General features: G+C 71.9%; 108 protein-coding genes (2 of these 108 cut by a window edge). 41 read left to right on the top strand and 67 right to left on the bottom strand.

The window, feature by feature from the left end:
* The 3 genes from ACSQ11_RS00235 to ACSQ11_RS00245 form a co-directional block, all read right to left on the bottom strand.
* A protein-coding gene (locus tag ACSQ11_RS00235; RefSeq protein WP_436001910.1) for a TadE/TadG family type IV pilus assembly protein crosses the window boundary here: on the bottom strand, positions 1-343 show its 5' portion. It extends 47 nt beyond the left edge of the window; 343 of the gene's 390 nt are visible here — the first part of the coding sequence; it begins with the start codon at positions 341-343; its stop codon lies off the left edge, out of view.
* A 191-nt stretch (positions 344-534) separates the two neighbouring features.
* Positions 535-738, bottom strand: a complete 204-nt coding sequence (locus tag ACSQ11_RS00240) for a Flp family type IVb pilin (protein WP_436001912.1) — start codon at positions 736-738, stop codon at positions 535-537.
* 75 nt (positions 739-813) lie between these two features.
* The gene (locus ACSQ11_RS00245) at positions 814-984 is read right to left on the bottom strand and encodes a Flp family type IVb pilin (RefSeq protein ID WP_436001914.1); all 171 of its coding nucleotides are present in this window, start codon (positions 982-984) and stop codon (positions 814-816) included.
* A 503-nt stretch (positions 985-1,487) separates the two neighbouring features.
* Between ACSQ11_RS00245 and ACSQ11_RS00250 the strand changes: the two genes are divergently transcribed.
* Positions 1,488-2,966 (top strand): hypothetical protein, encoded by a 1,479-nt coding sequence (locus tag ACSQ11_RS00250; RefSeq protein ID WP_436001916.1) that lies wholly within the window; start codon positions 1,488-1,490, stop codon positions 2,964-2,966.
* 76 nt (positions 2,967-3,042) lie between these two features.
* On the opposite strand, the gene ahcY is transcribed toward ACSQ11_RS00250, so the two are convergent.
* Positions 3,043-4,476, bottom strand: coding sequence for an adenosylhomocysteinase (gene ahcY / locus ACSQ11_RS00255; protein WP_436001918.1), 1,434 nt, complete (start codon positions 4,474-4,476; stop codon positions 3,043-3,045).
* Between the two features lie 189 nt (positions 4,477-4,665).
* Between ahcY and ACSQ11_RS00260 the strand changes: the two genes are divergently transcribed.
* Positions 4,666-4,977: a hypothetical protein gene (locus tag ACSQ11_RS00260; RefSeq protein WP_436001920.1), complete on the top strand. Its 312-nt coding sequence runs from the start codon at positions 4,666-4,668 to the stop codon at positions 4,975-4,977.
* A 54-nt stretch (positions 4,978-5,031) separates the two neighbouring features.
* Here ACSQ11_RS00260 and ACSQ11_RS00265 read toward each other — a convergent pair whose 3' ends face one another.
* Positions 5,032-5,658, bottom strand: a complete 627-nt coding sequence (locus tag ACSQ11_RS00265; RefSeq protein WP_436001922.1) for a C39 family peptidase — start codon at positions 5,656-5,658, stop codon at positions 5,032-5,034.
* A gap of 287 nt (positions 5,659-5,945) precedes the next feature.
* Between ACSQ11_RS00265 and ACSQ11_RS00270 the strand changes: the two genes are divergently transcribed.
* Both ACSQ11_RS00270 and ACSQ11_RS00275 read left to right on the top strand, forming a co-directional pair.
* Positions 5,946-6,938, top strand: coding sequence for a DUF808 domain-containing protein (locus tag ACSQ11_RS00270; protein WP_436001924.1), 993 nt, complete (start codon positions 5,946-5,948; stop codon positions 6,936-6,938).
* Positions 6,939-6,943: 5 nt separating this feature from the next.
* Positions 6,944-7,492, top strand: coding sequence for a YbaK/EbsC family protein (locus tag ACSQ11_RS00275; RefSeq protein WP_436001926.1), 549 nt, complete (start codon positions 6,944-6,946; stop codon positions 7,490-7,492).
* 66 nt (positions 7,493-7,558) lie between these two features.
* On the opposite strand, the gene ACSQ11_RS00280 is transcribed toward ACSQ11_RS00275, so the two are convergent.
* Genes ACSQ11_RS00280 through ACSQ11_RS00290 form a run of 3 tightly spaced genes read right to left on the bottom strand, consistent with a single transcriptional unit; the run spans position 7,559 to position 10,410 of the window.
* A complete protein-coding gene (locus ACSQ11_RS00280) occupies positions 7,559-8,740 on the bottom strand; it encodes an SIS domain-containing protein (protein WP_436001928.1) in 1,182 nt (393 codons plus the stop codon).
* Positions 8,741-8,776: 36 nt separating this feature from the next.
* Positions 8,777-8,962 (bottom strand): Trm112 family protein, encoded by a 186-nt coding sequence (locus tag ACSQ11_RS00285; RefSeq protein ID WP_436001930.1) that lies wholly within the window; start codon positions 8,960-8,962, stop codon positions 8,777-8,779.
* Positions 8,962-10,410, bottom strand: a complete 1,449-nt coding sequence (locus ACSQ11_RS00290) for a phosphomannomutase/phosphoglucomutase (RefSeq protein ID WP_436001932.1) — start codon at positions 10,408-10,410, stop codon at positions 8,962-8,964. The genes ACSQ11_RS00285 and ACSQ11_RS00290 overlap by 1 nt, the downstream gene beginning before the upstream one ends.
* Positions 10,411-10,464: 54 nt before the next feature.
* Here ACSQ11_RS00290 and ACSQ11_RS00295 point away from each other — a divergent pair, with 54 nt between their 5' ends.
* Positions 10,465-12,828 carry an ATP-binding cassette domain-containing protein gene (locus ACSQ11_RS00295; protein ID WP_436001934.1) on the top strand — a complete coding sequence of 788 codons (2,364 nt, stop codon included), beginning with the start codon at positions 10,465-10,467 and terminating at the stop codon, positions 12,826-12,828.
* Positions 12,829-13,011: 183 nt separating this feature from the next.
* Here ACSQ11_RS00295 and ACSQ11_RS00300 read toward each other — a convergent pair whose 3' ends face one another.
* Positions 13,012-13,383, bottom strand: a complete 372-nt coding sequence (locus tag ACSQ11_RS00300) for a DUF3499 domain-containing protein (protein ID WP_436001936.1) — start codon at positions 13,381-13,383, stop codon at positions 13,012-13,014.
* Between the two features lie 159 nt (positions 13,384-13,542).
* Here ACSQ11_RS00300 and ACSQ11_RS00305 point away from each other — a divergent pair, with 159 nt between their 5' ends.
* Positions 13,543-13,869 carry a metallopeptidase family protein gene (locus tag ACSQ11_RS00305; protein ID WP_436001938.1) on the top strand — a complete coding sequence of 109 codons (327 nt, stop codon included), beginning with the start codon at positions 13,543-13,545 and terminating at the stop codon, positions 13,867-13,869.
* Between the two features lie 93 nt (positions 13,870-13,962).
* Here ACSQ11_RS00305 and ACSQ11_RS00310 read toward each other — a convergent pair whose 3' ends face one another.
* The 3 genes from ACSQ11_RS00310 to ACSQ11_RS00320 are packed head-to-tail and all read right to left on the bottom strand — an operon-like array spanning position 13,963 to position 18,741.
* Positions 13,963-15,417: a DUF5719 family protein gene (locus ACSQ11_RS00310; protein WP_436001940.1), complete on the bottom strand. Its 1,455-nt coding sequence runs from the start codon at positions 15,415-15,417 to the stop codon at positions 13,963-13,965.
* Positions 15,414-18,458: a glycosyltransferase gene (locus ACSQ11_RS00315; RefSeq protein WP_436001942.1), complete on the bottom strand. Its 3,045-nt coding sequence runs from the start codon at positions 18,456-18,458 to the stop codon at positions 15,414-15,416. The genes ACSQ11_RS00310 and ACSQ11_RS00315 overlap by 4 nt, the downstream gene beginning before the upstream one ends.
* Positions 18,459-18,477: 19 nt before the next feature.
* The gene (locus ACSQ11_RS00320; protein ID WP_147061817.1) at positions 18,478-18,741 is read right to left on the bottom strand and encodes a WhiB family transcriptional regulator; all 264 of its coding nucleotides are present in this window, start codon (positions 18,739-18,741) and stop codon (positions 18,478-18,480) included.
* Positions 18,742-18,942: 201 nt separating this feature from the next.
* Here ACSQ11_RS00320 and cofD point away from each other — a divergent pair, with 201 nt between their 5' ends.
* The 4 genes from cofD (at position 18,943) to ACSQ11_RS00340 (ending at position 23,520) form a co-directional block, all read left to right on the top strand.
* Positions 18,943-19,911 (top strand): 2-phospho-L-lactate transferase, encoded by a 969-nt coding sequence (cofD, locus tag ACSQ11_RS00325; protein WP_436001945.1) that lies wholly within the window; start codon positions 18,943-18,945, stop codon positions 19,909-19,911.
* A gap of 7 nt (positions 19,912-19,918) precedes the next feature.
* Positions 19,919-21,091, top strand: coding sequence for a coenzyme F420-0:L-glutamate ligase (locus tag ACSQ11_RS00330; RefSeq protein WP_436001947.1), 1,173 nt, complete (start codon positions 19,919-19,921; stop codon positions 21,089-21,091).
* A gap of 114 nt (positions 21,092-21,205) precedes the next feature.
* The gene (locus ACSQ11_RS00335; protein ID WP_436001949.1) at positions 21,206-21,820 is read left to right on the top strand and encodes a hypothetical protein; all 615 of its coding nucleotides are present in this window, start codon (positions 21,206-21,208) and stop codon (positions 21,818-21,820) included.
* Between the two features lie 128 nt (positions 21,821-21,948).
* Complete coding sequence (locus ACSQ11_RS00340) at positions 21,949-23,520, top strand: YfbK domain-containing protein (RefSeq protein ID WP_436001951.1); 1,572 nt, start codon at positions 21,949-21,951, stop codon at positions 23,518-23,520.
* An 18-nt stretch (positions 23,521-23,538) separates the two neighbouring features.
* On the opposite strand, the gene ACSQ11_RS00345 is transcribed toward ACSQ11_RS00340, so the two are convergent.
* From ACSQ11_RS00345 to ACSQ11_RS00370, 6 genes are read right to left on the bottom strand one after another with little or no spacing between them, the layout of a single operon-like run.
* The gene (locus ACSQ11_RS00345; protein ID WP_436001953.1) at positions 23,539-24,471 is read right to left on the bottom strand and encodes a DNA-3-methyladenine glycosylase family protein; all 933 of its coding nucleotides are present in this window, start codon (positions 24,469-24,471) and stop codon (positions 23,539-23,541) included.
* Positions 24,472-24,478: 7 nt separating this feature from the next.
* Entirely contained in the window at positions 24,479-25,360 is an 882-nt protein-coding gene (locus ACSQ11_RS00350) for a methyltransferase domain-containing protein (RefSeq protein ID WP_436001955.1), read from the bottom strand.
* The gene (locus ACSQ11_RS00355; RefSeq protein ID WP_436001957.1) at positions 25,357-26,289 is read right to left on the bottom strand and encodes a lysylphosphatidylglycerol synthase domain-containing protein; all 933 of its coding nucleotides are present in this window, start codon (positions 26,287-26,289) and stop codon (positions 25,357-25,359) included. Before ACSQ11_RS00355 ends, ACSQ11_RS00350 begins: the two co-directional genes overlap by 4 nt.
* A 21-nt stretch (positions 26,290-26,310) precedes the next feature.
* Entirely contained in the window at positions 26,311-28,257 is a 1,947-nt protein-coding gene (locus ACSQ11_RS00360) for a glycosyltransferase family 4 protein (RefSeq protein ID WP_436001959.1), read from the bottom strand.
* Positions 28,250-29,365, bottom strand: a complete 1,116-nt coding sequence (locus ACSQ11_RS00365) for a glycosyltransferase family 2 protein (RefSeq protein WP_436001961.1) — start codon at positions 29,363-29,365, stop codon at positions 28,250-28,252. Before ACSQ11_RS00365 ends, ACSQ11_RS00360 begins: the two co-directional genes overlap by 8 nt.
* A gap of 11 nt (positions 29,366-29,376) precedes the next feature.
* Positions 29,377-30,597 carry an MFS transporter gene (locus ACSQ11_RS00370; RefSeq protein ID WP_436001963.1) on the bottom strand — a complete coding sequence of 407 codons (1,221 nt, stop codon included), beginning with the start codon at positions 30,595-30,597 and terminating at the stop codon, positions 29,377-29,379.
* Positions 30,598-30,718: 121 nt separating this feature from the next.
* Here ACSQ11_RS00370 and ACSQ11_RS00375 point away from each other — a divergent pair, with 121 nt between their 5' ends.
* Complete coding sequence (locus tag ACSQ11_RS00375; RefSeq protein WP_436001965.1) at positions 30,719-31,354, top strand: trimeric intracellular cation channel family protein; 636 nt, start codon at positions 30,719-30,721, stop codon at positions 31,352-31,354.
* 24 nt (positions 31,355-31,378) lie between these two features.
* On the opposite strand, the gene ACSQ11_RS00380 is transcribed toward ACSQ11_RS00375, so the two are convergent.
* The gene (locus ACSQ11_RS00380; RefSeq protein WP_436001967.1) at positions 31,379-32,074 is read right to left on the bottom strand and encodes a class I SAM-dependent methyltransferase; all 696 of its coding nucleotides are present in this window, start codon (positions 32,072-32,074) and stop codon (positions 31,379-31,381) included.
* A gap of 151 nt (positions 32,075-32,225) precedes the next feature.
* On the opposite strand from ACSQ11_RS00380, the gene ACSQ11_RS00385 reads away from it, so the two are divergent.
* Positions 32,226-32,588 carry a hypothetical protein gene (locus ACSQ11_RS00385; RefSeq protein ID WP_436001969.1) on the top strand — a complete coding sequence of 121 codons (363 nt, stop codon included), beginning with the start codon at positions 32,226-32,228 and terminating at the stop codon, positions 32,586-32,588.
* Between the two features lie 69 nt (positions 32,589-32,657).
* Positions 32,658-32,858, top strand: coding sequence for a hypothetical protein (locus ACSQ11_RS00390; RefSeq protein WP_436001971.1), 201 nt, complete (start codon positions 32,658-32,660; stop codon positions 32,856-32,858).
* Positions 32,859-32,873: 15 nt separating this feature from the next.
* Here the strand turns inward: ACSQ11_RS00390 and ACSQ11_RS00395 are convergent, their stop codons facing one another.
* Together ACSQ11_RS00395 and ACSQ11_RS00400 are read right to left on the bottom strand one after the other, a co-directional pair.
* Positions 32,874-34,253 carry a hypothetical protein gene (locus ACSQ11_RS00395; protein ID WP_436001973.1) on the bottom strand — a complete coding sequence of 460 codons (1,380 nt, stop codon included), beginning with the start codon at positions 34,251-34,253 and terminating at the stop codon, positions 32,874-32,876.
* Positions 34,250-34,768 carry a SigE family RNA polymerase sigma factor gene (locus ACSQ11_RS00400; RefSeq protein ID WP_436001975.1) on the bottom strand — a complete coding sequence of 173 codons (519 nt, stop codon included), beginning with the start codon at positions 34,766-34,768 and terminating at the stop codon, positions 34,250-34,252. The genes ACSQ11_RS00395 and ACSQ11_RS00400 overlap by 4 nt, the downstream gene beginning before the upstream one ends.
* Before the next feature lie 234 nt (positions 34,769-35,002).
* Here ACSQ11_RS00400 and ACSQ11_RS00405 point away from each other — a divergent pair, with 234 nt between their 5' ends.
* Together ACSQ11_RS00405 and ACSQ11_RS00410 are read left to right on the top strand one after the other, a co-directional pair.
* Positions 35,003-36,040: a MerR family transcriptional regulator gene (locus ACSQ11_RS00405; protein WP_436001977.1), complete on the top strand. Its 1,038-nt coding sequence runs from the start codon at positions 35,003-35,005 to the stop codon at positions 36,038-36,040.
* A gap of 185 nt (positions 36,041-36,225) precedes the next feature.
* The gene (locus ACSQ11_RS00410; protein ID WP_436001979.1) at positions 36,226-36,534 is read left to right on the top strand and encodes a hypothetical protein; all 309 of its coding nucleotides are present in this window, start codon (positions 36,226-36,228) and stop codon (positions 36,532-36,534) included.
* Positions 36,535-36,714: 180 nt separating this feature from the next.
* On the opposite strand, the gene ACSQ11_RS00415 is transcribed toward ACSQ11_RS00410, so the two are convergent.
* Entirely contained in the window at positions 36,715-37,905 is a 1,191-nt protein-coding gene (locus ACSQ11_RS00415) for a RimK family alpha-L-glutamate ligase (protein WP_436001981.1), read from the bottom strand.
* A 25-nt stretch (positions 37,906-37,930) separates the two neighbouring features.
* Here ACSQ11_RS00415 and ACSQ11_RS00420 point away from each other — a divergent pair, with 25 nt between their 5' ends.
* From ACSQ11_RS00420 to ACSQ11_RS00430, 3 genes are all read left to right on the top strand, one after another.
* Positions 37,931-38,410, top strand: coding sequence for an ATP-dependent zinc protease family protein (locus tag ACSQ11_RS00420; RefSeq protein ID WP_436001984.1), 480 nt, complete (start codon positions 37,931-37,933; stop codon positions 38,408-38,410).
* A complete protein-coding gene (locus ACSQ11_RS00425) occupies positions 38,407-39,447 on the top strand; it encodes a succinylglutamate desuccinylase/aspartoacylase family protein (protein WP_436001986.1) in 1,041 nt (346 codons plus the stop codon). Before ACSQ11_RS00420 ends, ACSQ11_RS00425 begins: the two co-directional genes overlap by 4 nt.
* A 194-nt stretch (positions 39,448-39,641) precedes the next feature.
* A complete protein-coding gene (locus tag ACSQ11_RS00430; protein WP_436001988.1) occupies positions 39,642-40,430 on the top strand; it encodes an inositol monophosphatase family protein in 789 nt (262 codons plus the stop codon).
* 21 nt (positions 40,431-40,451) lie between these two features.
* On the opposite strand, the gene ACSQ11_RS00435 is transcribed toward ACSQ11_RS00430, so the two are convergent.
* Positions 40,452-42,551: a hypothetical protein gene (locus ACSQ11_RS00435; protein WP_436001990.1), complete on the bottom strand. Its 2,100-nt coding sequence runs from the start codon at positions 42,549-42,551 to the stop codon at positions 40,452-40,454.
* Between the two features lie 42 nt (positions 42,552-42,593).
* Between ACSQ11_RS00435 and ACSQ11_RS00440 the strand changes: the two genes are divergently transcribed.
* A complete protein-coding gene (locus tag ACSQ11_RS00440; RefSeq protein WP_436001992.1) occupies positions 42,594-43,298 on the top strand; it encodes a TIGR03089 family protein in 705 nt (234 codons plus the stop codon).
* 3 nt (positions 43,299-43,301) lie between these two features.
* Here the strand turns inward: ACSQ11_RS00440 and ACSQ11_RS00445 are convergent, their stop codons facing one another.
* Positions 43,302-45,167 carry a peptidoglycan-binding domain-containing protein gene (locus tag ACSQ11_RS00445; protein ID WP_436001994.1) on the bottom strand — a complete coding sequence of 622 codons (1,866 nt, stop codon included), beginning with the start codon at positions 45,165-45,167 and terminating at the stop codon, positions 43,302-43,304.
* Between the two features lie 299 nt (positions 45,168-45,466).
* On the opposite strand from ACSQ11_RS00445, the gene ACSQ11_RS00450 reads away from it, so the two are divergent.
* Together ACSQ11_RS00450 and ACSQ11_RS00455 are read left to right on the top strand one after the other, a co-directional pair.
* Positions 45,467-46,252, top strand: coding sequence for a CoA transferase subunit A (locus ACSQ11_RS00450; RefSeq protein ID WP_436001996.1), 786 nt, complete (start codon positions 45,467-45,469; stop codon positions 46,250-46,252).
* A 3-nt stretch (positions 46,253-46,255) separates the two neighbouring features.
* On the top strand, positions 46,256-46,897 hold the full coding sequence (locus ACSQ11_RS00455) for a 3-oxoacid CoA-transferase subunit B (protein WP_436001998.1): 642 nt from the start codon (positions 46,256-46,258) through the stop codon (positions 46,895-46,897).
* A gap of 142 nt (positions 46,898-47,039) precedes the next feature.
* Here the strand turns inward: ACSQ11_RS00455 and ACSQ11_RS00460 are convergent, their stop codons facing one another.
* Together ACSQ11_RS00460 and ACSQ11_RS00465 are read right to left on the bottom strand one after the other, a co-directional pair.
* Positions 47,040-49,457 (bottom strand): cell wall-binding repeat-containing protein, encoded by a 2,418-nt coding sequence (locus ACSQ11_RS00460; RefSeq protein ID WP_436002000.1) that lies wholly within the window; start codon positions 49,455-49,457, stop codon positions 47,040-47,042.
* 179 nt (positions 49,458-49,636) lie between these two features.
* Positions 49,637-50,938 (bottom strand): nucleotide sugar dehydrogenase, encoded by a 1,302-nt coding sequence (locus ACSQ11_RS00465; RefSeq protein ID WP_436002002.1) that lies wholly within the window; start codon positions 50,936-50,938, stop codon positions 49,637-49,639.
* A gap of 148 nt (positions 50,939-51,086) precedes the next feature.
* On the opposite strand from ACSQ11_RS00465, the gene wecB reads away from it, so the two are divergent.
* The 3 genes from wecB to ACSQ11_RS00480 are packed head-to-tail and all read left to right on the top strand — an operon-like array spanning position 51,087 to position 53,967.
* On the top strand, positions 51,087-52,154 hold the full coding sequence (gene wecB, locus ACSQ11_RS00470) for a non-hydrolyzing UDP-N-acetylglucosamine 2-epimerase (RefSeq protein ID WP_436002004.1): 1,068 nt from the start codon (positions 51,087-51,089) through the stop codon (positions 52,152-52,154).
* A 5-nt stretch (positions 52,155-52,159) separates the two neighbouring features.
* Entirely contained in the window at positions 52,160-53,488 is a 1,329-nt protein-coding gene (locus tag ACSQ11_RS00475) for a glycosyl transferase (RefSeq protein ID WP_436002006.1), read from the top strand.
* Positions 53,485-53,967, top strand: coding sequence for a hypothetical protein (locus ACSQ11_RS00480; RefSeq protein WP_436002008.1), 483 nt, complete (start codon positions 53,485-53,487; stop codon positions 53,965-53,967). Before ACSQ11_RS00475 ends, ACSQ11_RS00480 begins: the two co-directional genes overlap by 4 nt.
* On the opposite strand, the gene ACSQ11_RS00485 is transcribed toward ACSQ11_RS00480, so the two are convergent.
* Genes ACSQ11_RS00485 through ACSQ11_RS00495 form a run of 3 tightly spaced genes read right to left on the bottom strand, consistent with a single transcriptional unit; the run spans position 53,957 to position 56,651 of the window.
* On the bottom strand, positions 53,957-54,943 hold the full coding sequence (locus ACSQ11_RS00485) for a Gfo/Idh/MocA family protein (RefSeq protein WP_436002010.1): 987 nt from the start codon (positions 54,941-54,943) through the stop codon (positions 53,957-53,959). The two genes, ACSQ11_RS00480 and ACSQ11_RS00485, sit on opposite strands and share 11 nt — an antisense overlap.
* Positions 54,943-56,040 carry a DegT/DnrJ/EryC1/StrS family aminotransferase gene (locus tag ACSQ11_RS00490; protein WP_436002012.1) on the bottom strand — a complete coding sequence of 366 codons (1,098 nt, stop codon included), beginning with the start codon at positions 56,038-56,040 and terminating at the stop codon, positions 54,943-54,945. Before ACSQ11_RS00490 ends, ACSQ11_RS00485 begins: the two co-directional genes overlap by 1 nt.
* Positions 56,037-56,651: an acyltransferase gene (locus ACSQ11_RS00495; protein WP_436002014.1), complete on the bottom strand. Its 615-nt coding sequence runs from the start codon at positions 56,649-56,651 to the stop codon at positions 56,037-56,039. The genes ACSQ11_RS00490 and ACSQ11_RS00495 overlap by 4 nt, the downstream gene beginning before the upstream one ends.
* 230 nt (positions 56,652-56,881) lie before the next feature.
* Here ACSQ11_RS00495 and ACSQ11_RS00500 point away from each other — a divergent pair, with 230 nt between their 5' ends.
* Both ACSQ11_RS00500 and ACSQ11_RS00505 read left to right on the top strand, forming a co-directional pair.
* Entirely contained in the window at positions 56,882-58,654 is a 1,773-nt protein-coding gene (locus tag ACSQ11_RS00500) for a hypothetical protein (protein WP_436002016.1), read from the top strand.
* Positions 58,651-60,561 carry a hypothetical protein gene (locus tag ACSQ11_RS00505; protein ID WP_436002018.1) on the top strand — a complete coding sequence of 637 codons (1,911 nt, stop codon included), beginning with the start codon at positions 58,651-58,653 and terminating at the stop codon, positions 60,559-60,561. Before ACSQ11_RS00500 ends, ACSQ11_RS00505 begins: the two co-directional genes overlap by 4 nt.
* A 48-nt stretch (positions 60,562-60,609) precedes the next feature.
* Here the strand turns inward: ACSQ11_RS00505 and ACSQ11_RS00510 are convergent, their stop codons facing one another.
* From ACSQ11_RS00510 to ACSQ11_RS00535, 6 genes are all read right to left on the bottom strand, one after another.
* Complete coding sequence (locus ACSQ11_RS00510; RefSeq protein ID WP_436002020.1) at positions 60,610-61,926, bottom strand: glycosyltransferase; 1,317 nt, start codon at positions 61,924-61,926, stop codon at positions 60,610-60,612.
* Entirely contained in the window at positions 61,923-62,993 is a 1,071-nt protein-coding gene (locus ACSQ11_RS00515; RefSeq protein WP_436002022.1) for a glycosyltransferase, read from the bottom strand. The genes ACSQ11_RS00510 and ACSQ11_RS00515 overlap by 4 nt, the downstream gene beginning before the upstream one ends.
* On the bottom strand, positions 62,990-63,853 hold the full coding sequence (locus tag ACSQ11_RS00520) for an ABC transporter ATP-binding protein (RefSeq protein WP_436002024.1): 864 nt from the start codon (positions 63,851-63,853) through the stop codon (positions 62,990-62,992). The genes ACSQ11_RS00515 and ACSQ11_RS00520 overlap by 4 nt, the downstream gene beginning before the upstream one ends.
* A gap of 4 nt (positions 63,854-63,857) precedes the next feature.
* Positions 63,858-64,823, bottom strand: a complete 966-nt coding sequence (locus ACSQ11_RS00525; RefSeq protein WP_436002026.1) for an ABC transporter permease — start codon at positions 64,821-64,823, stop codon at positions 63,858-63,860.
* 93 nt (positions 64,824-64,916) lie between these two features.
* Complete coding sequence (locus ACSQ11_RS00530) at positions 64,917-66,059, bottom strand: glycosyltransferase (RefSeq protein ID WP_436002028.1); 1,143 nt, start codon at positions 66,057-66,059, stop codon at positions 64,917-64,919.
* A 3-nt stretch (positions 66,060-66,062) separates the two neighbouring features.
* Complete coding sequence (locus ACSQ11_RS00535; protein ID WP_436002030.1) at positions 66,063-67,067, bottom strand: glycosyltransferase family 2 protein; 1,005 nt, start codon at positions 67,065-67,067, stop codon at positions 66,063-66,065.
* Between the two features lie 95 nt (positions 67,068-67,162).
* Between ACSQ11_RS00535 and ACSQ11_RS00540 the strand changes: the two genes are divergently transcribed.
* Positions 67,163-68,500, top strand: a complete 1,338-nt coding sequence (locus tag ACSQ11_RS00540; protein ID WP_436002032.1) for an LCP family protein — start codon at positions 67,163-67,165, stop codon at positions 68,498-68,500.
* Positions 68,501-68,563: 63 nt separating this feature from the next.
* Here ACSQ11_RS00540 and ACSQ11_RS00545 read toward each other — a convergent pair whose 3' ends face one another.
* From ACSQ11_RS00545 to ACSQ11_RS00555, 3 genes are all read right to left on the bottom strand, one after another.
* Entirely contained in the window at positions 68,564-69,730 is a 1,167-nt protein-coding gene (locus tag ACSQ11_RS00545) for an acyl-CoA dehydrogenase family protein (RefSeq protein WP_436002034.1), read from the bottom strand.
* Positions 69,731-69,832: 102 nt separating this feature from the next.
* The gene (locus ACSQ11_RS00550) at positions 69,833-70,894 is read right to left on the bottom strand and encodes an SGNH hydrolase domain-containing protein (protein WP_436002036.1); all 1,062 of its coding nucleotides are present in this window, start codon (positions 70,892-70,894) and stop codon (positions 69,833-69,835) included.
* A 63-nt stretch (positions 70,895-70,957) separates the two neighbouring features.
* Positions 70,958-71,974 carry an LLM class F420-dependent oxidoreductase gene (locus ACSQ11_RS00555; RefSeq protein WP_436002038.1) on the bottom strand — a complete coding sequence of 339 codons (1,017 nt, stop codon included), beginning with the start codon at positions 71,972-71,974 and terminating at the stop codon, positions 70,958-70,960.
* A gap of 65 nt (positions 71,975-72,039) precedes the next feature.
* Between ACSQ11_RS00555 and ACSQ11_RS00560 the strand changes: the two genes are divergently transcribed.
* Positions 72,040-72,492, top strand: a complete 453-nt coding sequence (locus ACSQ11_RS00560; protein ID WP_436002040.1) for a CoA-binding protein — start codon at positions 72,040-72,042, stop codon at positions 72,490-72,492.
* Between the two features lie 12 nt (positions 72,493-72,504).
* On the opposite strand, the gene purE is transcribed toward ACSQ11_RS00560, so the two are convergent.
* Together purE and ACSQ11_RS00570 are read right to left on the bottom strand one after the other, a co-directional pair.
* The gene (gene purE, locus ACSQ11_RS00565) at positions 72,505-73,044 is read right to left on the bottom strand and encodes a 5-(carboxyamino)imidazole ribonucleotide mutase (protein WP_436002042.1); all 540 of its coding nucleotides are present in this window, start codon (positions 73,042-73,044) and stop codon (positions 72,505-72,507) included.
* Positions 73,041-74,213: a 5-(carboxyamino)imidazole ribonucleotide synthase gene (locus tag ACSQ11_RS00570; protein ID WP_436002044.1), complete on the bottom strand. Its 1,173-nt coding sequence runs from the start codon at positions 74,211-74,213 to the stop codon at positions 73,041-73,043. The genes purE and ACSQ11_RS00570 overlap by 4 nt, the downstream gene beginning before the upstream one ends.
* A gap of 68 nt (positions 74,214-74,281) precedes the next feature.
* On the opposite strand from ACSQ11_RS00570, the gene ACSQ11_RS00575 reads away from it, so the two are divergent.
* Entirely contained in the window at positions 74,282-74,773 is a 492-nt protein-coding gene (locus tag ACSQ11_RS00575; RefSeq protein WP_436002046.1) for a GtrA family protein, read from the top strand.
* A gap of 59 nt (positions 74,774-74,832) precedes the next feature.
* On the opposite strand, the gene ACSQ11_RS00580 is transcribed toward ACSQ11_RS00575, so the two are convergent.
* Genes ACSQ11_RS00580 through ACSQ11_RS00595 form a run of 4 tightly spaced genes read right to left on the bottom strand, consistent with a single transcriptional unit; the run spans position 74,833 to position 78,418 of the window.
* Entirely contained in the window at positions 74,833-75,849 is a 1,017-nt protein-coding gene (locus tag ACSQ11_RS00580; protein ID WP_436002048.1) for a sensor histidine kinase, read from the bottom strand.
* Positions 75,850-75,855: 6 nt separating this feature from the next.
* Positions 75,856-76,533: a response regulator transcription factor gene (locus ACSQ11_RS00585; RefSeq protein ID WP_147061865.1), complete on the bottom strand. Its 678-nt coding sequence runs from the start codon at positions 76,531-76,533 to the stop codon at positions 75,856-75,858.
* A 28-nt stretch (positions 76,534-76,561) separates the two neighbouring features.
* Positions 76,562-77,629 (bottom strand): adenylate/guanylate cyclase domain-containing protein, encoded by a 1,068-nt coding sequence (locus ACSQ11_RS00590; RefSeq protein WP_436002051.1) that lies wholly within the window; start codon positions 77,627-77,629, stop codon positions 76,562-76,564.
* 27 nt (positions 77,630-77,656) lie between these two features.
* The gene (locus ACSQ11_RS00595) at positions 77,657-78,418 is read right to left on the bottom strand and encodes a biotin--[acetyl-CoA-carboxylase] ligase (RefSeq protein ID WP_436002053.1); all 762 of its coding nucleotides are present in this window, start codon (positions 78,416-78,418) and stop codon (positions 77,657-77,659) included.
* A gap of 24 nt (positions 78,419-78,442) precedes the next feature.
* Between ACSQ11_RS00595 and ACSQ11_RS00600 the strand changes: the two genes are divergently transcribed.
* Together ACSQ11_RS00600 and ACSQ11_RS00605 are read left to right on the top strand one after the other, a co-directional pair.
* Positions 78,443-80,083, top strand: a complete 1,641-nt coding sequence (locus tag ACSQ11_RS00600; RefSeq protein WP_436002055.1) for an acyl-CoA carboxylase subunit beta — start codon at positions 78,443-78,445, stop codon at positions 80,081-80,083.
* The gene (locus tag ACSQ11_RS00605) at positions 80,083-80,322 is read left to right on the top strand and encodes an acyl-CoA carboxylase epsilon subunit (RefSeq protein ID WP_436002057.1); all 240 of its coding nucleotides are present in this window, start codon (positions 80,083-80,085) and stop codon (positions 80,320-80,322) included. Before ACSQ11_RS00600 ends, ACSQ11_RS00605 begins: the two co-directional genes overlap by 1 nt.
* Positions 80,323-80,374: 52 nt before the next feature.
* Here ACSQ11_RS00605 and ACSQ11_RS00610 read toward each other — a convergent pair whose 3' ends face one another.
* A complete protein-coding gene (locus ACSQ11_RS00610; protein ID WP_436002059.1) occupies positions 80,375-81,031 on the bottom strand; it encodes an MOSC domain-containing protein in 657 nt (218 codons plus the stop codon).
* A gap of 57 nt (positions 81,032-81,088) precedes the next feature.
* On the opposite strand from ACSQ11_RS00610, the gene glpK reads away from it, so the two are divergent.
* On the top strand, positions 81,089-82,603 hold the full coding sequence (gene glpK / locus ACSQ11_RS00615; RefSeq protein ID WP_436002061.1) for a glycerol kinase GlpK: 1,515 nt from the start codon (positions 81,089-81,091) through the stop codon (positions 82,601-82,603).
* Positions 82,604-82,624: 21 nt separating this feature from the next.
* Here glpK and ACSQ11_RS00620 read toward each other — a convergent pair whose 3' ends face one another.
* Complete coding sequence (locus ACSQ11_RS00620; protein ID WP_436002063.1) at positions 82,625-83,512, bottom strand: serine hydrolase; 888 nt, start codon at positions 83,510-83,512, stop codon at positions 82,625-82,627.
* 28 nt (positions 83,513-83,540) lie between these two features.
* Here ACSQ11_RS00620 and ACSQ11_RS00625 point away from each other — a divergent pair, with 28 nt between their 5' ends.
* On the top strand, positions 83,541-85,259 hold the full coding sequence (locus ACSQ11_RS00625; protein ID WP_436002065.1) for a glycerol-3-phosphate dehydrogenase/oxidase: 1,719 nt from the start codon (positions 83,541-83,543) through the stop codon (positions 85,257-85,259).
* A 70-nt stretch (positions 85,260-85,329) separates the two neighbouring features.
* Here the strand turns inward: ACSQ11_RS00625 and ACSQ11_RS00630 are convergent, their stop codons facing one another.
* Positions 85,330-86,364 (bottom strand): DUF2332 domain-containing protein, encoded by a 1,035-nt coding sequence (locus ACSQ11_RS00630; protein WP_436002067.1) that lies wholly within the window; start codon positions 86,362-86,364, stop codon positions 85,330-85,332.
* 18 nt (positions 86,365-86,382) lie between these two features.
* On the opposite strand from ACSQ11_RS00630, the gene ACSQ11_RS00635 reads away from it, so the two are divergent.
* The gene (locus ACSQ11_RS00635) at positions 86,383-87,876 is read left to right on the top strand and encodes an aminopeptidase P family protein (RefSeq protein WP_436002069.1); all 1,494 of its coding nucleotides are present in this window, start codon (positions 86,383-86,385) and stop codon (positions 87,874-87,876) included.
* Between the two features lie 79 nt (positions 87,877-87,955).
* Here ACSQ11_RS00635 and ACSQ11_RS00640 read toward each other — a convergent pair whose 3' ends face one another.
* The 3 genes from ACSQ11_RS00640 to ACSQ11_RS00650 all read right to left on the bottom strand — a co-directional run bounded on the left by ACSQ11_RS00640 (position 87,956) and on the right by ACSQ11_RS00650 (position 90,688).
* The gene (locus ACSQ11_RS00640) at positions 87,956-88,705 is read right to left on the bottom strand and encodes a PIG-L deacetylase family protein (RefSeq protein WP_436002071.1); all 750 of its coding nucleotides are present in this window, start codon (positions 88,703-88,705) and stop codon (positions 87,956-87,958) included.
* Positions 88,706-88,760: 55 nt separating this feature from the next.
* A complete protein-coding gene (locus ACSQ11_RS00645) occupies positions 88,761-89,345 on the bottom strand; it encodes a general stress protein (RefSeq protein WP_436002074.1) in 585 nt (194 codons plus the stop codon).
* A gap of 128 nt (positions 89,346-89,473) precedes the next feature.
* The gene (locus tag ACSQ11_RS00650) at positions 89,474-90,688 is read right to left on the bottom strand and encodes an acyl-CoA dehydrogenase family protein (RefSeq protein ID WP_436002076.1); all 1,215 of its coding nucleotides are present in this window, start codon (positions 90,686-90,688) and stop codon (positions 89,474-89,476) included.
* Positions 90,689-91,030: 342 nt separating this feature from the next.
* On the opposite strand from ACSQ11_RS00650, the gene ACSQ11_RS00655 reads away from it, so the two are divergent.
* Positions 91,031-91,882 (top strand): serine protein kinase RIO, encoded by an 852-nt coding sequence (locus tag ACSQ11_RS00655; protein WP_436002078.1) that lies wholly within the window; start codon positions 91,031-91,033, stop codon positions 91,880-91,882.
* Between the two features lie 39 nt (positions 91,883-91,921).
* Here ACSQ11_RS00655 and ACSQ11_RS00660 read toward each other — a convergent pair whose 3' ends face one another.
* The 3 genes from ACSQ11_RS00660 to ACSQ11_RS00670 all read right to left on the bottom strand — a co-directional run bounded on the left by ACSQ11_RS00660 (position 91,922) and on the right by ACSQ11_RS00670 (position 94,702).
* Positions 91,922-92,638, bottom strand: a complete 717-nt coding sequence (locus tag ACSQ11_RS00660) for a L,D-transpeptidase family protein (RefSeq protein WP_436002080.1) — start codon at positions 92,636-92,638, stop codon at positions 91,922-91,924.
* Positions 92,639-92,723: 85 nt separating this feature from the next.
* Positions 92,724-93,596, bottom strand: coding sequence for an HpcH/HpaI aldolase/citrate lyase family protein (locus ACSQ11_RS00665; RefSeq protein WP_436002082.1), 873 nt, complete (start codon positions 93,594-93,596; stop codon positions 92,724-92,726).
* Entirely contained in the window at positions 93,596-94,702 is a 1,107-nt protein-coding gene (locus tag ACSQ11_RS00670; RefSeq protein WP_436002084.1) for an HpcH/HpaI aldolase/citrate lyase family protein, read from the bottom strand. The genes ACSQ11_RS00665 and ACSQ11_RS00670 overlap by 1 nt, the downstream gene beginning before the upstream one ends.
* 54 nt (positions 94,703-94,756) lie before the next feature.
* Here ACSQ11_RS00670 and ACSQ11_RS00675 point away from each other — a divergent pair, with 54 nt between their 5' ends.
* The 4 genes from ACSQ11_RS00675 to ACSQ11_RS00690 all read left to right on the top strand — a co-directional run bounded on the left by ACSQ11_RS00675 (position 94,757) and on the right by ACSQ11_RS00690 (position 98,460).
* A complete protein-coding gene (locus tag ACSQ11_RS00675; RefSeq protein ID WP_436002086.1) occupies positions 94,757-95,293 on the top strand; it encodes a hypothetical protein in 537 nt (178 codons plus the stop codon).
* A gap of 139 nt (positions 95,294-95,432) precedes the next feature.
* The gene (locus ACSQ11_RS00680; protein ID WP_436002088.1) at positions 95,433-96,731 is read left to right on the top strand and encodes a magnesium transporter MgtE N-terminal domain-containing protein; all 1,299 of its coding nucleotides are present in this window, start codon (positions 95,433-95,435) and stop codon (positions 96,729-96,731) included.
* Positions 96,724-97,305: a DUF1003 domain-containing protein gene (locus ACSQ11_RS00685; RefSeq protein WP_436002090.1), complete on the top strand. Its 582-nt coding sequence runs from the start codon at positions 96,724-96,726 to the stop codon at positions 97,303-97,305. Before ACSQ11_RS00680 ends, ACSQ11_RS00685 begins: the two co-directional genes overlap by 8 nt.
* 9 nt (positions 97,306-97,314) lie before the next feature.
* Positions 97,315-98,460 carry an Mrp/NBP35 family ATP-binding protein gene (locus tag ACSQ11_RS00690; RefSeq protein ID WP_436002092.1) on the top strand — a complete coding sequence of 382 codons (1,146 nt, stop codon included), beginning with the start codon at positions 97,315-97,317 and terminating at the stop codon, positions 98,458-98,460.
* Positions 98,461-98,504: 44 nt separating this feature from the next.
* On the opposite strand, the gene ACSQ11_RS00695 is transcribed toward ACSQ11_RS00690, so the two are convergent.
* From ACSQ11_RS00695 to sigE, 4 genes are read right to left on the bottom strand one after another with little or no spacing between them, the layout of a single operon-like run.
* Positions 98,505-98,909: a twin-arginine translocase TatA/TatE family subunit gene (locus tag ACSQ11_RS00695; protein WP_436002094.1), complete on the bottom strand. Its 405-nt coding sequence runs from the start codon at positions 98,907-98,909 to the stop codon at positions 98,505-98,507.
* Between the two features lie 28 nt (positions 98,910-98,937).
* The gene (locus ACSQ11_RS00700) at positions 98,938-100,344 is read right to left on the bottom strand and encodes a S1C family serine protease (RefSeq protein ID WP_436002096.1); all 1,407 of its coding nucleotides are present in this window, start codon (positions 100,342-100,344) and stop codon (positions 98,938-98,940) included.
* Complete coding sequence (locus ACSQ11_RS00705) at positions 100,341-100,895, bottom strand: hypothetical protein (protein ID WP_436002098.1); 555 nt, start codon at positions 100,893-100,895, stop codon at positions 100,341-100,343. Before ACSQ11_RS00705 ends, ACSQ11_RS00700 begins: the two co-directional genes overlap by 4 nt.
* Entirely contained in the window at positions 100,895-101,545 is a 651-nt protein-coding gene (sigE, locus tag ACSQ11_RS00710; protein WP_436002100.1) for an RNA polymerase sigma factor SigE, read from the bottom strand. Before sigE ends, ACSQ11_RS00705 begins: the two co-directional genes overlap by 1 nt.
* A gap of 101 nt (positions 101,546-101,646) precedes the next feature.
* Between sigE and ACSQ11_RS00715 the strand changes: the two genes are divergently transcribed.
* Positions 101,647-102,282, top strand: a complete 636-nt coding sequence (locus ACSQ11_RS00715; protein ID WP_436002102.1) for an O-methyltransferase — start codon at positions 101,647-101,649, stop codon at positions 102,280-102,282.
* Between the two features lie 16 nt (positions 102,283-102,298).
* Here the strand turns inward: ACSQ11_RS00715 and ACSQ11_RS00720 are convergent, their stop codons facing one another.
* The 10 genes from ACSQ11_RS00720 to ACSQ11_RS00765 all read right to left on the bottom strand — a co-directional run bounded on the left by ACSQ11_RS00720 (position 102,299) and on the right by ACSQ11_RS00765 (position 111,244).
* A complete protein-coding gene (locus ACSQ11_RS00720; RefSeq protein ID WP_436002104.1) occupies positions 102,299-102,664 on the bottom strand; it encodes a hypothetical protein in 366 nt (121 codons plus the stop codon).
* Complete coding sequence (locus ACSQ11_RS00725; RefSeq protein WP_436002106.1) at positions 102,661-104,175, bottom strand: leucyl aminopeptidase family protein; 1,515 nt, start codon at positions 104,173-104,175, stop codon at positions 102,661-102,663. The genes ACSQ11_RS00720 and ACSQ11_RS00725 overlap by 4 nt, the downstream gene beginning before the upstream one ends.
* 74 nt (positions 104,176-104,249) lie before the next feature.
* Positions 104,250-104,426: a DUF3117 domain-containing protein gene (locus tag ACSQ11_RS00730; protein WP_082569572.1), complete on the bottom strand. Its 177-nt coding sequence runs from the start codon at positions 104,424-104,426 to the stop codon at positions 104,250-104,252.
* A 128-nt stretch (positions 104,427-104,554) separates the two neighbouring features.
* Positions 104,555-105,868: a hypothetical protein gene (locus ACSQ11_RS00735; RefSeq protein WP_436002109.1), complete on the bottom strand. Its 1,314-nt coding sequence runs from the start codon at positions 105,866-105,868 to the stop codon at positions 104,555-104,557.
* Complete coding sequence (locus ACSQ11_RS00740; RefSeq protein ID WP_436002111.1) at positions 105,865-108,015, bottom strand: hypothetical protein; 2,151 nt, start codon at positions 108,013-108,015, stop codon at positions 105,865-105,867. Before ACSQ11_RS00740 ends, ACSQ11_RS00735 begins: the two co-directional genes overlap by 4 nt.
* On the bottom strand, positions 108,012-108,434 hold the full coding sequence (locus tag ACSQ11_RS00745; RefSeq protein WP_436002113.1) for an SRPBCC family protein: 423 nt from the start codon (positions 108,432-108,434) through the stop codon (positions 108,012-108,014). Before ACSQ11_RS00745 ends, ACSQ11_RS00740 begins: the two co-directional genes overlap by 4 nt.
* Positions 108,415-108,750 (bottom strand): hypothetical protein, encoded by a 336-nt coding sequence (locus tag ACSQ11_RS00750; RefSeq protein WP_436002115.1) that lies wholly within the window; start codon positions 108,748-108,750, stop codon positions 108,415-108,417. The genes ACSQ11_RS00745 and ACSQ11_RS00750 overlap by 20 nt, the downstream gene beginning before the upstream one ends.
* 47 nt (positions 108,751-108,797) lie before the next feature.
* Positions 108,798-109,649, bottom strand: a complete 852-nt coding sequence (locus ACSQ11_RS00755; protein ID WP_436002117.1) for a TIGR00730 family Rossman fold protein — start codon at positions 109,647-109,649, stop codon at positions 108,798-108,800.
* A 9-nt stretch (positions 109,650-109,658) separates the two neighbouring features.
* Positions 109,659-110,741, bottom strand: a complete 1,083-nt coding sequence (gene dapE / locus ACSQ11_RS00760; RefSeq protein ID WP_436002119.1) for a succinyl-diaminopimelate desuccinylase — start codon at positions 110,739-110,741, stop codon at positions 109,659-109,661.
* Between the two features lie 38 nt (positions 110,742-110,779).
* Positions 110,780-111,244 carry a barstar family protein gene (locus ACSQ11_RS00765; RefSeq protein ID WP_436002121.1) on the bottom strand — a complete coding sequence of 155 codons (465 nt, stop codon included), beginning with the start codon at positions 111,242-111,244 and terminating at the stop codon, positions 110,780-110,782.
* A gap of 36 nt (positions 111,245-111,280) precedes the next feature.
* Here ACSQ11_RS00765 and dapD point away from each other — a divergent pair, with 36 nt between their 5' ends.
* Positions 111,281-111,623 carry the beginning of a 2,3,4,5-tetrahydropyridine-2,6-dicarboxylate N-succinyltransferase gene (dapD, locus tag ACSQ11_RS00770; RefSeq protein WP_436002123.1) on the top strand. 581 nt of this gene lie beyond the right edge of the window, so only the first 343 of its 924 coding nucleotides appear in the window; the start codon lies at positions 111,281-111,283; its stop codon lies beyond the right edge, outside the window.

Genomic DNA, 111,623 nt, shown 5'->3' on the forward strand with positions numbered 1-111,623 from the left:
GAATGCCACCGCCGGGAAACAGCCCGGATACAGCACCGAGGGCAAGCCATTTGAAGCCGGTGACCGAGACAGTCACCGTCCCAGCCTGGGTGGGTGTGGGCACGGCCGGACATATGGCGACAGGTGTCACGGCGTGGCTCCCGGTGGACAAGGCGTCAAGACCGGGCATCGAAGCATTCGCGCGGGCGGTGACATCGCCGGCCGACTGGCGGAGGGCGACCATCCGAGCGCCCTCACGTGCTCCATTGGTGACCATGGCCTGGACAAGAAACATCCGCCCGAGGTCAATCATCCCGAAGATGCAGAGCAGAAGAAGAGGGGTGATCAACGCGAACTCGATCATCGACGCTCCCCTTTCGTTCCGACGCGTCATGAGTTGTCCTCTTGCTTGATAGTTCGAGTTCCTCGCGTGATGCGGGTCAGCTTGCAGATGGACCGAGAAGTGTCCGACGTGCCGGTAGGCAAGTGCAGAGGGCTGACGGCAGCAGCGCCGCCAGCCCTCTACACCCGTGTTCACAAGTGGTCAGCTCAAGATCAGGGAGTGGCGGGGGTGCCGCCGCCGACGCTGCCGCTGACCTTGGCGAACAGGCCAGAGATAGCCGTGCCAAGGGGCCCGACCGCGAGGACGACGACGACGGCGATGAGGGCAACCATGAGGCCGTACTCGACCATGGTTGCGCCGCGCTCGTTGCGGATCTGGGTAAGACGGGTGTGGAAAGCGATGAGCTTGCTGGACATGACGTCGTTCCTTCTGTAGTGGTGGTGGTGGTGGGTGAAGCGGTACAGCTGAGTGGAGCTGGTGTTGAGAACTGCTCAGAGGGAGCTGGGCACGCCGGTGAAGAACGTAGAGACGGCTTGGCCCAGAGGGCTCACTGCTGCCGCGACGATCGTGGCGATGAGCGCGACCATGAAGCCGTACTCGACCATCGTCGCGCCCCTCTCGGAGCGGACACGACGCTGGAGCTGGTCGAAAGCCCTGGACATCAGGCCTTCCCCTTTCGGTTGAGCAGGTACCGGTCTGCCCGGCCCGGGCCGATCTTTCCGTCATGGCGAAGATTTAGGACATGGCCCGAACTAGTGAAACCTGATTGAGATGTCTGACTAGAAGAAATGGGTCGAATGGCTCCCACGATTACGTGCACACGGGGGTTCGATGTGGTAGCAGGCGCCGTGCCATCGGTCCGTTGAGCACAAAATCCTTCCGAGACAAGCGAAGTACTACACCAAATCGTCCAACAAGTCCATAGCCGCCGATGATCATCCTTTCGCAGCATGGGATCGCGGCACCTCGGAGGACCTAGCCCTTTACCGACAAGTTTGAGGCAGGGCCATCGCCAAGGGGACATACTCGTTGGCATGCACCCACACGCCGAACTCCTCGTGGGGTCTCTCGCGCTCGGAACCACATCGATTGCTCTGACCGCGGTCGCTTCGGACGGTGGCGGCCGCCAGCTCGCTGGCTGCGCGGCACGCACTCCCGGCTTTTCGTGAGGTCCCGGCGGGACTGGGCCGTGCTCGCCGGCTGGGTGCTGGCGCTCGTGGTCCTGCGCGCAGCGCGCCTGACCGAGCACGACCCCTACTGGCAGGCCCGAGACGGGTCCGAGCGCCTGGCGGGCACGCCCCTGTCGCGGCCCGACTCATGGAGCTGGGCCGACCCCAGCGGGGTCTTCCGCCCGACCTCGCCCGCATGGAACACCGCCGTCGCACTGGGGCACGAGAGCCTGGGCCTCCCGGGGATCGCCCTCGTCGGAGCCCTCGGCATGCTCGCGTACTTCGCCGTCGCCGTCCTCGTCGCCCGACGTCTCAGCGCGAGGCCACTTCCCACCCTCGTCGCGACCGCCCTCGTCGCACTGCTCGCCCTGCCGATGGTGTCGCCGCGCGCGACTATCGTCGTCGAGGCACTGCTCCTCGCCACGCTCGCCCTCGGCCACGCCCTCACCACCGCGGCGCTCTCCCGCACTGCGTCGACGTATGCCGCGGTCGCCCTGAGCGGGACCGTCCTCGGCTGGGCTGGTGCCTGGCTGCACGTCTCGTGGACCGTCCTCGCGCTCGGCCTCGCCTGTGCCCTCCCGCTGCTGGCCCTGCTCGCGGGCGTGCCCCGGTGGCGGCTCGCCCTGGCCGCGACCGCAGGACTCGGGCTCGCGGTCGGCAGCATGCTCGGGCCCTACCGCCTGTCGGTGTGGCAGCTCCTGCTCGACATCAGCTCGGCGTCGGGTGGCCAGATCATCGAATGGCTGTCCCCCTTGACGGGCGGACTGCGCGCTCGCTGGCTCCCCGTCGCCGCCCTCTGTCTCGCGCTCGCCGGGGCCTGCGCCCTTCGGCTGTGGCTCCACTGTCCCGGCTCCCCCGGTTCGCGCGAGCGGGCACGCTGGGCGCTCGAGGTCGTGCTCGTCGCCACGAGCCTGGCCGCCGCCGTCGCCGGACTGGTCGCGATCCGTTTCCTCGGGGTCGCCGCCCTCACCCTGCTGCCGGTCCTCGCCGCAGAGCTGTCGACGGCGACGGTCCGCTGGCGCGATGTCCCGCAGCGGTCGGAGGCGTTCCGCCACCGCCTCACCGCGGGCTACTGGCGCCCGATCGTCACCGGTGTCCTCGTCCTGCTGGCCCCGCTCGCGGTCATCACGGCCCACTCACCCGGCCGCCCGGAGCCCGAGGCCGATCTCGTGGGGGACCTGCCCCGGGACTGCCGGCTGTTCGCCACACCCGATGCGGCGGGTGCGGTGCTGCTCCTGCGACCCGACGTCAAGGTCTGGGTCGACATGCGCACCGAGGTGCACGGTGGCCGGGCCTACGCCGACACCCGGCGCCGTCTCGGTGACCTCACGGACGTGAGCCTCCCGCCCGGCACCACGTGCGCCATGCTGCCGCTCGGCACCGAGCAGGTCTCGGTCGAGGGATCGTCCGAGCCGTGGCACCAGCGCACGCCGCTGGGGTCGATGGCCGTGTGGCTCCCGGGGTCCGGGGCCTGAAGGCCCCGAGAACGCGGTATGCCGTCCGCTCGGGTGAGCGGACGGCATACCGGGTCGTGCGTGGGTCTGAGAAGTCTCAGTAGCGGTAGTGGTCCGACTTGTACGGGCCGGCCACGTCGACGCCGATGTACTCGGCCTGCTCCTTGGTGAGCTCGGTGAGCTCGACACCGAGCGCCTCGAGGTGGAGGCGGGCGACCTTCTCGTCGAGGTGCTTGGGCAGGACGTAGACCTGCTTGTCGTACTCGCTCGTCTTGGTGAAGAGCTCGATCTGGGCGATCGTCTGGTTAGTGAACGAGTTGCTCATGACGAACGACGGGTGACCCGTGGCGTTGCCGAGGTTGAACAGGCGACCCTCGGACAGCACGATGATCGAGGTGCCGGTGGAGAACGTCCACTCGTGGACCTGCGGCTTGATCTCGGTCTTGGTGACGCCCTCGACCTTGGCGAGGCCGGCGATGTCGATCTCGTTGTCGAAGTGGCCGATGTTGGCGACGATCGCCTTGTTCTTCATGGCCTGCATGTGCTCGGCCGTGATGATGTTGAAGTTGCCGGTCGTCGTGATGAAGATGTCCGCCGTCTCCACGACCGACTCGAGACGTGCGACCTGGTATCCCTCCATCGCGGCCTGCAGGGCGCAGATCGGGTCGACCTCGGTGACGACGACGCGCGCACCCTGGCCGGCGAGCGCCTGGGCGACACCCTTGCCCACGTCGCCGTAGCCGCAGACGACCGCGACCTTGCCGGCGATGAGGACGTCGGTGGCGCGGTTGAGGCCGTCGATGACCGAGTGGCGGCAGCCGTACTTGTTGTCGAACTTGGACTTGGTGACCGAGTCGTTGACGTTGATCGCCGGGAAGAGCAGGTCGCCGGTCTTGGCGAGGTCGTACAGGCGGAGCACGCCGGTGGTGGTCTCCTCGGTGACGCCCTTGATCTCCTCGGAGACCTTGGTCCACTTGAGCTTGTCCTGCTCGAGGGTGCGACGGACGAGCGCCTTGAAGACGCCGACCTCCTCGGAGTCCTTGTCGTCGGTGGGGGGCACCTGGCCGGCGGCCTCCCAGGCACGACCGTTGTGCACGAGCATCGTCGCGTCGCCACCGTCGTCGAGGATCATGTTGGCGCCCTCGCCGGGCCAGGTGAGGATCTGAGCGGTGCAGTCCCAGTACTCCTCGAGCGTCTCGCCCTTCCAGGCGAACACCGGGACACCCTGGGGGTCCTCGACGGTGCCGTTCGGGCCGACGACGACGGCCGCGGCGGCCTCGTCCTGGGTCGAGTAGATGTTGCAGGAGGCCCAGCGGACCTCGGCGCCGAGCGCCGTGAGCGTCTCGATGAGCACGGCGGTCTGAACGGTCATGTGGAGCGAGCCGGCGATGCGCGCACCCTTGAGCGGCTGCGCGGAGCCGAACTCCTCGCGCAGGCTCATGAGGCCGGGCATCTCGTGCTCGGCGAGACGGATCTGGTGACGGCCGGCCTCGGCGAGGCCCAGGTCGGCAACCTTGTAGTCAAAGGACATGCGAAATCTCTTCCGTTGAGTGTCTGGTTTGCGACCCGGCGCAGCCCATCTGGGCGAACACGTGAGAGCGGGGTATCACCCGCGCCGGCGACCCCACTCTACCGACCGCACGCGGTAGACATGGAATGCGCGGCGCCGCCCGACGGCCCGTGCACCCGAGCACCAGCACCCCGACGAACGGAGCAGACGATGAGTGGGACCGACAGCGGCACGGGGGCGGACGGCATACGGGAGGGCGGCCCGCAGGGCGCTCCGGGAGGCGCGGACGACGAGGTGAGCGAGGAGCTGAGGCTCGACCTCGACGAGGACAAGCTCGACACGTGGGAGGAGGTCCGGGGCGACTACGCGCTCGACCCCGAGTCCGACGTGGCCCGGCCCGCACTCACCGAGCAGGAGGAGGACGACGCCGACGACGTCTCGCCGCCACGGGAGGACGACGAGGAGGACGACCTCGCCGAGGACGAGGACGACGAGGGCGGTCGCGCCGACGAGGAGGAGTGAGCAGCCGCCGTGCCGTGGGCCGCCCCTGAGCAGGGACGGCCCACGACCTGCGCGTCAGCTGCCGTACCAGGTGAAGCGGTTGAGCTTGTTCCAGTCGACGATGTCCTGCTTGTTGCGCCAGACGCCGTTGCGTGCGGCGCGGTAGGGGTCGGCGATCTGGTAGCGATCGGGGCCGTAGCCGACGATCGCGATGTAGTGGCCGTCGAAGTGGTCATTGTCGACCTGGTTCATGTTGATGACGACGGGGTACCCGGCCGAGATGCTCTCGCGGACCTTGTTCTGCAGGTCGGTGTAGAGCGTGCCGGCCGGCGAGATCCGGAAGCGGTAGCGGTTGGCGTGGCTCGCGATGCCGAGCCGCCGGTTGAGGACCGTGGCGATGAGCGTCGGGTCCTTGAGCCCGGTGGTCGACGCGCTGCCGTCGTACGGGTCGAGGTTGAGGCTCTCGGCCAGGCTGTTCTGGCTCGGGACCGTGCGGTTCTCGGACGCGTCGCGCCGCAGGATCGGTGAGCTGAGGGCGATGCGGGACGATGCGGCCGAGCAGTAGTTGTACCTGCTCTGCACCTGGTAGGCGTAGTTGGTGCCGGCCGCCTGTGCGGCCGGAGCCGACACCGTGGCGACGACGCCGACCCCGGCGCCGGCACCGGCGACGAGCAAGGATCGGCGAGAGATGCTCGCGGACATGGAACCCCTCCTGACATGTGGAATCGAACATGACGTCCTGCTGCCCGCTCGTCCTCGTCGGCTGCTGAACCCCCAGCCCCCCAAGAGCCACCGGACGTCTCGACGTTAGTGGTGGTCCACGTTCGGCACATGACCCGAACGGGCCCCCTGGTGTGCGCTGACGTCAGCGCGCTGGTCTGCGCCCCGGCGCGCGCGGGACCTCGGTCGCGAGCCGGACGCGGCGCGGTTCTCCCCTAGGCTGAGCGCGTGCTCGACCTCCACTCCCCCACCGACGCGAAGGTGACCTGATGGCCGGCGGACTCTTCGCCCTTCTCGACGACGTCGCCGTGCTCGCCAAGGCGGCGGCCGCCTCCGTCGACGACGTCGCCGCGGCGGCCGGGCGCGCGAGTGTGAAGGCCAGCGGTGTCATCGTCGACGACACGGCCGTCACGCCGCAGTACGTGCAGGGCATCGAGCCCAAGCGCGAGCTCCCGATCATCAAGACCATCGCGATCGGGTCGCTGCGCAACAAGCTACTCTTCATCCTCCCGGCGGCGCTGCTGCTCAGCCAGTTCCTGCCAGTCGCGCTGACGCCGCTGCTCATGGTCGGCGGCACCTACCTCTGCTTCGAGGGCGTCGAGAAGATCTGGGAGCGCGTGAGCGGCCACGGCGAGGACGCCGCCGGCAAGGCGCACGACGAGGGACAGGTCGCCGACGAGAAGACGATCACCAGCGGCGCGATCCGCACCGACTTCATCCTCTCGGCCGAGATCATGGTCATCTCACTCAACGAGGTGAAGGACGAGCCCTTCGTCACCCGGGCGATCATCCTCGCGGTCGTCGCCGTGCTCATCACCGTGCTCGTCTACGGCGTCGTCGCACTCATCGTCAAGATGGACGACGTCGGCCTGCACCTCGCCAAGGGCGACGGCGCGCGCGCCGGCCTCGGGCGCGGCCTCGTCGCCGCGATGCCCAAGCTCCTCGCCACCCTCTCCGTCGTCGGCATCGCCGCGATGATCTGGGTCGGTGGCCACATCCTCCTGGTCGGCCTCGACGAGCTCAGTGAGTACTGGTCGCCGCTGCACTACCCCTACGAGTGGGTCCACCACGTCGAAGAAGCCGTGCACGACGCGACCGGCGCGCTCGGCGGCGTCCTCGGCTGGGTCACCAACACCATCGGCTCGGCCATCCTCGGCCTCATCGTCGGTGCCATCGTCGTGGCGGTCATGCACGTCATCCCGCGCAAGGGCGGCCACGACGAGGCTCCTGCCGACGCCCCCGCCGTCGACGAGACCCACTGACCCGTATGCCGTCCGCCCGCGGAACGCTGTCCTGGTCACCCGCCGTGGGGTCGCCCGACCTCGTGGCTCCTCCCGTGGCCGCCGCCCTGACGGCCGACGGGCAGACCGCCGGTGTGGCGGGCGCCGAGGTGGCGACCATCGACGCGACCCTCGCCGACACCGACGCGTTCTGTGCGGCATACGACGTCGCGCCGGCGGCGAGCGCCAACTGCGTCATCGTCGCAGGCAAGCGCGCGGGTGAGGTGACCTACGCCGCCGTCATGGTGCTGGCCACCGACCGCGCCGACATCAACGGTGTCGTGCGCCGACACCTCGGCGTCCGCAAGATCTCGTTCGCCCCGCACGACGACGCGGTGTCGCTCACCGGCATGGAGTTCGGTGGCATCACCCCCATCGGGCTGCCCGACGGCTGGCCCGTGCTCGTCGACGCCGCGGTCGTCGCCGCCGGTGAGGTCGTCATCGGCAGCGGGCTGCGGTCGAGCAAGGTGCTCCTCGACGGCTCCGCGCTGGCTCAGCTGCCGACCGCCGAGGTGCTCGACCTCGCCCAGCACTGACCACGGCCCCACACCCCGGACCTACCGCGTACGCACAGCGACACCCGCACGAGTGCGACGGCGCCGTCAGCTCGTGCGGTCGCGCAGCTCGGTGACGTGCCGTGAGACGGCGGGGTCGAGACCGAGCCCGAGCGCGAGGTAGGTCGCGGCGTAGTCGGTGAGCGCGATGACAGACGCCAGCCGCTCGATGGGGTGCGCGCCGGTCGCCTCGACCTCCCAGACCTTGACCCCGGCCTCGCGGGCCGACTCGGCGACCGCGTCGGCGAGCTGTGCCGGTGGCACCGCGGTGGGTGGGAGCGAGGAGGGCGGCGTGACGTCGGGGTTGTCGCGCAGGAGGAGCAGGCCGAGCTGCGGCGCCGGCGGACCGTCGAGGAACGGGTCGGCGAAGATGTCGCCCCCGCTCCCCCGCCCGGTGTCGCCCGCACCGCTGAACGGGCCGTCGAAGCAGGCGACCACCTGCGCGGCCGCATCGGGAAGCGCACCCGAGGTGGCCGGCATACGCGCGGTGCGGGCGAGCATCGCGGCCGCGCGACCGGCGGCGACCCCGGTGAGGGCACCGTCGCCGAGGACGACGGGGACAGTCTCGGCCAGACCGACGGCGAGGACCTTCGCGGGGTTGACGAACGACTCCGACGAGGGCCGGCACTCCTCCGCGCGCGAGTCGAGGAGGTCGGCGACACGGTCGAGCTCGGCCTCGGGGCAGTCGATGAGCCCCAGCCCGTCGGCCGCGAGCAGCACCGGGGTGAGCATCGACCAGAGTGCGGACCGCGAGGTCGGGACGTCGGTCGCGATGTCGACGTGCACCCCACGGCCCCGGGCGCAGACATCGGCGAGGGGCGAATCCGGCGCGCCGACGGTGAGCAGCGAGGTGCCACGCCTGGCCGCCTCGGCGGCGAGCGCCAGCGGCCCTGCGGCACGCCCTGACTGGGACACCGCGATGACGAGGTCGAGCGGGCCGATCCACCCGGGCAGCGGGGCCTCGCGGCGGGTCGTCAGCGGGACGGGCGACCCCGGCTCGGCGAGCACGTCGAGGACGTCGCACACGACGGCGGATCCGCCGAGCGACGCGACGAGCACCGACCGCGGCCTGTCACCACCGGCGACCCGGTCGACACCGGCCTCGCGGGCAGCGATGATCGCGCGACGCACCTGGGCGCCGGACGTGGCGAGCGCGCGGAGCGAGCCGCGGCTGTCGAGGCGCTCGAGCGCCTCGACCGAGTCGAGGACGTCATCGTCGAGGTGTGGCATGTCGGTGCGGCGCCTTTCTCGAAGCGGCGCGGCCGGTCAGGCGCGCTTGCGGCCCTCGTCGACGAGCAGCACCGGGACGCCGTCGTCGATCCGGTAGACGAGACCACAGGTCTCGGAGGTGCAGGCGAGCTCGGGACCGTCGGCGCCGGTCTCGTCACGCAGCTCGGCCCGGCAGTTGGGGCAGCGCAGGATCTCGCGCAGCCAGGGCTCCATCGTGGACATCAGGTGTCTCCTCTCGCAGCGCCGCGCACGACGCTGAGGACATCGTCGCGTATCGCGGCCATCGTGTCCGCATCGGCTGCCTCGACGTTGAGCCGGAGCAGGGGTTCGGTGTTTGAGGCACGCAGGTTGAGCCACCACATCGGGTCGCCCTCGCCTCCTTCGTGGGTCAGGGTGAGCCCGTCGAGCTCGTCGACGACCGTCCCCTTGTCGCGCGCCCACTCGCGGACCTGGGCCGTGCTCGCGGCGGCGTCGTCGACGGTCGAGTTGATCTCGCCCGACGCGGCGTATGCCGTCCAGTCGGCCATGAGCGCGCTCAGCGGCGCGTCCTGCTCACCGAGCGCGGCGAGCACGTGCATCGCGGCGAGCATGCCCGTGTCGGCGAACCAGAAGTCGCGGAAGTAGTAGTGCGCGCTGTGCTCGCCACCGAAGACGGCGTTCGCGCGGGCCATCTCGCCCTTGATGAACGAGTGCCCGACCCGGGTGCGCACGGCGCGCGCACCGAGGTCCGCGATGACCTCGGGGACCTGCGCGGAGGTGATGACGTTGTGGACGATGGCGACGTCGGCGGCAGGGGTGCCGGCATCGACCTCGCGGGCGACTTCGCGGGTCGCGATGAGGGCGGTGATGGCACTCGGGCTCACGGGCTCGCCGCGCTCGTCGACGACGAAGCACCGGTCCGCGTCGCCGTCGAAGGCGAGGCCGAGGTCGGCGCCGTGCTCGACGACAGCGGCCTGGAGGTCGCGCAGGTTCTCGGGCTCGAGCGGGTTCGCCTCGTGGTTGGGGAAGGTGCCGTCGAGCTCGAAGTAGAGCGGGACCACCTCGAGCGGCAGGGCCGGAAGACCGGCGGCGGCCCCGAGGACGGCGGGGACGGTGTGGCCACCCATGCCGTTGCCGGCGTCGACGACGACCTTGAGCGGGCGGATGCCGGAGAGGTCGACGAGGCCGCGCAGGAAGCCGGCGTAGTCGGCGAGCAGGTCCACCTCGGTGGTCGTGCCCTCGTCCTCGTGACGCTGCTCCGCGGTGCCGTCGAGCAGCTCCTGCGCGAGGTCGCGGACCTCGCCGAGACCGGAGTCCTGGCCGACCGGGCGCGCGCCCGGACGGCAGAGCTTGATGCCGTTGTATGCCGCGGGGTTGTGGCTCGCGGTGAACATCGCGCCCGCGAGGTCGAGGTGGCCGCTGGCGAAGTAGAGGCCGTCGGTGCTCGCCAGTCCGATGTGTGTGACGTCGATGCCGCGGCTCGTCACCCCGGCGCCGAACGCGCGGGACAGTTCGGGCGAGGTGGCGCGCATGTCGTGGCCGATGACGCACCCGCTGCCGCCCTCGCGCGCGATGACGACCTCGGCGAACGCGGCGCCCAGGGCCCAGGCCACGTCGACGTCGAGCTGCTCCGGGACGAGCCCCCGGACGTCGTAGGCCTTGACGAAGTCGGCGAGCTGGTGGGGAGGCACGCAGGAACCCTACTAGGGGGTTCGGATGTCGGCCGATCCCACTAGCGTGTGCCCGTGACCTCGCAGCCGCACGCCGCCGACACCCACGACCTCATCCGTGTGCAGGGCGCACGCGAGAACAACCTCAAGGACGTCAGCGTCGAGCTGCCCAAGCGTCGCCTCACCGTCTTCACGGGCGTGTCGGGGTCGGGCAAGAGCTCGCTCGTCTTCGGCACGATCGCCGCCGAGTCCCAGCGGATGATCAACGAGACCTACAGCGCGTTCGTCCAGGGCTTCATGCCCTCGCTCGCCCGGCCCGAGGTCGACCACCTCGACGGCCTCACGACCGCGATCATCGTCGACCAGGAGCGGATGGGCGCCAACCCGCGCTCGACGGTCGGCACGGCGACCGACGCCAACGCCATGCTCCGCATCCTCTACAGCCGCATCGGCTCCCCCTACGTCGGTCCGCCGACGGCATACAGCTTCAACGTGCCGACCCGGAAGGCGAGCGGCGTGATGACGACCGAGAAGGGCGGCCACACCGAGAAGCGGGTCGCCCAGCAGCAGGTCTACCTCGGTGGCATGTGCCCGAGGTGCGAAGGCATGGGGCACGTGAGCGACATCGACAGGACGGCGCTCTACGACGCGTCGAAGAGCCTCGCCGAGGGTGCGCTGACGGTGCCGGGCTACTCGATGGACGGGTGGTACGGCCGCCTCTTCGAGGGCATGGGTCTCCCGATGGACAAGCCCATCGAGACGTTCACCGCCAAGCAGCTCGAGACGATGCTGTACGCGCCGCCGACCAAGATCAAGGTCGAGGGCATCAACCTCACCTTCGAGGGGATCATCCCCAAGATCCAGAAGTCGATGCTGTCCAAGGACCCCGAGGCGATGCAGCCGCACGTGCGCCGGTTCGTCGAGCGTGCGGTGACGTTCCAGCAGTGCCCGGAGTGCGAGGGGACGCGGCTCACCGCCGACGTCCTCAAGTCCAGGATCGGCGGCAAGTCGATCGCCGACCTCTGCACCATGCAGATCAGCGACCTCGCCCAGTGGGTGCGTGGGCTCGACGAGCCCTCGGTGGCTCCCCTGCTCAAGGGACTGCAGCACCTGCTCGACTCGTTTACCGAGATCGGGCTCGGCTACCTCTCGCTCGACCGGCCCGCCGGCACGCTGTCGGGTGGCGAGGCGCAGCGCACCAAGATGATCCGCCACCTCGGGTCCTCGCTCACCGACGTCACCTACGTCTTCGACGAGCCGACGATCGGCCTGCACCCCCACGACATCGCCCGGATGAACGACCTGCTCGTGCGGCTGCGCGACAAGGGCAACACCGTCCTCGTCGTCGAGCACAAGCCCGAGACGATCGCGATCGCCGACCACGTCGTCGACCTCGGCCCGGCAGCGGGCTCCGCGGGCGGCGAGATCGTCTTCGAGGGCTCGGTCGAGGAGCTGCGCAAGGCGGGGACCCTCACCGGGCGCCACCTCGACGACCGCGCCCACCTCAAGGCAGAGGTGCGTGCCTCGACCGGGACGATGGAGGTTCGCGGCGCCTCGACGCACAACCTGCGCGACGTCGACGTCGACATCCCGCTCGGGGTCCTCGTCGTCGTGACCGGGGTGGCCGGCTCGGGCAAGAGCTCGCTCATCCACGGCTCGGTCGACGGACGCGATGGCGTGGTCGTCGTCGACCAGGGTGCGATCAAGGGGTCGCGCCGCAGCAACCCCGCGACCTACACCGGGCTGCTCGAGCCCATCCGCAAGGCGTTCGCCAAGGCCAACGGTGTCAAGCCCGCGCTCTTCAGCTCGAACTCCGAGGGCGCCTGCCCGACGTGCAACGGCGCCGGGGTGATCTTCACCGAGCTCGGCGTCATGGCGACGGTCGAGTCACCGTGCGAGGAGTGCGAGGGCCGTCGCTTCCAGGCGGCCGTGCTCGAGTACACGCTGGGAGGGAAGAACATCGCCGACGTGCTCGCGATGTCGATGGACGAGGCGCTGGCGTTCTTCGCCGAGGGCGAGTCCCGCATCCCCGCGGCGCACACGATTCTCGAGCGCCTGGTCGACGTCGGGCTCGGCTACCTCACGCTGGGGCAGCCGCTCACGACGCTGTCGGGCGGCGAGCGGCAGCGGCTCAAGCTCGCCGTGCAGATGGCCGACAAGGGCGAGGTCTACGTCCTCGACGAGCCGACGACCGGGCTCCACCTCGCCGACGTCGAGAACCTGCTCGGCCTCCTCGACCGGCTCGTCGACGGCGGCAAGTCGGTCATCGTCATCGAGCACCACCAGGCCGTCATGGCCCACGCCGACTGGATTATCGACCTCGGACCGGGCGCCGGGCACGACGGTGGGACGGTCGTCTTCGAGGGGACACCGGCCGACCTCGTCGCCTCGGGCGGGACGCTCACCGGACAGCACCTCGCGGCGTACGTCGGCGGCTGAGCGACGCGGCGGCGCTGTGCTGCGTGGCGCCGACACGAGCACCCGTGGCCGACACGAGCACCCGTTGCCGACACGAGCACCCACCGGTGCTCGTCTGACGCAGGCATGCTCGTCTCGGGGCCGTCGGGCCCGGAGGCGGCTCGTCGCGACGAGCCCGGACGTGCGGCGGAACGACCGCTCGGGTCAGGCCTCGCCGCTGCCGGGCAGGACCCGGAGGTGGCCCCGACGCTGCTCACCGGCGACGGGCATCGCGCTGACGACGACGCTCGCGACGGTCGGCTGGGGGGCGGGGCGCTCACGCACGGCGTCGACGACGGCGAGAAGGTCGTCGACCTCGGGCGCCGGCGCGTAGCCGTCGGACTCAAGGCGCAGGAACTCCCAGCCCTGCGGGACCGTGAGGCGGGTGGCGTGGTCGGCGCACAGGTCGTACGAGTGCGGCTCGGCATAGGTGGCCAACGGCCCCAGGACGACGGCGCGGTCGGCGTACGCGTAGGTCAGGGTGGCCACCGCGAGCTGGGAGCACGCGGTCTTGCTGCACTTCCTCGACGCGTTCACCCGAGAGACTCTAGGTCACCGGTCCGACATGCGTGAGGTGGCGCGCCGTAGTCTCGTCGCGTGGCTCCCCTCGACCCCCGAAACCCCGTGCCGGCGCGCCGTCGTGACCGTCGAGGACGCGGTGCGAGGGGCCCGCTGGCATGGCCCTCGGTGCCCGCGATGCGCTCTCGCCGCGAGACCTTCGACGACGTGGTCATCGACGTCGCCGAACGGGCCCGCGGGTACCTCGGCAACCGCTATGCGGCCGTGGAGTTCGCGGTCGAGGAGGTCCCGCCCACGGATCCGGCGCCGTGGGAGGAGCAGGCCGCCCCACTGGGCAGACTCGTCCCGGTGGGTGGCGCCGTGGGGCACCGGATCGTCGTCTACCGCCGACCCATCGAGACCCGGGCCCGGGACGCGGCCGAGGTCTCGGTCATCGTGCGTGAGGTCGTGGCCGAGCAGGTCGCGGCGCTGCTCGGGGTCCCGACCTCCGAGATCGACCTCTGAGCCCACCCGGCCCGACCTCAGCCCACCCGGCCCGACCTGAGCCAACCCGGGCCGCTCTGAGCCGGCGGACCCGGCTGATCCGGCCAACAAGGCTCAGGAGGCGGGGTGGGCCCGGCCCACGGTGGACGTCACCGCACTGTCGGTGAGACCGGCCACGGAGACGAACCTCGACCCCGCGCTGCCACCCATCGTGGCGACGCCGCCGCGCACCTCGCCCTTGCCCGACGTGCGCCGCACCCACACGGCCGTGGCCTCGCCGAGGTCGACGACGGCGGAGGTGTCCTGCGAGAGCGTGAGGGTCTTGGTGCTCCAGCGCCCCTTGGCACCCCACCGGACCTCGACGACGGCGGGTGCGCGCACGCTCGACACGACGAGCGAGCGACCTGCCCGCACACCCTCGGGGAACGCCGCGCCGAACAGGCCGGTGGCGGGCTCGGCCGACGGCGACCACGTGAAGTCACCGGGGCCACCGTCGTAGCGCCAGGCCGAGAACATCGACGCCACGACGGGCACGTCGGACGAGACGCGCACGGAGTAGCGGCCCGGTGCGAGGTCCTTGACGGGGAGCTCGCCGGTGGACATCGGCGGCACGCGCAGGACCCCTCCGGGGAGCGGGGAGGCGCCGTCGGGCCCGATGAGCTGGGCGCTCACGACGGCCTGACGGTTGCCGGGGACGGCCAGCCGGAGCGACCCGGTGGTGCCGGTGACGTAGGCGGGGATGATCTGGGTCGTCGACGGGGGCGCGGTCGCGGTCGTCGTCTCGGCGCCCGCGGGGACCGAGCCGTCGAGCCACATGTCGGTCATCACCGCGCTCACCGAGCCACCGTTGACGCGCACGTGCAGGGCGGGTGACGCCTCAGCGCCGCTGATGGCGTCGACGAGCAGGGCGACCCGGCCGCGGGCGGGGACCACCGTGGCGCCTGTCGGCGAGGCGACGAGGCCGCGCCGGCCCAGGACCTCGAGGTCGACGGTCACCTCGTTGGCGCCGGGGTTGGTGAGTACGAGGCGCTCCTGGCGCCCCGCGTCGCCGCCGCCCGCGAGCAGCCAGAGGTCGGAGGAGGGCTCGGCGCACGAGACCGTCGCGAGCCCACGGATCTCGTCCCGGTCCACGGACCACTCCTGGCCCGCCGCGAGCCCGGGTGCCATGCGTCCCCTCGCGAGGATGTCGGTGGAGACACCGGGTTGCGCGTCGAGGGTGGTGACGACGCCGCGTGCGTCCACCGGCGGGGCCTCGTCCTCACCGGACTGCAGGGTGAGGCGACCGGTGCGCGGCAGCGCGACGGCGCCGAGAGCCTCGTCCGGCGCGGTGGCGACACCGATGCGGGCGTCCACCTCGATGTCGTCGACCGAGTCGATGCCGCTGAGCTCCGGGCCGGGGCAGGACGCCGAGGCCGACGTGATCGGCGCCAAGGACGACGCGACGGCGGCGGTGCGGTCGGACGGCGTGGACGTCGGCTTCGGCGCGAGGGTTGCCCCTGTCACCAGACCCACGCCCGCGAGGGCGACGAGGGCGAGCCGTCCGGGTCCGATCCAGCGCGTGGCGTTCATCGCCGCCTCCTCGAGGCGCGATTGCCGACCGGGATCGACAGGAACGCCACGACGGCGATGCCCAGACCCTGGAGGAGCCGCCACCACGGGTGCTCGGTGGGAACCTCGACACTGACGGTGTGCGTCCCCGCCGGCACGGCGTAGGTGGGTCGGACGCCGTCAGCGGCGGCGGTGACCTCGTCGCCGTCGACGGTGACGACGCCGTGGTCGGCCCACGCGGGCGGCTCGGCGACGACGAGCAGGGCGTCCTCGCGAGCGGTGACGGTGGTGGTCGTGGCGCCGTGCTCGCCGAGCGTCGCGACGAACGACGGGCTGCCCCGCTCCACGAGCGAGAGACGGGTGGGTGCGACCGCCCTGCCCGGCGCGTTGCCGAGCGCGGCCACGCGCCAGACGTCGTAGCCGTCGCGGCTCGCCAGCCGGGACAGACCCTGGGCGGAGTCGAGGCGGCGCGCCACGTCGTCACCAGCGCTCGTGGCCACGGCGACGAAGCCGATCGCGTTCTGGGCGAGGCGCGGACCGGCCTCGCCGCGGGTGCCGTCGAGCAGCCCGGCGACGTCGCCGGCGAGCACCGCGTCGTTGGCGAGGCTCTGCGGGAGGGCGCGCGCGAGCGCTCCGCTCTCGCGTCCGACGATCCGGTATGCCGCCCCGCTGGGTCCCGGGTCGACGAAGAGTGTGCGGTTGGCCAAGTCGTTGCCGGCCTGCTCGACCGCGACCGCCGGCCGCGGGTCGGACCACGTGCGCAGGACGGTGCCGAAGCCGTACCAGCCCAACGCACCCGCGCCCACGACGCTCACGAGCCCGAGCGCGATCAGGGCGCCGCCGCGAGCCCTGCCCCGCAGCGCCTCGACGCCGACGAGGGCGGAGGCGATGAGCGCGAGGGTGAGCGGCAGGACGAACGTTCCGGCCCACGGCGTGACGACGCCCTCGGTGACGACGGCACCGGAGGCGAGGTCGAGTCGTGGGGCCACGAGCACGGCGGCGAGGGAGACGAGCCCGAGCAGGGCCGCTCCCGTCGCGACCGAGCGGAACCGGCGAGGCGCAGCGAGGCCCGCGACGCCCGCGGCGACGACCGCGGCACCGACCCACCAAGGCGTGCTGCCGGCGCCGCCGGGGTGGAGCAGGGCGAGGGTGATCGGGTCGCTCGGCGTGGGTCCCCACTGGCTGAGCCCGGGACCGGTCGCCGCCAGGGCCCAGTCGTCGGCCACGTCGATGAGCCACGGTCCGAGCAGCAGTGGAGCGAGCACCGCCGGCACCAGAGCCCGTGCCCGGACACCCTTGCCGCCGAGGACGACGACGCCGAGGCAGACGAGCACGACCAGCGCGAGCAGCGGCGGGGCGAACGCGCCGAGCACCGCTGCGCCCAGCGAGGTCGCGAAGGCGCCGGTGGCGGTGCCGGTGGGCCGAGCCAGCATGACCACACCGGCGAGGACCGCCGGCAGGAGGATGAGGGCGACGAGGGCGCCGAGCCGGCCCTGCGCCACGGCGGCACCGGCGGCACCGGTCGTGGCCCAGAGGAGGGCGGCGATGCCACGGACGACGCGCGAGCCGTGCCACGTGATGACCCGGCTCGAGACATAGGCGGACACGGCCGCAAGAGGCAGCGCGAGGACGAGGAGCGCGCCGATGAGCGCACCCGCCGGCGAGGTGAGGTCACCCGCGCCGGGCAGCTGCTCGAGGACCCATGTGGGGACGGCGAGCAGCGCCAGCGAAGGGCTCGCGGGACCGTCACCGCCGAGCCCGGCGCCGTGCCAGCCGTCGAACGCGGCGTGCCACAGGGTGCTCGCGGTCGCCCGCGTGGTGACGAGCTCGCCGCCCGTGACTCCCGACCCGAACCTGCTGATGAGCCCGCCGCCGATGTCGCGACCGGCGGCGACGACGACGGCGAGGGTGGCGAGCACGGCGAGCAGGGCAGGGTGGGCGAGGAGGCGGCCGATGCCCGAGGAGACCTCGGGGTCGCGCACGCCCTCGTCGGCCAGTCGCGAGGGTGCGACGACGGCCTCGTGGGCGCGGTCGAGAGAGCGCCGGACGATCGTCGACGCGGGCACGAAGAGGGTGCCGATGTCGCGGTGGTGGACCTCTCGTCCGCCTCGGGTCCGCACCCGGGCGGCGGCGACCCGGAACGGGTCGAGCGAGGCGGCGTCGGAGAAGGCCGCCGCAGCGGCACGCGGCCGCTTGAGCAGGAGGAGACCGAGGCCCGCGGCGAGCGAGCTGAGGAGCACCCACAGCGCGAGGAACGGCACCTGCCACCAGGGCGCGCGTCCGAGGGCGACCCGTCGGGCGGCGCGGCGGCGCACACCGTCGGTCGCGGTCGCGAGGCCGAGGGAGGCGACGGAGCGCATGCGGGCATCGGGGGCGACGACGACCCGGTGGCCGGCGAGGTGGGCCCGCCAGCCGAGGTCGAGGTCGCCACCGAGGTCACCGAACGAGCGCTCCCACCCCCGCAACGAGCGCAGGGCGCCGGCGCTGACGAGCATGCCCGCGAGCGGCACGGCGATGACGTCGCGGCGCAGGTCGTACTGGCCCTGGTCGGGCTCCCCCAGCGGCGGGTCCTCGACGACTCGGCCCGAGCGTGTCGTCGTGATGCCGACCGAGCGCAGCGCGCCGGGGTTGGTCGCGTCGACGTGCTTGGGGCCGACGAGCCCGACGGACGGGCTGCGGCGGTGGGCGGCCAGCAGACGGCTCAGGGTCTCGGGCTCGGGCACGCAGCCGACGGGCAGGAGCCAGAGGAGGTCGTCGTCGGCGAGGTCGGAGGCGGTGACCCACCGCGTGACCGCCACGCGATCCGGCATACGGGACTGCTGCGCGACGTGCTCGACGTCGAAGGAGCGCGACGACGCCGCGGTGGCCACGTCGGCGGCGGCGCCGTCGGAGGAGGAGTCGAGGACGACGACGTGGTCGGGGCGGGTCGACGACGCGGCGAGGGCGTCGAGCAGGGCGCGCAGGCCGGGCTGTGCGCCGGCAGTGAGGACGACCGCCTGGACCGCCTGCTTGCCGGCAGGGGCCGGCGCAGGTGTCAGCGAGGGGGCGGTCGTCAGCGTCATGGGGTGGGCGCGCGCCCGGTCAGACTGCGCGCTTCTTCAGCTTGCGGCGCTCACGCTCGGACAGCCCACCCCAGATGCCGAAGCGCTCGTCGTTGGCGAGGGCGTACTCGAGGCACTCGGACCGGACGTCACACCCGACGCAGACCTTCTTGGCCTCACGGGTGGACCCGCCCTTCTCGGGGAAGAACGCCTCCGGATCCGTCTGTGCGCACAGGCTGCGCTCCTGCCAGGAGAGAACCGTCTCCTCCTCGACCATGGCGTCGATCAACGTCAACTCGTGCATGGTTGCCTCCTCGACCCTTCGCGACCCGACACCGTGTCCCTGGCCTTCCCCCCGAGCGAGAGAACGTCTTCGCCTTGGACACAATGATGAAATTACACGCGTGTCATCCCCATCCGTCAAGCCCGGTTCTGGTATTCGGGGAATCTTTTTCGGCAGGACCGGCGTGTCGGGTCGACTCGCGGGTGGTCCACACTGGCCCCCATGCGAATCACGGCCCTCGCGGGCGGCGTCGGCGGAGCCCGCTTCCTTCGAGGCCTCAAGGCCCATCTCGACGTCGTGGCACCGGAATCCGAGCTCACCGTCATCGCCAACACCGGCGACGACATCAGCCTCTTCGGCCTGCGGGTCTGCCCCGACATCGACACCCTGCTCTACACCCTCGGCGGCGCGATCAACGAGGAGCAGGGGTGGGGTCGCGCCGATGAGTCGACCCGCGTCCAGGGCGAGCTCGCGGCCTACGGCGCCGTGCCGCAGTGGTTCACCCTCGGCGACCTCGACCTCGGCACCCACGTCGTCCGGTCCCAGTGGCTGGCCCAGGGCCTCACCGCGTCCGAGGTGACCGGCCGACTCGCCACCCGCTGGGGTCTGCCGGACCGGGGCATCACGCTGCTCCCGATGACGGACACGCCGGTCGAGACCCACGTGGTGCTCGACGAGGGCGACGAGCAGCGCGCCGTGCACTTCCAGGAGTGGTGGGTCCGCCTGCGGGCCGAGGTGCCCGCGTCGCGGTTCGTCGTCGCCGGGCTCGACCGCGCGGCCGCGGCACCAGGCGTCCTCGAGGCCCTGCGCTCGGCGGACGTCATCGTGCTCCCACCGTCGAACCCCGTGGTCTCGATCGGGATCATCCTCGGCGTCCCGGGCGTGCGCGACGCCCTGCGCGGCTCGCAGGCCCCCGTCGTCGGTGTCTCGCCGCTCATCTCCGGCCGGCCGGTTCGTGGTCACGCCGACGCGTGCCTCTCGGCGATCGGCGTCGAGTCGTCGTCCGCCGCAGTGGCCGGGCTCTATGCCGACTTCCTCGACGGGTGGCTCGTCGACCCTGCCGACGCCGACGTCCGCGTGCGTGGCGTCGAGACGGCCGTGCACCCGGAGGCCCTGCTCATGACCGACGTCGACGCGTCCGCCCGCATGGCCGAGAGCCTGCTGGCGCTGGCAGAGCGAGTGCGCCGGTGAGCGACCGGTGACCCAGCCCCTCACCATCGTGCCGGTGCTCGGGCTGCCCGAAGTCGTGACCGGCGACGACCTGGCGTCGCTCCTGGTCGAGGCGCTCGCACCGGGTGGCCTGCGGGCCGGCGACGTGCTCGTCGTGTCGAGCAAGGTCGTGTCGAAGGCGCTGGGGCTCAGGGCCGCTCCGCAGTCGAGGCCCGAGCTCGTCCTGACCGAGTCGGTTCGCGTGGTCGCCGAGCGGTCCGCGGGTGGACAGGTCACCCGCGTCGTCGAGTCGCTCGCCGGGCCGGTCATGGCCGGCGCCGGCATCGACGCCTCGAACACCGGACCCTCGGACGCCCTGCTCCTCCTCCCCCGCGACCCGGACGCATGTGCGCGAGACCTGCGCTCGGCCCTCCTCTCCCACCTCGGTATGCCGTCGAGCTCACCTCTCGCGGTCGTCCTCAGCGACACCGCCGGACGGCCGTGGCGGGCCGGGCTCACCGACTTCGCCCTCGGCTCCGCCGGGCTGCGCGTGCTGCTCGACCACCGCGGCGAGAGCGACGTCGACGGGCGGGTGATGTCGGTGACGGCGCGTGCCGTGGCCGACGAGGTCGCCGCGGCCGCCGACCTCGTCAAGGGCAAGGCCGACGGTGTCGCGGCCGCCGTCGTCCGAGGGCTTCCTGCGTCGTGGTTCACGCCGTCCGGTGACGCGTCCCACGACGCCGGCCACGGCGATGGTGACGGCGTGGGCGACGGCGTCGACGAGGGCCGGACCGGGGGTCAGGGCGGCGAGCTCGCCTCCGGCGCAGCCGATCTCGTGAGGACCGGGTCCGGCGACTGGTTCGCGATGGGCCATGTCGAGGCGGTGCGCGCGGCCCTCGGGGTCGTGCCCGGGTCTGCCGACTCCGAGGCCGTCGGGATCCGTGCGGTGGGTGCCGAGCCCTTCGGCGAGCGCGTGGCCCGGGTCGTCGCGCTCACCCTGCTCGCCGACGAGGACACGAGCGTCGACCTCGAGGTGGCAGCCGGCGAGGACGAGACCGACCCGGCAGCGGTCGTCACACTCGGGGCGACCGACGACTTCGCCCTCGGTCGGCTCGCCCAACGGCTCGAGGTCGCCGCGGCCAGCGAGGACCTCGGGTGCCAGCTCACGGGTGCGCCGACCGCCGAGCACACCGTCGCCGCAAGGCTCTTCACTGCCGGCTGAGGACAGCGACACTCGATGTCGCGCGCCGCTCTCATGGTGCGTCGCAAGGGCCCTGGACGTCCGCATGGGCGAAATGCGTGGCGCGGCGGCTCCCGGTTTGCGACGCTTCGACTCATGACCGTCCTCGAGCCGCGACCGACCTGGGTCCTCGTCGAGGGCACCAGTGACGTTGCCGCGATCCGGGCACTGCGCGCCATCCGCGGCGTGACGGCCGACGACGATCCCTGCCTCGTCGTCGACATGGGTGGCGCCACCAACATCCGCCGGTGGCTCGACCGTGCCGTGCGGCAGGCGCCGATCCCGCGGGTCGTCGGCCTCTGCGACGAGCAGGAGGCTGCCTACTTCGTGCGGGCGCTCGACGCCCACGCCGCCGTCCTCGACCTTCCCGTCGCCCCCTCCGTCAGGACGTTGCCCGACCTCGGCTTCCACATCTGCCGGCGCGATCTCGAGGACGAGCTCATCCGGGCGCTCGGCACCGACGGGACGCTCGCGGTGCTCGGCGACCTTGGTCTGGCGCCGGCGTTCGAGGCGTTCACCCGCCAGCTCGCGTGGCAGGGACGACCTCTGCTGGACCAGCTGAGGCGGTTCGGGTCGACCACCTCCGGCCGCAAGGAGCTGCTTGCCGGATCGCTCGCCACGGCGCTCGACGCCGAGAGCACCCCTCCCCCGCTGGCGGCGCTGCTCGCGTCGATGCCCGTCCGAGAGGTTCTGTCCGACCGACCAGGGTGACCCGACTGCGTCACGGGGGCGGACGGCATACCTGCTCGTGAGGCCGGCAGGTTGCGGTTCGGCAACGAGCGGAACCGCCCTCGCGACCGGCCCGTCCCACCCGCATGACAACCCTTCGTGCAGCGTTGATGGCCGCTCTCCTCGTCGTCGCCTCCGGGTGCTCGACCTCCGGTTCCGATGCGTCCTCGGACGCCAAGGGCTACTACGACGGCTACGCCCAGCAGCAGGGCGACCACTCCGCCACCGGCAGCAGCACCTCGGCCCAGGGCGGCACATCGCGCGGGCCGGGGGGATCGTCTCCGCTGCCACCCTCGTCCGGCAGGCCCGCGCCGGGGCCAGGACCGTTGGACGACAACACCTTCGTCGACGCGGGCACGAACGGTTTCGTCGACGCGAGGGTGCAGCCGCGGTCGACATTCGCCGCCGACGTCGACACCGGGTCGTACCGCGTCGCCCGCGCCCTGCTCGCGCAGGGCGCCATGCCGCCGCCCGAGTCGGTGCGCGTCGAGGAGTGGGTCAACTCCTATGCCAGTGGGTTCCCCGCCCCCACGCGAGACGACCTCGAGCTGCGTGCCGACCAGGCCCTGGCGCCGGGCAGTACCGACGGCACGCAGCTCGTGCGGATCGGCCTGCAGGGTCGCGAGGTCGACGAGGAGGAGTGGCCCCCGGTCGCGCTGACGATGGTCGTCGACACCTCCGGCTCGATGGACATCCGCGAACGCCTCGGGCTGGTGAAGTCCTCGCTCGCCCTCCTCGTCGAGACCCTGCGCCCCGACGACACCATCGCGGTCGTGACCTACGAGACCGACGCGAAGCCGCTGCTCGAACCCACCCGGGTCCGGGACGCCGACACGATCCTCTCGGCGATCGACCGCCTGCAGGCCGGCGGCAGCACCAACCTCGAGGCGGGCCTGCTCCTCGGCTACGACCGCGCGCGGGCGGCCTATCGGGAGGGCGCGACCAACGTCGTGCTCCTGGCCTCGGACGGGGTCGCCAACGTCGGCATCACCGACGGCGGGCAGCTCGGCACGGCCATCCGCGACAACGGCCGACGCGGGATCCACCTCGTCACCGTCGGCTTCGGCATGGGCAACTACAACGACGACCTCATGGAGCAGCTGGCCGACCGTGGCGACGGCTTCTATGCCTACGTCGACACCTTCGACGAGGCGCGGAGGCTGTTCGTCGACGACCTCCGCGCCACCATGACGCCCGTCGCGAAGGACGCGAAGATCCAGGTCGAGTTCGACCCGCGGACCGTGTCCGAGTACCGGCTCGTCGGCTACGAGAACCGCGCCCTGGCCGACGAGGACTTCGAGGACGTCGCCGTGGACGCCGGTGAGATCGGCGCCGGGCACCGGATCACCGCGCTCTACGAGGTGCGCCCCACGGCGCAGGCAGAGACCGGCGACAGCCTCGGGACGGTCCGGGTCCGGTGGCGCTCGGTGCAGGGTGAGGACCAGCGTGAGGACTCGCTTTCCCTGACCCTCGACGCCGACTCCCGGCCCACCGGGGCGCTGGGGGTGGCGGCCGCGGTCGCCGAGGTCGCGCGGTTCGTCAAGAGCGGCACCGGTGGCGAGGGCAGCGAGCAGGTCGACCCCGACGGGCTCCAGCGTCGCGTGGAAGCACTGGTCGAGGACGACGTACCCGGCGCCCGCGAGCTCGACTCGCTGTTCACCGACGTCCTCGCAGCCCGGTGATCGGCGCTGTGCTGTCCCTCAGCTGCGGCCGGGCAGGTGCGTCGGCAGCGTGAAGCGCGGGCCGCGCCGGGGCCGCATCGCCCCGGCCAGCTCGAGGAGCCGCTGGACGCGGTAGCGGTGGCCGGCATACGGCTCGAGCAGCTCGGCCAGACCGTCGTCGTCGACGGGTGTGCCGGTCAGCGCCCAGCCGATGTTCTTGGCCACGTGGTAGTCGCCGAAGCTCACCGCGTCGGGGTCCCCGAGCGCCCGCTGCGCCACCTCGGCGCTGGACCACCGGCCGACACCCGGCAGCGACTCGATCCGGCGGCGGGCGTCGAGCCACGGCATACCGACCGTCTCCTCGAGCCGGCCGGCACGGGTGGCGACGGTGACCGCGGGACGGGAGCGGGCACCGTCGACGCCGGCGCGCAGCCACTCCCACGACGGGATCAGCGCCCAGGCGCGAGGCTCCGGCGGAACGACCAGGCGAAGATCGGCGCCGATGCCGGGAGCGGGAGTTCCGTTGTGGCGCACCAACATCCGGTATGCCGCGAACGCCTCCTTGCCGGTGACGCGCTGTTCGATGATGGTCGGGATGAGGGCCTGGACGACGAGTCCTGAGGCCGGCACACGCCAGCCCTCGAAGCGACGGCGCGCCTGGGCGACGACGTCGTGGTGGGCGACGAAACCGGAGTCGTCGTCCTCCTCGCCGAGCATGGCCGGAAGGCGATCGAGCATCCACTCCGCGCCCTCGCCCCAGGCCTGCGCCTCGACCTCCCCGAGGCTCGGGTGATCGACCAGCCGCAGGGTGACGGGTCCGGTGGGGACGCGCCAGGCGAACACCCACGTGCGCCCCCGGTCGCTCCACGACGTCGGGTCTCCCCCGCCACGCATGAAGATCCTGACGACCGCGCCCAGCTGGAGGGGGCGGCTCGGGCGGTGGGTGCGGCTCAGGTGGGCAACTGCGGTCATCCGCGGGTCATCCCCGAGCGGGGGGCGTCACGTGGCGTGGCGCGACCCGCAGCGGCGGACCGGCCGGCGCCGACGGCGACCTGAACGCGAGCCACACGTAGGTCGGCACGAGCGGCAGGGTGGCCGCGAGTGCCCTCTCGGGCAGCCGGCCCACCCACTCCGGGATGACGTCTCCGCCGGAGAACGCGGCCGGGTCGGCGAGCACCGGCAGCGTGTAGTCCCAGACGTCGAAGGCCGCGAACATCCGACGCAGTCCCGCGGGCGTCGAGTAGCGCTCGTAGTAGTGATCGCCCTTGCCGGTCAGGCGCATGTAGCGGTCGGCCGCGCGCTGCGGGAGCCACGACAGGAACGGCAGCCGGTGGTGCGGCTCGAGGACCTGCCAGCGGTGCCCGATGCCGAGGTAGAGGACCCCCCCGGGTGCGAGCACGCGGTGGATGTCGGCGACGACGGCGTCGGGATCGACGACGTGCTCGTAGATGTGGTTGAGCACGACGACGTCGACCGAGCCGTCCTCGAAGGGCAGGTCCTCGCCTCGCGCGAGCCGGAAGTCGACCCGCTCGCCGAACCTCTCCCGCGCCTTGGCCAGGCCCGGCTCGTCGATGTCGACGCCCGTGGTGCGAGCCCCCGCGAGCGCGAGCTCGTCGGCGATGAACCCGGCGGAGCACCCGACGTCCACGGCGGTGAGGCCGGCGAGCGGCCCACCCTCGTCATCGACGGAGCGACCGAGGCCGTGGGCGATGACGGAGATGAGCTTGGCGGCCTTGGTCCGCCGGGCCTTCTCGTCGAGCATCTTGTCCATGAGCTCGGAGTAGGCGAGCTGCTCCTCGCGCTCGCCGCGAGCGTCCCGCTCACCGCGCGACTCGCGCTCCCCACGCGGCTGCTCGCTCATGCCCGCGATCCTAGGAGGTGGTGCGAACGCGCCCAGCCCCAGCCGACGGCAGCGACGACGACGTCAGCGACCACGGTGAAGAAGCGCGACACGACGACGACGGCGATGGCCGCGGAGAACGGCATGAGCGCGCCGAGCAGCAGCGCCAGCACGCCGTCGCGCACCCCCACCCCCGCCGGCACGAAGACGGAGAACATCCCGATCGCCGACGCCAGCGCGAACCCGCAGACCGACGTGACGACGAGGTCGCGCACCGGCGTCGCCGGCGCCATCGCATGGGCCAGAGCCAGGATCGACAGTCCCGCGCTGAGCCAGGCGAGCACGAACCACATGGACGTCAGCGCGATCGCCGGCGCCGTGAGCGAGTGCTCGAGCGGGTCGCGCCGCAGGAGCCGCAGCAGCGTCGCGATCCCCCAGTTGAGCAGCCGCGGCCAGAGCAGGAGGAGCAGGACGGCCGCGGGGGCGAACCACCACAGCGACGTCACCTCGCCCGAGCGCGCGACGAGCAGCGGCACGGACGGGATCCCGACGATCGCGCCGGTGATGACCGACAGCAGGATCGACAGCAGGCCCACGACACCCATCCGCCGCCGCGGGACCCCGAGACGCGAGCCCATGTCGGCCTGCGCGACGACGCTCCAGACCGAGCCGGGGAGGTACTTGCCGAGCTGCCCGACGAAGAACACGCTCGCACCGGCAGGCAGCGGCAGCCGCGTGCCGAGGTCGGCGAGCAGCACCCGCCACCCGAGCTGGGAGAAGACCGGCGCCAGCAGCGCCAGCACGAACGCGCCGGCGAGCACGCCGCCCGGGACCTCGCTGAGGTGCGCCGAGACGTCGGTCCAGTTGCGCCACACCGCGACGACGACCGCGACGAGCACGAGCAGGGCGACGACGATGCGGACGAGGTCGAAAAGCCGCTTGCGCGTCACCTGGTCACCGGGCCCATCGGCTCACCGACGTCGGAACGTGAGTCGCAGGATCCCGTATGCCGGCGTCACCCCGCGCCGACGCGCCTCCGGTTGCGTCGCACGCGCCTCGCGGGCCGAGGTGGAGGCCGCACGGATCCGCTCGGTGATGTCGCCGTCGACGTCGCCGACGAGCACGAGTCCCAGGTCGTCGGCGCGGGCGAGCACGCCACGGATGTCGGCGGGGCTCACGGCCCAGTCGGGGTCGTCCTCTCCGATCGGGAGCGTGACGACGAGCAGACCGCCCGACCGCAGCGCCCACGACGCCTGCCCGACCGCGTGGTCGATGTCGTCGGCGCCGCATCCGCCGGGGTGGATGCGCGCGATGACGTCGAGGCTCGCGGTGTCGACGTCGAGGACCTCGACCGAGGTGCGGCGGCCGGTGAGCTCGAGCTCGACCGGCTCGAACCCCAGCGCGCGGACCCACCGCGAGAACGGGCTCTTGGTGCCCGACTCGTCGACGATGACGGCACCGCGGCGGCCGTCGTCGCGGATCCGCAGCACGGCGGCGACGGCACCGAGGGCCGCCCACGCCGCGACGGCGTCGGAGCAGCGCGGGAGCCCGAGCTCGCGGGCCAGGTCCTGGGCGTCGAGGGCGTCGTTGTCGAGAGCGAGCACGTCGGAGGCCCGCACCCACTCGGGGAAGTCGGAGGGCCGCAGCGAGACCCGGTGACGACGCCTCAGCCGGGCGGCCATGACGAGGTCCTTGGCCCGCTGCACCGGGCCCTCGGGCGGCGCTGTCTCGTCGTCGTCCTCGTCGTCGAGGGCATCGGACTCGGCGCTGGCCAGGGCCTCGATGCCACCGACGTAGTGCGCCCACGGGCCCGACAGGTCGGGTGGGCGGACCCCGGAACGCAGCTCACCGGCATACGAGCGGTCGGAGAGGCGACGCAACGCGTCGACGAGGGCGGCCCGGTCGCCGGCGGGGACGAGGAGCCCGTCGACGCCGTCACGGACCTGCGCTCCGAAGGTGCCGACGTGGGTCGCGAGGACGGGCATGCCGTGGCGTCGCGCGAGCAGGACGTTCTGCGAGGCGGTGGCGTGGCGGTAGGTCAGGGTGAGGACGTCGTGGCGAGCCATGAGCGCGGCGATCCGGTCGGCGGGGACGTAGCCGCTGTGGACCTCGACGCGACCGGCGAGGCGCGGGTCCGCGGCGAGCTCCTTGACGCGGCGGCCGCTGTCACCCCACATCTCGCCGGCGACGGTGAGCGTGAGGTCGGGGACGTCGAGCATCGCGTCGAGGAGGAGGTCGATGCCCTTGTAGTCGCGCACGATCCCCAGCGCGAGCAGCCGCGTCGGACCGGTCGAGTCGACGTGCTTCTCGGGTTCGCCACCGGGCAGGTGCGGCGGCAGGTCGAGCTCGCGCACGTGCCCGGCGCCGAGCTCGCTCGCGAGCTTGGCCTGCGAGTCCGAGTGCACGACGACGGAGTCGACGCGACGCAGCAAGGCCTCGACCAGCTGCCGGTCGCCCGGGCGGGTCTCGTGGGGAAGGACGTTGTGCGCGATGACGATCGAGCGCGGACCACTGCCGTCCGTCGACGTCCGGCCGACCCCGGCAGCACGCAGCACCGCGAGGGTCGAGGGCACGGCCTGTGGGATGACGTGGACGACGATGATCGCGTCCATGTCGCGCAGGCGGCGACCGGTGCGGACCCACGTGTCGGGTCGGGCCCACGACAGCGCGCGGATCGTCCGCGGGAAGGGCTCGACGTCGGGAGCGCCACCGGGCACGGCCTGCTCGCCCGGGTAGAGGAACGACGGGTACAGGTGGCTCCACGACACGAGGGTCACGTCGTGCCCGGCCTCGGCGAGCTCGTGGCACAGCTCGGTCGTGTGCGACGCGACGCCGCCCTTGTAGGGGTGCGTCGGACCGACGACGGCGAGGCGCAGCGACGCGGAGCCCGGGACGGAGGCCGACACGGCGTCAGACACCGTCGCGTGACCTCACGACGAGGTCGGACAGGAGCGCGAGCGAGGCGATCATGATGCCGCTCACGATGAGCAGAACCGTCGAGGCCGGGAAGTAGAACGGGTGGCGCACCATGTCGACGACGCCCTTGACGAAGCCGATGAGGATCATCCACAGCGCCGGTGGCATGAGGACCTTGAGCGGGTCGAAGTACATGACCATCCGCAGCACCTGGAGGATGTAGCGGTAGGCGTCGTTGACGAAGTGGAACTTGCTCACGCCCGCCCGCTTGGCATAGCTCGTGTCGACGTACTTGATGTCGTGCTGGTTGCTCAGGAACGCGATGGTGATCGTCGTGACGCACGAGAAGCCGGCGGGCAGCAGCCGCAGGTAGGGCAGCGACACCTCGCGGCGGAACGCGCGCAGGCCGCTGTTGAGGTCGGGGATGCGCGTCTTGGTCAGCCACTGGGCGATGTTGCGGATGAGCCACTTCGCCGGGACGCGCGCCCACTTGTGGGTGCCCTCCTCGGTGGTGCGCGCGCCGACGACCTGGTCGTAGCTCGGGTCGTCGCGCAGGATCCGGACGAGCTCGGGGATCCGCTCGTTCTCGTAGGTCATGTCGGCGTCGGTCCACACGACGATCTCGCCGTGGGCCTGCTGGGTGCCGATGCGCCGGGCCGTGCCCGAGCCGCCGTTGCGGCGGAAGGGCATGATCCGCAGGTTCGCGAAGTCGCGCGCCGCCTGCTCGAGCACCTCGAGCGTGTTGTCGGTCGAGGCGTCGTCGATGCACAGCAGCTCGTAGGTGAACTCGCTGGAGTTCATCGCCGCCGTGATGCGGTCGATCTCCTTGAGGACGTGCGCGCCCTCGTTGTAGCAGGGCAGCACGATCGTCACGTAGGGCCGCTCGCTGCCGTCCTCGAGCACCTTGGGCCGCGGGTCGAGCGCCGTCGTGGTCTGGAACGTCGGGTCGTATGCCGGCCGCGCCGGGGCCGTGCCGACCTCGCCGGGGTCGTCGCTCCCGCCCGCGAGCTCGCCGGTGCGCACGGTGATCGGTTCGGTGGCCGGGGCCGGGGCCGGCGCCGGCGCCGACGGGACGACGGTCGGGGCGGGGGTCTGCGGGTGCTCGTTCATCGCGTCCGAGACTACCCGGCGGTGACCCGTTCGCCCGCTGTCGGCAGGGCGCGTGGCAGAGCGACCGAGGCGGTCGCGCCGAGCACCGCGACGAGGCCGAGCACGGCCCAGATCGTGTAGGTGCCGTGCTCCAGCAGCCACGTGTAGGCGACCGGCGCGACGGCACCGCCGACACCCCAGACGAGCTGGACGAGCCCGAGGTAGCGACCACGCAGGTGGTCCGGCGCCGCCTCCGCTGCCGTGGCCGAGAAGACCGGGCCACCGGCGAGCTCCCCGCCCGTGTAGACCAGCGCTCCGAGGAGCATGGCGACGACGGCCACCTGGACGGGCAGCCGCCCGGCGAGGACGAAACACGCGTAGCCGAGGACGAAGAAGCCCTGCGCGAGCGCCATCATCCGGGCACGCACCCGCCCGGTCATCCACCGCACCATGAGGCCTTGGCCGAGGCCGACGAGGATCGTGTTGAGGGTGAAGATCGCCCCGACGAGCCAGCCCGGGAGGTCGAGGGTCTCCGCGGCATACACAGGGAGGGCGAAGTTGAGCACCATCATCCCGACAACGAAGGTCAGCTGCCCGAGCACGAGCCGCAGGTAGGCACCGTCGCGCAGGACCACTCCCCACCCGCCGACCGGCGCGTCGTCGGACTGCACGGACCGGTGGTCGGGCACGTCGAGGAGCAGGAGGAAGGCGAGGACGAACGTCGCCGTGTTGGCGATGACGACGGTCCGGAAGGCGAGCCCGGTGTCGAGCTGGACGGCGATGCCGGCGAGGACGCCGCCGACGGCGAAGCCAAGGTTGCGCAGCGCCTGGAGGAAGCCGAACCACAGCTCACGCTCGCCCCGCTGGGTGATCGCGGTGACGACGTTGCCGAACGAGCCCCAGAACGCCTGCCGCCCGAGGTTGAGCAGGACCGTCGCGAGCGCCACGGGCCAGAACGCCTCGACCCAGAGGTAGGCGAGCATCCCCGCGCCCTGCACGAGGTTGCCGACGAGCATCATCCGGCGCCCACCGAACCGGTCGACGAGCGTCCCGATGACGAACGCGGCCGGCATGGTGAGCAGCGCCGACACCGACAGCGCAGCACCCACCTGGACGAGGGTGAGATCGGTGACCTTGAGGAAGTACAGGATCGTCAGCGGCATGAACAGCCCGCTGCCGATCGTGTCGGCGACGATCGCGGACACGAACCTGCGGTGCTCCCCCACCCGCGGGAATCCCAGTCTCTGCAGCACCCGCGCATCCTGCCGCATGCGTGCGACAGCTGGCCCTGCAGTTCTCGGCCCCGGTCGCCGCGTCTCCTCCCGCTCTGGACCACGACCCTTCGGTATGCCGTCCGCCCCCTACCCTGAGCGCGTGAACTCGCTCGCCATCCCCCTCTGGCTCGACGTCGTGGCTGTCGGGTTCGGTGGGCTCGCCGGTGCGCTGGCTGCCCGGCGCCAGGGGTTCGACATCGTCGGCGTCCTCTTCCTCGCGGTCATCGGCGGGCTCGGCGGGGCGCTGCTGCGCGACCTGCTGCTCCAGGTGCCGGTGCGCGCCCTGACCTCACCGTGGTTGCTGCCCTCGGCGTTCGTCGGTGGGGTGCTCGTCGCGCCGCTGCTCAAGGTCATCGGGCCGCTGCGCTTCCGGCGGGACGTCGCGTTCACCCTGCTCGACGCGATGTCTCTCGCGATGTACTCGATGCTCGGCACGGACCGTGCGATCACCGTGGGACTGCCGCCGATCTCGTGCATCTTCGTCGGGACCGTCGCCGGCGTCGGGGGCGCGCTCATCCGTGACGTGCTCATCAACACGACGCCCGAGCACTTCAAGCCCGGGTCGTTCTACGTCCTCGCCGCCGTGCCGGGGTGCGTCACCTACTTCGTGCTCCGCTCGCTCGAGCTGCCGGTGCTCGTCTCGGCGCTCATCGGGATCGGCGTCGTCATCGCGGTGCGCATGTCGTCGTGGTCGCTCGACTGGCAGACGGGCCGGCGCACGCGCGCGGCCCGCTGACGCACGCGGTACGGCATACCGGCGTCAGACGGCCTCGAGGACGAAGAAGAGGAAGCAGATGAAGGCCTCGCCCTCGACGCCGGGCGGCCGCAGCTCGTCCGGGGTGTCGGGTGCGAGCGGCGGCTCGCTGACGACGCTGAGGCGGAACCCGGCCCGTGCGAAGGCATCCGTCATCGTGCTCAGCGGTCGGTGCCAGAAGGTGAGGAAGACCTCGCGACCGTCGAACTGGTAGTCCTCGGTGTAGCGGGTGACCTTGAAGTAGTCGGCGTCCGGATAGACGACGGCATACGCCGTCGGGTGGTTGACGACGACCATGAGGCGTCCGCCCGGCTCGAGGACTCGGCGGAGCTCGGCGAGCGGCCCGGTCCAGTCCTCGAGGTAGTGAAGGACGAGCGAGCAGATGACGTCGTCGAACTCGCCGTCGCCGTAAGGCAGCGGCGTCGCGAGGTCGTGCACGCGCAGGTCGGCGTCGGCGCCGAGCCGTGCTCGGGCGAGGTCGACCATGGCGGCGCTGACGTCGAACCCGGCAACCTCGGCTCCGCCGTCACGCATCGACTCCATGAGGGGGCCCGAGCCGCAGCCGGCGTCGAGGACCCGGCGACCCGCCACGTCGCCGGCGAGGTCGACGATCGCCGGGCGCGCGTAGTGCGCGTTGAACAGGCCCTTCTCGTTCTCCGCCGCGTAGGCCGCAGCGAAGTCGTCGTAGTCCGTCGTCGTCATGTCTCCCCCTGGCTGACAGCGTGGATGTCCTTCCTACCCGTATGCCGTCCGCCCACCAAGCCGACAGGCCCTCGGCTTCCCGGGTCGTCCGCTTCTGCTGCCGACACCGACCCGCATGTGCGAGCCTGCCGATGTGTGGAGACGGAACAAGGTGTCACCCGACCTCGAAGTGCTCATGGCCGGCGTGCCGCGCCTCACCGTCCACTTCTCCGAGACCCAGACCGCGGCCAGTCTCTGGGACTACGCCGAGGACGAGCTGGCGCAGGGGGCGTTGTCCATGAGCCGTGAGGACCTCCTGCGGATCCGCAACATCGCCGCCCACTACGAGAACCCCGACTTCTCCTTGCCGGTGCAGGGCCAGCGCATCACGCACAACCACGTGACCGCACTCGCCGCCGTCACCTACTTCGAGGGACGAGTGCGACCGCTGGCCCGCAACCGCCGTCGGCCCGAGAAGGACCGGCCCGAGCGCTTCACGCCGTTCGCCGTGAGTCCTGACGACGGACTGGTGTGACGTCGTCGGGCGACGCGGCTGAGCCACCGCACCATGGACATGGCTGCTCGTGGCCCGACACACTGGAGCATGGACACGGGGAAGCGGATGACGTGCAGGGTCGGGTGGCACCACTGGCACGTCGTGACCGAGGAGAACATGCAGGTCCGGGTGTGCGCGGACTGCGGACGTCGTCGCCACCACCGGGATCTGCCCGGCACACGCTCACCCGCCGCGACCTGGGGCATGAGCTACACCGGCGGTGGCGGCCTCGGCGGCGACGGCTCCTGAGCCCGGCGTCGAAGGTCAGAACGGCTGGGTGATGATCATCGGACGCCGCTGGGGTGGCTGACGCCACGAGCCGCGGTGACGCCGGTTCCACGCCCAGGCCCCGAGCGCGACGAGCGCCAGGCCGAGGAGCGGGAGCCCCCATGACCACAGCCGCTCCTTCCACACGAGGGCGTGGTCGGTCACGGCTTTGCCGCGCAGCTCGTTGCCCGCGAAGGCGACGCAGGGTGTGCCGTAGCCGGACGACACCGAGACGAGCTCGCGGTCCCCGGGGCGACCGGACGTGTTCACGAAGCCCTTCACGCCACCGTCGGTGATCACCGGAAGACCGTCGCGCCACGCCGGTCGGCATCCCCATCCGTTCCAGCCGGCGAAGGACCCCTCGGCCCAAGCCGCCACGTCCACGGTCCCGTCCGACGTCGGCATCCCGAGCCGGGCCCCGGTGCGCGGGTCGAACATCATCGCCGTGGTCGTCGCGAGCTGGTTCGTCGCGTCGTCGGTGCCCGCTGTGGTGAGGAGGAGCCGCTGCCCGTCGGGTGACAGCAGGGCACGGAGCTCGGTGGGCTCCTCCTCCGACCACGAGAGGACGGCGCCGGTGGCGGACCACGAGGGGTCACCGATCGTCCACGTGCGCACCTCGAGCCGCGTCGTCCCCGGGCCGAGGTCGAGCAGGGCGAGGAGGGTGTCGTCGTCCAGCCACCCGGCGAAGACCCCTTGGAGCCCGCCCTCGAGCAGGGGGACCTCGGACATGGTCCCGTCGACCCCGATCACGACTCCGCCGGAGCGGGGCGCGCCCTGGTTGAACGCTGCCATGAAGGCGTGATGCGAGTCCGGCGACCACCAGCTCGGCTCCTGCGGCGGCGTCCACCGCCGCTCGAGCCGCGCCAGGTCCTGCGGCCGGGGTGTCGTGACCCCGCGCACGAGGTCGGTGAGGACGAGGCCGCGGGCGACCCATCTCCCGTCCGGTGAGAGCGCCGGCTGGAGGTCCGGCACGTCGACCCCGCCGGCGGACACCTCGACCTGCGTCACGCTCCCGCCCGGCGAGACGGCATACGGCTGGCTGACGAGACCGGCGGACGGCACGAGTGCCGCGGTGACGCCGGGGGCCGCAGTGACGTGGACGAAGGGCGGCTTGGCGATCGAGGCGGGATAGGACATCAGCCGTTGCGACCCGTCGACGCGCACCGCGGGCAGTGCGGCACGCGGAGGTCCAGAGGGCCACACGACGAGGGCCACGAGCGCAACGACGCAGGCGGCCACGGCGAGAGGGACGACGGCCGCGGTGACACGCCGTCGACGACCGGCGGCCCAGAGGTCGCCTGCGTCCGGAGCCCTGAGGCTCCTCTCGCCATCGACGACGAGCTCACGCAGGGCGGTGGACAGCTGGTTGGTGCTCATCGCGCGGTCTCCTTGCGCCCGAAGGTGTCGGCGAGCTCCGGGGCCAGGACCCGCAACCGCTCGAGGGCGTGCCTCGTCTGCGACTTCACGGTGTTGACCGAGCAGCCCAGGACCCGCGCCGTCTGGAGCTCGGTGCGGTCCTCGTAGAACCGCGCGACGAGCACGGCGCGCTGTCGTGGGGTCAGGCGACGCAGGGCCGCGGCCAGCGTCAGGCGGGTCTCCACCTCCTCCGGATCGTGAGCCGTCAGGCGGTTCTCCTCCCGGGCGCCGTCGACCGGGTCCGGCTGGTGCCGGCGCCACCTCCACGCGTCCACCGACCGGGTGTAGAGGATGCGGCGCACATAGGCATCGGCCGTCGCCGGCTCCACCCTGGACCAGTGCTGGGCCGCGCGAATGAGGGTCTCCTGGACGAGGTCCTCCGCGGAGTGGCGGTCACCGGTGAGCAGCATGGCGGTGCGGAGCAGGGGCGCCCAGCGCTCACGCACGTAGGCATCGAACGCCTCGCGGTCCGCCATCGTCCTCCCCCTTCGCCGGTCCAGTCCTACCGTCTCTCAAGCAGATACGGATGGCGACGCTCCGGCGGGTGGAGGCTCACGCTCGCGGGATGGGCCTGCCCCCAGCCTCGGTGCTGCGAGAGGCGCGACAGAGCGCGCGTTCCGCAGCACCGACGACGGAGGTGAGGCATGCTCGCCCTCGGCACGACGACGCGGGCTTGACCCTCGAGCAGGGTGAGACAGGAGGGTGCAGACGTGGAGAACGAACTGCTTGCCATCGGCAGGGTCTCGGCCCTCAGCGGCCTGCCCGTCAGCGCGCTGCGCTTCTACGACGGCGCGGGTGTCCTGTCGCCGTGCTGGGTGGACCCGTCGTCCGGCTACCGCTTCTACCGGCCGGCCCAGGTCCGTCAGGCCCGGCTCGTGGCGCACCTTCGTCGGGTGGGGCTGCCGCTGGATGACATCAGGACGGTCGTGGCCGACCCGGCGCTCGCCGGTCCGGTCCTTGCCGCCCACCTCGGCCGACTCGAGGCGGGCCTCGCCGACGCCCGCAGGGAGATCTCCATCGTCCACGACCTGCTCGAGAACTCGGAGATCTCCATGTCCCGCTGCACCCTCCCCGCTGCCGACCTCGTCCGCGCCCTGCGCGAGATCCGGTATGCCGTCTGCGACGACCCGGACCAGCCTCGCCTCCACGGGATCTACCTCGACAGCGAGCCCGGCCGCGTCCGGCTCGTCGCCACCGACCGGCACCGGCTCGCCACCAGCGCGGTCGCCACGCCCGAGCCGACCGACCTGCACCTGCTCCTCCCGACACCGGTCGTGGACGCGCTGCTCGCCGCCGACGTGACCGACACGGTCGACGTCGTCGTGTCCGACGGGACGGTCACGGTCACCGGGGTGGGCTGCACCGTGAGCGCGGAGGTGCCGGACGTCGACTTCCCGTCCTACCGCGTCCTCCTCGAGCACGGCCGCCAGGAGGTCCCCGTCGACGCGGCCGCCCTGCGGGCCGAGCTGGCCGCCGGGACCACCACGACGCTCACCAGCGACGACGGGGTCGGCTACGAGGTCAGCCTGCTCAGCGTCGGGCAGGACGGCGTCCGGGTCGGCCCCACCGACGAGCCCGGGGCCCTCACCGTGGCCGTCAACCGCGACTTCCTGCTGCAGGCCCTCGAGGTCGGCGACCAGCTCACGCTGGGACTGGACGACCCGATCGCACCCTTGGCCATCCGCACGCCCGGGCGCGAGGGCACGTCGTCGGTCCTCATGCCGGTCCGGCTCGACCAGCCCGCCTGACGGGGGCGTCGGTGCTGCCGAAGGCGCGACATCGCGCGCGTTCGGCAGCACCGAGGACCCGCAGGGCTGCAGGTTCCTGCAGCTTCCGAGTTCGTGGCTCCCGAGGCGACGTGAGCGACGAAGCGCGGCGCTAGTGTCCCGTCATCCGGCCCGGGGAGAGGCCGGCTCACGAGGGGAAAGAACACATGCGTACTGCTGCCCGGATCATCACCGTCGTCGCACTGGCTGCTGGGACAGGGATCGCTGCGGCGCCCGCCCAGGCCGCCTTCAACTGCGTGCAGCGGGACCTGCCCAACGGCTGGTACAACCTGTGCTCGGGCGTGGCCCGCCCGCACCAGTACCAGACGCAGGTGACCTGCGGCCGGGCCTGGGCACCGCAGCAGCGCTACCTCGCCAAGGGCGAGTGGCGCTACTACGGCACCGGGAACCCGTCGGTCGCCACCTGCTACTCGGGTGACTTCCTCACCGGAGAGCGGCAGCTGAACTTCAACTGACCGCTCGCCGCCACCCGTCCGCCAGCGGGCGGCCAGGGTGGCAGCTGTCGGGGGGTGCGTGACGAGTCGGGGTGCTATGAGCCCCCGACTCGTCACGGCGCCCCCGACAACGGGTCGAGACGACCCGACACGGACCCTTGACCACGCCACCCGAGGTGGGCGGCCGGCATACGACCGCTGTCAGGCCTCGTGGATCGGTTCCTTGGGGAGCTTGCGGACCTTGGCCCGGCGGCGACGACGCTCGGGGATCATCGAGCGCATCTCCTCGAGCTTGCCGAAGCAGAGCAACCGGTCCTGCGCCTCGAGGGCGGTGCGCCGACGCGGGTTGGGGATGACCGAGGTGCCGCGGTGCAGCGTGAGCACGGTGATGTCGCGCTCCTCGAGCCCGGACTCGGCGATCGTCTTGCCGACGAGGTCGGCCGAGCCGTGGACGACGAGCTCGGCGACGCCATAACCGGTCGAGACGGTCAGGCGCTGGCGCACGTCGATCTCGGGGAAGGCGACCTGGTTGCCGATGTAGTCGATGATCGCGCCAGCGACGTCGAGCTTGGTCGCCGCCTCGATGCCCTCGAGCCCCGGCGAGGAGTTGACCTCCATGACCTGCGGGCCGTCGGCGCCCTCGAGCATGTCGACACCCGCGACGCGCAGGCCCATGATCTGCGCCGACCGCACCGCTGCCTGCTCGAACGCCGGGTCGAGCGTCACGCCCTCGACGGAGCCGCCGCGGTGGACGTTGGAGCGGAACTCGTCGCCCTGCGCGGTCCGCCGCATCGCCGCGACGACCCGGTCGCCGACGACGAGCGCGCGGATGTCGCGTCCCTTGCTCTCCTTGACGAAGCTCTGGATGAGGACGTTCTGGCTCGTGCTCTGCAGCGTCTCGATGATCGCCTCGGCGACCTTGTTGTCCGGAGCGAGGATGACGCCGATGCCCTGCGTCCCCTCGAGCAGCTTGATGACGACCGGGGCGCCACCCACCCGCTCGATCGCGGCCGGCACGTCGGCCCGGTTGCGCACGAAGGTCGTGGCCGGCATACCGATCTGGTGACGGGACAGGATCTGGGTCGCGCGGAGCTTGTCGCGCGAGTTCGAGATCCCGTTGGCGGTGTTGGGCGTGTAGACGTCCATCTGCTCGAACTGGCGCACCACGGCGGTGCCGAAGTACGTGATCGAGTTGCCGATGCGCGGCAGGATCGCGTCGTAGTCCGAGAGCGTCCGGCCGCGGAACTGCAGGTCCGGCTCGGGACCCGACAGGTCGATCGCGAAGCGCAAGGTGTTGAGCACCTTGACGTCGTGCCCGCGGTCGAGGGCGGCGGTGCGCAGTCGCTGGGTCGAATAGGCCCGGGGCGCGCGCGAGAGGATCGCTAGCTTCATGTGGGGTACCTGCAAGGATGGTCGGATGTCCGGAGCCACCCATCAAACCATCCACGTCGGATGGCGCGAGTGGGTGCGTATGCCGTCTGCCGACGTCCCATGGATCAAGACGAAGATCGACACCGGCGCCCGGTCGTCGGCGGTCCACGCGTTCGACCAGGAGCGGTTCGGGCGTGACGACGAGCCGTGGGTGCGCTTCTCGATCCACCCGTGGCAGGCGACCGACGAGGACTCCGTCGTGCTCGAGCGCCCGGTCGTCGACGAGCGTGTCGTGCGCTCCTCCAACGGCTCGTCGGAGACCCGGTTCGTCGTCGAGCTCGAGATCGTCCTCGCCCGCCGCCGGCTCACCACCGAGGTGACGCTGAGCCGTCGTGACGAGATGGGTTTCCGGATGCTCGTCGGCCGCGAGACGCTGCGCCACGGCTTCCTCGTCGACCCGTCGGCGTCGTACCTCGGCCCGCGCCCCAAGCTGCACGTCCGACGCCGCAACAGGGGACGCGCATGAGCCCGGTCGCCCGCTCCTCGTTCGCCATCGGCGGGGTGAAGATCCGCCCCGGGCAGTCCCGCGAGATGGGCCTGCCGATCACGAAGCTCGTCACCGGCGCCGAGGTCAGCCTCCCGCTGCGCGTGCTCCACGGCCGGCACGACGGGCCGGTCGTCTGGGTCAACGCCGCGATCCACGGTGACGAGGTCGTCGGGGTCGAGGTCATCCGTCGCGTCCTCGCCGCGCTGTCGCCCAAGACCCTGCGCGGCACGATCATCGCCGTCCCCATCGTCAACGTGCACGGCTTCATGGCGGGAGACCGCTACCTGCCCGACCGTCGTGACCTCAACCGGTCCTTCCCGGGCTCCGCGCGCGGGTCGCTCGCCGGCCGGATCGCGCACCTCATGATGAGCGAGGTGGTCGACAAGTCCGAGGTGGGCATCGACCTGCACACCGGCTCGGACCGGCGCACGAACCTCCCCCAGATCCGCGCCGACCTCGACGACCCGCGCACCCGCTCGCTCGCCGAGGCGTTCGGCGCCCCCGTCATGCTGCACGCCAAGCTGCGCGACGGCTCGCTGCGGGCCGCCGCCCGCGAGCGTGGTGCGACCGTGCTGCTCTTCGAGTCGGGCGAGGCGATGCGCTTCGACCAGTGGGCGATCGAGGCCGGGGTCACCGGTGTGCTGGGCGTGCTCGCGGCGCTCGACATGATCGACCCGGTGGCTGGCCCACCCTCGCCGTCGAGCCTGGTGAGCCGTCGCAGCGGCTGGGTGCGAGCCCGCCGCAGCGGCATCGTCCACCTCGACGCCACCCTCGGCCAGCGGGTCGAGGTCGGCGACCGCCTCGGTGGCCTGAGCGACTCGTTCGGCAAGACGCTGCGGCTCGTCCGCGCCGAGCGCGCCGGTCTCGTCATCGGCCGGACGACGGCGCCGCTCGTCAACCGTGGCGACGCGCTCGTGCACATCGCCGACATCGAGGGCGCCGAGCCGCCGGGCGTCCCCGACCACCCGGACGCGGCCGAGGCCTTCGACGCCCTCGACGAGATCCCCGTTCTCTGACCGGCGCCCTCCCTTGCGTCCGCACCCTTGGTCGCGAACCCGACCACCCCTGCGGACGCACGGAGCCGGCATACGGCAGCGTCCGCAACCTTGGTCGCGAACCCGACCACCTCTGCGGACGCAGGCAGCCGGTATGCCGTCCGCCCATGACCCGATGTGCCGTGCGTCACGACGCTGTGGGAGCGTAGGGACCCGTGGACACAGGCGCAGTTCTCGAGCTCATGAAGCAGGTGGCCGCCGAGGTCATCACCCCGCGGTTCCGCTCCCTCGCCGACGGTGAGGTGATCGAGAAGAACCCCGGCGACCTCGTCACCGTCGCCGACCGCGAGGCCGAGGTACTCATCACCCGGGCCCTCAACGAGGCCTACCCCGACGCCGTCGTCCTCGGCGAGGAGGCCCACGCGGCCGACCCGAGCATCCTCGAGCGCTACACCGCCGCCGAGCACGCCTTCACCGTCGACCCCGTCGACGGCACGAAGAACTTCGTCCACGGCAACCCCGACCACGCGGTGATGATCGCCGAGACCAAGGGCGGCGAGACGGTCCGCGGCTGGATCTGGCAGCCCGAGCACGAGGTCGCCTGGGTCGCCGAGCTCGGCGCCGGCGTCGAGCGCAACGGCGAGCGGATGACCCGCCAGCCGGTCGGCCCCGACGACGACCCCCGCGGTGCCACCTCGATCTGGTCGCTGCGCGGGCACGCCCTCGCCGACCTCCCCGCGCTGCAGCCGTCATGGGTCTGCTGCGGCGTCGACTACCCCAAGCTCATCGAGGGCGCGGTCGACTTCATCCTCTACAGCCGCTCCAACGCGTGGGACCACGCACCGGGCTCGCTCATGGTGGCCGAGGTGGGTGGCCACGTCGGTCACCTCGACGGCCTCGCCTACGGACCGCGCTCGACCCAGCCCGGCCTCATCGTGGCCAGCGACAGGACGACGTATGCCGCCGTCGCCCGCCGGATGCCGCAGGACGTCACCTCGCGCTGACGGCGGCCTCGTCGCAGGACGTCACGTCGGGCTGACGGGCACCGCTGCGAGCCACACCTGCAACGGCAGGGTGACGAGGTGGTCGGGGCGCCGCTCGAGCAGCCGCGCGTCCTCGAGCACGGTCGTGTCGAGGGCCAGCCGGGCCGCTCCCGGTGCGAGCGACTCGACGACGTCGGGTGAGTCCGCACCGAGCAGGAGCAGCCGCCCCCCGCCCTCGTCGACACGCTGTGACAGCGCCGCGACCGACGCCGCCAGCGCGGCGTCGTCCTTGCGCACGGCGGAGGTCGTCGAGAGCGCGACGCGGCCGCACTGGCCCCTGACGACCTGGGGCCACTCGTTGGCCGCGCGCGAGTCGACCGCGAGCACGACGTCGTCCTCGCCGAGCTGCAGGCAGATCCCCTCGACGGCGTCCAGCTCGCCGAGCTCGACGCGCTCGGCCCGGTGCGGCCACGTCGCCATCGCCGTCGGCACGATCGTCGCCGCGGCGAGCGCCACTCCCGCGGCGACCGCGACGGCCACGGGAGCGCGTCGCGAGAGGTGACGGACGGCAAACGCGGCGGCAGCCACGCAGAGGACGACGACGAACGGCAGGACGATGAGGAGGCGGCGCTCGGCCCACGGGTGGTCGGGCGTGATGCCGGGACGCCAGAGGGTGAGCACCGTCGACCCGGCCCCGACGAGCAGCGGCCCGGTCCACGGCGGGAGCGTCTCCCCTGCCGTCCACCTCGACGCCGCGACCCGCACGCACCACGCGAGGGAGGCGAGCGCGATGACGAGCGCAGGCACCCCGACCCACCACGACAGCCAGGTGACGGTCTGCTCGGCGTAGGTCCGCCCGCCGTCCACCGTGAGCCCCTGCCGCAGCTGGAGGCCGGCGACGACGCGCGACCCGGGGTCCTCCGCCGACTGTCGCACCGTCTGCCAGAGCGGACGGCTCGCGAGGAACAGCCCGAGCAGGACGACCCCGACCGCGAGCGCATCGGGCAGTCGGCGCGAGATCGCCTGCGGCACAGCGCCTCCGCGCTTCCGCCACCACAGCAGCCCGAAGGTGAGCAGACCCATGAGCACGCCCAGCCCGACGAGCGGGACGAGGCTGGCGGCGATGGTGCCGAGGTACTGGTTCGACAGCCACAGCGCCGCGACACCCGCAAGCACCGTCGACACCCCGGCGCCGAGCAGGGTCGCACGCATCCACCGCTGCCCCTGGGCCAGCGCGAGCGCCGCGACGGGAACGAGCAGGATCGTCTCGCGCAACCCGTCGATCCGTACGAACGCCGTCCCCCCGACGAGGACACCGGCGAGCAGGGCCGCGCGCCCGATCTCCGCCCGGGCGCTGCGCCGGGCCGCGATCGTCAGGGCGAGCAGCCCGCCGCCGAGAGTGACCATGGCGAGCGGCTCGGAGTACGTCGAGCGCGCGGTGTGCAACACCGGGAAGAGCAGCGCGACACCGGCCGCCGCCAGCGGCGACCAGCGCGGCGCCCCGATGCGTGCCGTGAGGAGGCCGACGCCGAGGATGCCGATCGCCGACATGAGTGCCGGCAGGAGCATCGCCCCCGCCGGGCCGCCGAGCCACACCCCCAGCGACCAGATCGCCCCCGGACCGATGACGAACTGCGGCTGGACCGACGGCCCCTGCCACGAGTCGACCTCGTAGAACGCGGGGCTCGACAGGGTGATCCCGTCGATGTCGAGCAGGTCCGCGCCACCGAAGCGGTCGAGGTCGGCGGGCACGACCCGGCGGTGCGTCTCGGCCATGGAGATCGCCGTCTGCAGGTAGCTGCCTGAGTCCCGCCGCGGCAGCACCTGCTCCGAATGCGTTGCGGCAGACCAGATCCCGGCACCCAGGCTCACCGCGGCGAGGAGCGCGGCAGTCCAGACGGGCACCGACCGCGACGGTATGCCGTGTGCCCACCAGCCGCTCGCGCCCGCGAGGACGGCGGCCAGAGGGAGCACGAGCCACGGGTACCAGCCGCCGATGCCGGCGAGGACGACGGCGAGCAGCGACATCGCGACCACCCAGGTGGCGGCACCCAGGACGAGGGTCTGGAGCCAGTGCCCGCACCCGCGTTCGTAGGTCGTCGTGGGCAGGTCGTCGTCGGCGACGAGCGGCGAGCGGCTCATGGTCGCCCACGCTAGCCGCCCACGGCTCCGTAGGCTGCAGACGTGACCCGACCCGCCGACGTCCTCCAGCAGATGCTCCGCTCCGACTCCGCGAAGCCGCGGATCACGACCTACGACGACACCGACGGCCCCACCCGCGGCGAGCGCATCGAGCTGTCGGCGCGGGTCCTGTCGAACTGGGTGAGCAAGGCCGCCAACGCGCTGCAGGACGAGTTCGACGTCGCACCGGGCTCAGTCGTCCACCTCGACCTGCCGCCGCACTGGCGCACGGCCTACTGGGCGCTGGCGACGTGGTCCGTCGGTGGCGCCGTCGCGCTCGACGACACCGAACCTGCGGACCTGCTCGTGACGACCGCCCCTGACGCCGCGGCCGCGAGCGACTCCCCCGCCGTCCTCGTCACCCTCGCCGGTCTGGCCCGTGCCGCGGCCGTGCCGGTCCCTTCCGGCGTCATGGACGAGGCCAAGGAGCTGAGCACCCACGGCGACCAGTTCGCCGCGTGGGAGGAGCCGGCCGACGACGACCTCGCGCTCGTCCACGGGGGTGGGCGGACGGCATACGCCGAGGTCGTCGTCCCGCACGCGAGCGCAGGCGAACGCCGGCACCTCACCACGACGAGCACGGCCGACTTCCTCGCCGCCTGCCTCGCCCTGTGGGCGAGCGACGGCTCGGTCGTGCTCAGCCGGGGCGCGGCGCCGGCGGACGTCCTCGCGGACCGATCGCGCACCGAGGGTGCCGTCGGCCCCTGAGGGTCACCTCTGCTTCTCGAGGGCCTTCCACGTCAGGGTGGCGACGACGCCGGTCGACGCGAGCTTGGCGCGCTTCTGCGCCGCCTTGACCGCCGTCTCGGTGCCGGGGCCGAAGACCCCGTCGGCCGTGATCCGCAGCGCCCGCTGGACGGCGACGACCGCGGCACCCTTGGAGCCCCGCTTGACGACGGTGTTCCAGTAGGGCAGCAGCGGGTGCACGTAGCGCTCGACCCGGTCCCAGGTCGTGCGGTCGACGATCCCGTTGTCGGGAAGCTTGACCGAGCGCTGGAAGACCTTGACCCGCGCGACGGTCGCCTGGCCGTAGGAGCCGTCGACGGCGAGGCCGCCGATGCTCGCCTGCAGCACCTTGACGGCGGTCCCCTTGGACCCGCTGCGCATGAGGTAGCCCTTGTATGCCGTGATCTCGGTCGTCGGGGTCGTGCTCGCCGGAGGCGTGGTCGTCGGCGGCTTGGGCGCGGGCGGGGTCGTCGTGGTCGGCGTGCCGGTGGACGTCTGGCCCATGAGGGCCGACCAGGTCGATGCGGCGACGACGCCGGTCACGGTGAGGCCCTTGGACTTCTGGTACGCCTTGACCTTGGTCTCGGTACCGGGGCCGAACGAGCCGTCGGCGCCGATCGCGAGCGCCTTCTGCAGAGCCGTGACGGCCGCACCCTTGGACCCACGCTGGAGGACCGTCGTCGCGAACTGCTGGAGCGGGTGCGCCGTCGGCGAGGCCGGGGTCGTGCCCATGAGCGCCTGCCACGTCGACTTCGCGACGACGCCGGTGGGGCTGATCTTCTTCGACGCCTGGTAGGCCTTGACCTTGGTCTCGGTGCCGGGGCCGAAGCTGCCGTCGGCCGAGATGCCGAGGGCCTTCTGCAGGGCCACGACCGCCGCACCCTTGGAGCCGCGCTGCAGGACCGTGTTGACGTAGGCCGAGAGCGGGCTGGTCGTGGTGGTCGAGCCGCCGTTGCGCGACGGGACGAGCTTGAGGCTCACCATCTTGGTCCACGTGGCGTTGTCGAGCTGGCCCGTCAGGGGCACGGCGTTGCGGGTCTGCCACGACTTGAGGGTGGTCTCGGTGGCGGCACCGAACTGGCCGTCCTTGGTGAGGCCGAGCACGCCCTGGGCGAGCATGACGTCCTTGCCGGTGTCGCCACGCTTGAGCAGCGGGTAGCCGCTGGCGGTGAGCGGCGGGGTGACGACGGGCAGCGGTGCGCCGGCGTTGGTCGTCGGGCCCGTGAAGCGGACCTCGGTGAGGGCCTTGCCGGTCCACCACGACGTCTGCTTGTAGGCGCCGTCCCAGGTGAAAGAGATGTGGATGTGGTCGGTGTGCGGCGAGACGCCGCTGTAGGGCGCCCAGCCACGACCGGGGTCGTAGGCGCGCCACATCTGGCGGTTCCAGATGATGTAGTTGATGCCGAACCGGCGGGCCATCGCGCCGGGGCGACCCTCGGAGTCGGGAGCCGACAGCCAGCGGGTGATGGCGTTGCCCAGCGCCAGTCCCTCCGCCGTGTTGGCGTTGTTCATCCAGTCCAGCGCACGACCCTCGCCGTGCTCGGCCGCGCACGTGCGGTTGATGCCGTAGATGTGCCGGCCGTAGTGGCTGTTGAGGAGCTGCGCGAACGCCGTGGGACCCGGCAGGTCACCCGTGAGGCACCGGTAGCCCGCCTGGTACTTCGGCGCGATGTCGAGGTCGGCCGGCAGCGACTTGGTCGGCGGCGGCGGCACGCTCGCGCCCACGGCCGCGACGGCGCTGCCGCCCGAGACCGAGAGGCCGAGGGGGATCGAGAGCAGGGAGACGGAGACGGCACCGAGGGCGCGAACGGGTCCTCGGGTCGACGTGGCAGGCAGGGTGGCGCGCGTCAACGAAAGCTCCTCAGGGGCGAGCACGACAGGGGTGGACACGTGGCCGGGAGTGACATCACAGCCGTCACTCCAGACACGTTGGCTCGATAGTTGTCCCATCAGTCACACTGGTTTCGCAAGTGAATGGAGCAAATTACACGCATGTACTTCGTCAGACCCCCCTTCCCGCCGAAGAATTTGCGGCAAGGTCGTGGTCTCGCCACAGGATCCACGGAGGGTGTCGTCACCCCATGACCCACTCGGACCACTGGACCCCCACCACATCGGTACCCTCCCCCGCGGGAACTAGAGTGCCCGGCATGGACAAGGTCGTCTCCTCTGCAGCCGCAGCCCTCGAGGACGTCCGCGACGGTGCCAGCCTGGCCGTCGGCGGGTTCGGGCTCTGCGGCATCCCCAGCGTTCTCATCGCCGAGCTGCACACCCGGGGGGTGCGTGACCTCGAGGTCTTCTCCAACAACTGTGGCGTCGACGACTGGGGCCTCGGCATCCTCCTCGGCGCCAAGCAGATCCGTCGGATGGTCTCGTCGTACGTCGGCGAGAACAAGGAGTTCGCCCGCCAGTACCTCGAGGGAGAGCTCGAGGTCGAGCTGACCCCGCAGGGCACGCTCGCCGAGCGCCTGCGCGCCGGCGGTGCCGGGATCGCGGCCTTCTTCACCCCGACCGGCGTCGGCAGCCAGGTCGCGGACGGTGGGCTCCCCTGGCGGTATGCCGCGGACGGCAGCGTCGCGGTCGCCTCACCTCCCAAGGAGACGCGCACCTTCGGCCTCGGTGGCGAGGAGCGGACCTTCGTGCTCGAGGAGGGCATCACCGCCGACTTCGGCCTCGTGCGGGCCTGGAAGGGTGACCGCCACGGCAACCTCGTCTTCAACAAGTCCTCGCGCAACTTCAACCCGCTCTGTGCCATGTCCGGCCGGGTGACGGTCGCCGAGGTCGAGGAGCTCGTCGAGCCCGGCGACCTCGACCCCGACGAAATCCACCTGCCGGGCATCTACGTCCAGCGGGTCGTCCCGCTCACCCCGGAGCAGGCCGCCGACAAGCGGATCGAGAAGCGCACCGTGACCACGCAGACCCCCAAGGAGGCCTGAGCCATGCCGCTCACCCGTGACGAGATGGCCGCCCGCGCCGCGTCCGAGCTCACCGACGGTTCCTACGTCAACCTCGGCATCGGACTGCCGACCTTGGTCCCCAACCACGTCCCCGACGACGTCGAGATCGTCCTGCAGTCCGAGAACGGCATCCTCGGCGTCGGCGCCTACCCGAGCGAGGACGCGGTCGACCCCGACCTCATCAACGCCGGCAAGGAGACGGTGACGACCCGTCGCGGCGCGAGCTACTTCGACAGCGCCACGAGCTTCGGCATGATCCGCGGCGGCAAGGTCGACGCGGCCATCCTCGGCGCGATGCAGGTCTCGCGTGGCGGCGACATCGCCAACTGGATGATCCCCGGCAAGATGGTCAAGGGCATGGGCGGCGCGATGGACCTCGTCCACGGCGCCAAGCGGGTCATCGTCCTCATGGAGCACGTCGCCAAGGACGGCTCCCACAAGATCGTCGACGAGTGCGACCTGCCCATCACGGGTCTCGGCGTCGTCCAGCGCATCATCAGCGACCTCGCGGTCATCGACATCACCGCCGACGGCCTCGTCGTGCGCGAGCTCGCGCCGGGCGTCACCGAGGACGAGCTGCGCGACAAGACCGGCCCCGAGCTCACCTTCGCCCTCGACGCCTGAGGCCGCTCCGCGTCGGCCGCACTCCGCGCTCCGCGCTCACTGCGCGACCCAGACAGACGACGGCGGCACGACCGGGAGGGTTCCCGGCCGTGCCGCCGTCGGTCGTCGTGCGCCCGTTGCAGGGCTCACTGCACCGTGTCGGTCACCTCATGACGGACTGCTGCAGGCGCCCCGCGACGAGTGGCGGGACGCTCCCCTCGCCACCCATGACGGTGACCCGCTCCAGGCCGGCGCGCGAGTCGAGCTCGGTCGCCACCTCACCCGGCACGCCCGTGGGACGGACGTAGAACAGCTGCCGCCCGAGCTGGCCGCCGGAGAGCGCGTCGGCCAGGGCCTCCGGGGCACCGGACGAGGCGAGGACGTCACTGCCGTCGACGCCGTTGCGCGAGCCCCACTGGGCGACGGCGACGGACACGGCATACCGCGAGGCTCCGCCGAGACGCGTCGGTGACGGGAGCTGCGCCATGACCTCGTCCGAGACGGAGGCCGGCCCACCGGCCACGGTGGTGCGCTGCACGCCGAGGTCGGTGAGGGCCTGCGTGGTCGCCGGCGACGGCGTCGCTGCCGGCGAGAGCAGGATCGGGCGAGCCAGTGAGGACGCGAGTCCCGACGTCACGAGTCCGTCCGCCATCGCGTCCTGCTTGCCGCTCGCGACGAAGACGTCGGGAGCGCCACCGGGCGCCGCGGCCCGGGCGACGTTCGCCGCCACGGCGTAGCGGTCACGCCCGCCGAACCGCTCGACCGAGGTGACGCCGAGCGCCTTGAGCTGGTCGATGACGACCTGACCCACGGAACCCTCGCCACCCACGACGTATGCCGTCCGCGCACCTCGGCGGGTCAGCTCGGTCCGCGTCGCGGTGGGAAGCCCGGTCGCGTCGGTGAGGAGGAGGACGGCGTCCTTGGCCCGCGCCAGCGGTGCGGACACGAGGGCGTCACCCATGGCGTTGTCGCGACCGTTGGCGATGACGACCGAGGTCGTGCCGGAGTCGGCCTCCCGGCTCGCGGCGACGGCGACGTCGAACCGGCTCGCGCCACCCAGGCGCGGCGGGCAGTAGCCGGGGGGCGCACCGGGGGCGTCACCGACGGTGACGGCCGTCTGCCACGGGGTGGCGATGCTCGTGCTGCCCGAGCCCGCCGTGGCCGTGAGCGTCAGGGTGTAGCCGCCGGGCGGGGCCGCGGCGGACCCGATCCGCCCGTCCCAGGTGGCGGCGAGCGAGGTCGCCGCGGAGGTGCCGGTCCGGGTGGTGAGCACCGCGCCGGAGCAGACCGACCGGACCTCGAGCCGCCAGGCAAGCGCCTTGGACGTCGTCGCCGAGATCTTCGCGGCGCCACCGGTGCCGTAGGTCCACGACGTCCGGTCGACCCGAGGCGCGTAGAACATCGCGCCCTGGGCGGTCTTGATGCGCGGGCGGAGCGTCTCGATGCGGTTGTAGAGCACGGTCCCCGGGCACTCGGTGCCCTTGCCCGAGTCACCGAAGTCGCGGTGACCGGACACGTTGCGGAAGACCTTGGTCGGCGAGCCGTCGGCGTCGGTCAGCGTGGTGGTCGAGGTCGGGTCCACGTGGGCCAGACCGAGCTTCCACGCGAACAGCGAGGTGTAGGCGCTCTCGACGGCGGCCGGAACCGCGGTCGAGTTGTAGTTGCCGATGGCGGCCATCGCGAACGAGTGCGAGTTGTAGCCGAGGGTGTGGGCACCGACGACGGCGCGGTCCATGCCGCCCGCTCGCCCCTCCCACATCCGGCCCCACTTGTCGACGAGGAAGTTGTAGCCGATGTCGTTCCAGCCCAAGGACTTCACGTGGTACGTGTAGATCCCGCGGATGATGCCGGGGACGTCGCCGGTGCCGTAGGAGTTCGAGCCCGCCGTGTGGTGGACGAAGCCCACGTCGATGTGCGCGTAGTTCGGCGAGCCCTTGCGGATCGACTCGTCGGCGCCCCAGTCGGCCCGGGTCCTGATCGTCGGGCGGACGCCCGCGGCTCCCGCCGACGGCAGCGCCGGCTGGCTGTCGGCACGCGAGGCGCCGGGGTCGATGAGGTCGACCTGCAGGTCACGCGGCGCCTTGCCCGAGGTCGTCACGACACCCACCTGGAGGTCGTCGACGTCGTCCCCCACGACGAGCGGCGCACTGCCGTGCCGGGCCCCCGCCGCCTCGGTGGTGCCCTCGTCGGGGCCATGGCTCGCGTCGACGTGGAGCTCCTCCCAGGCCGACCACCGCCCACCGCTGCGGGTGCGGACCTGGACGTCACCCACCTCGGTGCCACTGGCCTCGTGGGCGTCCCAGGTGACACCCACGATCGAGCTGTCCCCCACCGGGATCGCCGCGGAGAGCGCGGCGACGCGCATCCTGTCCTCCACCGGCACGGAGTCGGCGGCGCCGCGGGCGCGGGCGTCGACCCCCGTGAGCGGGATAACGTGGTTCTGCGTGGGCACCGGCGCCGGCTTGGCCGTCGTGGGCAGCATGGGGGCGACCGTCAGGGTCGCCGCGACGGTGGCGACGACGAGGGCACGCCGCCCCCACGCCGTGCGAAGTCGTGCGGTGGCGGGTCGTGCAGGGAGCATGGCAAGCCCCTCGGGTTGGGGTCGGAGACCCGAACAGGCTACCCAGATGGGTGGATATCTGCCTCATGAGCACCACCGTGCACATGGCTCACTGTGACCACATCGGTATGAGCCCGTCCACCCCTGAGCACGCGACGGCCCCGACGGCAGTGCCGTCGGGGCCGTCGCGGCGTGTGGGGTCAGTGCGCGGTGGCCAGACCGATCACGCGGTGCGGGACACCCTCGAAGCGAGCGGCGTCGGTGACCTTGCGGCCGTCGACGATCGCCTTGAGGCCCGGAAGGTCCGACGCGGACAGCTCGCGGTACTCGGCGTGGTCGGCCTGCACCACGGCGGCGTCGACCTCGTCGCCCACGTGGTACGGCGCCCAGCCGAAGCCGGCGATCTCGTCGTCGGTGTACATCGGGTCGTGGACGAGGACCTCGGCGCCCTTGGCGCGCAGGGCGTCGACGAGCGGGAAGACACCGGAGAAGGCGGTCTCCTTGACGCCACCGCGGTAGGAGGCGCCGAGGACGGCGACGCGGGCGCCCTTGAGGTCGCCGTAGGCGCCCTCGAGGAGCAGCGTGGCGTGGTCCGGCATACCCATGTTGGCCTCGCGCGCAGCGCGCACGACGGTCGCCTCGGGGTCGTTGAAGAGGTAGAGGCGGGGGTAGACCGGGATGCAGTGGCCACCGACGGCGATGCCCGGGCGGTGGATGTGGCTGTAGGGCTGGCTGTTGCTCGCGTCGATGACCTGGTGGATGTCGATGCCGTTGCCCTCGGCGAACTTCGCGAACTGGTTGGCGAGGCCGATGTTGACGTCGCGGTAGGTCGTCTCGGCGAGCTTGGCCAGCTCGGAGGCCTCGGCCGAACCGAGGTCCCAGACGCCGTTGCCGCGCTCAAGATCGGGGCGGTCGTCGAAGTCGAGGACGGCCTCGTAGAACTCGGTGGCCTTGGCCGCACCCTCGGCGCTCAGGCCGCCGACGAGCTTGGGGTACTTGCGCAGGTCGGCGAAGACGCGGCCCGTGAGGACCCGCTCGGGCGAGAAGACGAGGTGGAAGTCCTTGCCCTCGACGAGGCCGGAGCCCTGCTCGAGCATCGGCTTCCAGCGGGTGCGGGTGGTGCCGACCGGGAGCGTCGTCTCGTAGGACACGAGGGTCCCGGGGGTGAGGTGCTCGGCGATGGACGCCGTCGCGGAGTCCATCCAGCCGAAGTCGGGCTGCCACGTCTCGTCGTTGACGAAGAGCGGGACGACGACCACGACGGCGTCGGCACCGGGGATGGCCTGCGCGTAGTCGGTGGTCGCGACGAGCTTGCCCTCGGGCACGAGCGTCGAGAGGCGCTCGTCGAGCTCGGCCTCACCCGGGAAGGGCTCGCGCCCCTCGTTGACGACGTCGACCAGGGCCTGGTTGACGTCGACTCCCACGACGTCGTGGCCCTTGCTCGCGAACTGCACGGCGAGCGGAAGGCCGATCTTGCCGAGGGCGACGACGGCAATCTTCACGGGGTGACTCCTTGGATCGGGGTTCGCGGTGCAGGGCAACGCGGTGCTGGGCATCGGGCGCCATCGTACCGAGCGATCGGACCACCGACGTCACCCGCGGACCTCCCGCCGCCGCCCCCGGCCCTTGCCACCCCCTAGATTGTCCTCCGTGAAGGTACTCAGCATCGTCGGCGCCCGCCCCCAGTTCGTGAAGCTCGCTCCCATCGCCCAGGCCCTCGCAACCGCCGGCCACGAGCACGTGATCGTCCACACCGGACAGCACTACGACGCGAAGATGTCCGACGTCTTCTTCGAGGACCTCCAGATCCCGGCGCCCGACGTGCACCTCGGCGTCGGCTCGGGCTCGCACGGCGTGCAGACCGGCTCGATGCTCACCCAGCTCGACGCGGTCCTCGACGAGCACGACCCCGACTGGGTCCTCGTCTACGGCGACACCAACAGCACGATCGCCGGTGCGCTCTCCGCGGTGAAGCTGCACTACCCCTTGGCCCACCTCGAGGCCGGCCTGCGCTCGTTCAACCGCCGCATGCCCGAGGAGCACAACCGGGTGCTCACCGACCACGCCGCCGACCTGTGCCTCGCCCCGACCGAGGTCGCCCGCCAGCACCTGGCCGACGAGGGCCTCGGTGAGCGCGCCGTCGTCACCGGCGACGTCATGACCGACGTGTGCCTCGCCACCGCCGAGCGGGTCAAGGACGTCCCACCGGGCCTGCCCGAGGGCGTGGAGGCGGGCGGCTACGTCCTGTCCACGATCCACCGCGCCGAGAACACCGACGACCCCGCGCGCCTCGGCGCGATCGTCACGGGCCTCGCCGCCCTCCCCTACCCGGTCGTGCTCACCGCCCACCCGCGCCTCGTCGCGAAGGCCAAGGAGCACGGCATCGACCTCACCCAGGGTTCGCTGCACACGATCGAGCCCCTCGACTACCCCGCGATGGTCGGCGCGATCCAGCACGCCAAGGCCGTCGTCACCGACTCCGGTGGACTGCAGAAGGAGGCCTTCCTCCTGCGTACCCCGTGCACCACGGTGCGCACCGAGACCGAGTGGACCGAGACCGTCGACCTCGGCTGGAACGTCCTCGCCCTCGACCTCGACGGCCTCACGGCCCTCGTCGACCGCGCCGACCCCGAACCCACGGACGCCGCGCCCTACGGCGACGGCAACGCGGCGCAAGCCACCGTCGCAGCCCTCGCCGAGCACCTGCCCCAGCGCTGACCCCGATGGCCGCTCCGCACCTGCTCTACCTCGCGTGGGGTTTCCCGCCGGCGGCCAAGTCGTGCACCTACCGGCTGCTCGCGACCGCCAACCTCTTCAACCGCCACGGGTGGCACGTCACCGTCGTCACGCTCAGCGAGGAGGCCTGGCGGCGTGAGCACGGACTCGACCTGTCGCTGAGCGCCCTCGTCGACCCCGACATCGACGTGGTCCGCCTCCCGCTCATGCGCGAGGACCTCGAGACCGACATCCGCACCTACGCCAAGGAGCGCGCCCAGCGGCCGCTGTCGTGGCTCAAGCGGCACCGCCGCGAGGACGAGGAGACGTTCCCCGAGCCGGTCTTCGGCCGGTGGCACGACGAGCTCGTCGCCCGCGTCCGAGAGGTCGACGACGCGCACCCCGCCGATCTCGTCCTCACGACGGCGGCGCCCTACACGTTCTTCGCGCCGGCGCTCGACCTGCACCGGCGCACCGGCGTCCCGTTCGTCCTCGACTACCGCGACGCGTGGGCGATCGACATCCTCAATGACGTGCCCGCCTTCGAGCCCGACAGTCGCAAGGGCCGCATCGAGGCCGCGCTCATGGAGTCGATGCACGAGGCATGGTTCGTCAACACCCCGATCCGTGACGCCTATGCCGAGCTCTACCCGGCGCGGGCCGACGACCTCCACGTCGTGCGCAACGGCAGCGACCTCGACGACCTCGACCGCCCGGCGCCCCGCACACCCGACCCCGAAGTGGGTCTCACCTTCGGCTACCTCGGCACCATCACCTTCGGCGCCGAGCTCACCCGGGCCGTCTGCGAGGGGTGGCGCCTCGCCCGGCGCGACGACCCGGTCCTCGCGAGGTCACACCTCGAGTTCCGCGGCCACGTGGGCGCGGGCTCGGCCCGCGGCAGCAACGCCCACGCCCGGATCATCGACGAGTTCGCCGACGACGGTGTCAGCCTCAGCGGTCCGGTCCCCAAGGCCGAGACCCCTGCCGTGTATGCCGGCTGGGACGCCCTCGTCCTCTGCCTCGTCGGCGGTCGCTACGTCACGTCGGGCAAGGTCTACGACTACGTCGCCACCGGGCTGCCCATCGTGTCCGCCCACGCCCCCGACCACGCCGCGGTCGAGATCCTGCGGGACTACCCGCTGTGGGAGCCCAACGACGACCTCACCCCGGAGGCCGTCGCGCGCGCCTTCCGGGCCGGGGCCCGCCGCGCCCTGGAGGCGACCGCTGAGGAGCGTGCCGCCGCCCTGGCCTACTCCCGCCGCTACGAGCGCAGCGCCCAGATCGTGCCTGCCGTCGAACGGCTCACCCACGCCCTCGTCCCGGAGGCCGGCGCATGAGCCGCGTCGTCGTCGTCGCCACCCGACCGGCAGCCCTCCTGCTGGCGCACTCGATCCAGCGTCTGCGGGCGCACGGCCACGAGGTCACCCTCATCGGTCCGAGCGTCGTCGGCCCCGAGGTCGTCGCCGCGGCCGACCGGCACGTCGTCGTGCGCCGTCCGGCGGGCCGTGGCCCTGCACCTGCCGGCCTGGTCAAGGGCCGTCCGCGGTGGGTGCTCCACATCGCCCGCGGTGTCCTCGACAAGGCCGTGTCCGCGGCCGGCAACCGCACCCTCGGGCCGGGCACCCTGTGGTGGTACGGCATACGCCGCTCCTCCGAGGCCCGCGCGGCCCTGGCCGGCGCGGACGTCCTCACGGCGGCGGACGCCAACGCGGTCTACACCGTCTGGTGCGCGGCCCAGGACAACGCGAGGGCCGATGCCGTCAACGGCATCGGCCCCACGCTGGATCTCGTCCTGGACGGTGAGGTCAGAGCGTGACGGTCTGACCCGTGCTCGCCGACTCGATGCAGGCCTCGGCGACACGGACCGTCTGCAGGCCCTGGGTCATCGTGACGATGTCGGCCTCCTTGCCGAGCACCGCGTCGCGGAACTGCTCGTGCTCGACGCGCAGCGGCTCGGGCTTGGAGATCGCGTAGCGGACGACGTCACCCTCGGAGACGCCGCGGAAGTTCGCGATGTCGTCCCAGGTCGTCTGCACCTCGCCGTTGGCGTAGAAGGTGAGGTCGGCGGTGAGGGTGTCGGCGACGAACGCGCCCTTCTCACCGGTGATGATCGTGACGCGCTCCTTGAGCGGCGACAGCCAGTTGACGAGGTGGTTGGTCACCACGCCGTTGGACAGCTGGCCGGTCACCGCGACGAGGTCCTCGAACTCGCGACCGCTCTTGTATGCCGTCCGCGCGGCCACCGAGGTGAAGGTCTGCTGCGTGACCCACGCGGTGAGGTCGATGTCGTGCGTGCCGAGGTCCTTGACCACGCCGACGTCGGCGATGCGTGCCGGGAACGGGCCCTGGCGGCGAGTGCTCACCTGGTAGACGTCACCGAGGTCGCCGGCCTCGAGGCGGCGGCGCGCCTCCTGCAGGGCGGGGTTGTAGCGCTCGATGTGGCCCACGGCGCCGACGAGACCCTTGGCCTCGAACGCCTCGGCGACCTTGGTGGCGGCCGGGGTGTCCTGGGCGAGGGGCTTCTCGATGATCGCGTGGACGCCCGCCTCGGCGAGGGCGAGGCCGACCTGCTCGTGGTAGATCGTCGGGACGGCGACCATGCAGTAGTCGATGCCCTGCTCGATGAGCTGCTCGACGCTCTCGAGGACGGGGCGACCACCGGCGATGCCGTGGACGTCGCCACCCGGGTCGGCGACGGCGACGAGGTCGACGCCGGGCAGGCTGCCGAGCACGCGGCCGTGGTGGCGGCCCATCATGCCGAGGCCGATGAGGCCGGCGCGCAGGTTGGCCATCAGGCACCTGCCTTGGCGAGGGTGTTGACGCCCCCGACGATGCGCTCGAGGTCGGACTGGCTCAGCGACGGGTGCACCGGGAGCGAGAGGCACTCGGCGGCGGCCTTCATCGTCTCGGGGAGGTCGGCGTCGGCAGTGCCGCCGGCGAACGGCTTGAGCTGGTGGTTGGGCACCGGGTAGAACATGCCCGAGCCGACGTTGAACTGCTCCTTGAGCGCGGCGGCGAAGCCGTCACGGTCCTCGGGTACGCGCACGGTGTACTGGTGGTAGACGTGGACGGCGCCGTCGGCGACGGGGGGCGTCGTGACGCCCTCGAGGTTCGCGGTGAGGAAGGCGGCGTTGTCCTGGCGGGCCTTGGTCCAGGCGCCGACCTTGGTGAGCTGGACACGGCCGATGGCGGCGTGGATGTCGGTCATGCGGGTGTTAAATCCGACGACCTCGTTGTGGTACTGCTTCTCCATGCCCTGGTTGCGGTAGAGACGCATGAGGCGCTCGACCTCGGCGTCACCCACCGAGACCATGCCGCCCTCACCGCTCGTCATGTTCTTGGTCGGGTAGAGCGAGAACATCGCGAACGTGCCGAACGCACCGACCGGCGTGCCGCCCAGCGAGGCGCCGTGCGCCTGCGCGGCGTCCTCGTAGACCTGGAGGCCGTGCTTGTCGGCGATCGCCATGATCTGGTCCATCTTGGCGGGGTGGCCGTAGAGGTGGACCGGCATGATGCCGACGGTCTTGTCGGTGATCCTGGCCTCGATGGCGGCCGGGCTGATGCAGAAGTCGTCGGCGTCGATGTCGGCGAAGACAGGCGTCGCACCGGTGAGGGCCACCGAGTTGCAGGTCGCGGCGAAGGTGAAGGACGGGACGATGACCTCGTCGCCGGCCTTGACGCCGCTGGAGAGCAGGCCGAGGTGCTGGCCGCTCGTGCCCGAGTTCACGGCCACGCAGGCGCGACCCAGCTCGAAGTGCGCGGAGAACTCCTCCTCGAACGCCTTGACCTCGGGGCCCTGGGCGAGCATGCCGCTGCGCAGGACGCGGTCGACAGCGGCGCGCTCCTCGTCTCCGATGAGCGGCTTCGCCGGGGGGATGAACTCGTTCACTTCGGGGCCTCCGTCAGGCTCTCGTGGTCTTCGATGTAGGTCTCGCCGGTCTTGGGGCAGACCCAGGTGCCGGGCTCGTCACCGGCCTCGAGGGGGACGCCAGCACGGCCGACCCACCTTATCCGCCGGGCGGGCACCCCCGCGACGAGGGCGAAGTCGGGCACGTCCTTGGTGACGACCGACCCGGCGGCGACGAGCGCCCAACGACCGATGGTCACCGGAGCGACGCAGACGGACCGAGCACCGATCGACGAGCCCTGCTTGCAGGTCACGCCCACGGCCTCCCAGTCGTCACCGCGCTTGATCGTGCCGTCGGGGTCGATGGCGCGCGGGAAGTAGTCGTTGGTGAAGACGACGGCGGGCCCGACGAAGACGCCGTCCTCGAGGACGGCGGGCTCGTAGACGAGGGCGTAGTTCTGCAGCTTGCAGTTGTCGCCCATCGTCACGCCGGTCCCGACGTAGGCGCCCCGTCCGATGATGCAGTTCGTGCCGAGGACCGCCTTCTCACGGACCTGGGCCAGGTGCCACACGCTCGAACCGTCACCGATCTGTGCCGCCTCCGACACATCGGCGCTGGGCTGGATGCTCACTCCCACGAACGGGCTCCTCATCTCGTCTTCAGGTGGTCGCCACCTCGCAGGGGCGGCGACGCGGCGGGATTCCGCCGCCCACGGCTGCGCCGTAGTCTGCCACCTCCGCCGGGGCCGGGCCCCGGCCCGCTCCTCGTCCCGAGGCCGGGGTTGTGCCCGCCAGCCGGTATCGTGAACGACCCGGGAGCGCCCCGCCCCAACGGGCCGTCCCGCCCGAGACCGCGACCCCGACACGGCCAGGAGCACTCTGCGTGGACCAGCCCACGACGCCCTCGACCCGAGGCGCCAGCCCCGGCGCCCTCCCGATCCCGCACCGCGAACCAGTGGCCGCCAAGGTGGCCAAGGCCGTCAAGCGGCGCGCGACGTCGGTGCCGAGGTCGCCGGGCGAGGTGCGCGAGCGCGCCCTGCGGGCCCTCGACCGACGCGTCCTCGACGTCCCCCGGCGGCGCGACGCCCTGATCTCCGGCACCATCGCCGCCAGCCGCGTCCCCGGCGCCGGCCAGGCGGCCGCCACCGGTGCGGCCTGGGTCGGCGAGCGCCTCACCCGTCGCAAGGCCCCGACCTCCGCCTACCGTCTGTATGCCGGCGTCGGACCGTCCGTGCCCGGCTCCCGCGGCCTGGTGCTCCGGGTCCGCAAGGCCGTGGCCGACCTCAGCGCGGGCACGCTGCCGCCCGACACCGCCGAGCTGGTCCGGCTCAGCGTCGCCGAGGCCGACGGCGCGTACAACCGGCGCGACCACGACGCCGCCGGTGGGCACCTCCAGGACGCGTTCGACCTCCTCTTCCACCGCTACTTCCACTTCGAGGGCCTCGCGTCCCCCTACGCCCAGGACCCCGTCGGCTACCTCGCTCCGCTGCGCGTGTCCAAGGCGTTCCAGGCCCTGTCGACCCCGACCGAGCGGACCCGCACCCACGCGGAGCCCGACATCTCACGACCGCACCGCCTGCTCGTGACGACGGTGAGCAACTTCAACTTCGCCCGAGGCATCATCGACGAGTGGTCGCAGCGCGACGACGTCGAGATCCGCACCCTCGACCTGCGCACCGTGCCCAAGGGTCCGTGGGAGGCAACTCCCCGCAAGCTCGTCGCCAACCGCCTCAGGCAGGCGGACGGCATACCGTTCACGGTGCCCGCCGAGGTGCGCGAGGACTTCGACTGGGCCGACACGGTCTTCACCGAGTGGGGCCATCGCGCGATGGTGTGGACCTCGATGCTGCCCGACCTCAGGGCGCGCACGGTGAGCCGGATCCACAGCTACGAGGCGTTCACGCAGTTCCCGCACATGACCGACTGGAGCGGCATCGACGACCTCGTGTTCGTCGCCGAGCACATCCGCAACCTCACGCAGGTCGGGACGCCTGCGGTGGACTCCGGGCCCACGCTGCACGTCATCCCCAACCGCAACGTCCTCGGCGACTACGCCCGGCCCAAGCGCGGGTCGTGGGAGCGCACCATCGCGCTGGTCGGCTGGGCGCAGATGGTCAAGGACCCGCTCTGGGCCCTCGACGTGCTCGAGATCCTGCGCAACCACGACGACCGGTGGCAGATGCGGCTGTTCGGCTCCGAGTTCGCCCCCGTCGAGCAGCTCACCGCGACCGCGCGCGACTACCGCGACCAGGTGACCCAGCGCATCGAGGACCTCGGCCCCGGTGTCCGCAAGATGGGCTACAGCAAGGACGTCGGCCACGCCCTGCGCCGCGTCGGCGTCATTCTCTCGTCGAGCCTGCGCGAGGGCACGCACGAGGCCGCCATCCAGGGCGCGGCCAGCGGCGCCCTGCCCGTCATCCGCAACTGGCCGTTCGTCGCGGCCTACGGCGGACCCCGCACGATGTTCCCGGACTCGTGGGTCGTCGAGACGCCCGAGGAGGCCGCGCAGCGCATCATCGAGCACACCGACGGCATCAGCCTCGAGGAGTCCGCCCGCGAGAGCACCGAGTGGACCCGCGCCACCTACGACTGGTCCGTCGTCGGACCGAAGCTCGAGCACCTCCTCCTCCGCCCGGAAGGCACCACCACCGCATGAGCGACCAGCCCCACCTGCTCTACCTCGCCTGGGGGTTCCCGCCGGCGGCCAAGTCCTGCGTCTACCGCAAGCTGGCCACGGCGAACGCCTTCGTGCGCTCTGGCTGGAAGGTCACCGTGGTCACGCTCACCGAGAGCGCCTGGCGTCGTGAGCAGGGCCTCGACAGCTCCCTGTCCGACCTCGTCGACCCGCGGATCGAGATCCACCGGCTCCCGCTCTACCGCGAGGACTTCGAGACCGACATCCGCACCTACTCCGAGCTGCGGGCGCACCAGCCCGGTCGCTGGCTCAAGCAGCACCGGCGCGGCGACACCGAGCAGTTCCCGGAGGTCGTGTTCGGCCGCTGGCACGACCAGCTCGTCGAGTCGGTGCGCGAGATCCACGACGCCATGGACACTCCCCCAGACCTGCTGCTGACGTCGGCGTCGCCGTACACGTTCTTCGCGCCGGCCCTCGACCTCCACAAGCGCAACGGCCTGCCCTACGTCATCGACTACCGCGACGCGTGGGCCATCGACATCCTGCGCGACGTGCCGGCCTTCGGGCCCGACTCGCGCGCGGGCGTCTTCGAGCAGGAGCTCGTCGACCACGCCACCGAGGCGTGGTTCGTCAACCGCCCCATCCGGGACGCGTATGCCGGTCTCTATCCCGAGGCCGCCGACCGCATGCACATCGCGCGCAACGGCAGCGACATCGCCATCGGCACCAACCGGATCGAGCACAAGGTGCCCGACCCCGAAGCCGGCCTCACCTTCGGCTTCCTCGGCACGGTGACCTTCGACGCGCACCGGATGCGCGCCCTGTGCGAGGGCTGGCGCCTCGCCCGCGAGGACAACGAGGTCCTGCGCCGCTCCCGGCTCGTCTTCCGCGGGCACCTCGGGTCCGGCTCAGCGCTCGGGATCAACGCCCAGGCCGCCGTCATCAACGAGTACGCCGAGCACGGCGTGAGCTTCGGCGGGCCCGTCGCCAAGGCCGACACCGCTGCGGTCTACGAGAGCTGGGACGCCCTCATCCTCTGTCTCGTCGGCGGCAAGTACGTCACCTCCGGCAAGGTCTTCGACTACATCTCCACCGGCCTGCCGATCATGTCGGCGCACGAGTGGGACCACGCCGCCACCGAGATCCTCGACGGCTACCCCCTGTGGGTCCGCAACGACGGCGTCGACGCCGAGGACCTCGCCGAGGCCTATGTCGCCACCGCCGAGCGGGTGCTCTCGGCCACCGAGGAGGACCGGACGGCGTCCAAGCGCCACGCCGACCAGTTCGAGCGCTACGCCCAGCTCCAGCCCGCGGTGGACCGTCTCACCGAGCAGTTCGCCCCCGGCCTGGACCACGCCGAGCTCGACGCCGCGGACCTCGCGCCGCTCGAGGCCTCGCCCAAGGGCAAGGACTTCCACGTCGAGTCCCCCGTCGTCCAGCACGCGCGCGGCGAGCAGGTGACGATGGTGTTCACCGTGCCGATCCCCAAGGTCGTCCGCAGCCAGATCCAGCGTGTCCGCGACAACGGTGGCCGGCTCCACCTCATCGGTCCCCAGAGCGTGGCTGACGACGGGCTCGCCGAGCTCGCCGACACCGTCACCCTGCTGAGCCGGCCGACCAACGCCGTCGCCGTCGACCGGCCGTTGCGCAAGTACTCGCCGCGCTGGGCCAAGGTCGTCGCCCAGAACACCGTCCAGCGTCAGTTCATCCGTCGCCAGGTGGGCAAGCACGGTCTCCCCCACGGCTGGTGGATCTCGATCCGGCGCAACCCGGAGGCGATGCGCCACCTGCGCGAGGCCACCGTGCTCACGGCCCTCGACCAGGGCGCGGTCTACGCCGTCTGGAACGCCGCGCGCACCAACGCTCACGCTCCTGCGATCAACGGCATCGGACCGACCCTCGACGAGCTCGGCCTCGGCCGCGGCTGACGCTCCCCGGGCCGGCTCGTCCCTCTGGACGGGTCGGACCGGCCGCGCTCAGAAGTCGAGCGTCAGCTCGTCGTGGGACCACGGGTGCGTCGGCTGGTGCAGACCGCCCGCCACGCCCCCGAGGTTGCGATAGAGCTCGACGAGGTGCTGCTCCTGGGTCTGCCAGGAGTACTCGTGGCGCAGCGCGGCCAGGACCTCCGCCGACGGGCCCTCACCAGCGGCGACCTGCGCCAGAACGGACGTGAGCGCGCGGGCGCAGTCGGCGGCGTCACGCTGCCGGAAGACCTCGCCGAGGTGGTGCTCGCGCACGAACGCGGCCATGGCGGCGATGTCGCTCGTGGCGATGGGCAGCCCCGCGTGGATGAACTCGAAGAGCTTGTTGGGCAGCGCCATGTCGTAGCTCGCCGAGTCACCGTGGATGGGGCTCACGGCGACGTCCGCCGTGCTGAGGTAGGCCGGGACCTCCTGCGAGGGCACCGGCGGCACGAGGTGCAGCCGGTCGGCCACGCCGAGCGCGGCGGCGCGGCGCTCGAGCTCGGGAGCCATGGGGTGCGGGTGCGGCACCGCGACGACGGCGAGGTGGACGTCCGGCACCGAGGGCAGGGCGCCGATGACCGTGTCGAGCCCTCGGGCGGCGCTTACGGCACCGGAGTAGACGGCGAGCGACGTCCCCTCCCCCACGCCGGCCTCGTCGCGCAGGTTGCGTGAGGCGACGAGGTCGTCCCACGCCAGCGGCGCGTTGTGGACGACGGTGACGGGGTTCCTCAGGTCGTGCTCCGCCTCGAGCCGTCGGGCGATCCCGTCGGCGACGGTGATGACGCGGTCGACGTGCGGGATCATCTCGGCCTCGAGGGCCGCCCACCCGTCGACGACGCGACGGGTCCTCGCACCCGAGACGGCGAGGTCCGCGACGTACTCGTGCGCGTCGTAGACGAGCACCGGGCGCTGCGCCGGGTCCGGCCAGGCCTCGAGGACCGCGGCGAGGATGTGGACGTCGTGGACGTGGACGACGTCGGGTGCGTGCTCGACGAGAGCCGGCACGAAGGCGTCGGCGTAGGCCGACGTGGCCGCGAGGGAGGTGCGCCAGCGCTCGGCCGGACCGAGGCGCCCCCGCCTGCGGCGGACGGCATAGCCGGCGTATGCCGGTGTGAGACCGCGCTTGGGGAACACCGGGAGCCGGACGAACCGGGCTCCGCCACAGACGGCCTCGGACTGGGCCGCGCCCGCCGACGCGACACCGAACGCCGTGACGTCGGCACCGGCGCGCACCAGCGAGACGGCGGACTTGATGACGCGTGAGTCGTTGGCCATGCCGTTGTTGACGACCATGGCGACACGGACCCGACGGGTCGCCGTCGACGTCACGGGAGCAGCCCGACGATGGCCTCTGCGGCCTCGTCGTAGGACGTGCGTGCGACGGTCGCCTCGGGGGCGGTCAACCGGGTACGTGCGGCCGGGTCGGCGGCGAGCGAGCGCAACACCTGCCCCGCCTCCTCGCCGTCGGCCACGACGAAGCCACCGACCTCGTCGCAGAGCCGCGCCTGGCGGGGCAGCGGGGTGACGACGGGGATGAGCCCGGCGGCGATGTACTCGTGGAGCTTCGAGGGCAGGGCGTCGCGGAAGGCCGGGGTGTCCTCGAGCAGGGCGAAGCCGACCCACGCACCGTGGGCGATCGCCCAGGCCTCCGCCGGCGGCTGGCGGCCGTGCCACGAGACCCGCGCCGCAAGCTCGGGCTCGGCCTCGAGGAGCGCGTCGACGGCGGGCTGGTCCGCGGAGGCCACGGGTCCGACGACGTCGAGGGTCCACTCGTGTGCCCCCCGCAGCGCGTCGAGCATCGCGAAGAGCCCTCGGCTGGCGCGCACGTCCCCGACGTAGGCCGCGCGGGGGCGCTCGTCCCACGGCTGCGAGGGTCCGATGAGCTCCTTGTCGGCCTCGTTGCGCACGACGAGGCGCCGCCGGGCCGAGCCGGGCGGGACGTGCTCGTCGGCGACGAGGGTGAGGTCCGCACGGGAGGCGACGGTCTCCGCGGCCCGGGCCACGACGCGGGCGCCGCGACCGAGGACGCCCTGCGCCCAGGCCCGGTCCTCGAGCATCCGGCGGTAGTCCTCGTGGACGTCGGCGACGACCGGTCGGCGGGTGAGACGCCCGACGACGCGGGCCCACAGCAGCGAGTCGGGGTCGAGTGCGAGCAGGACCCGTCCTCGTGCGGCACGGGCCATCGTCAGCCCGCGGGCGCCGCGCCCGACCATCGACCCGCGCGGCCACGTCCGCACCGACGCCCCGGTGGGCCCGTCGGTCTCCGCCCCGAGGCCGAGGACCTCGACGCTGGCGCCGTGGCGCACGAGGGCACGGGTGAGGCGGTGCAGGCGGGCGTCGGCGACGTCGTGCCCGGACGTGACGATCGTGACGTCCGGACGCGCGTCAGGACTCACAGGTCCTCGAGGCTGAAGGCGTCCTCACCGACCTTGAGGAACTTCGTGTAGGCCGCGATGACCTCGTCCGGAGTTCCTTCGAGCATGAGGCTGCCCTTGTGCAGCCAGATCGCCCGGTTGCACATCTCCTTGATCGAGCCGAGGCCGTGCGAGACGAGGAACATCGCGCGCGCCGACTTCATGAGCTCGGCCATCTTGTCCGCGGCCTTCTTCTTGAACGCCGCGTCACCGGCGGAGAGCGCCTCGTCGATCATGAGGATGTCGGGGTCCATGTGGACCGAGACGGCGAAGGCGAGCTTGGAGCGCATGCCGGAGGAGTAGGTCCGGATCGGCAGGTCCATGAAGTCGCCGAGCTCGGAGAAGTCGGCGATCTCCTCGGCGCGGGCCGAGACCTGCGCGCGGGTCAGGCCATTGGCCAGACCACCGAGGACGACGTTCTCGCGACCGGAGAGGTTGGGGTTGAAGCCGACGCCGAGCGCGAGCAGCGCGCTGATCCGGCCGTGGACCTCGATCCGGCCGCTCGTCGGCGGGAGGATGCCGCCGATGGTGCGGATCAGGGTCGACTTGCCGGCGCCGTTGGCGCCGATGATGCCGAGCGACGTGCCCTCGGGCACGTCGAACGAGACGTCCTTGACGGCGTGGACCTCGCGCACGGCACGCTCGCCGCGGCCGAAGCGGACGATCGCCTGCTTGAAGGTCGGGGTCCGCTCGAAGGTCGTGCGGTAGGTCACCGAGACGTTCTCGACGCGCACCGCCGGGCGGGGCTCCACGGTCGAGGTGCCGGCAGGCGCGGACGCAGCGGGAGCGGCCGGCGCGGCGGTGGCGGTCTCCTCCGACGAGGGTGCGACGGGCTGGGACACGGGGTCAGAGGCGGACAGCGAACTCACGCTCCCTCGAGATGAAGAACAGGAAACCGACGGCGACCATGAGGATCGACCAGACCGCGGCGAGCACCCAGATGTGCAGCGGCGGGACGTCGGAGCGCACGAGCAGGTCGGTGAAGCCACCGAGCACGGAGTAGAGCGGGTTGAACTTCATGAACGGCGCGAGCCGGCCCGGCACCTCCTCGATGAACCAGAGCACGGGGCTGAGGTAGAGCCAGATGCGCAGGAAGTACGGCAGGAAGCTCAACGTGTCGCGGAAGTAGATCTGCAGCGTCGCGAAGAGCGCCGCCAGACCCGCGCCGAAGGCGGTGAGGCAGGCGAGGAAGTACAGCGACAGCAGCATCTTCCAGGACCACGGCTGCCCGGTGAGGGCGTGGATGATGAAGTAGACCGCGAGCGGCGGCAGGAACCGGAAGAACGCCGTGCGCACCGACGACAACGGCATGAGCAGCCGCGGGAACGACATGTTGGCGATGAGCGCGCCACCGCCGACGACGGAGCGGGCGCCCGTCGTGATCGCCCCGGACAGGTAGTAGAACGTGAAGATGCCGGCCGTGAGGTGCGCGAAGAAGGCCGCGCCGTCCTTCCGGCTCGACAGGATGAACAGCAGGATGAAGTAGACGCCCGCGAGCAGCAGCGGGTTGATGACGAGCCACACCTGACCGAAGAAGGTCCGGGTGTTGGCCGAGCGCATCTCGGCGCGCGAGAGCTCGGCGGCGAACTCCTTGCGGTGCCACAGCTCCTTGAAGTACGGCACCAGCGGCGGCAGCCCGGCCCGGTGGGGCTCGTAGACCTGGACCTCGGTGAGGTAGCCGGACTTGCTGGCCCGCTCGTTGGCCTCGCGGTTGGCCGCGTGGTCGGCGGCGGCCTGGTCCGCGGCGAGCGCGCCCTTGGCACCAGCGTCGTCGGCGTCGCGGTGGCCGGTGGCCTGGTCGGCCTCTGACATCCGTCACCCAATCTCTCGTCGTGATCGCTTCGACAGCCACGGAACCGGTGATCTGGTGTGGCGCAGCGACTCGTCAGTGTAGAGGACTTCGGGTCACCCCCATGTCCCGTACAGGCCCAGCAGGGTGGCCGAGTCGCGCTCCCACGTGAGTTCTCCGCGGGCCACCTCCACGGCCTGCAGGTATGCCGTGTGGTCGCGGACGAGCTCGCTCACCGCCGTGACCAGCCCGTCCACCGATCCGGGCGCGTACAGGGTCCCCACCCCGTGCTCCCTCACGAGCGCCCCGAGCTCGCCGACATCGGTCGCGACGACGGGCACCCCGACGGACACGGCGTGGAAGAGCTTGTTGGGCATGGCGAGGCGGTGGTTCTCCCACCGGTCGCTGTGGGTCACCAGTGCGGCGCCGGCTGCCCGGAGCCGCTGCTCGACGACGTCGTGGCCGGCGCTGGGCTCGACCGTGGCGGCACCCGGGTCGAACCGCTCCAGCCACTCGGCGTCCCCCGGACCCATGATCGTCACCGGCAGGTCGAGCCGCCGGCTGGCCGCGGCCACGATCTCGAGCTCCCGATCGGCAGCCAGCCGGCCGGCATACACGAGTCCTCGAGGGGGCGAGGCGACGCCGGTCGCGTCGCCCCGGGGGAAGGTGTTGCGGACGACGGTGACCTCGGGCCAGTCCGGGTGGTCGCGGCGCAGAGCAGCGGCCACACCCTCGCCGACGGTGATGACGGCGGCGGCACCGGTGACGAGCTCGCCCTCGCGCCGAGCCTCCCGGCGCAGCGCGAGCGGGGTGGGGCGGCCCTCGACGGGGCGGCCCACCCAGTACTCGTGGGTGTCGTAGACCCAAGGCACCGACCACTCGCGTGCGAGGGCCACCCCGGGCTCGAGGGCCGTGAAGTCGTGGACGTGGACGACGTCCGGCGCACCGGTCTCGCGCGCCCACGCCCGCGCCTGCTCGAGCGCCTGCGCCTGCCAGGCGGCCAGACGGCGCTGTCGGTGCTGCGGCAGGAGGGCCCAGCGCGCTGCCCGTTCGGGTGCGCTGAGCCGCCGGCCGCGCCCCTCGGCGGCGGGCGCCTGCCCGACGGAGCCGACGGTGACACCCTCCCCCGGCTCGAACCCGGCGGGCACGGCGCGACCGATGATGTGCACGCCGTGACCGGCACCGGCCAGCGTGCGCGCCTCGCGCAGCACCCGCGCGTCGGTGGCGACCCCGGTCCACACGAGCATGAGGATCCGCACGGGTCAGGCCTCCTCGCGGCCGAGGGAGCGGGGGCTCGTGAGGAAGCCCACACCCCACGACCAGTGCATCGTCGCGAGCGCGAGCGGGGTGAGGGCACGCGCGCGGGCAGGCTCCCCGCCGCTGATCGCGACGCCACCGACGAGGACACCCGCAACGTATGCCGTCGGCACGAGGAGCGCAGGCGCCCAGGCCAGTCCCAGCAGGGTCGCCGCAGCCGTGCCGGCCACCATGACGGGTGGCGCGAGGTAGCGGGCGTTCGCCGTCTCGGGGTGCTCGCGCATGACCACGCGGCGCCACTGGCCGTACTGGAAGTACTGACGCGCGAGGGCCTTGACGGTGGACCGTGGCCGGTAGGTCACCTCCATGTCGGGCGTGAACCACACGGTGCCGCCGGTCTGGCGCAGCTTGAGGTTGAGGTGCCAGTCCTGGGTGCGGGTGTAGCGCTCGTCGTAGCCGCCGACGCGGTCGAGGGCGCTGCGGCGGAACGCCCCGAGATAGACGGTGTCGACCGGGCCGGCTCCCCCACCGACGTGGAACGTGCCTCCCCCGACCCCGATCCGGCTGCGCATCGCACAGGCCACGGCCCGCTCGAAGGCGCTGCGCCCCACGGCCTTCATCAGCCCACCGACGTTGTCGGCACCGGTCTCGTCGAGGGTGCGCACGGCGGTCGCGACGTAGTCCTCGGGGATCTCGGCGTGGCCGTCGACCCGGACGATGACGTCGTGCCGGGCGGCCCCGATGCCGGCGTTGAGGGCGGCCGGCGTGCGGCCGGTCGGGTTGGGCACGGTCCGGACGCGCGGGTCGGCGGCCACGAGCTCGGCCGCGACCTCGTCGGTGCGGTCCGTCGACGGGCCGAGCGCGAGGACGACCTCGAGCTCACCGGCATACGACTGCCGCAGGACCTGGGCCACGGCGTCGCGGAGGTGCCGCTCCTCGTCGAGGACCGGGATCACCACGCTCACCGGTGGGGTCGTGGACGGGCTGGCGTCGGGCTGGGTCGCGCTCATCGCCCCGATCATCCCCCAGTCCGCCGCGCCGATTCGCACGCTGGGGTCGGCGAGCCGTTTTGCGTCGACAGATGCCGCGAGCACACTATGAGGCGATGCCTGAACGCCCGCCCCGCAGAGACGACGCCCGGCCGATCCCCCAGCAGGGACGGCCCGATCGCCGGCGCCCCGAGCTCGACGACGAGGACGACGGCGTCTTCACGGTCGACACCCGGGGCCGCCGTCGCGGCTCGTCGTCGCGTGCGGCCCGACCCGTGCGCACCGAACCGAGCCGGCGTCGCGAACCCCGCGAGCGGCCGGAGCGCGTCGAGCGCGCCGGACGCCCCGTCCCGGGCGACGCCCGCGACGGCCGCGACCCCCGCCGTGCCGCCGCGGGCCCACGTCCCGACGGACGCCGGCCCGTCCCGCCCAGCAACGACCGCGGACCCCGACCCCTCGAGGACGAGCGCCCGCGCCGTCGCCGCCGCTGGCTCCTGCTCGTCCCCGTGCTCCTCCTTGCGTGGGTGGGCTACCTCGTCTTCGCACCGCTCCACGCCTGGGGCACCGTGACCCGCGTCGACGACGCCCCTGCCGGCGACCGACCGGCCGAGACGCCCGGCAACACCTATCTGCTCGTGGGCTCGGACTCGCGCGACGACCTCACGCCGGCCGAGCGCAAGGCGCTGGGAACCGGCACCGCCGAGGGCCGGCGCACCGACTCGATCATGCTCGTCCACGTCCCGTCCGGCGGCGGCAAGTCGGTCATCATCTCGATCCCCCGCGACAGCTACGTCCCCATCCCGGGCCACGGCAGCAACAAGGTCAACGCGGCCTACTCCATCGGCGGCCCCCAGCTGCTCGTCCAGACCCTCGAGCAGGTGACCGGGCTCCGGCTGGACGGCTACCTCGAGATCGGGTTCGGCGGCTTCAACGACGTCGTCAACAGCCTCGGCGGCGTCGACATCTGCGTGCCGTTCGACATGGACGACGAGAAGGCCCACATCAACCTCAAGAAGGGCTGCCAGGTCCTCGACGGCAAGAACGCCCTCGGATTCGTGCGCGCCCGCTACTCCGACCCGCGCGGCGACATCGGCCGCGCCGACCGCCAGCGCCAGTTCCTCGCGGCGATCATGAAGGGCGCGGCGACCCCGTCGACCGTCCTCAACCCGTTCCGCTACTGGTCCTTCACGCACACCGCCGCCGGTGCGGTCGGAGTCGGGCAGGACACGTCGATCCGCGACTCCGCCAACATCCTGCTCGCCATGCGTGGCGCCGGCAACGACTCGACGCTCAGCCTCACGGTGCCGATCCAGGACACGGCTTACCAGACGCGTGCCGGGATCTCGGTCAAGTGGGACACCGAGCGCGCCAAGGCGCTGTTCACCATGCTCCGCGAGGACCAGCCGCTCGAGGCGCCTCCCGCTGGTACCGACGGCAAGCCCTCCGGCGGCTGACCCCAGACACCGTTATGCCGTCCGCCCACGTGGGCGGACGGCATACGTGCGTCTGTGGCCGGGTCAGCCCTTGAGGAGCTGGCGCGCCATGACGATGCGCTGTACCTGGTTGGTGCCTTCGTAGATCTGGGTGATCTTGGCGTCGCGCATCATCCGCTCGAGCGGGAAGTCGCGGGTGTAGCCGGCTCCACCGAGGAGCTGGACGGCGTCGGTCGTGACCTTCATCGCGACGTCGGAGGCGTAGCACTTGGCCGCAGCGCCGAAGAAGGGCAGGTCCGCGTCGCCACGCTCGGACTTGGCGGCGGCGACGTAGACCATCTGCCGCGCGGCCTCGAGCTCCATCGCCATGTCGGCGAGCATGAACTGGATGCCCTGGAAGTCGGCGATGTGCTTGCCGAACTGCTTGCGCTCCTTGACGTAGGCCGTGGCCTGCTCGAGGGCGCCCTGGGCGATGCCGACGGCCTGCGCGCCGATGGTGACGCGAGTGTGGTCGAGGGTGCGCAGCGCGATCTTGAGACCCTCGCCGGGTGCGCCGACGATGCGGTCGCCGGGGATCCGGACGTTGTCGAAGATCAGCTCGCGGGTGGGGCTGCCCTTGATGCCGAGCTTGCGCTCCTTCTCACCGAAGGTGAAGCCCTCGTCGGACTTCTCGACGACGAACGCGCTGATGTTGTTGCCGCGGGCGCCGTCGGGGTCGGTGACGGCGAGGACCGTGTAGTACTCGGACACACCGGCGTTGGTGATCCACGACTTCTGCCCGTTGAGGACCCAGTCGTCGCCGTCCTGCTTCGCGCGGCACTTCATCGCAGCGGTGTCGGAGCCGGCCTCGCGCTCGGACAGTCCGTAGGAGAAGCCGGCCTCACCACGGGCCAGCGGCGGGAGGTACTTGCTCTTGACCTCCTCGGAGCCGCCGAGCATGACGGGTAGCGAGCCGAGCTTGTTGACGGCCGGGATGAGCGAGGAGCTCGCGCAGACGCGGGCCACCTCCTCGATGACGATGCAGGTCGCGAGCGCGTCGGCGCCGACCCCGTCGTACTCCTCGGGCACGTGCGGCGCGAAGAAGTCGGACGCGACGAGCGCGTCGTGCGCCTCCTGCGGGTAGCGCGACTCCTCGTCGACTGCCGCGGCGAACGGCGCGATCTTGGCCTCGGCCACGTCACGGACCGCCTCGCGGATCGCCTCGTGGTCCTCGTTGACCTGGAACAGGGGGAAGTCGGGGTTCGCACTCACCCCGCGATCCTACCGACGCGTATGCCGTGCCCCTGCCGCCCAGCGTGTGGAACCGACCACGTCCCCGGCACCGCCGCTCGGCCCGCGCGCGCGACGGCCCGGTCAGCCCAGCCGCTCGTCGACGAAGGGGGCGAGCATCGCGGAGTACTCGAAGCTCAGGTGGTCGGTGTCGCGGTAGACGATGACGTCGCCGACCCTCCCGAAGCACGTCCTCGCGTCGCAGAAGAGGTCGGTGAGGTCGACGACCTGCACCCCCGCCGACCGCGCCGCCGTCACGGCGAGGTCGACCGGCACAGCCTCGGCGCGAGGCGTGGTGCACGAGTCGCCGGGGTCCGGGTGAGAGGCGACGCACTCGGGGACCGAGAGCCCTTCGCGCGGCGAGGGCACGTCGGCGATGACGGTGACCTTCTTGCCCGCCTTCTTCCACCGGGCGAACCGGGTGGCGAAGCCCTTGACCCCCGCTGCGTCGTCGGTCGCGCCCGCGAACGGCAGCCAGCCGTACCTCGCGGTGTACGACGACGCGAGGACCCGGGTGATCGTGCGGTCCTCGAGCAGCACCGCGTCGACCGTCCGGTTGTAGGTCTGGCAGGCGGTGTGGCGGGCCGGTGCGGTCTCGGCCGCGAGAGTGCGCACCGCGTCGCTCGAGGGGCACGACCCCTTGCCGTGGACGACGACCTTCCAGCCCCGGCGCTTGCCGAGCGCGTCGGCCATCCTGAGGAACGCGATGGCGTGCGAGTCCCCGACGAGCGCGACGGTCTCCTTCGGGGCGGCGGTGTCACCGAGGACGCAGTCGCGCAGCTCGGTGCCGGCGATCGACGCCTGGCACTTCTGTAGGAGCGCGTCCTTGAGCTGGGCCTTCATGTCCGCCGGCGAGGCGACGAGCGGTCCCGTGCCCTGCACCGAGTCGCAGTCGTTGGCCGGGACGAGTGCGCCGGGTCCGACGCAGGGGTCACCGGCGGTGTGTGGCGGCTGGGTCGGCGTCGGTGCTGGTGGGGCGCTCGTCCGTGACGTCGCCGTCGTCGGGGCAGTCGGGCTGTCGGAGGGTTCGTCGGACCCGGCGCCGCACCCGCTCGCCAGGGCGACGACGGTCGCCAGCGCCACGGCGACGGCGCGGTGCCCGCCGGCACTGCCGCTCGTCCAGCGCCTCGCCCGACGACCAGCCACGTCCACCTCCGCCTCTCGTGTCCTCGACGCGCCCATCCTCGCCCAACCCGGGCCGCGCTCGAGTCAGCGCAGCGCCGGGATGACCTCGCGCTCGAAGAGCTCGACGCCGGACAGGTCGTAGGCCGACTCCGCGAAGTTCGTGATGGCGTAGGTCATCCCGAGGTCCTGCATGTCGGCGAGCGCGCTGGCGACCTGGTCGGGCGTGCCGACGGCCGTGCCCTTGCGGTAGTCGTTCATCGAGCGCTCCACCGCCTCGTCCGGGACACCGGCCCCGCGCAGGTGCGACTCGATCCAGCGGAACCGCTCCTCCACCTCGCGCTCGTCGCGCCCGATGACGACGTTGAAGTTCGAGGACCGCACGATCGAGTCGTAGTCGCGGCCGACGTCGGCGCAGTGCTGCTTGAGGATCCCGCTCTTGTGGGCGAAGACGTCGGGCTGCCCGAGGAAGTTCGTGTAGTCGGCGTACTCCGCCGCGATCCGCAGCGTCTTGCGCTCGCCGCCACCGGCCACCCACATCGGGATGCCGTTGCGCTCGGAGCCTTCGAAGGCCGTGCCCTGCAGCGGCCGCGGGAAGCACATGGCCCCGTCGACCTGGTAGTGCTCGCCGTCGAGGGTCGCGGTGCCGGTCGTCCACATCTGCTGCATGATCTCGACGCCCTCGCGCAGCCGGGCGAGGCGCTCGCCGGCGCCCGGGAAGCCGTAGCCGTAGGCCCGCCACTCGTGCTCGTACCAGCCCGCGCCGATGCCCATCTCGAGGCGCCCCTCGGAGATGACGTCGACGGTCGCCGCCACCTTGGCGAGGTAGGCCGGGTTGCGATAGCTCATGCACGTGCACATCTGGCCGATCCGGACCCGCCCGGTGACCCCGGCGAACGCGGCCATGAGTGACCACGCCTCGTGCACCGCCTCCTGGGTCGGGTGCGGCACCGGGTGGAAGTGGTCGAAGACCCAGATCGACTCCCAGTCGCGGATGCCGTCCGCCCGCCTCGCGAGCCCCGCCATCACACCCCAGTGCTGGTCGGGGTCGATGCCGACGAGGTCGTGACGCCAGCCCTGCGGGACGAAGATGCCGAATCTCATGGCCTCACTCAACCCGCCCACCTGCTCCCCCGCAAGCCCGCCGACATCCGGGGCATGATGCGGAGGTGACGTTCCGACACCGCAACGACCCCGACACCATCCGCGAGCTGCTCAACGACCCCGGCACCTGGGTGGTCGTCGGGCTGAGCACCAACGCGCAGCGACCGGCATACGGCGTCGCGCAGTGGCTCAAGCACGAGCTCGGCAAGGGGATCATCCCCGTCCACCCCAAGGCCGAGACGGTGCACGCCGAGCAGGGCTACGCCAGTTTGGCCGACATCCCCGACCAGGACATCAAGGTCGTCGACTGCTTCGTCAACTCCGACCACGTCGGGGCGGTGGTCGACCAGGCGATCGAGCACAAGGACCGGCTGCAGATCGACGCGGTCTGGATGCAGCAGGGCGTCGTCGACACCGCGGCCGCCGAGCGCGCCCGCAAGGCGGGCATCCTCGTCGTCATGGACACGTGCCCGCGCATCGAGTGGCCCCGGGTCAGGGGAGAGGGCTCGGCCCGCTGAGCGCTGCCTGCCTCAGACCGGCGGGACGGAGCGCAGCTCGCGCAGGGCCTCGCCCTTGGCGTGCGCCTGGTTGCGCAGACCCTTGCGGAACTCGCCCATCTCAGCGCGCAGCCGGACGGCCTCGTCGCTGTCGCCGGCACCGAGGATGCGCACCGCGAGCAGACCCGCGTTGCGGGCACCGCCGACCGAGACGGTCGCCACGGGGACACCGCTCGGCATCTGGACGATCGACAGCAGCGAGTCCATGCCGTTGAGGTGCTCGAGCGGGACCGGCACCCCGATGACCGGCAGCGAGCTCACCGAGGCGAGCATGCCGGGCAGGTGGGCGGCGCCACCGGCACCGGCGATGATGACGCGCAGCCCGCGCCCCTCGGCCTCGAGGCCGTAGCTGATCATCTCGTCGGGCATGCGGTGCGCCGAGACGACCTCGACCTCGTGCGCGACCCCGAACTCGTCGAGGACCTTGGTCGCCAGCTGCATGACGGGCCAGTCGCTGTCGCTGCCCATGACGACGCCGACGACGGGCGCCTGTCCACCGGTGGTTGAGCTCATTCGGTGACCGCTCCCTCGATGTAGTCCGCGGCGTGCCTCGCCCGCGCGCGCAAGTCGGTGAGGCTATCACCGCTCACGTTGACGTGTCCTATCTTGCGCCCGGGTCGCACGCCCTTGCCATAGAGGTGCGCCTTGACCTCGGGGTCGCGCGCCATGACGTGCCGGTATGCCGGGTACAGCTCGGTGTGGTGCCCGCCGAGGACGTTGCCCATCACCGTCCACGCGTGGCGCGGCCTCGGCGAGCCCAGCGGCAGGTCGAGCACCGCACGCAGGTGCTGCTCGAACTGGCCCGTCACCGCCCCGTCCATCGACCAGTGGCCGCTGTTGTGCGGGCGCATGGCGAGCTCGTTGACGACGAACTCGCCGCCGGGCAGCTCGAACATCTCGACCGCGAGGACGCCCGTGACGCCGAGCTCGCCCGCGATGCGCAGGGCCGCCTCGGTCGCCCGCGCCGCCAGGTCGGGGTCGAGGTCGGGGGCGGGAGCGATGACCTCGGTGCAGATCCCGTCGGTCTGGACGGTCTCCACGACTGGCCACGCGGCGGCCTGCCCGGACGGGCTGCGGGCCAGGAGGACGGCCAGCTCGCGGGTGAAGGGGACCTTCTCCTCGAGCAGCAGCGGCGAGTCCTCGGCGCCGGCGCGCTCGAGCCAGTCCTGCAGCTCCTCGCCCGACGCCACGACCCGCACGCCCTTGCCGTCGTAGCCGCCGCGCGGGGTCTTGGCGACGACCGGCCAGCCCACCTCGTCGCCGAAGGCGGTGACCTCGTCGACGGTGAGCGCCCTGGCCCAGCGCGGGCACGGGACGCCGAGAGCGGTGAGGCGCTCGCGCATCTCGAGCTTGTCCTGGGCGAACACGAGGGCCTGCGGCGTCGGGTGCATGGCGACCCCGGCCCCGGCGAGGGCCGCGAGGACGTCGGCCGGGACGTGCTCGTGGTCGAACGTCACGACGTCGCACTCGGCCGCGAACGCGAGCACGGCGTCGACGTCGCTGTGCGCGCCGACCGGGGCCGAGGGGATGACGAGGGCGGCGCTCGCGTCCGGCGCCTCGGCGAGCACGCTGAGCGTCAGGCCCAGCTCGGCGGCGGGGCCGGCGCACATCCGGGCCAGCTGGCCACCGCCGATGATGCCGACGACGGGGAATCCTCCGGGGGCGCGCAGGGGGGCAGTCACCCCGGGAGGATATCGGCGAGGGCGCGCGGACGGCATACGGGCACGGGTTCGGCGGCTACGCTCGCCCGGTGACGTCCACGACCCCCGCAGGGGGCCTCATCTCGCGGCTCCGCGGAGCCATCGACGTGCTCTACCGCGAGGCCATCAAGTTCGGCGTCATCGGGCTGCTGGCGTTCGTCGTCGACATGGGCAGCTTCAACCTGCTGCGCCACACCGTGCTCGACGACAAGCCGACGGCCGCGGTCATCGTCTCGGCGTCGATCGCGACGGCGTTCGCGTGGGTCGGCAACCGGATGTGGACCTTCCGCCACCGGCGCAACCGCCCGGCCCACCACGAGGCGGCGCTCTTCGCCGGGACCAACGGCGTCGCGCTCGTCCTGCAGGCCGGGGCGATCGCCTTCACGAACTACGTGCTCGGGCTCAACTCGCTGACGGCCGACAACATCACCAAGGTCGTCGCGATCGGGCTCGGAACGCTGTTCCGGTTCTGGGCCTACCGACGCTTCGTCTTCGCCGGAGAGCCGATCGACGTCGACACCTCACCGCTGGCCCGCGACTGATTGCCCCTCTGGGACCGGCCTGCTCGGTTCCGCATTCCTGATCGGTCCCAGAGGGGCAATCAGTCGGCCTCGGAAAGGAACACTGCGAACACCGCGGGCTGCGTGCTCACGAGCTCGAGGCGCCCGCCGTTGTCCTCGGCGAGGTCGCGCGCGAGGGTGAGGCCGAGACCGGACCCGGTCGACGAGACCGAGCGCTCGAAGATGTGTGGTGCGATCGACGTGGCCACGCCCTCGCCCTCGTCGCCGAGCTCGATGACGACGGAGGGGCCGGCGCGACGGGCGGCGATGTCGACCGTGCCCCGGCCGTGCGCGAGGGCGTTCTCGACGAGGGTCGAGAGGATCTGTGCGAGAGCGACCGGCGTGGCCCGCACGCGCAGGCCCCGCTCGCCGTGGATGCGCATGCTTCGCTTCGAGGACGCGAAGGCCGGCTGCCACTCGCGCTGCAGCGAGGCGAGGACCGCGTCGAGCGACACGCTCGGCCGGGCCGGGTCGCTCACCCGGGTGCGGCCCATGAGGTCGTCGACGACCTTGCTCAGCCGCTCGACCTGGTCGATCGCGACCTGGGCCTCCTCCTGGATGACGACGAGGTCGTCGGTCGAGGCGATCTCGTCCAGACGCATGAGCAGGGCCGTGAGCGGCGTGCGGAGCTGGTGCGAGGCGTCCGCCGCGAAGTCGCGCTCGGCGGCGAGGTTGCGGGTCACCTGGTGGGCGCTGCGCGAGAGCACGTCGCTGATCCGGTCGAGCTCCTCGATGCCCGAGTCGAGCGGCATGAAGCGCGACTCGCCGGCGCCGAGGCGCTCGGCCCGAGCCGCCAGCTCGGTGAGCGGGTCACCGATGAGGCGAGCGCGTCGCCGGGCGACGGCCCACCCCGCCGCCAGCCCGAGGAGGACGAGGACCAGCACGACGCCGGAGATGACCAGCGCCCCGCGCAGTCCCGTCGTGGACTCGACGAAGCTCGATCGCCGCTCCGCGGACGACAGGGCGATGACGATGCCCATGACGAGGAGCGGGACGGCGCAGATCGCCAGCGTGGCGCCGACGGCCGCGAGCGTGGACCTCAGGAGGAGGCGACGCATGGAGCGTCATTCCCCCGCTGGGTCGAACCGGAAGCCGACGCCCCGGATCGTCGTGATGTAGCGGGGCTGCATCGCGTCGTCACCGAGCTTCTTGCGCAGCACGGAGATGTGCATGTCGAGGGTCTTGGTCGAGCCGTACCAGGCGGTCTCCCAGACCTCGCGCATGAGCTGCTCGCGGGAGATGACCTTGCCCTGGTTGCGGGCGAGCACCCGGAGCAGCTCGTACTCCTTGGCGGTGAGCTGGATCTCCTCGCCGTGGAGGAAGACGCGCCGCGACTCGGTGTCGACGCGGACGTCGACGTCGCCGGTGACGGGGGCCTCGGGGATGCCGCGGCGCAGCAGCGCCCGGGCCCTGGCCAGGAGCTCGGCGAGCCGGAAGGGCTTGGTGACGTAGTCGTCGGCCCCGGCGTCGAGCCCGACGACGGTGTCGACCTCGTCGGCCCGGGCGGTGAGGACGAGCACGGGCACGGTGTAGCCCTCGCCCCGCAGCCGGCGACAGACCTCCAGACCGTCCATCGTGGGCAGGCCGAGGTCGAGGACGACGAGGTCGGGGTTGTCGCGCGCGGCCTCGAGGGCCTCGCGGCCGTCGGCGCGGACGTCGACGTCGTAGCCCTCACGTCGCAGGGCCCGGGCCAGGGGTTCGGAGATCGCCGGGTCGTCCTCGGCGAGCAGCACTCGGGTCATGCGGCGACTGTAGTGGTGGGACGGGGGTTCACGCGTGGTGCTCCCAGGGTCGCGCGCGCCGCGCCCCCGTGGAGCGGGCCAGCTCGAAGGGCGTCACGGCCCCGATCCCCCTGAGGTGGCGGGACCGCTGCTCGGTCATCGAGAAGCCGGACAGGGCGCCGAGGGCCCGCGCCACCTCGTCGTCGACGAAGACCCGGCCCGGCGGGGTGACGGCCGTGAGCCGGCTCGCCCGGTTGACCGTGGTGCCGAAGACGTCACCGAGCCGGCTGATGACCTTGCCCGAGGCCATCCCCACCCGGACGTCGGGCAGGAGCGGGTCCTCGGCCATGGAGTCGACGAGGTCGAGCCCGATGGCAGCGGCCGCGTCGGCGTCGACGTGGACGAAGAGGACCTCGTCGCCCACGGTCTTGATGATCCGGCCGCCGTGGGTCGTCACGACGTCGCTCGCCAGCTCCTCGAACCTCTGGACCAGCGTGCCGAGCTGACGCTCGGTCATCCGGCGCACGAGCGAGGTGAACGCCACGAGGTCGGCGAACCCGACGACCCGCAGCGGGGCGCTGGGGTCGTGGTCGGTGTCGCGGGCGTCCTCGAGCATGCGGGTGATCGCCGACGTGAGGTGACGGCGCCAGACATAGACCATGAGCGGCTCGAGCTGGTCGACGAGGCCGGCGAGCTGGGCCGCGGCGGCCTCGGCGACGGTGCGGTCCGGGACGGCGCGGGCATCCTTCTCGCCGATCTCGGCCTCCTGGCCGGCGGGCGTGAGGTACTCCGCGACGAGCTGGGTCTGCCACACGGCGAGTCGGTCGGAGGTGCGGGCGAAGGCACGGGCCATGGACAGCGCGAGGTCCTCGTCGAGGTCGTTGTCGCGCACGAGGTCCGAGACCCGGATGAGCGCCTCGAGGTCGGCCTCGGTGAACATCACCTCCTCGTCGTCGACGATCTGGAAGCCGAGCGCGTGCCAGAGCTTGCGGGCGGACTGCACCGACACCGAGGCCTCGCGGCTGATCTCGCGCCGGCCCATCGTGGCCCGCCGGCCCAGCAGCCGCTCCTCGATCTCGGCCTCGAGGTCGCCGGACTGCCCGAACTGCTCAGGCACGGGCAACCTCCTCGGGGATGGCGGGACTCACCGGACGTGGACGACGTCACCCGCGGCCACCGCGAGGGTGCCGGACTCCGTCGTCAGGGACAGTCTGCCGTCTGCGTCGACGCCGGTGGCCCACCCGGTGAGGTCCGACCCCTGCAGGTGCACCCGGACCCGGCGCCCCACGGTGGCGCACGCGGCCACGTAGGCGTCGCGGACGGCATACGGGTCCGCATCGAGGTTGCCCAGAAGCGTTGCGAGAGAGCGCAGGTATGCCGTGAGCACGGCTTCGCGGCTCACTCCCGGCGCGCCGGCGAGACGGAGCGAGGTCGCCGTGTCGACGGGGAGGTCGGCGCGCTCCTGGTCGATGTTGACGCCCGTGCCGACGACGACGCCCGACGGGGTGAGCTCGGCGAGGATGCCCGCGACCTTGCGGTCGCCGTCGGCCGGGACGAGCAGGTCGTTGGGCCACTTGAGGGCGATCTCGACCCCGGTCGTGGAGGTGAGCGCCTCGCGCAGCGCGAGCCCGACGACGAGGGGCACCCAGCCCAGCGGCGCCCGGGCCGGACGGGGCACGAGGACGCTCGCCGCGATGCTCGTGCCCGGCGTCGTCGTCCACGCGCGGTCGAGCCGGCCACGGCCCTGCGTCTGTTCCTCCGCGGTGACGACCCGCCACGGACGCGGGTCCGTGGCGAGCTCGGCGTTGGTCGACCCGACGCTGTCGCGCACGTCCGCGGGGAGCCACGGCGGGCCCGGTGTGATGAGGGACGCATCCATCGGCAGTCGGGCGGCAGGAAGGGTCACGGGGTCAAGGCTAGAGTCGCCTCCATGGCGCAGACCGACACCCAGCCCACCGGCGGTACCGACCTCCCCGCCGCGGACACGGGCATCGACATCCACACCACCGCCGGCAAGCTCGCTGACCTCAAACGGCGCGTCGGCGAGGTGGCCCACGCCGGCTCCGAGCGGGCGATCGAGAAGCAACACGCGCGCGGCAAGAAGACCGCCCGCGAGCGCCTCGAGATGCTGCTCGACGAAGGCTCGTTCGTCGAGATGGACAAGTACGCCCGGCACCGCTCGGTGGCCTTCGGCCAGGACGCGAACCGGCCCTACGGCGACGGCGTCGTCACCGGCTACGGCACGGTCGACGGGCGCACGGTCGCGGTCTTCGCACAGGACTTCACGGTCTTCGGTGGCTCCCTCGGTGAGGTCTTCGGCGAGAAGATCACCAAGGTCATGGACTTCGCGATGAAGGTCGGCTGCCCCGTCGTCGGCCTCAACGACTCCGGTGGCGCCCGCATCCAGGAGGGCGTGGTCTCGCTCGGGCTCTACGGCGAGATCTTCCGCCGCAACGTCCACGCCTCGGGTGTCATCCCGCAGATCTCGCTCATCATGGGCCCGTGCGCCGGCGGCGCGGTGTACTCCCCCGCCGTCACCGACTTCACCGTCATGGTCGACCAGACCTCGCACATGTTCATCACCGGACCCGACGTCATCAAGACCGTCACCGGTGAGGACGTGGGCTTCGAGGAGCTCGGCGGCGCGCGGACGCACAACTCCAAGTCCGGTGTCGCGCACTACATGGGCACCGACGAGGAGGACGCCGTCGAGTACGTCAAGGCGCTGCTGTCCTACCTTCCCTCCAACAACATGGAGGAGCCGCCGTCGTTCGGCGACGACGAGCTGTCGCTCGAGATCACCGACGAGGACCGCTTCCTCGACACGATCATCCCGGACAGCCCCAACCAGCCCTACGACATGCACCAGGTCATCGAGGCCGTGGTCGACGACGGCGACTTCCTCGAGGTCTCCCCGCTCTTCGCGCCCAACATCGTCATCGGCTTCGCCCGGATCGAGGGCCGCTCGGTCGGTGTCGTCGCCAACAACCCCATGCAGTTCGCCGGCACCCTCGACATCGACGCGTCCGAGAAGGCCGCCCGCTTCGTGCGGACCTGCGACGCGTTCAACGTGCCGATCCTCACGTTCGTCGACGTGCCCGGCTTCCTCCCGGGCACCGACCAGGAGTGGGACGGCATCATCCGTCGCGGCGCCAAGCTCATCTACGCCTACGCCGAGGCCACCGTCCCGCTCGTCACCGTCATCACCCGCAAGGCCTACGGCGGCGCCTACGACGTCATGGGGTCCAAGCACCTCGGCGCCGACATCAACCTCGCCTGGCCGACCGCCCAGATCGCCGTCATGGGTGCGCAGGGCGCAGTCAACATCCTCTACCGCAAGCAGCTCGCGGCGGCGGCCGAGCAGGGCGGCGACGTCGACGCCACCCGCCAGAAGTTCATCGCCGAGTACGAGGACACGCTGGCCAACCCCTACGTCGCCGCCGAGCGCGGCTACGTCGACACGGTCATCACCCCGTCGAACACCCGGATGAACGTCACCAAGGCGCTGCGGGCGCTGCGCACCAAGCGCGAGACCCTCCCGCCCAAGAAGCACGGGAACATCCCCCTCTGATGGTCGATTCCGAGCAGGTCGAGACGTCCGAAGCCGGTGCGGCACAGCGCATCGAGGTGATCGGCGACGCCACCCCAGAGCAGGTCGCCGCGCTCGTGGCCGTCCTGTCGGCCGCCTCCGGAGGGGCGGGCGGGCAGGCGCCGGCGCGGCCCACCTCGCCGTGGTCGGCACCGGCGGCCATGGTCCGGCGCCCGGTGGCACCGGGTCCGGGCGCCTGGTCGCGCTCCCTGCGCGGCTGACCCACCCGCACGACCCGGTTCGCGAACCGGATCGGGTATGCCGCTGGGCGGCCTAGCGCGTGCGGCGCGCGAGCTTGCCCTCGAGCTCGGCGTGCCCCGCCGGACCCAGGGCGCGGGTGTCGAGGAGCGCCTGGGCGATCTCGCGGTCGCCCATCCAGGCGCGGAAGGCCATCGGCACCGTGATCCCGTGCCCGGGACGCCACGCCACCTGGATCTCGTCCCCGGGGAGGATCGTGCCGGCCTGGGTCACGGACAGGTAGGCCCCGGTGCGGCCACGGGCCGTGAACGCCTTGACCCAGCCGCGCTCCCCCATGTGCGCCGAGAACGTCGCGCACGGCACCCGAGGCCCCGTCACGGTGAGGACGACCGAGGACCCGATGCGCCACTGCTCCCCGACGAGCGAGCCGTCGACGTCGAACCCGGCCGTGGTGAGGTTCTCGCCGAACGTCCCCGGCGCCAGCTCGCGGCCGAGGTCGACGCCCCACCAGTCGAGCTCCTCGCGCGAGAAGGCGTAGACCGCCTGCTCGGTCCCTCCGTGGTGCTTGCGGTTCATCACCGCGTCGCCAGCGACACCGCTGCCCCCGGAGCCCTTGGGTCCCGGGTCCGCGACATGGATCTCGTCGACGGGGCGCTTGTCGATACCGGTGGGGCGCTTGATGATCCCGTCCCTCGGCGCTCCGACGTTGACCGAGTGCACCCGTGCTGCCATGCATCGCATCCTAGGCAGGCCCTCGCGAGGGGCGTCCTCCCTCTAGGCTCTGGCGGCATGGCGGACTTCATCGGCGCGGTCGACCAGGGCACGACGAGCACCCGGTTCATGGTCTTCGACCACGACGGCGCCGAGGTCGCGCGCCACCAGCTCGAGCACGAGCAGGTGCTCCCGCGCGCCGGCTGGGTCGAGCACAACCCGCTCGAGATCTGGGATCGGACGCAGACCGTCATCGGCAGCGCGCTGACCAGGGCCGGGCTGTCCGGCACCGACCTCGCCGCCATCGGCATCACCAACCAGCGCGAGACCGCGATCGTCTGGGACCGCCGCACCGGCCGCCCGTTCCACAACGCCATCGTCTGGCAGGACACGCGCACCGACTCCATCGCCAAGGCCCTCGACTCCGACGAGCGCGGGCAGACGATCCGGCACAAGGCGGGGCTGCCACCGGCGACCTACTTCTCGGCGGGCAAGGTCCAGTGGATCCTCGAGAACGTCGACGGTGTCCGCGAGGCGGCCGAGCGCGGCGACGCGCTGTTCGGCACCGCCGACACGTGGCTCGTCTGGAACCTCACCGGCGGCCCCCGCGGCGGCATCCACGCCACCGACGTCACCAACGCCAGCCGCACGATGCTCATGGACCTCACGACGCTCGACTGGGACGACGAGCTGCTCGGCTTCTTCGGCATCCCGCGCGCGATGCTCCCGGAGATCCATGCGAGCAGTGACGACACGGCATACGGGACGACGTCGGGGGAGCGAGGGACCGCGAAGGTGCCGATCACCGGCGTCCTCGGCGACCAGCAGGCGGCCACGGTCGGTCAGGTCTGCTTCGAGCCGGGCGAGGCCAAGAACACCTACGGCACCGGCAACTTCCTCCTGCTCAACACCGGCACCGAGCTCGTCCGCAGCGAGAACGGCCTGCTCACGACGGTCGCCTACCAGTTCGGTTCTGCCGCACCGGTCTACGCCCTCGAAGGGTCGATCGCCGTCACCGGCAGCGCGGTGCAGTGGCTGCGCGACCAGCTCGGCATCATCTCCGGCGCCTCCGAGATCGAGGGCCTCGCGGCCCAGGTCGACGACACGGGCGGCGTCTACTTCGTGCCGGCGTTCAGCGGGCTGTTCGCGCCCTACTGGCGCAGCGACGCGCGCGGCGCCATCGTCGGGCTCTCGCGCTTCAACACCAACGCGCACCTGGCGCGGGCCACCCTCGAGGCGATCTGCTACCAGAGCCGCGACGTCGCCGACGCGATGACCGCCGACTCCGGCGTCCGCATCGAGACGCTCCGGGTCGACGGCGGCGTCACCGCCAACCGGCTCTGCATGCAGCTCCAGGCCGACGTCCTCGGCGTGCCCGTGAGCAAGCCGGTGGTCGCCGAGACGACCGCCCTCGGAGCGGCGTATGCCGCGGGGCTGGCGACCGGGTTCTGGTCCGGGAACGACGAGCTGAGGTCCAAGTGGGCCGAGGCGCAGCGGTGGGAGCCGCAGTGGTCGGACGAGCAGCGGCGTGACGGGTACGCCGGGTGGCGCAAGGCGGTCGAGCGCACGCTCGACTGGGTCGACGTCGACTGACGCACCCCTCGGCCGGGCGGGCTACTCCGGCGCGAGCGGCTGCGCGAGGGCGTCGTAGACGATCTTCGAGAGCCCGTTGATCGTCTGCTTGCCGTAGCGGAAGCCCTCGGGGCTGCGGGTGAGGATCGCCATCGTGTGGCTGCGGCCGTTGCCGAGGACCCGGCCGATCGAGTTGAGCCGGTAGCCGTCGGGCAGAGGGCCCCACCCGTTCTTCGTCTCGGTGTAGGCGCTCGAGGGCAGCGGCGGGTCGGCGACACCCCACCGCTGGTCCGGGACCACGCCCGCCATGAGGTGGCGGATGTAGGCGCGGTGGCCGCCGTGGATGACCGGTGTGCCGGTGACCATGGCGTCCACGGCCTTGACGAGGTCCGAGGGGGTCGAGGTGCTGTAGCCCCACCACGTGTCGCCACCGGCCGGGCCGCCACCGCGCACCGTCGTCGAGGTGAGCCCGAGCTGCTGGGCGACGCGCTGCACGTTGGACGTCTCGACCCACGCGAGCAGCGCGTCGGTGGCGGCGTTGTCGCTCGCCTGGATCATCCGGCGCGCCTGCGAGTGGCGGGCCTGCGTGAACGGCTCACCCGTGTCCTGCACCTTCTTGAGGCAGGCCATGAGGATGAGCACCTTGACCGTGCTCAGCGTCTCGTTCTCGTACTCACGCCACGTGAAGCGGCCCCCGGTGCGCAGGTCGTGGACGGCGAGGCCCATCGTCCCGCCACGCTCGGCCCGGTGGGCGTCCAGCGCAGCCGTCAGCGCCGCGCGGTCGAGGGTCGCAACGGTGGGCCGGGCGGGGCGCGTGGCCGTGGCGCGCGCCGACGGACCGGCGGCGAGCCAGGCCGGGACACCGACGGCGGCACCGGCGAGGGCGGACCCGACGAGGAGTCGACGGCTCAGCGGGCGGGGGTCGGGCATGACAGGAGCGTAGGCGAGACCGCGACATATGCTCGTTTCCGTGACCCTCTCCCCCGCGGCACGGACATCCACCCTCGAGCGGCTCCGCTCCGGTGAGGAGCTCGACGTGCTCGTCGTCGGTGGGGGTGTCGTCGGCTGCGGAGTCGCGCTCGACGCCGTCACCCGCGGGCTGTCGACAGGCCTCATCGAGGCGCGCGACTACGCCAGCGGCACGAGTTCGCGCTCGAGCAAGCTCATCCACGGCGGCCTGCGCTACCTCGAGATGCTCGACTTCGGTCTCGTCCACGAGGCGCTCCAGGAGCGCCGGCTGCTCCTCACGACCATCGCGCCGCACCTCGTGCGACCCGTCCCCTTCATGTACCCGCTGAGCAAGCCCGCGTGGGAGCGCTTCTACGTCGGGTCCGGCATCGCGCTCTACGACGGGCTCGCGTTCGGGGTGCGCCAGACCGCGGGCCTGCCCCGGCACCGCCACCTCGGCAAGAAGGCCGCACTGCGCCTCATGCCGAGCCTGCGACCCGACGCTCTCACCGGCGCGATCCAGTACCACGACGCCCAGGTCGACGACGCCCGCTTCGTCCTCGAGCTCGCCCGCACCGCGGCCCAGCACGGCGCCCACGTCGTCAACCGGGTCGCCGCCGTGAGCCTGCTCCGCTCCGACGACGGTGAGCGCGTCGTCGGGGTCCGGGCACGCGACAACGCCACGGGCGAGGAGTTCGACATCCATGCCCGCCGGGTCGTCGCGGCGGCAGGCGTCTGGACCGACGAGATCCAGCAGATGCTCGGCGAGGACGGACCGCTCAAGGTGCGCTCGAGCAAGGGCATCCACCTCGTCGTGCCGCGCGACCGGATCACGTCCGAGACCGGCGTCATCCTGCGCACCGAGAAGTCCGTGCTCTTCATCATCCCGTGGGACGAGCACTGGATCATCGGCACGACCGACACCGACTGGACGCTCGACAAGGCGCACCCGGCCGCGACGTCGGCAGACATCGACTACCTCCTCGACACGGTCAACTCGGTCCTCGTCACTCCCCTGACGCGCGACGACATCGACGGTGTGTATGCCGGCCTGCGCCCGCTGATCTCGGGCGACGAGGACGACGAGACGACCAAGCTGTCGCGCGAGCACGTCGTCGCCACACCGGTTCCGGGCCTGACCCTCGTGGCCGGCGGCAAGTACACGACCTACCGGATCATGGCCAAGGACGCCGTCGACGAGGCCGTGAAGGACCTCGGCGCCGAGGTGGCACCTTCCTCGACCGACAAGGTGCCGCTCGCCGGGGCCGTCGGCTGGGAGTGGCTGAGCGAGCGCCCCCAGATCCTCGCCCGGTCGGCCGGCATCGACCAGGAGCACGTCGAGACGCTGCTCGAGCGCTACGGCACGCTCACCAAGGAGATCATCGCGCTCGTCAACGCCCGCCCCGAGCTCGGCGAGCTCTTGCCCGGCGGCGAGACGCACCTCAAGGCGGAGATCGTCTATGCCGCCGCGACCGAGGGCGCCATGCACCTCACCGACATCCTCACCCGCCGGACCCGCATCTCGATCGAGGCGCGTGACCGGGGCCTCACCGCAGCCCCGCACGCCGCGGCGCTCGCCGCACCGATCCTCGGCTGGGACGCAGCGCGGGTGGCGAACGAGATCGACATCTACCACCGCCGGGTCGAGGCGGAGATGTCGAGCCAGACGATGCCCGACGACGAGAGCGCGGACCAGGTCCGCCGCCTCGCCCCCGACGGCGCCCTCTGACTCGACTTCTTGCCCTGCTGGGACGGCGAGCGCCAGCGAACTGTCCCAGCAGGGCAAGAAGTCGCGGTGCTCAGCTCGGGACGAGCTCGAGTGGCGGGCCGTGGTGGGTGCACCAGCCGATGACGTCGTCGTCGACCTCGACCTGCGGCCGCCACGACCCCTGCGTCGGCAGCGGGTCCGGGTCCTCGAGCGCGACGCGCGCGACCGGCATACGAGGTCGTGCCTCGTCGATCGCGGCGAGCATCGCGGCGTACTCCTGCGGCGGCCAGTACTGTCGCGTGATCGAGTGCCACACGACGGTGAGCACGTCGTCGTCGGCCGACTCGGCCAGCCGCGCCCGGACCCACTCGGCGGCGCCCGCACGGTCGACGGCCACCGGGGTCTCGCGCAGCGTGGCGAGCGCCGCGACGAGCCGACCGTCGCGCTCGGGCATGTGCGGCCAGACGAACGAGCGGAGGTAGGCCGCACCCTCGTCCGTCGTCGCCTCGAACGGGTCGAGGTCGCACCCACGCCGCTCGACGACCTCGAAGGTCGCCGGCGAGAAGCCCGGTGCCTCGCAGCCGTCCAGCACGAGGTGCGCATCCGACGGCCCGGCCGACCACCCGTCGCCGACGAACCGGAACCGATCCACGAGGAGGTTGAGGCCCGCCGAGGCGCCCGGCTCGAGCAGCCGCACCTTGGCCAGTCCGGTCCGGCGCACCGCCTCCGACAGCCCCGCGAGCAGCGCCACCGACCGCCCCACCTCGTTGGTCTGGGGCGCCACGTCGAGGGCGTCGCGGAGCTCGGCGACGTGCGCACGCAGGACGGGCTCCACCGCCGGCCACACGGCATACCGGTCCGCCGTCCCACCCACGGACGGGTAGAAGCGCGCGAGCTCGGGAGCGTCGCCCCGCAGCACGATCCGGTGGATGCCGGCGAGGAGGCGCAGCTGGAGCATGTCGCCCGGCGGGGCGTCCTCGCGACCACGCAGGATCTCGCGCACGACACCCCCGCGGTCGGCGTCGTCGGCGAGCTGGCGCACGAGCACGCCGTAGAGGTGGTCGGTGTCGCCACCCCAGTGGTTGCGCATCCGCTCGACCACGGTGGCTCCGTCGTAGGCACTCACGCGTGCCACCATAGGGCGGTGAGCGAAGAGCAGAAGCAGGCAGAGAACCGGGCCCGTCCAACGACCGAGGAGTTCCGCGGGTTCGTCCGTGAGGACTGGGCCGAGCGCCGCCCGCAGGCGACCGGGCAGTCCCCCGCCGCCCCGTATGCCGCGGCCCGCCGCGAGGACGTCAGCGCCGCCTTCCCGGGTGACCGGGTCGTCGTGCCGGCCGGCGGGCTCAAGGTGCGCAGCAACGACACCGACTACGTCTTCCGCCCGCACACCGCGTTCGCCCACCTCACCGGCCTCGGCGCCGACCGCGAGCCGGACGCCGTCCTCGTGCTCGAGCCGACCGCCGACGGCCACGAGGCCGTCCTGTACTTCCGACCGCTCGGTGAGCGTGACAGCGACGAGTTCTTCGCCGACGCCCGCTACGGCGAGTTCTGGGTCGGCGCCCGTCCGAGCCTGGCCGACATCGAGCTCGAGCTCGGCCTCACCGCCCGCCACATCGACGAGTTCGAGGCGGCCGTAGCCAAGGACGCGGGGCAGGTCACGGTGCGCGTCGTCCGCGACGCCGACCGCGAGCTCACCGCGTCGCTCGACGAGTCCCGGGTCGAGAACGGCGCCGAGCACGAGTCGCTCGCCGAGCACGACGACGCGCTCGCCCACGCCCTGTCCGTCCTGCGCCTCACCAAGGACGAGTGGGAGATCGAGCAGATGCGTGAGGCCGTCGCCGCCACGCACGTCGGCTTCGAGGCCGTCATCGCCGAGCTCGAGACCGCGGCTGAGCTCGGCCGCGGCGAGCGCTGGATCGAGGGTGTCTTCGGCCTGCACGCCCGCCACCAGGGCAACGGCGTCGGCTACGACTCGATCGCCGCGTCCGGCGACCACGCCAACACGCTGCACTGGATCAAGAACACCGGCGACGTCGCCGAGGGCGACCTCGTCCTGCTCGACGCCGGTGTCGAGGTCGACTCGCTCTTCACCGCCGACATCACCCGCACGCTGCCCGTGAGCGGCACCTTCACCGACGCGCAGCGCGAGATCTACGACGCCGTGTACGCCGCGCAGGAGGCCGGGATCGCCGCGGCCAAGCCGGGAGCGAAGTTCTCCGACATCCACGCCGCCGCCATCCGGGTCATCGCCGAGCACCTCCACGCGTGGGGGCTGCTGCCCGAGGGTGTCTCGGTCGAGGACACCCTCGACACCGAGCACGGCCAGTACCACCGTCGCTGGATGGTCCACGGCACCTCGCACCACCTCGGCCTCGACGTCCACGACTGCGCCCTGGCCACCCGCGCCGAGTACATGGACGCCGAGCTCCAGCCGGGCATGGTCCTCACCGTCGAGCCCGGGCTCTACTTCAAGGCCGACGACCTCAAGGTGCCCGAGCGCTTCCGCGGCATCGGCGTGCGGATCGAGGACGACATCGTCATCACCGCCGACGGCAACGAGAACCTCTCGGCCGCGATGCCGCGCAGCAGCGCCGCCGTCGAGGCCTGGATCGCGGACATCCGCGAGGAGAACGCCTGACGCACGACTGATTGCCCCACGGTGCAGCGGCGAGCGCAGCGAGCAGCTGCACCGTGGGGCAATCAGTCGTGCGTGTGGGTCAGCGGCGGTTGACGACGTCCAGCACGAGGGCGTGGGTCACGCCGTCGGCCTGTGCGGCCTGAGCGCCCATCTCGAGGATCATCGGCACGAGCGCGTCCGGCTTGGGGAAGTCGTCCGGCAGTGCCGAGTTGTATGCCGTGTGCGCCTCGAGCGAGGTGACCGCCACCTCGACGCGGTCAGAGACGTCGACGTAGTGCGTCGGCTTCGAGGGGCCGGCGAACGCGAGGATCTTGACGTTCCATGGCTCGAAGCCCTCGTCGACGAGCTCGGGGAAGATCCAGCGGTTGCCGGCGTCGGCGACCGCGTCGACCGTCGCCAGCCCGACAGCGCGGTGGTCGGCCTGGTTGAGCATGCCGGCGACGAACCGGTCGCCGTAGTCGCCGGTGATGACGAGGTCGGGTCGCCTGCGGCGGATCTCGCGGGCGATGTCGCGGCGCAGGGCGAGGCCGTACTCGACGACGCCGTCGTGGTGGTCGCCGAAGTCCACCTCGGTGACACCGACGACGGCGGCGCTGGCACGTTCCTCCGCCTCACGGACGGTCGCGGCCTCCTCCGGCGCCATGGTGTCGATCCCTGCCTCACCCCGGGTGAGCAGGAAGTAGGTCACGGTCTTGCCGGCCTCGGTCCACTTCGCGACCGCGGCCGCCGTGCCGTACTCGATGTCGTCGGGGTGGGCGACGACGCACAGGACGGACGAGAACTCCTCGGGCATCTCCTGCAGCGGAGGGCCGAACGCTGGGGCGGACATGTCGCTCAGGCTAGACCCGGGCGTGAGCCACCGACGCGGGTTCGTCGAGACGCGGTCAGTGCGTCGACGCGGGACCGGTGGTCGGGTCGGTGCGGCGGGCCTGCTCCTGGAGCCGCTGCGCCTCCGCCTGAGCCGCCGCCATCGGGTCCATCTGCGCGATGAGCTCACGGCCGCGGGCCGCGTGCTTGTGCTCGGTGAGCACCTCGTACTTCGTGGCCACGACCTGGGTCACCGAGGTGAAGTCGCGCTGGCCACCGGTGAGCGAGTAGCCGACGAAGGCCCAGATCGCGCCGAACACGGCGCCGAAGACGACCGTCATGAGCACCGACGTCCACGCGAACCCGCTCGTGTCGAACAGCGCGAAGATCATGCCGATGAGCAGACCGAGCCACGCACCGGACAGGACGCCGCCGAGGAGGATGCGGCCACGCGTCAGCCGGCCGGTGACCCGCTCGAGCTGCTTGAGGTCGGTGCCGACGATGAGGACGTCCTCGACGGGGAACTCGTGGTCCGAGAGGTAGTCGACGGCCTTCTGGGCCGAGGCGTACGTGTCGTGGACACCGAGGGACATCGGGTAGTCGAGGGACATCAGCTTCTGGGCCGCTGCGGGACCCAGTCCGCGCGTCGGTTGGGTGCTCATGCCCCCATGGTCGCATTCCGGGCTGGACGGCGGCTGGGAGCCCGCTGACCGGCATACGAGCAACCCTGTCCACACGTCCGCAACCCCGGTCGAGAACCCGACCACCGTTACGGACGCGGTGAAGTCGGTCAGCGCTTGAGCGCGTACTCCTCGAGGAGGCGGCGGCCGATGATCATCTTCTGGATCTCCGCGGTGCCCTCGCCGATGAGCAGCATCGGGGCCTCACGGTAGAGGCGCTCGATCTCATACTCCTTGGAGTAGCCGTAGCCACCGTGGATCCGGAAGGACTGCTCGACGACGTCGGCGCAGTACTCCGCGGCGAGGTACTTCGCCATCCCCGCCTCGAGGTCGTTGCGCTCGCCCTTGTCCTTGAGCCGCGCGGCCTTGACCATCATCTGGTGGGCGGCCTCGACCTTGGTCGCCATGTCGGCGAGGCGGAACATGATCGCCTGGTGCTGCGCGATCTGCTTGCCGAACGTCTCGCGCTGCTGCGCGTAGGCGATGCCGAGCTCGAAAGCCCTGCGAGACAACCCACATGCGCGTGCCGCGACGTTGACGCGGCCGACCTCGACGCCGTCCATCATCTGGTAGAAGCCCTTGCCGGGAACCCCGCCGAGGATCTGCGCGGACGTCGTCTCGTGGCCCTCGAGGACGAGCTCGGTCGTGTCGACGCCCTTGTAGCCCATCTTCTCGATCTTGCCGGGGACGGTGACGCCCTGGGCGGTCTGCCCGAAGCCTGGTTCCTTCTCGACGAGGAAGGTCGTCATGTTCTTGTAGGGGCTGTCGCTCTCGCCCAGGTCGGTCTTGACGAGCACGGCGACGAGGTTGGACGAACCGCCGTTGGTGAGCCACATCTTCTGCGCGTTGACGGTCCACTTCTGGTCCTCGCCCTCACCCTCGCCGGCGACCGCTTTGGACTTGATCGCGGCCACGTCGGACCCGAGACCCGGCTCCGACATGGAGAACGCGCCACGGACCTCGCCCGTGGCCATCCGCGGCAGGTAGCGCTGCTTCTGCTCCTCGGTCCCGTGCTGGAGCAGCATGTAGGCCACGATGAAGTGGGTGTTGATGATGCCGCTCACCGACATCCAGCCGCGCGCGATCTCCTCGACGCACAGCGCGTAGGTCAGCAGGGACTCGCCCAGACCGCCGTACTCCTCGGGGATCATCAGCCCGAAGATCCCCATCTCCTTCATCCCCTCGACGATCTCCGTCGGGTACTCGTCGGCGTGCTCGAGGTCCTGCGCGACCGGGATGATCTGCTCCTCGACGAACTGCCGCACGAGCTTGATGAGCTCGCTCTGCTCGTCGGTGAGGCCGTCGGTGCGCTGGAGCCGGGACATGTGTGAGCCACCTGTTCATGGGGACGGGAGAGACCTTTGTGAGTATGCCGTCCGCCCACCTCACGCTGAACCCGCAGCGCGCGTGATCCCCCCCACCTCCCCACTCCGACGTGGTGCGACTTATTGCGACTTTGCAGAGTCGCTCGCTGCCTTCGCAACTCTGCAAAGTCGCAATAAGTCGGTGGCGCGGGGCAGGGACGGGGTGTCACGCTGGGACCCGGCTGCACGGCATAGCACTGCTGCGGAGCCCCGACCCGAACCGAGACAAGAGGAGGCGCGACATGTCCACGACTGTCCTGGGCCGTTCCCACGCCCACATCCTTCACACCTCGGAGTCCACGAATGACCTTTCACGAGACCGCGACCGAGTCGCCTCTCTTCGCGAGCAACACCTGCCCTGACACCCCGCCCGAGGGTGAGCGCTGGTCCTCCTGGGACGGCGCCATGCACGGGCCGAAGCCCCGACCCGACTGGGTCATCACCGCCCTCGCCGCCGTCGAGACGGACCTCGGGGTCCTCAAGACGGGCAAGGAGGCGGACGTCCACCTCCTGCGACGGTGGCTGCCCGACGGCACCGACGAGCCGGCCGTCGACAGCCTCCTCGCGGCCAAGCGCTACCGCGGCAGCGAGAACCGGCTCTTCCACCGCGACAGCGGCTACCTCGAGGGCCGCCGGGTCCGCAAGAGCCGCGAGATGCGGGCGATGGCGCGACGCACGGAGTTCGGTCGCGCGATGATCGCGGGCCAGTGGGCGGCGGCCGAGTTCGACGCGCTCGCACGGCTGTGGGAGCTCGGGCTGCCCGTGCCCTACCCGGTCCAGCTCAACGAGGCCGAGATGCTCATGGAGTTCATCGGCACCGGGCGCACCGCAGCACCGCGGCTCGTCCAGACGAAGCCGTCACCCGAGCTGCTCGCCGAGCTGTTCGAGCAGTTCCGGCACGTCGTCCTCACTCTCGCGCAGGAGGGCTGGGCGCACGGCGACCTCTCGCCCTACAACGTGCTCGTGCACGACGACCGGCTCGTCGTCATCGACTGGCCGCAGATCGTCGACGTCGTCGGCAACCCGCACGGGTTCGAGTTCCTCGAGCGCGACGTCCGCACGATGTGCGACTGGTTCGTCCGGCGCGGGCTCGACGTCGACGCCGACCTCGTGTTCGGCGACGCCGCGTCGATGGCGGCCGGGTCGACGTGGTGACGCGCGGGTCAGTGACCCGTGCGTCAGGGCGTCACGGCGTCAGTAGACCCAGACCTTGCGGCCCATGTTGACCCAGCCCTTGGCCCACATCATGTCCTGGGCCGCCGTGCTCACGCGGCAGCAGCCGTGCGAGGCGGGGTAGGGCGGGATGGAGGACGAGCCGTGGACGGCGAAGTCGCCCTTCCAGTAGGTCGGGCGCCACATGTTGCCGAGCCGGCCGTTCTGCCAGCCGTTGGCCCACCGGTAGTAGATCTTGTAGCTGCCGGTGGGCGTGCGAGCGGTCTTCCACGAGCCGCCGGAGTAGTAGCGCTCGCCGCTCCCCGTGCTCGTGTTGAGGGTGTAGAGGAGCTTGCCGTTGCTCACGACCATGAGCAGCTGGCGCCCGATGTTGACCTCGATGGCCGAGCCCGAGGTGGTCTTGGGGCGGGGCCGGACACCCGCGCGCAGCGCGTTCCAGGTGGCCGTTCCGACGACGCTGTCCCGCTTGAGGCCGGCGGCCTTCTGCACGGCCCACACCGCCTGCTGGGTGACGTGGCCGTAGCTGCCGTTGGCGGTACCGCACCAGTAGCCCAGCGCGTTGAGACGGTGCTGGAGGTTGGCGACGACCGGACCGGAGTCGCCGTACCTCACCGTGCGCTCGGGCAGCGGCATGGCACCGGCCTCCGGCATGGCGAGGGCGCTGGCGCCGAGCACCGAGGCTCCCGCTCCGCCCAGGAGCGCCGCCCGCCGCGACACCTGCTGACCAGTCAGCTCCATCATTCCCCTGCTTTCACGAGTCCCCGGTGTCCGCTCGGACGCACGGCGACCCGACCAGGGCGCTGCGCGGGGAATGGGGCGAAGCCTACCGCCGACCGGCGATCACGTCATGGGTGGCGAGGACGCGCTGGGCGATGTCGACGTGGAGGTTCTCGATCATCCGCCCCTTGTGGGTGACGACGCCGCTGCCGGCCCCGGCCTCCCACGCCTCGAGGATGCCGCGCGCATCCGCGACGGCCGCCTCGCTCGGTGCGAAGGTCGTGTTGCACACCTCGACCTGTCCCGGGTGGATCAGGGTCTTGCCGTCGAAGCCGAAGTCGCGGCCCTGGACGCACTCGGCCTCGAAGCCCTCGGCGTCCTTGACGTCGTTGTAGACGCCGTCGAGGATCGCGATCCCCGACTCACGCGCGGCGAGCAGCGACAGCTGGAGCGACGTGATGAGCGGTCCGCGCCCGGGCACGTGGTCGGCGCGAAGCTCCTTGACCAGGTCGTTGGTCCCCATGACGAGGACGGCGAGCCGGGGCGAGGCGGAGGCGATGTCGCGCACGTTGAAGATGGCCTCCGGCGTCTCGATCATCGCCCAGAGCATCGTGTGCTCCGGAGCACCGGCCGCCTCCAGCGCCGCCACGAGCGAGCGGACCTGGTCGGCCGACCCGACCTTGGGCACGACGACACCCGCGGGGCCGGCCTCGGCCGCAGCGGTGAGGTCGGCGTCGTGCCACCGGGTGCCGATGCCGTTGATGCGGATCGTCACCTCACGGTCACCGTAGTCACCCGAGGCCGCCGCGGCACAGGCGTTCTCACGTGCGGACTCCTTGGCGTCCGGTGCGACGGCGTCCTCGAGGTCGAGGATGAGCGCGTCGACCGGCAGCGTCTTGGCCTTCTCGAGGGCCCGCTCGTTCGAGCTCGGCATGTAGAGGACCGAACGACGAGGCACGTATGCCGTCGGCTCCCCCATCAGGACGCCTCACCCTCGCGTGCGGCGGCTGGTGCGTCGACGGCATACAGGCTGGCGAGCTCCGGGTCGTTCGCGCTGAGGCGCTCCGCGAGCTCGAGGATGACGAGGCACTGCTTGAGCGAGGCGTCATCCTCCATCTTGCCGTCGAGCATCACGGCGCCGGTGCCGTCACCCATGGCCTCCTTGACGCGGCGCGCGTGGGCCACGTCCTCCGCGGACGGGCTGAAGACGCGCTTGGCGATGTCGACCTGGACCGGGTGCAGGGACCACGTCCCGACGCAGCCGAGGAGGAAGGCGTTGCGGAACTGGTCCTCGCAGGCCACGACGTCCTTGATGTCCCCGAACGGGCCGTAGTACGGGAAGATCCCGTGCATCGCGCAGGCGTCGACCATCCGCGCGATCGTGTAGTGCCAGAGATCCTGCTGGTAGGTCGCCCGCTGCGCGGTCACCGGATCGACGCCCTCACCGAGGTCGGTCGCCGGGTCCTGGCGGACGAGGTAGCCCGGGTGGCCTCCCCCGACGCGGGTCGTCTTCATCCGGCGGTCGGCGGCGAGGTCGGCCGGCCCGAGGCTGATCCCCTGCATGCGCGGGGAGGCGCCGGCGATGGCCTCGACGTTGGCCATTCCGCGGGCCGTCTCGAGGATCGCGTGCACGAGGATCGGCCGGCTGAGACCGGCTCGGGCCTCGAGCTGGGCGAGGATCCGGTCGACGTAGTGGATGTCCTCGGGTCCCTGGACCTTGGGCACCATGATGACGTCGAGCCTGTCGCCGATCTCGGTGACGAGGGTGATGAGGTCGTCGAGGACCCACGGGCTGTCGAGGCTGTTGATGCGCGTCCAGAGCTGGGTGCTGTCACCGAAGTCGGTGGCCTTCGCGATGTCGACGAGGCCCTGACGGGCGGCCTCCTTGCGGTCGGCCTTGACCGCGTCCTCGAGGTTGCCGAGGAGGACGTCGACGGTGCCGACCATCCCCGGGACCTTCGCGGCCATCTTCTCGTTGCTCGGGTCGAAGAAGTGGATCATCCGGCTGGGGCGGGCGGGGACCTCACGCACCGGCGCCGGGGCGCCGACCGCGAGAGGGCCGAAGAAGTCCTTGGGTGAGCGCATGGTGCCGGACGCTAGCAGTGCGGGGGCGCGGTGCGTTATGAGACAGTTCACGCCGTGAGCGGCTCCCCGGAGACACCCTCCCCCGTCAACGTGACGCGTCTGCTCGCCGAGGCGGCGAGCAAGTCCGGCGTGATGTGGATCGAGGTGCCCGACAAGGGTGCCCGCGCCGTGTGGTTCGTGTGGCACGACGACGAGGACCCCCGCGGATCCGGCCCTGCGGCATACGTCGTCTCGGGCATCGGCGAGCAGAGCCTCCCGCACCTGCCGGACGAGGTCGGCGTCGTCTTCCGCAGCAAGGACAGCGGCGCGCGGCTGCTGTCCCTGCGCGCGAGCGCCCGTGAGCTCGACCCGTCGACGCCGGAGTGGGAGCAGGCGGCCGAGGTGCTGCGGGCCGAGCGCCTCAACGCGACCGGCGACGTCGTGGCGCGCTGGCGAGAGGGCTGCGTCATCCACGTCCTCACCCCTCACGGACGACCCGACGAGGCACCCGGCTCGTATGCCGCGGAGCACGGCCGCGTCACCGTGACCCCCGCGCGGGGCACCACGGCGGGCTGGCGTCCGTGGCACTGGCGCGGCCGCTCCCCCCGCTGACGCCACCTGTCCCGCCCGAGGTGGGTCTCTCCCTGTTCGCCCGGTCGGGGTCATCAGGCGACGTGAGCCGAACCCGCCCCCCGCGGCGGGTCGCCCGCCCTGCGCGGGCGGGGAGGTCGACCCGACTAGCCTGTCCGGTGTGAGCACGAGCACCCGCGTCTTCGTCGGCAGACTGGCCGAGCTCGCCGTCTTCGACCCCTTGGGCGACCCCGTCGGTCGCGTTCGCGACGTCGTCGTGACCTTCAGCGCCCAGCGCACGAGGCCCCGCGTCATCGGCCTCGTCGTCGAGGTTCCCGGCCGCCGCCGGGTCTTCGTGCCGATGACCCGTGTCACGTCGGTCGACGGTGGTCAGGTCATCACCACCGGCCTGGTCAACATGCGCCGCTTCGAGCAGCGCCCCAACGAGACGCTCGTCCTCGCCGAGCTCATCGAGCGCCGGGTCACGGTGCGCGACGAGGGCGGCGAGCTCGTCGAGGCGACGGTCGAGGACATCGGGCTCGAGCAGAACCATGCCCGCAGCTGGTCGGTGACCCGCGCGTTCGTCCGCCGCGCCTCGGCCCGCAGCTCCCTCACCCGCCTGGGTCGCCGCCGGGGCGAGACGTTCGTCGTGCCCATCGAGGACGTCACCGGCCTGCGCGACACCGCCGACGTGCAGAGCGCCGCCCGTCTGCTCGAGCACTACGAGGACCTCAAGCCGGCCGACCTCGCCGAGGCCATCCACGACCTGCCGGCCAAGCGCCGGGCCGAGGTCGCCGCCGCCCTCGCCGACGACCAGCTCGCCGACGTCCTCGAGGAGCTGCCCGAGGAGGAGCAGGTCGAGATCATCGCCGGCCTCGGCAACGACCGCGTCGCGGACGTGCTCGAGGCGATGGAGCCCGACGACGCCGCCGACCTCCTCGCCGAGCTGCCGACGGCACGCCAGGAGGAGCTCCTCGAGCTCATGGAGCCCGACGAGGCCGCGGACCTGCGCCGCCTGCTCACCTACGACGAGAACACCGCCGGTGGTCTCATGACGACCGAGCCGGTCATCCTCGGCCCCGACGCGTCGATCGCCGAGGCGCTGGCAGTCGTGCGCCGCAAGGAGCTGTCCACGACGATGGCGTGCACCGTCTTCGTCTGCCGCCCGCCGCTCGAGACGCCGACCGGCAAGTTCCTCGGCATGGTGCACATCCAGCGCCTGCTGCGCGAACCCCCGCACGCCTCGATCGGCACCATCCTCGACAAGGACGTCGAGCCGGTGACGACCGACGCGACGACGGGGCAGGTGACGCGCATGCTCGCGACCTACGACCTCGTCGCCCTGCCTGTGGTCGACGACAACGGTCTGCTCGTCGGGGCCGTCACCGTCGACGACGTCCTCGACCACCTCCTGCCCGACGACTGGCGCGAGGACCGCCACGAGGTCACGGGCTCGCACGAGGTGGTCCCGCATGGCTGAGCGCCGCGACCGGGCACCACGCCTCGACCAGCCGCGAGAGGCCCGCCGCCAGTTCCTCAGCCGACCCGAGGCACTCACCGAGGAGGCCTTCGGCGTCCTCTCCGAGAAGTTCGCCCGCTACATGGGGACCGCCTACTTCCTCATCGGCATGACGATCTTCGTGCTCGCGTGGGTCGTCTGGAACCTCCTCGCGCCGCACGACTGGCGCTTCGACGAGTACCCGTTCATCTTCCTCACGCTCATGCTCAGCCTCCAGGCGTCGTATGCCGCCCCGCTCATCCTCCTCGCGCAGAACCGCCAGGCGGACCGTGACCGGGTCATGCTCGAGCAGGACCGCACCCGCGACGAGCGCAACCTCGCCGACACCGAGTTCCTCACCCGCGAGGTCGCCGCGCTGCGCATCGCGATGCGCGACAACGCCACCCGTGACTTCGTCCGCGGCGAGCTGCGCGACCTCATCGACGAGATGGAGGAGCGCGGCCTCGTCATCGGCCGGGTCGCACCCGAGGACAGTGACGCGTCAGACACCGCCGACGGCCGGACCGATGAGGGTGGATCGCACCGCGCGACCTAGCATGGAGCAATGCCTGACACCGCTGCACCCGTGAGCGACGAGGCCCTGCGCGCCGCTCTCTCCACCGTCAACGACCCCGAGATCCGCAAGCCGATCACCGAGCTCGGGATGGTCGAGTCCGTCGAGTGCGACGAGACCGGCCGGGTGGCCGTGACCGTCCTGCTCACCATCGCCGGCTGCCCGCTCAAGGACACGCTGACCAAGGACACGACCGCAGCCCTGATGAAGGTTCCCGGTGTCACCTCGGTCGACGTCACCCTCGGGGTGATGTCGGAGGAGCAGCGCGCCGAGCTGCGCACCAACCTGCGTGGGGGTGCCGCCGAGAAGGAGATCCCCTTCGCCAAGGCCGGCAGCCTCACCCGCGTGTATGCCGTCGCGTCGGGCAAGGGCGGCGTCGGCAAATCCTCGGTCACCGCCAACCTCGCGGCCGCCCTCGCCGAGCAGGGCCTCAAGGTGGGCGTCGTCGACGCCGACATCTACGGCTTCTCGATCCCCCGCATGCTGGGCGTCGAGCACAAGCCGACCCAGGTCGACGAGATGATCCTGCCGCCCATCGCGCACGACGTGAAGGTCATCTCGATCGGCATGTTCGTGCCCGGCAACCAGCCGGTCGTGTGGCGCGGACCGATGCTCCACCGGGCCCTCCAGCAGTTCCTCGCCGACGTCTTCTGGGGTGACCTCGACATCCTCCTGCTCGACCTCCCGCCGGGCACCGGCGACATCGCGATCTCCGTGGCCCAGCTCATCCCGGGCGCCGAGATCCTCGTCGTCACGACGCCGCAGCAGGCCGCGGCCGAGGTGGCCGAGCGCGCCGGCGCGATCGCCGTGCAGACGCACCAGCGCGTCGCCGGCGTCATCGAGAACATGTCCTGGCTCGAGCTGCCCGACGGCAGCCGTCAGGAGATCTTCGGCTCCGGTGGCGGTCAGGTCGTCGCCGACTCGCTCACCCGGAGCATCGGCGCCCCGGTGCCGCTCCTCGGCCAGATCCCGCTCGACACCTCGCTGCGGATCGGCGCCGACCAGGGCAGCCCGGTCGTGCTCGGCGAGCCGACGTCCCCCGCGGCCGTGGCGCTGCGCGGCATCGCTCGTGAGCTCGGCAACCGTTCGCGTGGCCTGGCCGGGCGTTCGCTCGGCCTCACACCCGCCGGACGCTGAGTCCCCTCCGGCTGCCCGGCCGGGGTGGTCGGAGAAGGTGAGGGTCAGGTCGCGTCGACGTCGTAGGGCGTCGGACGCATCGGGTCCCAGGCCACCGGATCCTGCTGGATCCAGGGCCGCTCGCCGCCGAACGCCGACACCTCGCCGATGTCGTCGTTGGTCCCACCCGACTTGAGCGTGGACGCGGCGTCCTCGAGGGGCTCGACGAGGGCCTCGCGCACGATGCGGCGCGGGTCGTACTGGCGCGGGTCGTACTGGCGCCAGTTGATGTCCTCGTAGTCCGGCCCGAGCTGGTCCTTGAGCTGCCCCTTGGCGCCCTCGGCCATGACCCGGGCCTTCTTGATCATCTGGGCGAGCTTCTGGGCGTACTCGGGGAGCCGCTCCGGCCCAAGGACGAAGACAGCGATGAGGGCGAGGAGGACGATCTCCCAGCCGTTGATGCCGAACACGCGGTCCTCCCGTGCGCCCTGCGGCGCGTCAGTCGCTCCTGCCCTGGAGGACCATCTTGACATCCCGTGGCTTGCCGTCGCGCACCACTGTCAGGGACACCGTCGAGCCCACCGGCTTGGACCTGATCGCGACGACCAGCGCGTCGGGGTTGCCCATGGGGCGGCCCTCGAAGGCGGTGATGACGTCGCCGGCCTCGAGACCGGCCTTGTCCGCGGGCCCACCCGGCGTGACGGCGGGGGTCTCGTCGGTGTCGGCACCGATCTTGACGCCCTCACCCTGGTAGGTGCGGTCGAGGATGACGCCGATGACCGGGTGCTCGGCCTTGCCCGTGCGGATGAGTTGGTCGACGGTGATCTTGACCTGGGCGCTGGGGATGGCGAACCCGACGCCGATGTTGCCGCTCTGGCCGCCGATGGTCGAGCCGGCCACGCGGGCGATCGCCGTGTTGATCCCGATGACGCGGCCCTTCATGTCGAGGAGCGGACCGCCGGAGTTGCCGGGGTTGATCGCGGCGTCGGTCTGGATGGCGTTGATGAACGACTGGTCGCTGGCCTCGCCCGGCGTCACCGGCCGGTTGAGCGCCGAGACGATGCCGGTGGTGACGGTCGACTCGAGGCCGAGAGGGGCACCCACGGCGATGACCGGGTCGCCGACGACGACCGTGCTCGAGTCCCCCAGCGGAAGCGGCGTGAGGTCGGTGCGCTGGACCTTGAGGACGGCGAGGTCGTAGGACACGTCACGACCGACGATGGTCGCCTTGGACTGCTTGCCGTTGGACAGCACGACGGTGATCTCGCCACCCGAGGCGGCCGAGGACACGACGTGGTTGTTGGTGACGACGTGGCCCTTGTCGTCGAGCACCCAGCCCGAGCCGGTGCCGTCGCCACCCGTCGCCTCGACGCGGATCGTCACCACGCTCGGGGTGGCGTTCGCCGCGATGTTGGCGACGCTGCCCTCGGGTCGTTCGGTCGCCCCCGCGCCGGGTTCGGGTGCCGAGCCGTCGTCCGAGCCACGGCTGAGGTCGAGGCCGTCGAAGCGGTCGGTCGAACCGACCCAACCACCGAGCAGCCCGCCGCCGAGACCCGCGAGCAGCGCGGCCAGGCCGGCGATGAGGAAGACGCCGGGCCATCCGGGACCACCGCGCGAGGTGGAGGAGGCGGCCGGTGACGACACGGCATACGGATTCGGTGTCGCCGTGCTCGCATGCGGACCGTATGCCGTGTGCCCACCCTGTGCGGGCGAGGCCGCCTGCGCGGCTGCGGGCTCACTGGCCTCGGTCCACCACGTGGGCGCCGCGGGCTCCTGCGGGGGAAGCAGCGGGGCCTGGCCGGGCGCCGGACCGATCTCCTGCGTCCGGTTGAGGTCGACCTCGGTGGTGTCCTGCGGGTCCGCGCCGGACGTCTCGTCGAAGCGGCGGGTGCTGTCCTCGGTCATGTCCGAGATTCTGCCTCGCACAGCTCCAGATCTCGCAGGGAGGTGCGACCCGTCCACGCGGTCGACACGACCCGGAGGCGGGTCGCACCAGTGGCTGCGCTCGAGCCGGCGGCGGGGCGCACGCTCGGGGTGGCCCCACCGACCGACGTCGTGAGGGCCCCCGGGGCGGAGACGCTGAGCGACCAGGCGACGGCTGCGGTGGCACCCGCGGCAGCGGTGGCGAGGGCTGCGGACCGCAGCGGACTGCGGTGCGCGGGCGGCGCCGATGGCGGCACCATCTCGAGTGGTGCGCGCGCCCCGGTCGGGGCCGTCGCCGGTCCGGGCATGGACGAGGCGAGAGCGACGAGCTGCGCGTGGAGGCTTCCGGGCATCGAGGGGCACCCGGACGCGAGGAGCGTCTGGAGGCGACGCTCACCGGCGACGGCGTGCTGGCAGTTCACGCACGAGATGAGGTGACGGTCCCACGCCGCGGCGCGCTGCTCCGAGAGGTGCCCCGACACGTAGTCGGAGACCTCGTCGAGGCGGCAGCGCGCGGAGCGCGAGAACGTCATCACACGGCACCTCGCGCAGGGGTGAGGAGGCCGGGGCGCATGGCCGAGCCGCCGGTGGTGGCGGCCTGACGGGCCTCGGGAGCCCGGTGCGCGAGAGCCTCGCGCAGCTGGGCGCGGCCGCGGTGGATGCGCGAGCGGACGGTGCCGAGCTTGACGTCGAGGGTCGCGGCGATCTCCTCGTAGGACAGCCCCTCGATGTCGCAGAGCACGACGGCGGCCCGGAAGTCGGGCGCGAGCGAGTCGAGCGCCCGCTGGACGTCGTCATCAAAGTGCGTGTCGGCGTAGGACTGCTCCGGGCCGATCTCACGGCTGGGCAGGCGCGCCGCCGACTCGTCGGAGAGGGCGTCGAAGCGGATGCGCTGCTTGCGGCGCATCTTGTCGAGGAAGACGTTGGTGGTGATGCGGTGCAGCCAGCCCTCGAACGTGCCGGGGCGGAAGGTGTGGAGGGAGCGGAAGACCCGGATGAAGACGTCCTGCGTGAGGTCCTCGGCGTCATGGACGTTGCCGGTGAGGCGGTAGGCCAGGCGGTAGACGCGCGCTGAGTGCTCCTCGACGATCTGCTCCCAGGTCGGCGGCGTCCACTCCCCCGTGATCGCGCCTGCATCGGTGGTCATCGTCGTCCCCTGCTCGGTTGCCCCGTGGCTGTCCATACACCGATGTCTACGTCCCGGAGCCGGGAAATGTTCCGGAGGATCCTGTACGGCGGCTGTGAGTCCGGAGATGGGTCCACCCACGAGTAGGGTTCCGCTTCATGAGCACCCTCAAGCCTGCGAGCTGGACCTACGCCGAGGACTTCGTGACCGAGCCCGAGGCGATGGAGCAGGCCCGGGCCCGCGGCCTGGCCTTCGACGCCGCCTCGCCGGTCGGGACGGGTGCCGGCGCCACGCTGCGCATGCTCGCTGCGGCCATCCGCGCCAAGCACGTCATCGAGGTCGGCACCGGTGCAGGCACCTCCGGCCTCTGGGTGCTCGCCGGGATGCCCGACGACGGCGTGCTCACGACGATCGACATCTCGCCCGAGCACCAGCGTGCGGCGCGCGAGGCGTATGCCGGTGCCGGCTACCCGACCCAGCGCACCCGCGTCATCACCGGTCGCGCGACCGAGGTGCTCCCGAGGATGACCGACGGCGCCTACGACATGGTCGTCATCGACGCCGACAAGGGGAGCTACCCGGCATACGTCGAGCACGGGATCCGGCTGCTGCGCAGCGGCGGCGTGCTCGCCCTCGACAACATGCTGTGGCACGACAAGGTCGCCGACCCCGCGGCCCGCGACGCGGACACGACGACGCTGCGAGACCTCGGCAAGTCGCTGAGGGACAACGAGGACCTCGTGCCGAGCCTGCTCCCCGTGAGCGACGGACTGTTCGTCGCCGTCAAGCGCTGAGGTCGCGCAACAAGTGTCAGGCGTGGGCGTCGACGTGCGGGCCGGCGCCGCGGCGGAAGCCCGCGGGCCCCTCGGCGATCGCGACGACCTCGAACTCCTCGATGACGGTCGGTGACGAGCCGATGAGCTCGGAGCCCTTGGACTCGGCGGCCGTGGCCTCGAACTCCTCGCGGAAGACCTTGCGCTCCTGCTCGCTGTCGAAGACGTAGGTTCCCTCGAACCACTCGCCCTCGCGCATGCGCCACACCTTGAAGGCGAGCCCGTCGAGGAACATGAACTTCGCGATCGAGGTCCCGACGACATACTCGCGCAGGCGGTCGGGGGCGTCCTCGGGGGCGTTCTCGAGCGACCAGCGCACAGCCAGTCCGTATCCGGCGTTCATGAGAGACCTTCCAACCATCGCAGCAGCAGGCGGGCGCCGAACCCCGTCCCACCCTTGCCGTGGACTCCGGAGTCGACATCGGAGCGGCCGGGGCCGGCGATGTCGAGGTGTGCCCAGCGGCGCTCCCCCACGAACTCGCGCAGGAACAGTGCCGCCGTGATGGACCCACCTCCGACGGAGGGGCCGATGTGGCTGATGTCGGCCACGTCGCTCTCCAGTGCCCGACGGTAGGCGGCGACGAGCGGGAACGGCCACAGCGTCTCACCTGCTGTCTCACCCGCCTCCCGGAGATGGGACGCGAGCTCGTCGTCGGTCGCGTAGACCGGAGCCATCGAGCGGGCGAGGGCCACGCGGGCAGCGCCCGTGAGCGTGGCGATGTCGACGACGACGTCGGGGTCGAGCTCGGCGTCGGCATAGGCGAGCGCGTCGGCGAGGACGATCCGCCCCTCCGCGTCGGTGTTGCCGATCTCGGCGGTGCGGCCTCCGAAGTGGGTCACCACGTCACCCGGCCGGTACGCCGCGCCGTCCACCATGTTCTCGGCGAGCGCGAGCAGGCCGGTCACCCGGACCGGGACCTCGAGGTCGCGACAGGCGGCAAGGACGGCGAGGACGATCGCCGACCCCGACATGTCGGTCTTCATGGCGAGCATGCCTTCCGGCGGCTTGACCTGGAGGCCACCCGAGTCGAACGTGATGCCCTTGCCGACGAGCACGACGTGGGGAGTGCTCGCCTCCGCACCCTCGGGTGCGTAGCCGAGCTGGACGAGGCGCGGCGGCGTGGCGGAGCCGCCGCCGACGGCGAGCAGCCCGCCGAAGCCGCCTTGGCGCAGCGCGGACTCGTCCCAGACGCGGACGTCGAGACCCGAGCGCTTGGCCACCGTGCGTGCCTGTCGGGCCATCCACGCCGGGTTCTTGATGTTGGAGGGGGTGTTGGCGAGGTTGCGGGCCACCAGCGTGGCCCCGGCGCGTCTCACGGAGCGCTCGACGACGTCGGCCTCGGCGCCGACGAGCACCACCTCGTCGGCGACCTCGGCCCCGGGTACCCACCCGCCCTCGGTGTAGCGCGCGGGCGCCCAGCCGCCGAGGACCGCTCCCTCGACGAGCGCTGAGTGCCCGGCCTCGTCGGACGACGGGGCGAGGACCACGACCTGTGCACGCCCGCGGACCGCCCGACCGGCGGCGGCCCCCGCCGCACGGAGGTCGGCCGGCGCACCGGAACCCAGCCCGACGAGGACGAGGACGCGGGCGGACTGCTCGCCACGCGGCATACGGACGAGGGTGGAGGCACCGGCGGAGCCACTCGGCTCGTGGGTCTCCACGAGGACGTCGGGGTCGAAGCCGGCACCCTCGAGCGCCTCGCGCGTGCCGGCGTCCCACGGCTCGTCCCCGGCGAGGATCCCCACGACGAGGGCCAGGTCGTCCGGGTCGCGGTCGGCGAGGACGTCGACGAGGGGTCCGTCGCTGGCGGACCAGGTCGGGACGGACGGGGCGAGGAGGTCTTCGGCAGGCACGGCCTCGACCCTACCGACGGCGAGAGGGCCCCCACCACGGCGGTGGGGGCCCTCGTCACGTCAACGGCGGACGGTCACTTCTTCAGCGCCTCGCAGTCGTCGATCGCCTGACCCAGCGCACGCACCTCGTCCGGAGTCATCTCGACGACGAGTCGGCCACCACCCTCCAGGGGCATGCGCAGCACGATGCCGCGGCCCTCCTTGGTGACCTCGAGAGGGCCATCGCCCGTCCTGGGCTTCATTGCCGCCATGGGTGTTCCCTTCGTCGGCGTAGCGCATGGTCATGCGTCACGTGTTCGCGTCCCGGCGTTGGCGCACCGGTCTCGCGTCCATTATCCCCGGTCGTGCAGGCGTGACGAAATCGGGTACCCCGCACGGGTCACGGTGGACGCGATCCCCACGGCGTGTAGGTGAGCAGCACGCACGTCCACCACACGAGACCGAGGACGACGGGAACGAGCAGCACGGCCACCCTCCGGCGCCAGTGCGTGACGATGCGTTCTCCCGTCGACGTGCGCATCGCCACGCTCGCGAGGAGGGCGGCGATCGGGAAGTCCAGGAGGAGGAAGCGCCACATGCTCGTGATCGGCCGGACGACCGCGAAGAGGTAGGCGGGGTAGGCCAGAGCCCACGCGCGCACCTCGACGGGGAGCCACCTCCCGTGCCGCCCGAGGATGAGCGCGATGTAGGTGCCCGCGAGCGCCACGAGGACGAGCACACCGACGATCCCGCGAGCCTCCCACGCCCACTGGATCCAGAGGATGAAGGGCCCGGACGCCGGCTTCTGGCCCCACGCCTCCTGCACGTCGAAGAAGGCCGTGGGGATGCCGCTGACCACGCCGACGGTCACCGGCCAGGCGAGGCCCGAGAGCCCGGTGACGACGAGCATGAGCGCGGCCGACCAGCGGGCCCCTCGCAGCGGCGCGACGCCCGCCTCCCGCTCCTCGCGGATCCGGACGACGAGGTGGATGAGTGCGGCGCAGCCGATCGCCGGGGCCACGCCCCGGGTGAAGCCGAGCGGGACCGCGAGGGCTGCGACGACGGCATACCGGCGCCTCATGAGATAGAGCAGCGAGGCCGCGACGAGGACGACCGCGAGGGGCTCGGTGTAGGGCTTGAGCATGACGCCGGTCGCCGGGTAGAGGCACCACATGCACGCAGCGACGAGGGCCAGCCGCTCCCGGCCGGGCCGCGGAGAGACGTGCAGGCCGTGCCGGAAGATCGCCCAGATGAGGACCGCGCCGAGTCCGCCGAGCACGACGTTGAGACCGACCGCCGCGACCGTGAACGGCAGGCCGAGCGCCATCAGCCCCTTCACGAGGAACGGGAAGAGCGGGTAGAACGCCCATGCGCTGTAGGTCAGCTTGCCGGTGTCGGGGTCGGCCGGCAACGGGACCGGATAGCCCTGTGTCGCAATGGTTTCGTACCACTCGGCGTCCCAGAGCGAGATGAGGTCGCCGACGTGCGGCGCGAGGTGCCCGACGCCGGCCGGGTTCTGGAACCACGTCGCGGCGACCCACATCGCGCCCACAGCGACAAGGCGGGAGACGACATAGGCGAGGAGCACCGTCCGCACCGGATGGGCGAGCGCGACGCTGCCGAGCCGGCGTCGTCCTGCGACCGTGAGGACCGACATCGAGTGGCGGGCCGCCTCCGGCTCCGTCGACTCCACCGGCTCGGTCGCGGTGGTCACGTCCGCAGCCCTCGCACGTCCCAGACGTAGACGTCCTCGACCTGGACGGGCTCCCCCAGCACCGTGACGAGCGAGTCGCGCAGCGCCGCGGTCTGGTCGCGCATCGGCAGCACCACCGTGTCCGTGCGCCAGGCCCCGAGGTCCGCGAGGAACTGCACGCGCTGCGCGTCCGTCGCCGGGGTCGCGACGTTGGCGGCGTTGACGTCGTAGAGCCACAGCGAGAGGGGACGCCGGGTCGCGCCGTACTGGCCGCCCCGGTCGGGCTGGCCGTTGGGCCCGACGAAGTAGCCCTCGACGATGGGGAACGCGAGGGTGTCCGCGGCGAGCTGCCAGTCGAAGGCCCGCGCATCGACGATGTCGGTCGGCGGCACGGCGAGGATCGACCCGCCGTGGCTCCAGTCGCGCCAGGCGTCGCCGGTGAAGAAGGTCGGAACCGCCGGCCGGGGGTCGACCTGGAGGGGAGTCGGCAGGATCGGCAGGAGGGCCACGGCGGCGGCCGCGGTGACCGCCCACCCGGCGACACGGGGCTCCAGCCACGACGGCAGCCTCGGCCCCTCGGTCCCGCCCTGGGGCGTGGTCGCGCCGAACGGCGCCGCACGGAACGCCGCGTCGATGCCGATGGCCACCAGCCCGGCGAAGGCCGGGATCGCGATCATCGCGAAGCGCGTGGGCAGCACGTTCTCGAGGACCGGGAGCTCGTCGAAGAGGGCCCACGGAGCCGGTATGCCGGTCGGCCGGCCCCGCATGACCACCTCCTCCCCCAGCGAGAGCCAGGACGCGGTGACGGCGAGGACGGCGAGCGCCTGCACGACCGGCCGCCGGAAGAGGACGACGGTGATGAGTCCGGCGAGGACCCACAGCGGAATGCCGAAGAACGCGTTCTCCTCGGTGCGGTTCATCGACAGGGCCGCAGACGACCACGGGTCGGTCCCGATGGTGCGGGTGGCTCGACCCCACAGCGACGCGAGGTCGTTGCCCCCGGGCAGGTGATAGATCGAGGTGTAGCTCTGCCGCCCCGAGAACTGCCACCACAGCGGCACGGCGACGAGGAGCAGCGAGAGTCCGGCCCCGATGGCGACGCCGGGCACCATTCGGGCGACGTCGAGCTTGCGGTGCACGAGCAGGACGAAGCCGACGACGAGCATCCCCATGGCGGCGAGGAGGAGCGGCTCCTCGCCGATGAAGATCTGCCACGTCACGAGCAGCCCCAGGACGATGCCGTCGCGCACCCGCCGCTCCCCCTCGGCGAGCCGGAGGAGCCGGTCGAGGATCACCGGGATGAGGAACAGCGCGATGAAGTTGGGGTGCCCGTTGGCGTGCGACACCATCGCCGGGGCGAAGCCGGTGACCCAGCCACCCACCGCCGCGGCCGGGCGCACGAGCCCTCGACGACGGAGGAACCAGTACCAGGCGGCGGCGGTGCCGGCGAGGCCGAGGAGCTCGACGACGAAGAAGGTCACATGGGCGCCGAGCACGAGGGTGAGCGGTGCCAGCGGGATGCCGAGCCCCGTCACCGCCGCGTTGGCCATGAGGTTGACCCCGTCGGGGAAGTTCTGGCGGTCGCTGAACAGCGGGTTGGAGAGGGTGGCGACGTTGTGCGCCGACGCACCGAAGTACCACTCGAACGCCTGGTGGTCCTGCACGCCCTGCGAGAGGTAGCCCGACGACATCCGCGTGACGAGGTTGGACAGCACGTGCAGCGCGGTGCCGACGTAGACCGCGACCACGACGAGGTCGATCGTCCCCCACCCGATGCCGCAGGCTGGGGTTCGCGCGTCCGCAACGGTGGTCGAGGACCCGGCCACCTCTGCGGACGCTGCGACGACCGGTGCCGCTGCCGCCGCCGCTGTCGGTGCCGCTGCCGCCACCGCTGTTGGTGCCGCTGTCGCTGGTGCCGAAGACGGGGCGTATGCCGGGTGCTCGCCCCAGGCGTCCGTCCCACCTGCGAGGAGCGCGTCGTTGGCGGCGATCTGGGCGTCGAGCCGGGCCAGGGCCTCGTCGACCCGCCTCGTCGGGTAGCCGACGAGCTGCATCCGGAAGACGTCCTCGGCCCCGGCGCGAGAAACCGCCTCACGCCGTGCGAACAGCCCGGCGATCGCGGCGGCGCAGGCGATGACGGGCAGGCTGAGGAGCAGCGCCCAGGTCACGACTCTCCCCCGACGAGCCGGTCGACCACGCGACCGAAGACGACCCGCCCCGCGACGTCCGCGATGGGCCGCGTCAGCCGGCGCAGGCCCGGGATCCCGTCGAACCACAGCTCCTCGGTCCACGTGAGACGGGACCCACCGGCATACGGCGTGACGACGGCCTCGGCCCACCCGCGAAGGAGACCCGTCTTGCGGATCCGCCACCGGCGCGGCGCGTCCCACTCCTCGACGACCATCGGGTCGTCGAAGTGAAGCGGCCCGAGGGCGGTCCGGACGGTGAAGTGCCAGCCGACCGCCGGCTCGCCGGGGTCGGCGAGGGTCGTCGTCAGCGGGACGGTGTCGGCGTGGTCGGCGAGGGCTGCGACCCGCGCCCAGAGCTCGGCCGGCGACAGCGCACTCTCACGCGTGAGGGTGAACATGACCGTCCCGCTCGCTGGCTGAGTCCCGCCCGACGGCGGAGCGCTGCTGCTCGCCGCTCAGCGCGCGCTCCTGGTCGGCGAGCCGATGGCGCCGGGCGTCCAGCGCGGCGTCGACGTCCTCGGCGGCGTAGCCGTAGACCGTCGTGCCCAGGCTCAGCCGGTCGACGTCGGAGCTCGTGGGTGCATCCGGCAGCTCGAGCGGTGGGACGGTGCGGGTGGGCTCGGCGAGCAGGGCCGGGGCGACCCGCCCCGTCGCGACGAGCGCCGTCATCGCGACGACGGCGACGGCGAGCAGTGCGAGGGCGACCCATTCCACGTCGCCGATCCTAGGCGCGGGCCACCCGGCGCGGGCCACTCGGCGGCTCACTCGGCGTGCGTACCCGTGCCCTCGGGGGGTTCGGCCGACAGGGCCCGGTCCGACTCGACGATGATCGCGATGGCCTCGTCGACGTCGTCCGTGACGCTGATGAGGTCGAGGTCCTTCGCGCTGATCGTGCCGGCCGCGAGCGCCGAACCACGGAGCCAGTCGAGGAGCCCCTTCCAGTAGTCCGAGCCCATGAGCACGATGGGGAACGACGTGACCTTCTGGGTCTGCACCAGCGTGATGGCCTCGAACACCTCGTCGAGCGTGCCGAAGCCGCCGGGGAGGACGACGAAGCCCTGCGCGTACTTGACGAACATCGTCTTGCGCGCGAAGAAGTAGCGGAAGTTCACGCCGAGGTCGACGTACTCGTTGAGGCCGGTCTCGAAGGGCAGCTCGATGCCGAGACCGACGGACGTCCCGCCCGCCTGGCACGCACCCTTGTTGGCCGCCTCCATCGCTCCCGGGCCACCACCGGTGATGACGGCGTATCCGGCGCCGACGAGACCGGCGCCGAGGCGTTCGCCGAGGGCGTAGGCGGGGTCGTCGGGACTCGTGCGCGCCGAGCCGAAGACGCTCACGGCCGGGCCGAGCTCGGCGAGCGCGCCGAACCCCTCGACGAACTCGGACGTGATCCGCATGACCCGCCACGGGTCGGCGTGCACCCAGTCGGCCGGACCGCGGCTGTCGAGGAGCCGCTGGTCCGTCGTCTCGTGCGGCACGCGGGAGCGGCGCATGACGACCGGTCCCTGGAAGTAGTCCTGAGAGGCGTCCCAGTCCTGCTCGTCGGTGTCGGCCGGCGGGACGGGCTCAGCGGCGGGGTCGGTCCGGGGGTCGGGGGTCGCGTCGCTCACGGCACCAACCTAGGCGAGCCACCTGAGCATGGCCGCCTCTGCCGACACGAGCTGGTCGACGGGGCAGCGCTCCTCGTCGTGGTGGGCGAGGTTGGGGTCGCCGGGGCCGAAGTTCACGGCGGGCACGCCCATCGCCTGGAAGCGGGCGACGTCGGTCCAGCCCTGCTTGGCGATGACGTCCACGCCGAGCGCCTCGACGAACGCCTTGGCGGCGGGCAGGTCGAGGCCGGGCCGCGCTCCCCCGGCGTTGTCGGTGACCTCGAACGTCAGCCCGTCGAAGACCTCGTGCATGTGCGCGACGGCCTCCTCCTCACTGCGGTCGGGCGCGTAGCGGTAGTTGACGCTCACGGTGCAGCGGTCGGGGATGACGTTGCCGGCGATGCCGCCGCTGATGCTCACGGCGTTGAGGGCCTCGCGGTACTCGAGTCCGTCGACGGTCACCGTCCTCGTCTCGTATGCCGTGAGCCGGCTGAGGATGTCGGCCGCGTCGTGGATGGCGTTGTGCCCGTTCCATGGTCGCGCCGAGTGAGCGGCTGCGCCCTTGGTCGTGATGTCGATCCGCATCGTGCCCTTGCACCCGCCCTCGACGATGGCTCCGGTCGGCTCGAGCAGCACGGCGAAGTCGGCGTCCTCGATGAGCTCGGGCGCCTGTTGCTGCACGTGGAGCAACCCGTTGTACTCGCTCTCGATCTCCTCGCCCTCGTAGAAGACGTAGGTCACGTCGCGGCTCGGGGTGGGAACCGTGGCGGCGAGCCGCAGCTGGACGGCGACGCCGCCCTTCATGTCGACGGTGCCCCGACCCCACAGCACCTCGCCCTCGCCGTCACCCCCGGGGAGGCGGCGCACCGGGAGGTTGGGCGGGTCGGTCAACGGGACCGTGTCGATGTGTCCGGCGAGGACGACCCGCTCGCCGTGCCCCTGCTCGGTGCGCGCGACGACGGTGTTGCCGATGCGCGTCACCGTGAGGTGCTCGAGAGGTGTGAGGGCAGCCTCGACGGCGTCCGCGATCGCGGCTTCGTCCTGGCTCACCGACTCGATGTCGCACAGGGCGGCGGTGAGGGTGACAACGTCGGCGGTGAGGTCGAGCGGCATACGCCAGACCCTACCGACGCGGCGTGGACCCGCTCACGTCAGACCGGCCGGTCGAAGTCCCGGCCCGTCCCGACCGCGAAGACGTCCATCGTGATCTCGGCGGTGGTGCGGGGGTGGAGGGTGGGCATGTCCCCGACCGTGCACTCGAGCAGGCCCCACATCATCTCGGCCGTGCTCGCGGGTGCCGCCGCCACCGCGACGTCGAGGTCGCGCCAGACCACGGCGAGCCGGATGCCGTCGTGCTCGACCACCCAGTGGCCGAACGCATCGTTGAACGCGTCCCAGTTCGGCCCGGCCCACTCGGCGAGGCCGAACACCTCGTGGAGGTGCGCGTGCGCGGAGGCTCGGCTCGTCATGCGGGAGCCCTCGAGGACGAGGCGTTCGTAGTCCCACCTGCGCAGGAACGCGTCGAGCTCGGGCTCGACGTCGACGTGTACCCGCCAGAGCGGACCCGAGGTGAGCCAGGGCAGCTCGGTGCGGACCGGCGGTCGCGGGAACGGCATGCAGCCAGCCTAGGGGCGGCATCTAGGCTGACGGACATGACTTCGCGCGCGGCACACGGCTACGGCCTGCTCACCCTCCATGGCGGCTCCGTCCTCGACGTCTGGTTCCCGGCCCCCGCGCTCGGGGCGGGCGACGGTGCCGTGGAGCCCACCGGGCTGTCCGCGCTGGCCGTCCCCGACGAGGCCCGCGGTGTGACTCGCGAGGTCAGGCTCGTCGAGGTCGACCTCGACTCCGCTCCCGCCGACACGACCGACGCGTGGCTGCGGCTGCACCTCCTGTCGCACCGGCTCGTCCAGCCCAACTCGGTCTCGCTCGAGGGGCTCTTCGGCGCCCTCACCAACGTCGTGTGGACCAACCACGGGCCCTGCGCCGTCGAGG

Source organism: Knoellia sp. LjRoot47 (assembly GCF_964253435.1).
In the GTDB taxonomy this organism is placed as follows: Bacteria; Actinomycetota; Actinomycetes; order Actinomycetales; family Dermatophilaceae; genus Knoellia.

What these genes read in the sequence shown, in the direction of transcription:
- ACSQ11_RS00240 (WP_436001912.1), bottom strand. Translation starts at nt 738, where the DNA reads ATGTCCAGCAAGCTCATCGCTTTCCACACCCGTCTTACCCAGATCCGC.
- ACSQ11_RS00245 (WP_436001914.1), bottom strand. Translation starts at nt 984, where the DNA reads ATGTCCAGGGCTTTCGACCAGCTCCAGCGTCGTGTCCGCTCCGAGAGG.
- ahcY (WP_436001918.1), bottom strand. Translation starts at nt 4,476, where the DNA reads ATGTCCTTTGACTACAAGGTTGCCGACCTGGGCCTCGCCGAGGCCGGC.
- ACSQ11_RS00260 (WP_436001920.1), top strand. Translation starts at nt 4,666, where the DNA reads ATGAGTGGGACCGACAGCGGCACGGGGGCGGACGGCATACGGGAGGGC.
- ACSQ11_RS00265 (WP_436001922.1), bottom strand. Translation starts at nt 5,658, where the DNA reads ATGTCCGCGAGCATCTCTCGCCGATCCTTGCTCGTCGCCGGTGCCGGC.
- ACSQ11_RS00270 (WP_436001924.1), top strand. Translation starts at nt 5,946, where the DNA reads ATGGCCGGCGGACTCTTCGCCCTTCTCGACGACGTCGCCGTGCTCGCC.
- ACSQ11_RS00275 (WP_436001926.1), top strand. Translation starts at nt 6,944, where the DNA reads ATGCCGTCCGCCCGCGGAACGCTGTCCTGGTCACCCGCCGTGGGGTCG.
- ACSQ11_RS00280 (WP_436001928.1), bottom strand. Translation starts at nt 8,740, where the DNA reads ATGCCACACCTCGACGATGACGTCCTCGACTCGGTCGAGGCGCTCGAG.
- ACSQ11_RS00285 (WP_436001930.1), bottom strand. Translation starts at nt 8,962, where the DNA reads ATGTCCACGATGGAGCCCTGGCTGCGCGAGATCCTGCGCTGCCCCAAC.
- ACSQ11_RS00305 (WP_436001938.1), top strand. Translation starts at nt 13,543, where the DNA reads ATGCGCTCTCGCCGCGAGACCTTCGACGACGTGGTCATCGACGTCGCC.
- ACSQ11_RS00310 (WP_436001940.1), bottom strand. Translation starts at nt 15,417, where the DNA reads ATGAACGCCACGCGCTGGATCGGACCCGGACGGCTCGCCCTCGTCGCC.
- ACSQ11_RS00315 (WP_436001942.1), bottom strand. Translation starts at nt 18,458, where the DNA reads ATGACGCTGACGACCGCCCCCTCGCTGACACCTGCGCCGGCCCCTGCC.
- ACSQ11_RS00320 (WP_147061817.1), bottom strand. Translation starts at nt 18,741, where the DNA reads ATGCACGAGTTGACGTTGATCGACGCCATGGTCGAGGAGGAGACGGTT.
- cofD (WP_436001945.1), top strand. Translation starts at nt 18,943, where the DNA reads ATGCGAATCACGGCCCTCGCGGGCGGCGTCGGCGGAGCCCGCTTCCTT.
- ACSQ11_RS00335 (WP_436001949.1), top strand. Translation starts at nt 21,206, where the DNA reads ATGACCGTCCTCGAGCCGCGACCGACCTGGGTCCTCGTCGAGGGCACC.
- ACSQ11_RS00340 (WP_436001951.1), top strand. Translation starts at nt 21,949, where the DNA reads ATGGCCGCTCTCCTCGTCGTCGCCTCCGGGTGCTCGACCTCCGGTTCC.
- ACSQ11_RS00345 (WP_436001953.1), bottom strand. Translation starts at nt 24,471, where the DNA reads ATGACCGCAGTTGCCCACCTGAGCCGCACCCACCGCCCGAGCCGCCCC.
- ACSQ11_RS00350 (WP_436001955.1), bottom strand. Translation starts at nt 25,360, where the DNA reads ATGAGCGAGCAGCCGCGTGGGGAGCGCGAGTCGCGCGGTGAGCGGGAC.
- ACSQ11_RS00365 (WP_436001961.1), bottom strand. Translation starts at nt 29,365, where the DNA reads ATGAACGAGCACCCGCAGACCCCCGCCCCGACCGTCGTCCCGTCGGCG.
- ACSQ11_RS00380 (WP_436001967.1), bottom strand. Translation starts at nt 32,074, where the DNA reads ATGACGACGACGGACTACGACGACTTCGCTGCGGCCTACGCGGCGGAG.
- ACSQ11_RS00390 (WP_436001971.1), top strand. Translation starts at nt 32,658, where the DNA reads ATGGACACGGGGAAGCGGATGACGTGCAGGGTCGGGTGGCACCACTGG.
- ACSQ11_RS00395 (WP_436001973.1), bottom strand. Translation starts at nt 34,253, where the DNA reads ATGAGCACCAACCAGCTGTCCACCGCCCTGCGTGAGCTCGTCGTCGAT.
- ACSQ11_RS00400 (WP_436001975.1), bottom strand. Translation starts at nt 34,768, where the DNA reads ATGGCGGACCGCGAGGCGTTCGATGCCTACGTGCGTGAGCGCTGGGCG.
- ACSQ11_RS00410 (WP_436001979.1), top strand. Translation starts at nt 36,226, where the DNA reads ATGCGTACTGCTGCCCGGATCATCACCGTCGTCGCACTGGCTGCTGGG.
- ACSQ11_RS00415 (WP_436001981.1), bottom strand. Translation starts at nt 37,905, where the DNA reads ATGAAGCTAGCGATCCTCTCGCGCGCGCCCCGGGCCTATTCGACCCAG.
- ACSQ11_RS00420 (WP_436001984.1), top strand. Translation starts at nt 37,931, where the DNA reads ATGTCCGGAGCCACCCATCAAACCATCCACGTCGGATGGCGCGAGTGG.
- ACSQ11_RS00425 (WP_436001986.1), top strand. Translation starts at nt 38,407, where the DNA reads ATGAGCCCGGTCGCCCGCTCCTCGTTCGCCATCGGCGGGGTGAAGATC.
- ACSQ11_RS00435 (WP_436001990.1), bottom strand. Translation starts at nt 42,551, where the DNA reads ATGAGCCGCTCGCCGCTCGTCGCCGACGACGACCTGCCCACGACGACC.
- ACSQ11_RS00450 (WP_436001996.1), top strand. Translation starts at nt 45,467, where the DNA reads ATGGACAAGGTCGTCTCCTCTGCAGCCGCAGCCCTCGAGGACGTCCGC.
- ACSQ11_RS00455 (WP_436001998.1), top strand. Translation starts at nt 46,256, where the DNA reads ATGCCGCTCACCCGTGACGAGATGGCCGCCCGCGCCGCGTCCGAGCTC.
- ACSQ11_RS00460 (WP_436002000.1), bottom strand. Translation starts at nt 49,457, where the DNA reads ATGCTCCCTGCACGACCCGCCACCGCACGACTTCGCACGGCGTGGGGG.
- ACSQ11_RS00475 (WP_436002006.1), top strand. Translation starts at nt 52,160, where the DNA reads ATGGCCGCTCCGCACCTGCTCTACCTCGCGTGGGGTTTCCCGCCGGCG.
- ACSQ11_RS00480 (WP_436002008.1), top strand. Translation starts at nt 53,485, where the DNA reads ATGAGCCGCGTCGTCGTCGTCGCCACCCGACCGGCAGCCCTCCTGCTG.
- ACSQ11_RS00485 (WP_436002010.1), bottom strand. Translation starts at nt 54,943, where the DNA reads ATGGCCAACCTGCGCGCCGGCCTCATCGGCCTCGGCATGATGGGCCGC.
- ACSQ11_RS00495 (WP_436002014.1), bottom strand. Translation starts at nt 56,651, where the DNA reads ATGAGGAGCCCGTTCGTGGGAGTGAGCATCCAGCCCAGCGCCGATGTG.
- ACSQ11_RS00505 (WP_436002018.1), top strand. Translation starts at nt 58,651, where the DNA reads ATGAGCGACCAGCCCCACCTGCTCTACCTCGCCTGGGGGTTCCCGCCG.
- ACSQ11_RS00525 (WP_436002026.1), bottom strand. Translation starts at nt 64,823, where the DNA reads ATGTCAGAGGCCGACCAGGCCACCGGCCACCGCGACGCCGACGACGCT.
- ACSQ11_RS00535 (WP_436002030.1), bottom strand. Translation starts at nt 67,067, where the DNA reads ATGAGCGCGACCCAGCCCGACGCCAGCCCGTCCACGACCCCACCGGTG.
- ACSQ11_RS00540 (WP_436002032.1), top strand. Translation starts at nt 67,163, where the DNA reads ATGCCTGAACGCCCGCCCCGCAGAGACGACGCCCGGCCGATCCCCCAG.
- ACSQ11_RS00555 (WP_436002038.1), bottom strand. Translation starts at nt 71,974, where the DNA reads ATGAGATTCGGCATCTTCGTCCCGCAGGGCTGGCGTCACGACCTCGTC.
- purE (WP_436002042.1), bottom strand. Translation starts at nt 73,044, where the DNA reads ATGAGCTCAACCACCGGTGGACAGGCGCCCGTCGTCGGCGTCGTCATG.
- ACSQ11_RS00580 (WP_436002048.1), bottom strand. Translation starts at nt 75,849, where the DNA reads ATGCGTCGCCTCCTCCTGAGGTCCACGCTCGCGGCCGTCGGCGCCACG.
- ACSQ11_RS00585 (WP_147061865.1), bottom strand. Translation starts at nt 76,533, where the DNA reads ATGACCCGAGTGCTGCTCGCCGAGGACGACCCGGCGATCTCCGAACCC.
- ACSQ11_RS00600 (WP_436002055.1), top strand. Translation starts at nt 78,443, where the DNA reads ATGGCGCAGACCGACACCCAGCCCACCGGCGGTACCGACCTCCCCGCC.
- ACSQ11_RS00605 (WP_436002057.1), top strand. Translation starts at nt 80,083, where the DNA reads ATGGTCGATTCCGAGCAGGTCGAGACGTCCGAAGCCGGTGCGGCACAG.
- ACSQ11_RS00610 (WP_436002059.1), bottom strand. Translation starts at nt 81,031, where the DNA reads ATGGCAGCACGGGTGCACTCGGTCAACGTCGGAGCGCCGAGGGACGGG.
- glpK (WP_436002061.1), top strand. Translation starts at nt 81,089, where the DNA reads ATGGCGGACTTCATCGGCGCGGTCGACCAGGGCACGACGAGCACCCGG.
- ACSQ11_RS00620 (WP_436002063.1), bottom strand. Translation starts at nt 83,512, where the DNA reads ATGCCCGACCCCCGCCCGCTGAGCCGTCGACTCCTCGTCGGGTCCGCC.
- ACSQ11_RS00625 (WP_436002065.1), top strand. Translation starts at nt 83,541, where the DNA reads ATGCTCGTTTCCGTGACCCTCTCCCCCGCGGCACGGACATCCACCCTC.
- ACSQ11_RS00640 (WP_436002071.1), bottom strand. Translation starts at nt 88,705, where the DNA reads ATGTCCGCCCCAGCGTTCGGCCCTCCGCTGCAGGAGATGCCCGAGGAG.
- ACSQ11_RS00645 (WP_436002074.1), bottom strand. Translation starts at nt 89,345, where the DNA reads ATGAGCACCCAACCGACGCGCGGACTGGGTCCCGCAGCGGCCCAGAAG.
- ACSQ11_RS00650 (WP_436002076.1), bottom strand. Translation starts at nt 90,688, where the DNA reads ATGTCCCGGCTCCAGCGCACCGACGGCCTCACCGACGAGCAGAGCGAG.
- ACSQ11_RS00655 (WP_436002078.1), top strand. Translation starts at nt 91,031, where the DNA reads ATGACCTTTCACGAGACCGCGACCGAGTCGCCTCTCTTCGCGAGCAAC.
- ACSQ11_RS00660 (WP_436002080.1), bottom strand. Translation starts at nt 92,638, where the DNA reads ATGGAGCTGACTGGTCAGCAGGTGTCGCGGCGGGCGGCGCTCCTGGGC.
- ACSQ11_RS00665 (WP_436002082.1), bottom strand. Translation starts at nt 93,596, where the DNA reads ATGGGGGAGCCGACGGCATACGTGCCTCGTCGTTCGGTCCTCTACATG.
- ACSQ11_RS00670 (WP_436002084.1), bottom strand. Translation starts at nt 94,702, where the DNA reads ATGCGCTCACCCAAGGACTTCTTCGGCCCTCTCGCGGTCGGCGCCCCG.
- ACSQ11_RS00685 (WP_436002090.1), top strand. Translation starts at nt 96,724, where the DNA reads ATGGCTGAGCGCCGCGACCGGGCACCACGCCTCGACCAGCCGCGAGAG.
- ACSQ11_RS00690 (WP_436002092.1), top strand. Translation starts at nt 97,315, where the DNA reads ATGCCTGACACCGCTGCACCCGTGAGCGACGAGGCCCTGCGCGCCGCT.
- ACSQ11_RS00700 (WP_436002096.1), bottom strand. Translation starts at nt 100,344, where the DNA reads ATGACCGAGGACAGCACCCGCCGCTTCGACGAGACGTCCGGCGCGGAC.
- ACSQ11_RS00705 (WP_436002098.1), bottom strand. Translation starts at nt 100,895, where the DNA reads ATGACGTTCTCGCGCTCCGCGCGCTGCCGCCTCGACGAGGTCTCCGAC.
- sigE (WP_436002100.1), bottom strand. Translation starts at nt 101,545, where the DNA reads ATGGACAGCCACGGGGCAACCGAGCAGGGGACGACGATGACCACCGAT.
- ACSQ11_RS00715 (WP_436002102.1), top strand. Translation starts at nt 101,647, where the DNA reads ATGAGCACCCTCAAGCCTGCGAGCTGGACCTACGCCGAGGACTTCGTG.
- ACSQ11_RS00720 (WP_436002104.1), bottom strand. Translation starts at nt 102,664, where the DNA reads ATGAACGCCGGATACGGACTGGCTGTGCGCTGGTCGCTCGAGAACGCC.
- ACSQ11_RS00730 (WP_082569572.1), bottom strand. Translation starts at nt 104,426, where the DNA reads ATGGCGGCAATGAAGCCCAGGACGGGCGATGGCCCTCTCGAGGTCACC.
- ACSQ11_RS00745 (WP_436002113.1), bottom strand. Translation starts at nt 108,434, where the DNA reads ATGTTCACCCTCACGCGTGAGAGTGCGCTGTCGCCGGCCGAGCTCTGG.
- dapE (WP_436002119.1), bottom strand. Translation starts at nt 110,741, where the DNA reads ATGCCGCTCGACCTCACCGCCGACGTTGTCACCCTCACCGCCGCCCTG.
- ACSQ11_RS00765 (WP_436002121.1), bottom strand. Translation starts at nt 111,244, where the DNA reads ATGCCGTTCCCGCGACCGCCGGTCCGCACCGAGCTGCCCTGGCTCACC.